At 73.4% G+C, this 108,885-nt stretch carries 111 protein-coding genes and 1 tRNA gene (2 of these 112 cut by a window edge); 77 read left to right on the plus strand and 35 right to left on the minus strand.

Features of this window, described 5'->3' with window-relative positions; all coding sequences use genetic code 11:
• Window positions 1-34 carry the end of a metal-dependent hydrolase gene (locus CR162_RS09895; RefSeq protein WP_099095386.1) on the plus strand. 1,031 nt of this gene lie to the left of the window's left edge, so only the last 34 of its 1,065 coding nucleotides appear in the window; the start codon falls outside the window, past its left edge; its stop codon occupies window positions 32-34.
• 13 nt (window positions 35-47) lie between these two features.
• On the opposite strand, the gene CR162_RS09900 is transcribed toward CR162_RS09895, so the two are convergent.
• Complete coding sequence (locus CR162_RS09900; protein WP_099095387.1) at window positions 48-497, minus strand: GNAT family N-acetyltransferase; 450 nt, start codon at window positions 495-497, stop codon at window positions 48-50.
• A gap of 106 nt (window positions 498-603) precedes the next feature.
• Between CR162_RS09900 and CR162_RS09905 the strand changes: the two genes are divergently transcribed.
• Window positions 604-801, plus strand: a complete 198-nt coding sequence (locus tag CR162_RS09905; RefSeq protein WP_099095388.1) for a hypothetical protein — start codon at window positions 604-606, stop codon at window positions 799-801.
• Between the two features lie 6 nt (window positions 802-807).
• On the opposite strand, the gene CR162_RS09910 is transcribed toward CR162_RS09905, so the two are convergent.
• Entirely contained in the window at window positions 808-3,573 is a 2,766-nt protein-coding gene (locus CR162_RS09910) for an SLBB domain-containing protein (RefSeq protein WP_099095389.1), read from the minus strand.
• 79 nt (window positions 3,574-3,652) lie between these two features.
• Here CR162_RS09910 and CR162_RS09915 point away from each other — a divergent pair, with 79 nt between their 5' ends.
• The 11 genes from CR162_RS09915 (at window position 3,653) to CR162_RS09965 (ending at window position 17,921) form a co-directional block, all read left to right on the plus strand.
• Window positions 3,653-5,497, plus strand: a complete 1,845-nt coding sequence (locus CR162_RS09915; RefSeq protein WP_099095390.1) for a heparinase II/III family protein — start codon at window positions 3,653-3,655, stop codon at window positions 5,495-5,497.
• 33 nt (window positions 5,498-5,530) lie between these two features.
• Window positions 5,531-6,391 carry a hypothetical protein gene (locus CR162_RS09920; protein ID WP_099095391.1) on the plus strand — a complete coding sequence of 287 codons (861 nt, stop codon included), beginning with the start codon at window positions 5,531-5,533 and terminating at the stop codon, window positions 6,389-6,391.
• A complete protein-coding gene (locus CR162_RS09925) occupies window positions 6,388-7,614 on the plus strand; it encodes an O-antigen ligase family protein (protein ID WP_245870236.1) in 1,227 nt (408 codons plus the stop codon). The genes CR162_RS09920 and CR162_RS09925 overlap by 4 nt, the downstream gene beginning before the upstream one ends.
• Complete coding sequence (locus tag CR162_RS09930) at window positions 7,607-8,230, plus strand: sugar transferase (protein WP_099095393.1); 624 nt, start codon at window positions 7,607-7,609, stop codon at window positions 8,228-8,230. The genes CR162_RS09925 and CR162_RS09930 overlap by 8 nt, the downstream gene beginning before the upstream one ends.
• Window positions 8,231-8,312: 82 nt before the next feature.
• A complete protein-coding gene (locus tag CR162_RS09935) occupies window positions 8,313-9,533 on the plus strand; it encodes a DegT/DnrJ/EryC1/StrS family aminotransferase (protein WP_099095394.1) in 1,221 nt (406 codons plus the stop codon).
• 4 nt (window positions 9,534-9,537) lie between these two features.
• The gene (locus tag CR162_RS09940) at window positions 9,538-10,782 is read left to right on the plus strand and encodes a glycosyltransferase family 4 protein (protein ID WP_099095395.1); all 1,245 of its coding nucleotides are present in this window, start codon (window positions 9,538-9,540) and stop codon (window positions 10,780-10,782) included.
• Window positions 10,779-11,891, plus strand: coding sequence for a non-hydrolyzing UDP-N-acetylglucosamine 2-epimerase (gene wecB / locus CR162_RS09945; protein ID WP_099095396.1), 1,113 nt, complete (start codon window positions 10,779-10,781; stop codon window positions 11,889-11,891). Before CR162_RS09940 ends, wecB begins: the two co-directional genes overlap by 4 nt.
• The gene (locus CR162_RS09950) at window positions 11,891-13,027 is read left to right on the plus strand and encodes a glycosyltransferase (RefSeq protein WP_099095397.1); all 1,137 of its coding nucleotides are present in this window, start codon (window positions 11,891-11,893) and stop codon (window positions 13,025-13,027) included. Before wecB ends, CR162_RS09950 begins: the two co-directional genes overlap by 1 nt.
• A gap of 80 nt (window positions 13,028-13,107) precedes the next feature.
• Window positions 13,108-15,048 (plus strand): polysaccharide biosynthesis protein, encoded by a 1,941-nt coding sequence (locus tag CR162_RS09955; RefSeq protein ID WP_099095499.1) that lies wholly within the window; start codon window positions 13,108-13,110, stop codon window positions 15,046-15,048.
• Window positions 15,049-15,050: 2 nt separating this feature from the next.
• Window positions 15,051-16,694 carry a nucleotide sugar dehydrogenase gene (locus CR162_RS09960; RefSeq protein WP_099095398.1) on the plus strand — a complete coding sequence of 548 codons (1,644 nt, stop codon included), beginning with the start codon at window positions 15,051-15,053 and terminating at the stop codon, window positions 16,692-16,694.
• Window positions 16,695-16,760: 66 nt separating this feature from the next.
• On the plus strand, window positions 16,761-17,921 hold the full coding sequence (locus tag CR162_RS09965; protein WP_099095399.1) for a DegT/DnrJ/EryC1/StrS family aminotransferase: 1,161 nt from the start codon (window positions 16,761-16,763) through the stop codon (window positions 17,919-17,921).
• Window positions 17,922-17,972: 51 nt separating this feature from the next.
• Here the strand turns inward: CR162_RS09965 and CR162_RS09970 are convergent, their stop codons facing one another.
• Together CR162_RS09970 and CR162_RS09975 are read right to left on the minus strand one after the other, a co-directional pair.
• Complete coding sequence (locus tag CR162_RS09970) at window positions 17,973-18,845, minus strand: aldose 1-epimerase family protein (protein ID WP_099095400.1); 873 nt, start codon at window positions 18,843-18,845, stop codon at window positions 17,973-17,975.
• Window positions 18,842-19,804, minus strand: a complete 963-nt coding sequence (locus tag CR162_RS09975) for a ketopantoate reductase family protein (RefSeq protein WP_245870238.1) — start codon at window positions 19,802-19,804, stop codon at window positions 18,842-18,844. Before CR162_RS09975 ends, CR162_RS09970 begins: the two co-directional genes overlap by 4 nt.
• A gap of 374 nt (window positions 19,805-20,178) precedes the next feature.
• Between CR162_RS09975 and CR162_RS09980 the strand changes: the two genes are divergently transcribed.
• On the plus strand, window positions 20,179-21,789 hold the full coding sequence (locus CR162_RS09980; protein WP_218014871.1) for a histidine kinase famiy protein: 1,611 nt from the start codon (window positions 20,179-20,181) through the stop codon (window positions 21,787-21,789).
• Between the two features lie 34 nt (window positions 21,790-21,823).
• Here the strand turns inward: CR162_RS09980 and acs are convergent, their stop codons facing one another.
• Window positions 21,824-23,758: an acetate--CoA ligase gene (gene acs / locus CR162_RS09985; RefSeq protein WP_099095403.1), complete on the minus strand. Its 1,935-nt coding sequence runs from the start codon at window positions 23,756-23,758 to the stop codon at window positions 21,824-21,826.
• A gap of 110 nt (window positions 23,759-23,868) precedes the next feature.
• Window positions 23,869-24,219: a Rieske (2Fe-2S) protein gene (locus CR162_RS09990; protein ID WP_099095404.1), complete on the minus strand. Its 351-nt coding sequence runs from the start codon at window positions 24,217-24,219 to the stop codon at window positions 23,869-23,871.
• Window positions 24,220-24,364: 145 nt separating this feature from the next.
• On the opposite strand from CR162_RS09990, the gene CR162_RS09995 reads away from it, so the two are divergent.
• Window positions 24,365-24,832 (plus strand): hypothetical protein, encoded by a 468-nt coding sequence (locus CR162_RS09995; protein WP_141563124.1) that lies wholly within the window; start codon window positions 24,365-24,367, stop codon window positions 24,830-24,832.
• Window positions 24,833-24,847: 15 nt separating this feature from the next.
• Here the strand turns inward: CR162_RS09995 and CR162_RS10000 are convergent, their stop codons facing one another.
• Window positions 24,848-25,309 (minus strand): EVE domain-containing protein, encoded by a 462-nt coding sequence (locus CR162_RS10000; RefSeq protein ID WP_245870240.1) that lies wholly within the window; start codon window positions 25,307-25,309, stop codon window positions 24,848-24,850.
• Window positions 25,302-25,595: a YciI family protein gene (locus tag CR162_RS10005; protein ID WP_099095407.1), complete on the minus strand. Its 294-nt coding sequence runs from the start codon at window positions 25,593-25,595 to the stop codon at window positions 25,302-25,304. Before CR162_RS10005 ends, CR162_RS10000 begins: the two co-directional genes overlap by 8 nt.
• A 217-nt stretch (window positions 25,596-25,812) precedes the next feature.
• Here CR162_RS10005 and CR162_RS10010 point away from each other — a divergent pair, with 217 nt between their 5' ends.
• The 8 genes from CR162_RS10010 to CR162_RS10040 all read left to right on the plus strand — a co-directional run bounded on the left by CR162_RS10010 (window position 25,813) and on the right by CR162_RS10040 (window position 32,254).
• Window positions 25,813-26,607: a heme ABC transporter permease gene (locus CR162_RS10010; RefSeq protein ID WP_099095408.1), complete on the plus strand. Its 795-nt coding sequence runs from the start codon at window positions 25,813-25,815 to the stop codon at window positions 26,605-26,607.
• Window positions 26,608-26,716: 109 nt separating this feature from the next.
• Window positions 26,717-26,863: a hypothetical protein gene (locus CR162_RS22365; protein ID WP_176559801.1), complete on the plus strand. Its 147-nt coding sequence runs from the start codon at window positions 26,717-26,719 to the stop codon at window positions 26,861-26,863.
• Window positions 26,860-27,417 carry a cytochrome c maturation protein CcmE gene (gene ccmE, locus CR162_RS10015; protein WP_099095409.1) on the plus strand — a complete coding sequence of 186 codons (558 nt, stop codon included), beginning with the start codon at window positions 26,860-26,862 and terminating at the stop codon, window positions 27,415-27,417. Before CR162_RS22365 ends, ccmE begins: the two co-directional genes overlap by 4 nt.
• Window positions 27,414-29,375 carry a heme lyase CcmF/NrfE family subunit gene (locus CR162_RS10020; RefSeq protein WP_099095410.1) on the plus strand — a complete coding sequence of 654 codons (1,962 nt, stop codon included), beginning with the start codon at window positions 27,414-27,416 and terminating at the stop codon, window positions 29,373-29,375. Before ccmE ends, CR162_RS10020 begins: the two co-directional genes overlap by 4 nt.
• Window positions 29,376-29,440: 65 nt before the next feature.
• On the plus strand, window positions 29,441-30,004 hold the full coding sequence (locus tag CR162_RS10025) for a DsbE family thiol:disulfide interchange protein (RefSeq protein WP_099095411.1): 564 nt from the start codon (window positions 29,441-29,443) through the stop codon (window positions 30,002-30,004).
• Window positions 30,004-30,486, plus strand: coding sequence for a cytochrome c-type biogenesis protein (locus tag CR162_RS10030; protein WP_099095412.1), 483 nt, complete (start codon window positions 30,004-30,006; stop codon window positions 30,484-30,486). Before CR162_RS10025 ends, CR162_RS10030 begins: the two co-directional genes overlap by 1 nt.
• Entirely contained in the window at window positions 30,470-31,294 is an 825-nt protein-coding gene (gene ccmI, locus CR162_RS10035) for a c-type cytochrome biogenesis protein CcmI (protein WP_099095413.1), read from the plus strand. Before CR162_RS10030 ends, ccmI begins: the two co-directional genes overlap by 17 nt.
• A gap of 231 nt (window positions 31,295-31,525) precedes the next feature.
• Window positions 31,526-32,254 (plus strand): DUF1194 domain-containing protein, encoded by a 729-nt coding sequence (locus CR162_RS10040; protein WP_099095414.1) that lies wholly within the window; start codon window positions 31,526-31,528, stop codon window positions 32,252-32,254.
• Between the two features lie 103 nt (window positions 32,255-32,357).
• Here CR162_RS10040 and CR162_RS10045 read toward each other — a convergent pair whose 3' ends face one another.
• Window positions 32,358-32,768 carry a DUF3775 domain-containing protein gene (locus tag CR162_RS10045; RefSeq protein WP_099095415.1) on the minus strand — a complete coding sequence of 137 codons (411 nt, stop codon included), beginning with the start codon at window positions 32,766-32,768 and terminating at the stop codon, window positions 32,358-32,360.
• Window positions 32,769-32,960: 192 nt separating this feature from the next.
• Here CR162_RS10045 and CR162_RS10050 point away from each other — a divergent pair, with 192 nt between their 5' ends.
• Both CR162_RS10050 and typA read left to right on the plus strand, forming a co-directional pair.
• Window positions 32,961-33,290 (plus strand): hypothetical protein, encoded by a 330-nt coding sequence (locus CR162_RS10050; protein WP_141563125.1) that lies wholly within the window; start codon window positions 32,961-32,963, stop codon window positions 33,288-33,290.
• Between the two features lie 208 nt (window positions 33,291-33,498).
• On the plus strand, window positions 33,499-35,328 hold the full coding sequence (gene typA, locus CR162_RS10055; RefSeq protein ID WP_099095417.1) for a translational GTPase TypA: 1,830 nt from the start codon (window positions 33,499-33,501) through the stop codon (window positions 35,326-35,328).
• 142 nt (window positions 35,329-35,470) lie between these two features.
• Here typA and CR162_RS10060 read toward each other — a convergent pair whose 3' ends face one another.
• Window positions 35,471-36,094 (minus strand): cupin domain-containing protein, encoded by a 624-nt coding sequence (locus tag CR162_RS10060; RefSeq protein ID WP_099095418.1) that lies wholly within the window; start codon window positions 36,092-36,094, stop codon window positions 35,471-35,473.
• Between the two features lie 199 nt (window positions 36,095-36,293).
• Between CR162_RS10060 and CR162_RS10065 the strand changes: the two genes are divergently transcribed.
• The 5 genes from CR162_RS10065 (at window position 36,294) to CR162_RS10085 (ending at window position 43,652) form a co-directional block, all read left to right on the plus strand.
• Window positions 36,294-37,961, plus strand: coding sequence for a peptide ABC transporter substrate-binding protein (locus CR162_RS10065; RefSeq protein WP_099095419.1), 1,668 nt, complete (start codon window positions 36,294-36,296; stop codon window positions 37,959-37,961).
• Between the two features lie 87 nt (window positions 37,962-38,048).
• Window positions 38,049-39,377, plus strand: coding sequence for an NAD(P)/FAD-dependent oxidoreductase (locus CR162_RS10070; RefSeq protein ID WP_099095420.1), 1,329 nt, complete (start codon window positions 38,049-38,051; stop codon window positions 39,375-39,377).
• 148 nt (window positions 39,378-39,525) lie between these two features.
• Complete coding sequence (locus tag CR162_RS10075; RefSeq protein WP_099095421.1) at window positions 39,526-40,617, plus strand: AGE family epimerase/isomerase; 1,092 nt, start codon at window positions 39,526-39,528, stop codon at window positions 40,615-40,617.
• Between the two features lie 13 nt (window positions 40,618-40,630).
• Window positions 40,631-42,160, plus strand: coding sequence for a Trk system potassium transporter TrkA (gene trkA, locus CR162_RS10080; RefSeq protein ID WP_218014872.1), 1,530 nt, complete (start codon window positions 40,631-40,633; stop codon window positions 42,158-42,160).
• Window positions 42,150-43,652: a TrkH family potassium uptake protein gene (locus tag CR162_RS10085; RefSeq protein WP_099095422.1), complete on the plus strand. Its 1,503-nt coding sequence runs from the start codon at window positions 42,150-42,152 to the stop codon at window positions 43,650-43,652. The genes trkA and CR162_RS10085 overlap by 11 nt, the downstream gene beginning before the upstream one ends.
• A 70-nt stretch (window positions 43,653-43,722) precedes the next feature.
• On the opposite strand, the gene CR162_RS10090 is transcribed toward CR162_RS10085, so the two are convergent.
• Window positions 43,723-43,905 (minus strand): hypothetical protein, encoded by a 183-nt coding sequence (locus tag CR162_RS10090; protein ID WP_099095423.1) that lies wholly within the window; start codon window positions 43,903-43,905, stop codon window positions 43,723-43,725.
• Between the two features lie 10 nt (window positions 43,906-43,915).
• Window positions 43,916-44,215, minus strand: coding sequence for a hypothetical protein (locus CR162_RS10095; protein ID WP_099095424.1), 300 nt, complete (start codon window positions 44,213-44,215; stop codon window positions 43,916-43,918).
• A 178-nt stretch (window positions 44,216-44,393) separates the two neighbouring features.
• Between CR162_RS10095 and hrcA the strand changes: the two genes are divergently transcribed.
• On the plus strand, window positions 44,394-45,482 hold the full coding sequence (gene hrcA / locus CR162_RS10100) for a heat-inducible transcriptional repressor HrcA (protein ID WP_408887453.1): 1,089 nt from the start codon (window positions 44,394-44,396) through the stop codon (window positions 45,480-45,482).
• Between the two features lie 11 nt (window positions 45,483-45,493).
• Here the strand turns inward: hrcA and CR162_RS10105 are convergent, their stop codons facing one another.
• The 3 genes from CR162_RS10105 to hslV are packed head-to-tail and all read right to left on the minus strand — an operon-like array spanning window position 45,494 to window position 48,212.
• Complete coding sequence (locus CR162_RS10105; RefSeq protein WP_099095425.1) at window positions 45,494-46,291, minus strand: EcsC family protein; 798 nt, start codon at window positions 46,289-46,291, stop codon at window positions 45,494-45,496.
• Window positions 46,292-46,314: 23 nt separating this feature from the next.
• Window positions 46,315-47,643 (minus strand): ATP-dependent protease ATPase subunit HslU, encoded by a 1,329-nt coding sequence (gene hslU / locus CR162_RS10110; protein ID WP_099095426.1) that lies wholly within the window; start codon window positions 47,641-47,643, stop codon window positions 46,315-46,317.
• 2 nt (window positions 47,644-47,645) lie between these two features.
• Window positions 47,646-48,212, minus strand: coding sequence for an ATP-dependent protease subunit HslV (hslV, locus tag CR162_RS10115; RefSeq protein WP_099095501.1), 567 nt, complete (start codon window positions 48,210-48,212; stop codon window positions 47,646-47,648).
• A 141-nt stretch (window positions 48,213-48,353) separates the two neighbouring features.
• On the opposite strand from hslV, the gene hisB reads away from it, so the two are divergent.
• The 11 genes from hisB (at window position 48,354) to CR162_RS10170 (ending at window position 56,420) form a co-directional block, all read left to right on the plus strand.
• A complete protein-coding gene (hisB, locus tag CR162_RS10120; RefSeq protein WP_099095427.1) occupies window positions 48,354-48,959 on the plus strand; it encodes an imidazoleglycerol-phosphate dehydratase HisB in 606 nt (201 codons plus the stop codon).
• Complete coding sequence (locus CR162_RS10125) at window positions 48,959-49,402, plus strand: DUF2628 domain-containing protein (RefSeq protein WP_099095428.1); 444 nt, start codon at window positions 48,959-48,961, stop codon at window positions 49,400-49,402. Before hisB ends, CR162_RS10125 begins: the two co-directional genes overlap by 1 nt.
• Complete coding sequence (hisH, locus tag CR162_RS10130) at window positions 49,399-50,052, plus strand: imidazole glycerol phosphate synthase subunit HisH (RefSeq protein ID WP_099095429.1); 654 nt, start codon at window positions 49,399-49,401, stop codon at window positions 50,050-50,052. Before CR162_RS10125 ends, hisH begins: the two co-directional genes overlap by 4 nt.
• Entirely contained in the window at window positions 50,053-50,631 is a 579-nt protein-coding gene (locus CR162_RS10135) for a GNAT family N-acetyltransferase (protein WP_099095430.1), read from the plus strand.
• Between the two features lie 91 nt (window positions 50,632-50,722).
• Window positions 50,723-51,109, plus strand: a complete 387-nt coding sequence (locus CR162_RS10140) for a PH domain-containing protein (RefSeq protein ID WP_099095431.1) — start codon at window positions 50,723-50,725, stop codon at window positions 51,107-51,109.
• 86 nt (window positions 51,110-51,195) lie between these two features.
• Window positions 51,196-51,450, plus strand: coding sequence for a sulfurtransferase TusA family protein (locus CR162_RS10145; RefSeq protein WP_099095432.1), 255 nt, complete (start codon window positions 51,196-51,198; stop codon window positions 51,448-51,450).
• A gap of 10 nt (window positions 51,451-51,460) precedes the next feature.
• Window positions 51,461-52,390 (plus strand): histone deacetylase family protein, encoded by a 930-nt coding sequence (locus CR162_RS10150; RefSeq protein WP_099095433.1) that lies wholly within the window; start codon window positions 51,461-51,463, stop codon window positions 52,388-52,390.
• 50 nt (window positions 52,391-52,440) lie between these two features.
• On the plus strand, window positions 52,441-52,695 hold the full coding sequence (locus CR162_RS10155) for an exodeoxyribonuclease VII small subunit (RefSeq protein ID WP_099095434.1): 255 nt from the start codon (window positions 52,441-52,443) through the stop codon (window positions 52,693-52,695).
• Between the two features lie 5 nt (window positions 52,696-52,700).
• A complete protein-coding gene (locus CR162_RS10160; protein ID WP_245870242.1) occupies window positions 52,701-53,609 on the plus strand; it encodes a polyprenyl synthetase family protein in 909 nt (302 codons plus the stop codon).
• 2 nt (window positions 53,610-53,611) lie between these two features.
• Entirely contained in the window at window positions 53,612-55,594 is a 1,983-nt protein-coding gene (dxs, locus tag CR162_RS10165; protein WP_099095435.1) for a 1-deoxy-D-xylulose-5-phosphate synthase, read from the plus strand.
• 85 nt (window positions 55,595-55,679) lie between these two features.
• Complete coding sequence (locus CR162_RS10170) at window positions 55,680-56,420, plus strand: TlyA family RNA methyltransferase (RefSeq protein WP_099095436.1); 741 nt, start codon at window positions 55,680-55,682, stop codon at window positions 56,418-56,420.
• Window positions 56,421-56,425: 5 nt separating this feature from the next.
• On the opposite strand, the gene CR162_RS10175 is transcribed toward CR162_RS10170, so the two are convergent.
• The 8 genes from CR162_RS10175 to fabI all read right to left on the minus strand — a co-directional run bounded on the left by CR162_RS10175 (window position 56,426) and on the right by fabI (window position 61,259).
• On the minus strand, window positions 56,426-56,557 hold the full coding sequence (locus CR162_RS10175) for a peptide chain release factor 1 (protein WP_245870243.1): 132 nt from the start codon (window positions 56,555-56,557) through the stop codon (window positions 56,426-56,428).
• Window positions 56,558-56,716: 159 nt separating this feature from the next.
• Window positions 56,717-57,940, minus strand: a complete 1,224-nt coding sequence (locus CR162_RS10180; protein WP_099095438.1) for a hypothetical protein — start codon at window positions 57,938-57,940, stop codon at window positions 56,717-56,719.
• Window positions 57,941-58,078: 138 nt separating this feature from the next.
• A complete protein-coding gene (gene aroC, locus CR162_RS10185) occupies window positions 58,079-59,185 on the minus strand; it encodes a chorismate synthase (protein WP_099095439.1) in 1,107 nt (368 codons plus the stop codon).
• Between the two features lie 127 nt (window positions 59,186-59,312).
• Window positions 59,313-59,582, minus strand: coding sequence for a hypothetical protein (locus tag CR162_RS10190; RefSeq protein ID WP_245870244.1), 270 nt, complete (start codon window positions 59,580-59,582; stop codon window positions 59,313-59,315).
• Window positions 59,583-59,593: 11 nt separating this feature from the next.
• Window positions 59,594-59,815 carry a hypothetical protein gene (locus tag CR162_RS10195; RefSeq protein ID WP_099095440.1) on the minus strand — a complete coding sequence of 74 codons (222 nt, stop codon included), beginning with the start codon at window positions 59,813-59,815 and terminating at the stop codon, window positions 59,594-59,596.
• 2 nt (window positions 59,816-59,817) lie between these two features.
• Complete coding sequence (locus CR162_RS23090; RefSeq protein ID WP_099095441.1) at window positions 59,818-60,006, minus strand: hypothetical protein; 189 nt, start codon at window positions 60,004-60,006, stop codon at window positions 59,818-59,820.
• Window positions 60,007-60,076: 70 nt separating this feature from the next.
• Entirely contained in the window at window positions 60,077-60,298 is a 222-nt protein-coding gene (locus tag CR162_RS23095) for a hypothetical protein (protein WP_099095442.1), read from the minus strand.
• 121 nt (window positions 60,299-60,419) lie between these two features.
• Window positions 60,420-61,259 (minus strand): enoyl-ACP reductase FabI, encoded by an 840-nt coding sequence (fabI, locus tag CR162_RS10210; RefSeq protein ID WP_099095443.1) that lies wholly within the window; start codon window positions 61,257-61,259, stop codon window positions 60,420-60,422.
• A gap of 108 nt (window positions 61,260-61,367) precedes the next feature.
• Here fabI and pdxH point away from each other — a divergent pair, with 108 nt between their 5' ends.
• The 3 genes from pdxH to CR162_RS10225 all read left to right on the plus strand — a co-directional run bounded on the left by pdxH (window position 61,368) and on the right by CR162_RS10225 (window position 64,483).
• The gene (gene pdxH, locus CR162_RS10215) at window positions 61,368-62,018 is read left to right on the plus strand and encodes a pyridoxamine 5'-phosphate oxidase (protein WP_408887454.1); all 651 of its coding nucleotides are present in this window, start codon (window positions 61,368-61,370) and stop codon (window positions 62,016-62,018) included.
• On the plus strand, window positions 62,015-63,463 hold the full coding sequence (locus CR162_RS10220) for a bifunctional aminoglycoside phosphotransferase/ATP-binding protein (protein ID WP_099095445.1): 1,449 nt from the start codon (window positions 62,015-62,017) through the stop codon (window positions 63,461-63,463). Before pdxH ends, CR162_RS10220 begins: the two co-directional genes overlap by 4 nt.
• Window positions 63,464-63,607: 144 nt before the next feature.
• On the plus strand, window positions 63,608-64,483 hold the full coding sequence (locus tag CR162_RS10225) for a universal stress protein (RefSeq protein ID WP_099095446.1): 876 nt from the start codon (window positions 63,608-63,610) through the stop codon (window positions 64,481-64,483).
• Between the two features lie 65 nt (window positions 64,484-64,548).
• Here the strand turns inward: CR162_RS10225 and CR162_RS10230 are convergent, their stop codons facing one another.
• Entirely contained in the window at window positions 64,549-65,385 is an 837-nt protein-coding gene (locus CR162_RS10230) for a VOC family protein (protein ID WP_099095447.1), read from the minus strand.
• Between the two features lie 347 nt (window positions 65,386-65,732).
• Between CR162_RS10230 and CR162_RS10235 the strand changes: the two genes are divergently transcribed.
• From CR162_RS10235 to CR162_RS10330, 21 genes are all read left to right on the plus strand, one after another.
• Window positions 65,733-66,533, plus strand: a complete 801-nt coding sequence (locus CR162_RS10235; RefSeq protein ID WP_176559802.1) for an alpha/beta hydrolase — start codon at window positions 65,733-65,735, stop codon at window positions 66,531-66,533.
• Between the two features lie 99 nt (window positions 66,534-66,632).
• On the plus strand, window positions 66,633-67,631 hold the full coding sequence (locus tag CR162_RS10240) for an NADP-dependent oxidoreductase (RefSeq protein WP_099095449.1): 999 nt from the start codon (window positions 66,633-66,635) through the stop codon (window positions 67,629-67,631).
• A 223-nt stretch (window positions 67,632-67,854) separates the two neighbouring features.
• Window positions 67,855-67,938 (plus strand) — tRNA-Leu (locus CR162_RS10245).
• Window positions 67,939-67,997: 59 nt separating this feature from the next.
• Entirely contained in the window at window positions 67,998-68,651 is a 654-nt protein-coding gene (locus tag CR162_RS10250) for a ribonuclease D (protein WP_099095504.1), read from the plus strand.
• Between the two features lie 187 nt (window positions 68,652-68,838).
• Window positions 68,839-69,537 carry an LPS export ABC transporter periplasmic protein LptC gene (lptC, locus tag CR162_RS10255; protein ID WP_099095450.1) on the plus strand — a complete coding sequence of 233 codons (699 nt, stop codon included), beginning with the start codon at window positions 68,839-68,841 and terminating at the stop codon, window positions 69,535-69,537.
• Complete coding sequence (locus tag CR162_RS10260; RefSeq protein ID WP_099095451.1) at window positions 69,534-70,529, plus strand: LptA/OstA family protein; 996 nt, start codon at window positions 69,534-69,536, stop codon at window positions 70,527-70,529. The genes lptC and CR162_RS10260 overlap by 4 nt, the downstream gene beginning before the upstream one ends.
• Window positions 70,526-71,278 (plus strand): LPS export ABC transporter ATP-binding protein, encoded by a 753-nt coding sequence (gene lptB / locus CR162_RS10265; RefSeq protein WP_099095452.1) that lies wholly within the window; start codon window positions 70,526-70,528, stop codon window positions 71,276-71,278. Before CR162_RS10260 ends, lptB begins: the two co-directional genes overlap by 4 nt.
• A gap of 76 nt (window positions 71,279-71,354) precedes the next feature.
• Window positions 71,355-72,839 (plus strand): RNA polymerase factor sigma-54, encoded by a 1,485-nt coding sequence (gene rpoN, locus CR162_RS10270; protein WP_099095453.1) that lies wholly within the window; start codon window positions 71,355-71,357, stop codon window positions 72,837-72,839.
• 79 nt (window positions 72,840-72,918) lie between these two features.
• Entirely contained in the window at window positions 72,919-73,587 is a 669-nt protein-coding gene (hpf, locus tag CR162_RS10275; protein ID WP_099095454.1) for a ribosome hibernation-promoting factor, HPF/YfiA family, read from the plus strand.
• 123 nt (window positions 73,588-73,710) lie between these two features.
• Window positions 73,711-73,980, plus strand: a complete 270-nt coding sequence (locus CR162_RS22010; RefSeq protein ID WP_141563126.1) for a hypothetical protein — start codon at window positions 73,711-73,713, stop codon at window positions 73,978-73,980.
• Complete coding sequence (locus CR162_RS22800) at window positions 73,971-75,434, plus strand: methyl-accepting chemotaxis protein (protein ID WP_141563127.1); 1,464 nt, start codon at window positions 73,971-73,973, stop codon at window positions 75,432-75,434. Before CR162_RS22010 ends, CR162_RS22800 begins: the two co-directional genes overlap by 10 nt.
• Window positions 75,435-75,525: 91 nt before the next feature.
• Window positions 75,526-76,818 (plus strand): RsmB/NOP family class I SAM-dependent RNA methyltransferase, encoded by a 1,293-nt coding sequence (locus CR162_RS10285; protein ID WP_099095456.1) that lies wholly within the window; start codon window positions 75,526-75,528, stop codon window positions 76,816-76,818.
• 166 nt (window positions 76,819-76,984) lie between these two features.
• The gene (rpe, locus tag CR162_RS10290; protein ID WP_245870245.1) at window positions 76,985-77,647 is read left to right on the plus strand and encodes a ribulose-phosphate 3-epimerase; all 663 of its coding nucleotides are present in this window, start codon (window positions 76,985-76,987) and stop codon (window positions 77,645-77,647) included.
• Window positions 77,647-79,290 (plus strand): heparinase II/III family protein, encoded by a 1,644-nt coding sequence (locus CR162_RS10295; RefSeq protein ID WP_176559803.1) that lies wholly within the window; start codon window positions 77,647-77,649, stop codon window positions 79,288-79,290. The genes rpe and CR162_RS10295 overlap by 1 nt, the downstream gene beginning before the upstream one ends.
• A gap of 72 nt (window positions 79,291-79,362) precedes the next feature.
• Window positions 79,363-80,472 carry a glycosyltransferase family 4 protein gene (locus CR162_RS10300; RefSeq protein WP_099095458.1) on the plus strand — a complete coding sequence of 370 codons (1,110 nt, stop codon included), beginning with the start codon at window positions 79,363-79,365 and terminating at the stop codon, window positions 80,470-80,472.
• A 134-nt stretch (window positions 80,473-80,606) separates the two neighbouring features.
• The gene (locus tag CR162_RS10305) at window positions 80,607-83,210 is read left to right on the plus strand and encodes a penicillin-binding protein 1A (protein WP_099095459.1); all 2,604 of its coding nucleotides are present in this window, start codon (window positions 80,607-80,609) and stop codon (window positions 83,208-83,210) included.
• A gap of 155 nt (window positions 83,211-83,365) precedes the next feature.
• Window positions 83,366-84,316 carry a calcium-binding protein gene (locus tag CR162_RS10310; RefSeq protein WP_099095460.1) on the plus strand — a complete coding sequence of 317 codons (951 nt, stop codon included), beginning with the start codon at window positions 83,366-83,368 and terminating at the stop codon, window positions 84,314-84,316.
• 231 nt (window positions 84,317-84,547) lie between these two features.
• Window positions 84,548-85,678 carry a peptide chain release factor 2 gene (gene prfB, locus CR162_RS10315; protein ID WP_099095461.1) on the plus strand — a complete coding sequence of 377 codons (1,131 nt, stop codon included), beginning with the start codon at window positions 84,548-84,550 and terminating at the stop codon, window positions 85,676-85,678.
• A 4-nt stretch (window positions 85,679-85,682) separates the two neighbouring features.
• Window positions 85,683-86,399 carry a uracil-DNA glycosylase gene (ung, locus tag CR162_RS10320; protein WP_099095462.1) on the plus strand — a complete coding sequence of 239 codons (717 nt, stop codon included), beginning with the start codon at window positions 85,683-85,685 and terminating at the stop codon, window positions 86,397-86,399.
• Window positions 86,400-86,545: 146 nt separating this feature from the next.
• Entirely contained in the window at window positions 86,546-88,219 is a 1,674-nt protein-coding gene (locus CR162_RS10325) for an ArnT family glycosyltransferase (RefSeq protein ID WP_099095463.1), read from the plus strand.
• Window positions 88,216-88,818 carry a DedA family protein gene (locus CR162_RS10330; protein ID WP_099095464.1) on the plus strand — a complete coding sequence of 201 codons (603 nt, stop codon included), beginning with the start codon at window positions 88,216-88,218 and terminating at the stop codon, window positions 88,816-88,818. Before CR162_RS10325 ends, CR162_RS10330 begins: the two co-directional genes overlap by 4 nt.
• A gap of 86 nt (window positions 88,819-88,904) precedes the next feature.
• On the opposite strand, the gene CR162_RS22375 is transcribed toward CR162_RS10330, so the two are convergent.
• The gene (locus tag CR162_RS22375; RefSeq protein ID WP_176559799.1) at window positions 88,905-89,042 is read right to left on the minus strand and encodes a hypothetical protein; all 138 of its coding nucleotides are present in this window, start codon (window positions 89,040-89,042) and stop codon (window positions 88,905-88,907) included.
• A gap of 253 nt (window positions 89,043-89,295) precedes the next feature.
• Here CR162_RS22375 and CR162_RS23100 point away from each other — a divergent pair, with 253 nt between their 5' ends.
• The gene (locus CR162_RS23100; RefSeq protein ID WP_099095465.1) at window positions 89,296-89,652 is read left to right on the plus strand and encodes a hypothetical protein; all 357 of its coding nucleotides are present in this window, start codon (window positions 89,296-89,298) and stop codon (window positions 89,650-89,652) included.
• Between the two features lie 257 nt (window positions 89,653-89,909).
• Here the strand turns inward: CR162_RS23100 and CR162_RS10340 are convergent, their stop codons facing one another.
• Together CR162_RS10340 and CR162_RS10345 are read right to left on the minus strand one after the other, a co-directional pair.
• Window positions 89,910-90,071 carry a DUF1328 domain-containing protein gene (locus CR162_RS10340; RefSeq protein ID WP_099095466.1) on the minus strand — a complete coding sequence of 54 codons (162 nt, stop codon included), beginning with the start codon at window positions 90,069-90,071 and terminating at the stop codon, window positions 89,910-89,912.
• A gap of 274 nt (window positions 90,072-90,345) precedes the next feature.
• Window positions 90,346-91,074: a response regulator gene (locus CR162_RS10345; RefSeq protein ID WP_099095467.1), complete on the minus strand. Its 729-nt coding sequence runs from the start codon at window positions 91,072-91,074 to the stop codon at window positions 90,346-90,348.
• A 52-nt stretch (window positions 91,075-91,126) separates the two neighbouring features.
• Between CR162_RS10345 and CR162_RS10350 the strand changes: the two genes are divergently transcribed.
• From CR162_RS10350 to CR162_RS10380, 7 genes are all read left to right on the plus strand, one after another.
• The gene (locus CR162_RS10350; protein ID WP_099095468.1) at window positions 91,127-91,627 is read left to right on the plus strand and encodes a sigma-70 family RNA polymerase sigma factor; all 501 of its coding nucleotides are present in this window, start codon (window positions 91,127-91,129) and stop codon (window positions 91,625-91,627) included.
• A 348-nt stretch (window positions 91,628-91,975) separates the two neighbouring features.
• Window positions 91,976-92,518 (plus strand): sigma-70 family RNA polymerase sigma factor, encoded by a 543-nt coding sequence (locus CR162_RS10355; protein ID WP_245870252.1) that lies wholly within the window; start codon window positions 91,976-91,978, stop codon window positions 92,516-92,518.
• Complete coding sequence (locus tag CR162_RS10360) at window positions 92,518-92,736, plus strand: NepR family anti-sigma factor (RefSeq protein WP_099095469.1); 219 nt, start codon at window positions 92,518-92,520, stop codon at window positions 92,734-92,736. The genes CR162_RS10355 and CR162_RS10360 overlap by 1 nt, the downstream gene beginning before the upstream one ends.
• A 62-nt stretch (window positions 92,737-92,798) precedes the next feature.
• Window positions 92,799-94,472: a sensor histidine kinase gene (locus tag CR162_RS10365; RefSeq protein ID WP_099095470.1), complete on the plus strand. Its 1,674-nt coding sequence runs from the start codon at window positions 92,799-92,801 to the stop codon at window positions 94,470-94,472.
• Between the two features lie 59 nt (window positions 94,473-94,531).
• Window positions 94,532-94,720 carry a hypothetical protein gene (locus CR162_RS10370; RefSeq protein ID WP_245870246.1) on the plus strand — a complete coding sequence of 63 codons (189 nt, stop codon included), beginning with the start codon at window positions 94,532-94,534 and terminating at the stop codon, window positions 94,718-94,720.
• Window positions 94,721-94,769: 49 nt separating this feature from the next.
• Window positions 94,770-95,039 carry a DUF883 family protein gene (locus CR162_RS10375; protein WP_099095472.1) on the plus strand — a complete coding sequence of 90 codons (270 nt, stop codon included), beginning with the start codon at window positions 94,770-94,772 and terminating at the stop codon, window positions 95,037-95,039.
• Between the two features lie 5 nt (window positions 95,040-95,044).
• Window positions 95,045-95,458: a hypothetical protein gene (locus CR162_RS10380; protein ID WP_141563128.1), complete on the plus strand. Its 414-nt coding sequence runs from the start codon at window positions 95,045-95,047 to the stop codon at window positions 95,456-95,458.
• 47 nt (window positions 95,459-95,505) lie between these two features.
• On the opposite strand, the gene CR162_RS10385 is transcribed toward CR162_RS10380, so the two are convergent.
• On the minus strand, window positions 95,506-96,003 hold the full coding sequence (locus tag CR162_RS10385; protein ID WP_099095474.1) for a MarR family winged helix-turn-helix transcriptional regulator: 498 nt from the start codon (window positions 96,001-96,003) through the stop codon (window positions 95,506-95,508).
• Window positions 96,004-96,093: 90 nt separating this feature from the next.
• The gene (locus tag CR162_RS10390) at window positions 96,094-96,486 is read right to left on the minus strand and encodes a hypothetical protein (RefSeq protein WP_099095475.1); all 393 of its coding nucleotides are present in this window, start codon (window positions 96,484-96,486) and stop codon (window positions 96,094-96,096) included.
• 647 nt (window positions 96,487-97,133) lie between these two features.
• On the opposite strand from CR162_RS10390, the gene CR162_RS10395 reads away from it, so the two are divergent.
• Together CR162_RS10395 and CR162_RS10400 are read left to right on the plus strand one after the other, a co-directional pair.
• Entirely contained in the window at window positions 97,134-98,798 is a 1,665-nt protein-coding gene (locus CR162_RS10395) for an MFS transporter (protein WP_099095476.1), read from the plus strand.
• A gap of 221 nt (window positions 98,799-99,019) precedes the next feature.
• A complete protein-coding gene (locus CR162_RS10400) occupies window positions 99,020-100,915 on the plus strand; it encodes an AMP-binding protein (RefSeq protein WP_099095477.1) in 1,896 nt (631 codons plus the stop codon).
• A 30-nt stretch (window positions 100,916-100,945) separates the two neighbouring features.
• On the opposite strand, the gene CR162_RS10405 is transcribed toward CR162_RS10400, so the two are convergent.
• The 5 genes from CR162_RS10405 to CR162_RS10425 form a co-directional block, all read right to left on the minus strand.
• Window positions 100,946-101,371, minus strand: a complete 426-nt coding sequence (locus CR162_RS10405; RefSeq protein WP_099095478.1) for a hypothetical protein — start codon at window positions 101,369-101,371, stop codon at window positions 100,946-100,948.
• Window positions 101,368-102,996 carry an ABC transporter ATP-binding protein gene (locus CR162_RS10410; protein WP_099095479.1) on the minus strand — a complete coding sequence of 543 codons (1,629 nt, stop codon included), beginning with the start codon at window positions 102,994-102,996 and terminating at the stop codon, window positions 101,368-101,370. The genes CR162_RS10405 and CR162_RS10410 overlap by 4 nt, the downstream gene beginning before the upstream one ends.
• Window positions 102,993-104,033, minus strand: a complete 1,041-nt coding sequence (locus CR162_RS10415) for an ABC transporter permease (protein WP_099095480.1) — start codon at window positions 104,031-104,033, stop codon at window positions 102,993-102,995. Before CR162_RS10415 ends, CR162_RS10410 begins: the two co-directional genes overlap by 4 nt.
• Window positions 104,030-105,136 (minus strand): microcin C ABC transporter permease YejB, encoded by a 1,107-nt coding sequence (locus CR162_RS10420; RefSeq protein ID WP_099095481.1) that lies wholly within the window; start codon window positions 105,134-105,136, stop codon window positions 104,030-104,032. The genes CR162_RS10415 and CR162_RS10420 overlap by 4 nt, the downstream gene beginning before the upstream one ends.
• Before the next feature lie 186 nt (window positions 105,137-105,322).
• The gene (locus CR162_RS10425) at window positions 105,323-107,227 is read right to left on the minus strand and encodes an extracellular solute-binding protein (RefSeq protein WP_099095482.1); all 1,905 of its coding nucleotides are present in this window, start codon (window positions 107,225-107,227) and stop codon (window positions 105,323-105,325) included.
• Window positions 107,228-107,436: 209 nt separating this feature from the next.
• Here CR162_RS10425 and CR162_RS10430 point away from each other — a divergent pair, with 209 nt between their 5' ends.
• On the plus strand, window positions 107,437-108,828 hold the full coding sequence (locus CR162_RS10430; RefSeq protein ID WP_099095483.1) for a calcium-binding protein: 1,392 nt from the start codon (window positions 107,437-107,439) through the stop codon (window positions 108,826-108,828).
• Window positions 108,829-108,882: 54 nt separating this feature from the next.
• On the opposite strand, the gene hisN is transcribed toward CR162_RS10430, so the two are convergent.
• Window positions 108,883-108,885 carry the 3' end of a histidinol-phosphatase gene (gene hisN / locus CR162_RS10435; protein ID WP_099095484.1) on the minus strand. The gene runs 768 nt beyond the window's last position, so only the last 3 of its 771 coding nucleotides appear in the window; the start codon falls outside the window, past its right edge; its stop codon occupies window positions 108,883-108,885.

Raw genomic sequence — 108,885 nt, forward strand, 5'->3', positions numbered from 1 at the left:
CACCACGGGGCGGGAAGGGCCGGAGCTGCTCTGAGGCGGCGCGCCCCTCAGGGGCGCGGCAGCGGCTTCTCCATGAAGCGGTGCGGGATGCCGGCATCGAGGAACACCGCGCCCGAGGCCGCGTAGCCCAGCTTCTCGTAGAAGGGCAGGGCGTGCAGCTGCGCCTCCAGCACGCAGCGCTCCACCCGGCGCAGCGCCGGGTCGGCCTCCACCGCCCGCATCAGCGCGGCGCCGAGGCCGCTGCCGCGCGCCTCCGCCAGCACCGCCACGCGGCCGATCTTGGCGGTGCGCCCGCCATCCTTGAACACCACCCGCGCCGTGGCCAGCGGCCGCTCCCCCCGCAGCGCCAGGAAGTGCAGGGCGGTGGCGTCGTGCTCGTCCCATTCCATCTCGGGGGGCACGTTCTGTTCCAGCACGAACACCGCCTCGCGGATGGCGAGGCAGGCCGCGCGCTGCTCCGGCGTGGTGGCGCGGAGGATGGTGGGCGTCTCGGTCATGGCCGCCAGCCATGCCCCGGCGCGGGGACAAAGGAAAGGGGCGCGCAGCCCGGTGCGCCCTCCGGGCGTTGCGGCAGCACCAATCCCTCGCAGCAGGAGCCCCGCCATGCCGCCCTCCGACAAGCCCGACCCGATGCGGCTGCCCGCCCATGAGCGGCCCGGCAACCACACCCCCGGCCGCCCTGGCGAGCGGCCCGACCCGCGCGACGCGAAGCCCACCCGCCGCCCCGGCGAGCCGGGCCTGCAGGGCGGCCCGGGCGGCGCCGGCTCCTCCCCCAGCGACACGGGCGACAGCCGGGGCTGAGCCCGTTCAGCGCGCCTGCTTGGCGATCACCGCGAGCGCGGCGGCGCTGATCGAGATCTGCCCCAGCGTCTGGGTCAGGTCGCGCACGAAGCCCCAGGTCTCGTAGGGGCTCGGGTCCTGCGGCACGACGACGAGGCTGCCGGGCGGGATGGGCGGGCCGCCCGCCTGCCAGGCGCCGAGCCCGGCCGGCACGCTCTGCCCGTTCGGCAGCACCACGAAGGCGCGCCCGCCATCGGCGAAGCGCTGCGCGCCCCCCGAGGCGCGCACATATTCCGCCGCCTTCCAGCCGGTGGAGAATTGCAGGCTGCCCGGGTTCAGCACGGCGCCCACCACCGTCACCTCGTTCGGTCGCTTGGGCACCATGACCAGGTCGCCCGGCTCCAGCAGCACGTCCAGCTCCGGCCTGGCGGCGAGGATCACGGGATTGGCCTCCACCACCATGCGGCCGGCGGCGCGCGCCTCGCGCAGCGCGCCCGCCAGCTCCCGCCCCGCCGTGATGGCGCCGCCGAGGTCCATGCCCCCGGCCTTGGCCCCGGCCATGGCCTGCCCCGCCGCCACCTGGATCAGGCTCTGCTCCAGCTCGCGCGCGGTGCGGGCGAAGCCGTCCTGCTGCCGCTGCCGCACGCTCTCGCGCGTGAACACGGCGCCATAGGGATAGGCCTGGGGCGAAAGCCCGCCGGCCCGCGTCATCAGCTCCGACAGGCGCTCGCCACGGCGGATGTCGTAGATGCCGGGCCGCACGAACTCGCCCGCCAGGGTGACGGGGCCGCTGTCGCGGTCGCCGAAGCCGCGGGGGAGGCGGATGGCGTCGCGCGGGGACAGGCGCACGGCGGCGAAGTTGCCGCTGCGCAGGTCGAGCAGCGTGCGGCTGAGCGGAATGGCGCCCGCCTGCTCCAGCGGCTCGCGCGAAAGCTCGACGGCGGAAAGGTCCACCGTGTCGGTGGCACCCCCGGCGGCGGCCAGCACCTGGTCGAGCCCGGTGTCGTCGAGGATAGGGTAGAGGCCGGGCAGCCGCGCCTCGCCCGCGATCAGCACGGACTGGTCGAGCAGGAAGGGCAGCAGCGCCGGATGGTCGAGGAACACCGGCGGGCAGGGCGGCGCGCCGAAATCGGGGAAGCCCGCGCCGCGCGCATGGGCGAAGCGGGCGGGGGAGGAGCGGGCGGCGGTGGCGAGCGCCTGCAGCGCCGCGCAGTCGGAGACAGGGGCGGAGGGGGGGGTGGCTGAAAGCGCGGCGGCCGCCGCCTCGCCGCGCAGGGCGCGCTGCACGGGGGGGCTGGCCAGCCACGCCACCTCCGACTGGGACAGCAGGATCACCTCGTCCGCCTCCTGCAGCCGCATATCGGCCTGGCGGCGCAGCACGCGGCCGAGATCGAAGGGGATGAAGCGGCGCACCCGCGTTTCCGCGTCCACCCGCCAGACCAGGCCCATCCGCACATAGGGGTCGGGCTTCACCAGCCGCGGGTCGCCGAGCAGGCCGCGCAGCCCGCCGCTGCCGGCGGCGCGCAGCAGCGGCGCCGTCACATGGCCGGAAAGCCGCACCTGCCCGGCGCTCACATCGGTGCCCGGCTGCACCAGCAGCGCGTCGCCCCGCCGCAGCCGGGCGCTGGCGCCCACCTCGGAATAGACGCGCCGCCCCTGCGCGTCCGTCCCCTGGAGGAGGAAGCGGTTGCCGGCCGGGCGCAGCGGCTGCCCGGCCAGCCGCAGCAGCGCCTCCAGCGGCGCGGTGGCGGCGCCGGCCGGCAGCTCGTAGATGCCCGGCCGCGTCACCTCCCCCGCCACCGCCACCGCGGCGCCGAGCGGCGGCACCACCAGCCGCTCCCCCTCGCGCAGGGCGAGGTCGGGCGTGCCCGGCTCGCTGCCCAGCACGGCGTAGAGGTCGATCACCCGGCTGCCGCGCGGGCCTTCCACGCGGATGGCGCGCAGCGTGCCGGTCTTGCGCACGCCCCCCGCCAGGGCCAGCGCCTCCAGCGCCGAGGCCATGGCGGGCAGGCCGTAGAGCCCCGGCCGCACCACCTCGCCGGCGACGAAGATGCCGATCTGGCGCAGCTGCCCGGCCGAGACGAAGGCCTCCGAGCCGCCCAGTTCGCGCGCCACGCGCTGCCCGATCTCGGCCCGCAGCGCGCCGAGGGAAAGGCCGGCGGCGGTGAAGGGCGGCAGGTCCGGCAGCAGCAGCGTGCCGTCGCGGTTGATGCGCAGCGCGTGGTTCTGCCGGGTGCGGCCGCGGATGGAGACCAGCACCTCGTCGTCCCGGCCCAGCACGTAGTCGTCCGGCAGGGTGCCGAGCGCCGCCTGGGCGGGCGGCACCGCCGCCAGCTCACGGAAGGTGTCGTAGCCGAACTGCCGCAGCGGCTGCTCCAGCCGCGCCGCGAAGAAGGCCTCGGCGTTCGACAGGGGCTCGGCGGAAAAGGCCGGTGCCGGCGGGTGCGCGGCGGGCGGCAAGGCCGGTGGCGCGGCGGGCGCCAGGGCGGGGCCTGGCGGCGGCGCGGCCTGCGCCGGCCCGGGCGCCCGCCCGCCCGAGGCGTCCAGGATGCGTTGCAGGATGTCCTGCTGCAGGGCGGGCGGCAGGCTGGGCAGCGGCATGCCGCCGGGCAGGGTGGAAGGCAGGGAGGGCGGCGAGAGCAGCGGGCTCGGCACCTGGCCGCCGGGCGGGCCGGGCTGCGCGGATGCCGCTGCGGGCGGCAGCAGGCCGGCCAGCAGGGCGAGGGGCAGGCGAACGAGACTAAGGGAGGCTGGCCAGCGGAAAAGGCGGAAAGGCACACCGGAAGGCGACATGCGGAAGGGCCTTTTTCTCAGGCCGGACAGGGCCAGGAAATGCTCGCTAAAAAGTGATGAATGAATTATCAGTTTCCCCATGGCGATCCAAGCGCGCAATCCTGAGCCGTCGCGGATGTGGCTGCTGGCGGATGTGGCCTGCCGCCTCGGGCCCCGCGCGCTGGCGCATTACGGCTGGCACCGGCTGCAGCGCGCCGCCGGCCTGCCGCAGCAGGCGCTGCGCGACAGGCCGCCGCTTTCCGCCGAACTGCTTCCAGCCGGATTGCTTCCCTCGGGGCCGCTGCCGCCCACGGCTGCCAGGCCCCTGGCCCCGGCCAGGCTGCTGGCGCCGGATGGCCTTCTCGGCCCTGGCGCGCTGCCGCCGCCGCCCGTCCTCCCGCCGGAGGCGGAGCTGCGGCTGCGCGCCGCGCTGGAGGCGCTGCCCGGCGCCGTCAGCCATGGCCCCTTTCCCGCCGACGCGCCGGCCCTGGCGCTGGACCTGTTCCGCCCCGGCGACGTGCGCCCCGTCTGGGAGGCGAACCGCCTGGCCTGCCTGCCGCTGCTGGTGCAGGCGGCGCGGCTCTGGCCGGAGGAGGGCCACCAGGCCCGGCTGGAGTCGCGGCTGGCCGACTGGGCCGCCGCCAACCCGCCCTTCCGCGGCCCGAACTGGGCGTGCGGGCAGGAGGCGGCCCTGCGCGTGCTGCACATGGCGCTGGCCCTGATGCTGGCCGGCCAGCGGCGCCCCGGCCCGGCGGCGCGCGGCCTGCTGCTGCTGCACGCCCGCCGCATCCAGGCCACCCGCGCCTATGCCCGGGCCCAGGACAACAACCACAGCATCAGCGAGCCCGCCGGGCTGCTGGCCTGCGGCTGGCTGCTGGAGGACGGGGCCATGGCCCGCCGCGCGGCGCGTGCCCTGGCCGCCGCCACGGCGCGGCTGGTGGCGCCGGATGGCGGCTTCGCCCAGCTTTCCACCGGCTACCACCGGCTGCTGCTCGACGTGCTCTCGGTGGTGGAGGCGCTGCGCCTGCACCTCGGCGCGCCACCGCTGCCCGCGCCCTTCGCCGACCGCGCGGCGGCGGCGGCGCGCTGGCTGGCGCGGCTGGTCTCGGCCCGGGGCGCGCTGCCGGCGCTCGGCCACCAGGACGGCTCCGTCTTCGCCGATCTCGCGGCGGGCGGGGCGGATGACGCGCGCGGCAGCGTGGAGCGGGCGATGCGGCTTTTCGCCGGCGGGTCGGCCGGTTTCGCGGGGGAGCCGGGCTGCCGCTGGCTCGGCCTGCCGGAGGGCATGCCGGTGGCGGCGCGCCCGGCCGCCTGGGAGGCGGCGGGCAGCCGCGGCTGGGCGGCCGCGGGCGCGCGCGGCCTGTTGCGCGCCGGGCCGCTGCGCTTCCGCCCCGGCCAGGCCGACCTGCTGCATTTCGAGCTGTGGGACGGCGACCGCCCCCTGCTGACCGATGCCGGCACCGGCGCCTACAACCCGCCCCCCGGCCACGAATGGTGGCTGGACTACTTCCCCTCCGCCGCCGCCCACAACACCATCACCTTCGATGAGCGCGAGCCGATGCCGCGGCTGTCGCGCTTCCTGCTGGCCCGCTGGCCGCGCATGCACGCCCTGCCCGACGGCGCCGCGCTGCGCGATGGCTGGGGCAACGCGCACCAGCGGCGGGTGCGTGCCGAGGGCCGCGCCTGGACGGTGCTGGACACGGTGTGCGGCCCCTTCCACGGCCTGACGCTGCGCTGGCGGCTCGGGCCCGGGAAATGGCGGCTCCGCCCCGGCGGGGTGGACGGCCCGGCGCGGCTGCGGGTGACCGCCGACGCGCCGCTGCGGATCACGCTGGAGAAGGGGTGGGAAAGCCCCGCCTATGGCGTGGTGCGGTCCTGCCAGGTGCTGACGGTGCGCGCCCTGGCCCCCGCCACCTGCCTGGCCACGCAGATCCAGCTGGACTGAGGCCATGCCGCCCGGCCCGCCCGCAGCGACACGATGCCGCTCGACCAGCTGCTGAGGGGCGTCTGGCGGCTCTGGCGCTGGCTGCTGCCGGCGGTGCTGCTGGGCTGGGGGCTGGGCGCCGCGCTGGTCCTCGGCTGGCCGCGCGCCTATGTGGCGGCGGCGGTGGTGGCGCCGGCCGAAACATCCGGCATCGCCGTCTCCACCCTGATCTCGGCCAACAGCCTGGCGCCGGGCAACCTGCTGGACACGCGGCCGGGCGGCAACTTCGCCATCTACCTCGCCGCGCTGCGCAGCCCCGAGGCCAGCGCCATGCTGCTGCGCGAGACGCGGCTGGCCGAGGCCATGGCCGAGGCGCGCGCCGGCAGCCCGCTCGCGCCCCTGCGCGCCGCGCTGGAGCTGGACCGGGCGCCGGACGCCGATGACGCGCAGCGCTGGCTGGAGCGCAGCCTGTCCGTCACCCAGTCCCTCGCCTCCGTCACCTGGACGCTGGAGCTGGCGCATGCGCGGCGCGCGCTGGCGCTGGAGCTGCTGGCGCGGCTGCACGACTTCGCCGAGCAGCGCGTGCGGGAGGACCTGCTGGCGCTGCTGCGCCGCCGCGTTGCCACGCTGGAGGCGCGGCTGGCGCAGGAGCGCGACATCTATCTCCGCACCCCCCTGTTCGAGCTGCTGGCGCAGCACCAGCGCGCCCTGCTGGTGATCGGCGCGGACAGCGTGGTGGCGGCGCGGCTGGTGTCCGGCCCGGCGGTGGAGATGCGGCCCTCGCTGCCCAACCGCCCCCTGCTGCTGGCCATGCTGGCCGTGGCGGTGCCGATGGCCGTGGCCTTTCTCGGCGCCTGCCTGGTGCTGCTGCGCGGCCCGTCTCCGGCGCGCCGCCCGCGGGCAGGGCGGGGTTGAGCGCGCCGCGCATCGACAGCGCCGCCCTGGGCAGCCTCGCCGGGGCCGTGGCGGCCATCCTGCACCTGGCGGGGGCGCTGAAATCCACGCCGCTCGGCGCCGCGCTGCCGGTGGACCTGACGCTGCTGGCGGGCGGGCTGCTGCTGCCCCTGCTGGCGCTGCTGCTGCTGACGCGGCGCTGGTGGCTGCATCCCGGGCTGGGGCCGCCGCTGGCGGGGGCCGCGCTGCTGTGGCTGTGGCTGGTGCTGGCGGGAAGCTGGAGCGGCAGCCGCGCCATCCTGGCGGCCAAGCTGCCCGAGGTGGTGCTGCTGGCGCCGGTGATGCTGCTGGCCGGGCTGGCCGTGGGGGCCGATGCGGGGGCGCGGCGGCTGGCTGTCGGCGTCGCCCTGGCCAGCGGGCCGCTGGTGGCGGCTTCCGTGGCGGTGGGGCTGGCGACGGGGCAGGTGGTGCTGGGCGGCATGGCCGGCACCACCGCGCCCGACATGCTGCGCGTGCAGTACCAGCTCGCCGGCCTCGCCATCGCCTGCGCCGCCGGGCTTTCGGCGGTGCGGCTGGTGGAGGCGGGCGGCTGGCCGGGGCGGCTGCTCTGGGGCGGGCTGACCGCGCTGCTGGCCGCCGCCTCGCTGCTGCCGGGGGGGCGCACCGCGCTGGCGGCGCTGGCGCTCTCGGTGCTGCTGGTGCCGGCGCTGCGCTGCTGGTCCGCCGGCCAGCCGCGCCACGCCCTGGGCTGGCTGGCCCTCGCCGCCTGCGGCGGTGCCGCCGCCCTGGCCACCCTGCTGCTGGACGACGGCGCCACGGCCGGCCTGCGCACGCTGGAGCGGCTGACCCAGGGCGACCTCGAAAGCTCCGCCCGCCCCGCCCTGTGGCGCGCCGCGCTGGAATGGGGTGCCGAGACGCTGCCCTGGGGCCTCGGCACGGGCGGCTTCACCCCCGCCGCCGGGCATGGCGAGCGGCGCGGCCTCTACCCGCACAACCACGCGCTGGAGGCCTGGGCGGAAGGCGGCCTGCCCGGGCTGCTGCTGTGGCTGCTGGCCTTTGGGGGCGCGGCGCTGCTGCTGCTGCTGCGCTGCCGCCAGGTGGCGCCCGCCCGCGTGGCGCGGATCGCGGCCCTGGCGCTGCCTGTGGTGCTGGCGGCGATGGTTTCGACCGACCTTGGCAACCGGATGGTCTGGTTCGCCCTGGGCCTGGCCCTTTCGATCGGAGTGATGGCGCGTCGTGTATGAACGTTTCGGCAAGCGTGTGGGGGATGTGCTGCTGGCCTCGCTGGCGCTGCTGGTGCTCTCGCCCCTGTTGCTGGGGGTGGCGCTGGCGGTGCGGCTGGCGTTGGGGCGGCCGGTGCTGTTCCGGCAGGAGCGGGCGGGGCGGGATGGCCGGCCCTTCACCCTGCTGAAGTTCCGCAGCATGCGCGACGGCCCCGGCGAGGACGCCGAGCGCCTGACCCCGTTCGGCCGCCGCCTGCGGGCCAGCGCGCTGGACGAGCTGCCGCAGCTTCTCAACGTGTTGCGCGGCGAGATGAGCCTGGTCGGGCCGCGCCCGCTGCCGCTGGCCTACCTGCCCCGCTACACGCCGCGCCAGCGGCTGCGGCTGCGCGTGCGCCCGGGCCTGGCGGGGGCGGCGCAGGCGGCCGGCCGCAACGCCCTGCCCTGGCCTGAGCGGCTGGAGCTGGATGCCCGCTATGCCGGCCATGTCACGGCGATGGCCGACCTCCGCGCCGCCTGCGGCACGCTGCGCATCCTGCTTTCGGGGCGGGGAGTGAGCGCGCCGGGCCACGCCACCATGCCACCGCTGAGCGGAGGCGGCATTTCCACAGGCGGCGAGGAAGCTTCCAGCGCTTCATAAACCTGTAGTTGAATTTTCCTCTTGAAGATGCCGCAATTGTTTGGTTGGCTAGGGTTGTGCTCACAGAAACGTGATCGGACCCATGGCGGCATTCGACAGCAGATCGATCGGTGATGCCCTGGCCCGTCGGGCGGGCATTCTGCTGTTCTCCGGCCGGGGCCAGGACACGCCGCAGCCGCGGCAAAGGCTGCACCTTTCCCCGCCCCACCTGGCGGGCGGCGAGCTGGCGACGCTGAGCCAGACCCTGTCCTCGGGCTGGATCGCCCCCGCGGGCCCGATGCCCGCCGCCTTCGAGCGGGCCGTGGCCGAGACCACCGGCTTCGCCCACGCGGCGGCGGTGGCCTCGGGCACGGCGGCGCTGCACCTGGCCTACCGGGTGCTGGGCGTCGAGCGCGGCGACGAGGTGTGGACGCAGAGCCTCACCTTCGTCGCCACCATCGCCCCCGCCGTGCAGATGGGCGCGCGCCCCCGCTTCCTCGACGTGGCGGCCGAGAGCTGGACGCTCGACCCCAACGTGCTGGAGACCCAGCTCCGCGCCGCCGCCCGGCGCGGCCGCCTGCCGCGCGCCGTGGTGCCGGTCGATCTCTACGGCCAGTCCTGCGACCTCGACGCCATCCTGGCGGTGTGCGGCCGCTGGGGCGTGCCGGTGCTGTGCGACAGCGCCGAGGCGCTGGGGGCGCTCTACCGGGGCCGCCCCGTGGGCAAGGGGGCGGCGCTGGCCGCCTTCTCCTTCAACGGCAACAAGATCATCACCGCCGGCGGCGGCGGCGCCCTGGTGTCGGACGACCCGGCGCTGATCGCCCGCGCCCGCCACCTGGCCAACCAGGCCAAGGAGGTGGCGCCGCACTACCAGCACGAGACCACCGGCTATTCCTACGGCCTGTCCTCCGTGCTGGCGGCGGTGGGGCTGGCGCAGATCACCACGCTGCAGGCGCGCGTCGCGGCGCGGCGCGAGGTCTTCGCGCGCTATGCCGCGGGCCTGTCCGGCCTGCCCGGGCTGAGCCTGATGCCGGAGCCGGAATGGGGCCACGCCACGCGCTGGCTGAGCGTCATCCAGCTCGACCCGCGCCGCTTCGGCACCACGCCGGAGACGGTCCGCCGGGCCCTCGAATCGGCCAACATCGAGAGCCGGCCGGTGTGGAAGCCGCTGCACATGCAGCCCGCCTTCCGCGGCATACGCTGCCACGGGGACGGGCTTTCCAACCAGCTCTTCGAGCGCGGCCTCTGCCTGCCCAGCGGCGCGATGAGCGCGGAGGAGCAGGAGCGGGTGATCGCCGTGCTGCGCTCCTGCTGCCGGGGCTGAGTTCATGCGCGTCCTCTACCTGCACCAGCACTATTCCGGCCCGGCCGGCGCCACCGCCACCCGCAGCCACGCCCTGGCCGGCGCCCTGGTGGCGCGCGGCCACCGCGTGACACTCGCCTGCGGCCACTATGACGGCGCGGTGACCGGCCTGTCCGGCGCCTTCCGCGGCGGCCGGCGGGAAGGGGTGCTGCGCGGCCTGCGCCTCGTCGAGTTCGACATCCCCTGCGGCAACGCGCAGGGGCTGGGCGGGCGCGGCCTGTCCTTCGGCCGCTACGCCGCCAGCGCCGCGCGCCTCGCCTTGGCCGAGAAGTGGGACCTGGTGATCGCCAGCTCCACGCCGCTCACCGTGCTGCTGCCGGCGCTGCTGGTGCGGCGGCTGCGCGGCACCCCCTTCCTCTACGAGATGCGCGATCCCTGGCCGGAGCTGCCGCGCGCCCTGGGCGGCGTGCCCGGCTGGGCGCTGGCGGGAATGGGGGCTCTGGCCAATGCCGCCTGCCGGAACGCCGCCGCCGTGGTGGCGCTGAGCGAGGGCATGGCCGGCACGGCGCTGGCGCGGGGGGCCGATCCGGGGCGGGTGCATGTCGTGCCGAATGGCTGCGACCTCGACCTGTTCGGCCCGCACCTGTCCCCCTGGCGCCCGCCCGAGGCGGCGCCGTGGGAGATGCTGGCGGTCTATGCCGGGGCGCATGGCCGCGCCAACGGGCTGGACGCGCTGCTGGAGGCGGCCGCGGTGCTGCGCGCCCGGCAGGAGCGGCGCATCCGCCTCCTGCTGGTGGGGGAGGGCAGCGAGAAGCCGCGGCTGCGCGCCCTCGCCGCCAGCCGGGGGCTGCACAACGTCACCTTCCTGCCGCCCATGCCGAAGCGGCAGCTCGCATCGCTGCTGGCCGGCGCGCAGCTCGGCGTGCAGTGCCTGGCGCCGGTGCCGGAATTCGCCGAGCTGACCGCGCCCAACAAGCTGATGGACTACCTCGCCGCCGGCCTGCCGGTGGTGGCCAACCTGCCCGGCCGCGCCGCCCGGCTGCTGGCCGAGGGCCCCTGCGGCATCGCGACGCCGCCCGGCGACGCCGCGGCGCTGGCGGAGGCCCTGTGCTGGATGGCCGACAACCCCGCCCTGCGCCAGGGCATGGGACGCAGCGCGCGGGAACAGGCGGTGCGCCGCTGGGACCGCCGCCTGCTGGCCGGCCGCTTCGCCGAGATCGTCGAGGGGGCCGTGGCGCCGGCCCCGCTGGAGGCACTGGCCGCCGCATGACCACCACCCCGCCCGAGCTGCACCTGGTGGCCGCCGCCCGGCCCAACCTGCCCAAGCTGGCCGCGCTGTGGCACGCCCTTTCCGCCCGGCCGGAGCTGTGCCGCCCGCTGCTGCTGCACACCGGCCAGCACCAGGACCCGGCGATGTTCGGCGCCCACCTGGCCGGTCTCGGCCTGCCGCGGCCGGACCACGCGCTGGGCATCGCCGGCGGGGGCGGGCACGCCGCCGTCACCGGCCGCACCATGATGGCCTGCGCCGGCTTCTGGTCCGCCTGGCGCCCGGCGATGGTGGTGGTGGCGGGGGACGTGGACGGCTCGCTGGCGGCGGCGCTGGCGGCGCGCAAGCTCGGCATCCGGGTGGCGCATCTGGAGGCGGGGCTGCGCTGCGGCGACCGCGACATGCCGGAGGAGATCAACCGCCGCGCCATCGATGCCGTGAGCGACCTGCTCTGGGCGCCGGACGAGGACAGCGCCGCGCGGCTGCTGGCGGAAGGCCACGCTCCGGGCGCCGTGCGCGCGGTGGGCAACGCCATGATCGACACGCTGCTGGCCCGCCTGCCCGTCGCGCGCGGGCGGCCCCTGCCGGAAGGGCTCGTGCCGCAGGGCTATGGCGTCGTCACCCTGCACCGCCCGGCCAATGTGGACGACCCGGCGGTGCTGGCGCGGCTGCTGGCGGCGCTGGGCGTGGCCGCCGCGGCGCTGCCGCTGGTGTGGCCCATGCACCCGCGCACGGCGCGGCGGCTGGAGGAGGCGGGGCTGGCCCTGCCGCGCGGCGTGCGGGCGCTGCCGCCGCTGGGCTATCTCGACTTCCTGGGCCTGCTGGCGCGGGCGCGTCTCGTCGCCACCGACAGCGGCGGCGTGCAGGAGGAGGCCACGGCGCTCGACCTGCCCTGCCTGACGCTGCGCCCCTCCACCGAGCGGCCGGTGACGCTGGAGGCCGGCTCCAACCGCCTGGTGCCGGCGGACCGGCTGGCCGAGTCGGTGGGCGCCGTGCTGGCTGGGCACTGGCCGCATGCGCGGCCGATCCCGCTCTGGGACGGGCAGGCGGGGGCGCGCATGGCGGCACACCTGGCCGAGCTGCTGGTGCCCCGGCTGCGGGAAGTGGCCTGATGCCGGGCGCCGGCCGGCCCGCCCCGCTGGTCTGCATGCTGTCCGCCGCGCATCCGCCGGCGGACCTGCGGGTGGTGGGCAAGGAAGGGGCGGCCCTGGCCGAGGCGGGCTGGCGCGTGATGCATCTCTGCCCCGGCGGGGCAGGCGCGCCGGAGCGGCATGCCGGGGTGGCCATCCAGGGCTACCGGCGCGCGGCGGGCTGGCGTGGCCGCCTGCTGGGCATTCCCGCCCTGGCGCGGCGGGCGCGCGCCACCGGCGCCGCCGTGCTGCATGCCAGCGAGCCCGATGCCTGGGCGGCCGCGCTGCTGGCCGCGCGGCGGAGCGGCACGCGCGTGGTGCTCGACGTGCACGAGCACTACCCCTCGCGGCTGGACGGGCGGCTGCCGGGACCGCTGCGGCCGCTCGGCCGCGCCGCGCTCCGCCTCCTTTGCCGCGCCATGGCGCGGCGGGCCGACGCGGTGGTGGTGGCCAAGGACGGACTGGACGCGGATTTCGCCACCGCCCCCGAGACCATCGCCGTGCGCAACTACGCCGCCGCCGCGCCCGTCATGCCGCGCCGCCACGCGGAGGGGCCGCTCACCCTGGTGCATCTGGGCGCCCTGGGGCGGGAGCGCGGCGCGATGACCATGCTCGACGCACTGGCGCTCTGCCCGCCCGGCACGCGGCTGCGGCTGATCGGCCGCTTCACCGACGGCTCGGAGCCGGAGTTCCGCGCCCGCGCCGCCGCGCTGGGCCTCGCGGCGCAGGTGGAATGGCGCGGCTGGATGCCGCATGCCGACGCCCTGGCCGAGGCCGCCACCGCCGATCTCGGGCTGGTGCTGTTCCAGCCGGGGGTGGAGAACCACCGCCTGGCCCTGCCGCACAAGCTGTTCGACTGCATGCTGGCCGGCCTGCCGGTGATCGCCCCCGCCTTCGCCACCGAGGTGGCGGCGATCATCCGCGACGCCGGCAACGGCGTGCTGGTGGACAGCGCCGACGCGGCCGCCATCGCCGCCGCCGTGGCCGCGCTGGCGGAGCCGGAGCGCCGCGCCGCGATGGCCGGGCGGGGGCGCGACGCCGCCCTCGGCCGCTATGGCTGGGCGGGCGAGGCGGAGCGGCTCGTGCGGCTCTACCGCCGGCTGGCGCCCTTGCCATGAGCGCGGCGCGGGCCTGGCCGCGCGCCCGCGTGCAGGGCGGCGCTTCACCCACCCCCGCCCGGGGCCTATACGCGGCCCTCATGGCCCTCACCCGCATTCTGCTGAATCTCGGCCTGGACGCGCTGCTCGCCGCCCTTGCCCTGCCGCTCGCCGTCTGGATGGCCTCGCCCGGCGGCTGGCCGCCCCCGCCGCTCTGGTGGCTGGGCGCCGTGCCCGGCGCGGTGGCGGCGCTGCTGCTGGCGGGGCTGCCGGTGCGGCTGCCCCAGCAATACTGGCGCTTCGCCGCGCTGAAGGACCTCGTGGCCGCGGTCGCCGCCGGGGCGGGGGGGGCGGTGCTGTTCGCGCTCGGCCTCTTCCTCCTGGGCGCCTGGCGGCCGGACAACGCGGCCTTCCCGCTGATCCATGCCGGCACCCTGGCCGCGGCCCTGCTGGCGCCGCGCATGGCGGGCCGGCTGCGGCAGGAGCGGCGCGCCAACGGCCCGGCGGGCCTGGCCGTGGCGCAGCCCGCCCAGCCGGTGCTGCTGGTCGGCACGGGCGACGCCGCCGACCTGTTCATCCGCGCCCTGCTGCAGCAGCGCAGCCCCGGCTACCGCGTCATCGGCATCCTGGCGCGGCGGCCGCGCGCGGCGGGGCGGCGCATCCATGGCTATCCCATCCTCGGCGGCTTCGAGGAGGCGGCCGAGGTGCTGGACCGGCTGCGCGCCGAGGGCCGCCCGCCCGCGACCCTGGTGCTGGCCGATCCCGACCTGCAGGGCCCGGAGCTCGAGGACCTGCTGGACGTGGCCGACCGCCACGGCGTGCTGGTCAAGCGCGCCCCGCGGATCACGGCGCTCGACCCGGCGCGGCGCGAGAACCCGGCCAGCCGCCGCTTCGACCTGCGCCCGGTGGCCATCGAGGAGCTGCTGGACCGCCCGCAGGTGCCGCTGGACCGCGAGGGCATGGCGCGGCTGGTGCAGGGGCGGCGCGTGCTGGTCACCGGCGCGGGCGGCACCATCGGCGGCGAGCTGGCGCGGCAGGTGGCGGCGCTCGGCCCCGCCCAGCTCGCCCTGCTCGACCATGGCGAGTTCGCCCTCTACTCGATCGACCTGGAGCTGGCCGAGAGCCATCCCGGCGTGCCGCGCCGCGCCGTGCTGGCCGATGTGCGGGACGCCGCGCGCGTCGCCGCCCTGATGGCCGATGTGCGGCCCGAGCTGGTGTTCCACGCCGCCGCGCTGAAGCACGTGCCGATGGTGGAGAACGACCCGCTGGAGGGCCTGCTGACCAACGCCCTCGGCACCCGCGTCATCGCCGACGCGGCCCGCGCGGTGGGCTGCCGCGCCATGGTGTTCATCTCCACCGACAAGGCGGTGAACCCGACCAGCGTGATGGGCGCCTCCAAGCGGCTGGCGGAGATGTACTGCCAGGCGCTGGACAAGCAGGCGCGCGCCAGCGCCCGCGGCATGCGCTGCGTCACCGTGCGCTTCGGCAACGTGCTGGGCTCCACCGGCAGCGTGGTGCCGCTGTTCCGCCGCCAGCTCGAGCGCGGCGGGCCGCTCACCGTCACCCACCCCGACATGCGCCGCTACTTCATGACCGTGCGCGAGGCGGTGGGGCTGGTGCTGCAGGCCAGCGTGATTGGCGCGGAAGACCGCCAGGACCAGCCGCCCGAGCTGGCCGAGGGCGGCATCTTCGTGCTCGACATGGGCAAGCCCGTGAAGATCGTGGACATGGCGCGGCGGATGATCCGCCTCGCCGGGCTGCGGCCGGACGAGGACATCGAGATCCGCTTCACCGGCCTGCGCCCGGGCGAGAAGCTCTACGAGGAGCTGTTCCACGGCCAGGAGCCGCCGCGGCCGACGCGCTTCGCCGGCCTGCTCGTGGCCACCCCCCGCACCACGGATGCCGATGCCGTGGGCGGCGCCATCGACGCCATCGCCGCCGCCGCGCGCCAGGGCCAGGCCAAGCCCGCCCTCGCGCGGCTGGCCGAGATGGTCCCCGAGTTCGACCACAACCCGGGGGCTCCCCCCGTGACCAGGACCTGACCATGACCGTCCTCTCTCCCCCCGGCGCCGCCGCCGCGCTGGCGGCTTCGCCGGACCGCCCGGTGCCGGGATGGGAAGGGAGGGAGGGCGGCCTGTTGGCCGAGGCGCTGGTGGCGCGGATCGCCGCGCGGACGGCCCGGGTGGGGGTGGTGGGGCTGGGCTATGCCGGGCTGCCGCTGGCCCTGCGCTTCGCCGAATGCGGCTTTCCCGTCTCGGGCTTCGACATCGACGCGGAAAAGGTGGCGGCCATCGCCGCCGGGCGCAGCCCGGTGCACGGCATCCCCGACGGGCGCGTGGCGGCGGCGCGCATCGCCGCCAGCGCGGACCCCGCCGGGGCGTGGGCGTGCGACGTGCTGATCATCTGCGTGCCGACGCCGATCGGCCGCCACAAGGAGCCGGATCTCGGCCCCGTCTCGGCCGCGCTGGCGGCGCTGCTGCCGCATCTGCGCCCCGGCCAGGTGCTGGCGCTGGAAAGCACCACCTATCCCGGCACCACGGAGGAATACGTGCTGCCCGCCCTGCGCGCCGCGGGCCTCACCCCGGGCCGCGACGCCTTCGTGCTCTACAGCCCGGAGCGCGAGGACCCCGGCAACCCGGAGGGCACGGTGGGCCGCGTGCCGAAGCTGCTGGGCGGCGCCACCCCCACCTGCCTCGCCGTGGGGCAGGCGCTCTACGGGCCGGTGGCGGGGCCGCTGGTGCCGGTCTCCTCGCTGCAGGTGGCGGAGCTGGCCAAGCTCTACGAGAACGTCTTCCGCGCGGTGAACATCGGCCTCGTCAACGAGCTGAAGCGGATCAGCCACGCCTTGGGCCTCGACGTGCACGAGGTGATCGACGCCGCCGCCACCAAGCCCTTCGGCTTCATGCCCTTCCGGCCCGGCCCCGGCCTCGGCGGCCACTGCATCCCGGTCGATCCCTACTACCTCGCCTGGAAGGCGCGCGAGCTCGGCGTGCCGAGCGACTTCGTGGAGCTCGCCGGCCGGGTGAACGACGCCATGCCGGGCTATGTCGTCTCGCGCCTGCGGGACGCGCTGGACGCGCGCGGCCGGGGCCTGCGCGGCGCCCGGCTGCTGCTGGTGGGGCTGGCCTACAAGCCCGGCGTGCCGGACACGCGGGAAAGCCCGGCGGCCGAGATCCTGCGGCTGCTGGACGAGCGCGGCGCCGTCCTGTCCTACCACGACCCGCTGGTGCCGCGCTTTTCCCTGGCGCGCGGCGGGCGCGGCGCGCTGGCGCTGGAAAGCCAGCCCCTCGCGCCGGACCTCGTCGCCGCGCAGGACGCGGTGGTGGTGGTCACGCCGCAGCCGGGCATCGACTTCGCGGCGCTGCGCGCGGCCGCCCGGCTGGTGGTGGACACGCGCGGCATCTACCGCGACGCGGCGGTGCAGCCGGACGGCACGGTGTTCCCAGGCTCCGTGTCCCCAGGCTCCGTGTCCCCAGGCTCCGTGTCCCCAGGCTCCGTGTCCCCAGGCTCCGTGTCCCCAGACTCCGTGTCTCCTGGCTCCAGCCCCTCCGCCGCCTGGCCGTCCGGCGCGCTCTGCCCCGGCACGCCGCCTTCGGGCGGCTTTTCCCTGGGCACGTTGCCCTTTGAAACGCGCGGTGATTTCCCTCCGCGGGCGGAACCGGCCTATCACCGCGTCATCCAGGCCTGAGGGCCGCCCCGCGGGGCGCCCCGCCGCCTGCGGATGCCGCCTGCGGATGACGGAGCACGACTGCCGATGAACGCCGACACCTCCCCGCGCCCGATCGGGCTGTTCGACATGAAGGCGCAGCAGTCGCTGATCCGTGCCGAGATCGACCGCCGCGTCGCCGCCATCCTCGACAGCGGCGCCTTCATCAACGGCCCCGACGTGCGGGAGCTGGAGGAGAAGCTGGCCGAGTTCGCCGGCTGCGCGCACGCGGTGGGCGTCTCCTCCGGCACGGACGCGCTGCAGATCGCCATGATGGCCGAGAACATCGGCCGCGGCGACGCCGTGTTCCTGCCCGCCTTCACCTATACCGCGACGGCCGAGGTGCCGCTGGTGCTTGGCGCCACGCCGGTCTTCGTCGATGTCGCCGAGGACGGCTTCAACATCGACCTCGCCGACCTGCGGCGGCGCATCGCGCTGGTGAAGGAGGAAGGGCGGCTGCGCCCGCGCGCCGTGGTGGGCGTGGACCTGTTCGGCCGCCCGGCCGACTGGCCGGCGATCCAGGAGATCTGCCGCGCGGAAGGCATGTTCGCGCTGGACGACGCGGCGCAGGCCTTCGGCGCCGCGCTGCACGGCAGGCGCCTCGGCCAATGGGGCGATGCCGCGGCGCTCAGCTTCTATCCCACCAAGACGCTGGGCTGCTACGGCGATGGCGGCGCCATCCTGACCAACGATGCCGGCCGCGCCGAGCTGTACCGTTCCCTCCGCACCCATGGCGAGGGCAAGACCCGCTACGAGGTGGAGCGCACCGGCATGAACGGGCGCCTCGACACCCTCCAGGCCGCCATCCTGCTGTGCAAGCTGCCGCTGCTGGAACAGGAGCTGAAGGACCGCGCCCGCGTCGCCCGCTTCTACGGCCAGCACCTGGCTGGCCATGTGACGGTGCCGGGCGAGATGCCGGGGGCGGAGAGCGCCTGGGGCCTCTACTCCATCCTGCTGCCGGATGCCGAGGCGCGCGGCCGCGTGCAGGCGGCGATGCAGGCGCGCGGCGTGCCCAGCGCCATCTACTACCCGAAGCCGCTGCACCGCCAGCCGGCCTATGCGAAGGCCCATGCCGAGGGGCTGCGCCAGGCGCCGCCCCTGCCGGTGAGCGAGAGCCTCTGCCAGCGCATCCTGTCCCTGCCGATGCACCCCTATCTGGACGAGGGGCAGCTCGAGCGCGTGGTGGCGGCGGTGACCGCCGGGCTCTGAGCCTTCCGCCGGGCGGAGGCGGTGCTCAGCCCGGCGCCACGCTTTCCGAGCTCACGCTCCCAGGCTTACGCTCCAGGTGAAGCTGCGGCTTTCGCCGGGCCGCAGCACCAGCAGGCCCGGCTTGCCGGCGAACTCGCCATCCCAGCCCACCGGGCTCGCCATGCCGTGCCAGGGCTCGATGCAGAGGAAATCCGCGCCCTCGGGCTTCGACCAGATGCCGAGGTCCGGATAGCCCTCCCAACGCAGGGCCAGAGCCGTGCCGTCCGGCGCCTCGTAGCGCAGGGCGCGGCTCGCGACGCCGGGCAGGATCAGGGCGTCGCGCGCGAACAGCGCGGGCGAGAGGCGCAGCGCGCCGCCCTGGATGGGCGAGGGCTCGGCGGGGCCGAGCAGCCCCCCCTCCAGCCGGTGGGACGGGCCGGGTTCCGGCCGCTCGAACACCAGCCGGTGCGCTTCCCTGGCGGTGCCCGGCACCAGCGGCCAGCGGAAGGCGGGGTGTGCACCGATGGCGCAGGGCAGCGCCCCGCTTTCCGCCGGGTTGGCGATGGTGGCCTCCACCGTCAGCGTGCCGCCGGCCAGCGCATAGGCCAGCTCCAGGGCGAAGCCGAAGGGGAAGGCCGCGCGGGTCTCGGCGTCGTCGGTCAGGCGCAGGCGGCAGGCGGCGGCGCCGCGCTCCACCCACTCGAAGCGCCGGTCGCGCGCGAAGCCGTGCTGCGTCATGCGGTGGGCGCGGCCCGCATGGCGCAGCGTGTCCCCCGCCAGCCGGCCGACGATGGGGAACAGCACCGGCGCGTGGCGGCGCCATTCCGGGCCGGCCTGCCAGAGATATTCCTCCCCCACGGCGTCGCGCAGGCTGGCCAGCTCGGCGCCATGGGCGAGGATGGTGGCGGAAAGGCCATCGGCCCCGATGTTGTGGCGGTCGCTCATGCGGCGCGCCCCGCCGCCGCCTTGCGGCGGGCCTTCTCCTCCGCCCGCCTTTCCTCATAGGTCCTGGCATGGAGACAGGCGAGGGCGTGCAGGTCGCGCTCCACCCCGGCGCGCTCCGCCGCCGCCAGCAGATGGCCGAGGATGTGGTCGGCCTCGATGCGGCCGCCCTGCTCCAGGTCCCGCAGCATGCTGGCGGTGTAGCCGGCGGCGGGGTCGGCCAGCATGGCGCGGTATTCCGCCGCGAAGCTGGGCGGCATCGCCACCCCATGCGCGGCGGCGATGGCGATATTGCGCTCCAGCAGCCTGTGCATGAAGTCCACGCCCCCCGGCGCGCGGGCGATCTGCCCGGTGGAGCCGCGCATCAGCACGGTGGCGGCGGCCACGGTGCCGAGATGCACCAGCTTGGCCCACATGGCGGCGCGGATGTCGGGCACCGCCTCGGCCAGGATGCCGCCCCGGCGGGCCAGCGCCGCCAGCGCCTCGACGCGCGGCGTCATCCGCCCGTCCAGCTCGCCGAAGGCGAGGGCGCGCCAGTCCGAGAGGTTCCGCACCTCGCCATCCGGCGTCAGGGTGGCGCGGATCCTGGCCAGCCCGCCCAGCACCGCCGCCTCGCCAAAGGCGGCGCGCAGCGTGTCGATGTGGGACAGGCCGTTCAGCACCGGCAGCACCGCCGTCTCCGGCCCCACCGCCGGGCGGACGGCCTCGATCGCGGTGTCGAGGTCGTAGGCCTTGCAGCTCAGCAGCACCACGTCCCAGCCCGGGCGGACCTCGCCGGCCAGCAGGGCGGTGACGGGCTGGCGCCAGTCGCCCAGCGCCGGGCAGCGCACCGAGAGCCCGTCGCGGCGCAGCTGCGCCTGGCGCCCGGGGCGCACCAGGAAGGCGAGCTCCGCGCCGGCCTCCAGCAGGCGGGCGCCGAAATAGCCGCCAAGCGCCCCCGCCCCCAGCACCAGGATTCGCATCCGCCGCAGCCCTTCCGCCTGTTTCCGGCGGCATGGGTTTCACAGCCGCCCCTGCTTGGCAATCCGTGCCTTGGCCTGGCGATCCGCAGGAGGGCGATCCGCGGGGGCCAATCCGCGGGGCCGATCCGGCCATGAGGGAGGGCTGAGCGAAAGTTGACGCCGGCGGCGGATTGCGGCCCGCGCCCCCGCCCGGCAGGATCGGCGCCATCCGGACCGGCATGGCATGGGTCCTGCGCGGCGCGGTGTCGCCTGCCCGTTGCGGAAGCCTGGGGCCTGGCCATTTCTCGATCTTTCCCGCCGGTCCTCCGGTGGCCACCCGCGTCCGGGCCGGCCATCGCCCGGGTGGCCCGCCCCCAGACCTGATGGAACTCCCGATGGAGCCTGATCCAGCCTCCCGCGTTTCCCGCTCGATCGCCGCCGGCAATGGCGGGAAGCAGTATGGCGACATCTTCTTCGCGGCCGTGGAAACCACGCGCATGCCGATGATCGTCACGGATGCGCGGGCCAGGGACAACCCGATCATCTTCGCCAACAACGCCTTCCTGAAGATGACGGGCTACAGCCTGGAGGAGATCCTCGGCACCAATTGCCGCTTCCTGCAAGGGCCGGAAACCGATCGGAACACGGTGGACAGCGTCCGCGCCGCGATCCGGGAGCGGCGCGAGATCGCCACCGAGATCCTCAACTACCGCAAGAACGGCTCCAGCTTCTGGAACGCGCTGTTCGTGTCCCCGGTCTACAGCCCGGAAGGGGAGCTGATGTACTTCTTCGGCTCACAGCTCGACGTCAGCCGGCGGCGGGACGCCGAGGACGCGCTGCGGCAGAGCCAGAAGATGGAGGCGCTGGGCCAGCTCACCGGCGGCATCGCGCATGACTTCAACAATCTGCTGCAGGTGATGGTGGGCTATCTGGAGCTGACCGAGTTTGCCCTCGGCCGGCCGGAGCTGGACCGCAACCGCATGCGGCGGGGGCTCGAGAACGTGCGCGGCGCGGTGAACCGCGCCACCACCCTGACGCAGCAATTGCTGGCCTTCGCCCGCAAGCAGCGGCTCGACGGCCGCATCCTGAACCTCAACACCCTGGTCGAGGGCATGCGCGACATGGCCCGCCGGACCCTGGGCGACGGCATCTCGCTGCGGCTGGACCTGGCGGAGGGCCTGGGCAATTGCCGCCTCGACCCCACCCAGGCCGAGGTGGCGCTGCTCAACATCCTGATCAACGCGCGCGACGTGCTGGCGGGGCAGCCGGAAGGCGAGCTGGTCATCGCCACCCGTGAGGTGGCGCTGAGCGCGGAGGAGGCCGCCAATATCGGCAATCTGGGGGCGGGGAACTACGTGCTGCTCTCCATCGCCGACAACGGGCCCGGCATGCCGCCCGACATCCTGGCGCGGGTGATGGACCCCTTCTTCACCACCAAGGAGGAGGGCAAGGGCACCGGGCTCGGCCTGTCGATGGTCTATGGCTTCGCCAAGCAGTCCGGCGGCGCGCTCTGCCTGGATTCCGGGCTGGGTTCCGGCACCACGGTCAGGCTCTACTTCCCGAGCCAGGGGGAGGAGGAGCGGCCGACCTCGCAGCGCGCCCTCCGCGTCATAGACCGCCCCGGCACCGAACACATCCTGGTGGTGGACGACCGCGAGGAGGTGGCCGAGCTGGCCCGCGCCATCCTGGAGGATTTCGGCTACACGGTCCTGGTGGCCGGCAATGGGCGCGAGGCGCTGGAGGTGCTGGACCGCGCCGGACGGGTGGACCTGCTGTTCTCCGACCTGATCATGCCGGGCGGCATGAACGGCGTGATGCTGGCCCGCGAGGCGCGCCGCCGCCAGCCGAAGCTGAAGGTGCTGCTCACCACCGGCTATGCCGAGGCCTCGCTGGAGCGCAGCGACGCCGGCGGCTCCGAGTTCGACGTGATCAGCAAGCCCTATGGCCGGCTGGAGCTGGCCCGCAAGGTGCGGCTGATCCTGGACGGCCCGACCGGCATCGGCTGAGGCGGGGCGGGCGCCACCCCGCCCCCCCCGCGGCTCAGCCCACCCGGTTGCCGATCAGGTCCTGCACCACGGTCGGGTCGGCGAGCGTCGAGGTGTCGCCCAGGCTGTCCGTCTCGTTGGCGGCGATCTTGCGCAGGATGCGGCGCATGATCTTGCCCGAGCGCGTCTTGGGCAGGCCCGGCGCCCACTGGATGGCGTCGGGCGCGGCGATCGGCCCGATCTCCTTGCGCACCCAGGCCACCAGCTCCTTCTTCAGCGCGTCGGAGGGCTCCTCGCCGCTCTTGAGCGTGACGTAGCAGTAGATGCCCTGGCCCTTCAGTTCGTGCGGCATGCCGACCACGGCGGCCTCGGCCACCTTGGGGTGCGCCACCAGCGCGCTCTCGATCTCGGCCGTGCCCATGCGGTGGCCGGAGACGTTCAGCACGTCGTCCACCCGGCCGGTGATCCAGTAGTAGCCGTCCGCGTCCCGCCGCGCGCCGTCGCCCGAGAAGTACTTGCCGGGGAAGGTGGAGAAGTAGGTCTGGATGAAGCGCTCATGGTCCTTGTAGACGGTGCGCATCTGCCCGGGCCAGGAATCGAGGATGACGAGGTTGCCCTCCGTCGCCCCCTCCAGCAGGTTGCCCTCGCCATCCACCAGCGCCGGCCGCACGCCGGGCAGCGGCAGGGTGGCGGAGCCAGGCTTCTGGTCCACCGCGCCCGGCAGCGGCGAGATCAGGATGCCGCCCGTCTCGGTCTGCCACCAGGTGTCCACGATCGGGCAGCGCTCGTCGCCCACCACCCGGTAGTACCACATCCAGGCCTCGGGGTTGATCGGCTCGCCCACCGAGCCCAGCACGCGCAGCGACTGGCGCGACCACTTCCGCACCGGCGCCTCGCCTTCCCGCATCAGCGAGCGGATGGCGGTCGGCGCGGTGTAGAAGATGTTGACCTTGTGCTTGTCGACGACCTGCCAGCAGCGGTCGATGCCCGGCCAGTTCGGCACGCCCTCGAACATCAGCGTGGTGGCGCCGTTCGCCAGCGGCCCATAGACGATGTAGGTGTGGCCCGTGACCCAGCCCACATCGGCGGTGCACCAGTAGACCTCGCCGGGGCGGTAGTCGAAGACCAGCTCATGGGTGAAGCTGGCCCAGACCATGTAGCCGCCCGTGGTGTGCAGCACGCCCTTGGGCTTTCCGGTGGAGCCCGAGGTGTAGAGGATGAAGAGCGGGTCCTCCGCGCTCATCGGCTCGGGCGGGCAGTCGGGGCTGGCGGCGGCGCAGGCCTCGTCGCACCAGATGTCGCGCCCGTCCTGCATCGGCACCTCGCCGCCGGTGTTGCGCACCACCAGGACGTGCTTCACCGAGGGGCAGGATCTCAGCGCCTCGTCCGCGTTGGTCTTGAGCGGCACGGTGCGGCCGCCGCGGCGGCCCTGGTCGGCGGTGATCAGCAGCGTGCTGTCGCAGTCCTGGATGCGGCTGGCCAGGCTGTCCGGGCTGAAGCCGCCGAACACGATGGAATGCACCGCGCCGATGCGCGCGCAGGCCAGCATCGCCGCCGCCGCCTCGACGATCATCGGCAGATAGAGGGTGACGCGGTCGCCCTTCCGCACGCCCAGCGCCTTCATGGCGTTGGCCATGCGGCAGACGCGCTCGTGCAGCTCGCGATAGGTGACGCGGGCGTCGCTGTTCGGGTCGTCGCCTTCCCAGATGATCGCCACCTGGTCGCCGCGCGTCTCGAGGTGCCGGTCGAGGCAGGAGACGGAGGCGTTCAGCACGCCATCCTCGAACCAGCGGATCGAGACGTCGCCCTCGAAGGAGGTGTTCTTGATCTTCGTGGGCGGGGTCATCCAGGCGATCCGCTTCGCCTCCTCCCGCCAGAAGCCCTCCGGGTCGCGGATGGCCTCCTCCGTCATGGCGCGGTGGCGCGCGGCATCCACCCGGGCGCCCTGGGCCAGATCGGGCTTCACGGCAATCAGCGCATCATCCGGCATGGTGTTCCTCCCGCTTTGATGGGGCCCCGGTTCCGGGAGCCTTGGCACAGTGTTTCAGCACCTATTGGGCCAAGCGGCCATGACCGGCGTCAAGTGAACCCCGCGAGGGATTACGCCCCTGCATCGGCCGGCACCCAGACGGCGCCTTCCGCGTCGATCCGCGCCGGCACGGCCTCCAGCGAGTCTCCCGCGCAGGGGCCGGAGATGCAGAACCCGTCCTCCACCTGGAAGCGCGCGCCATGCACGGCGCACAGGATGTGCTCGCCCGCGCCGTCGAGGAAGCGGTCCGGCATCATCTCCAGCGCCACCCCCACATGCGGGCAGGAATTGACATAGACATGCACCGCGCCGCCCCGCCGCACGGCGAACAGGCCGATGAAGCTGCCCGCCGCGCCGGGAAAGCCGCGCGCCTGCCCGTCGGGGATCTCGTCGAGGCGGCAAAGGCGGCGTTCGTCGGTCATCGGGCGGGGGCTTCCTCGGGCGGGGTGGGGGAGCCAAGGGATCGCCCGGCGAAGCGGCCGAGGCAAGCGCCCCGGCCCTTCATGCCCTGGCAATATCCGCCGCCCATCCTGCCGGCGGGAACGGGCCGGCACGGAGCGGGGCGGGATGCGACATCGTGGAGCCATGGCGGCGATCGGGGCGTGGCTGCTGCTGGCGGGGCCGGCGGCGGCGCAGACGCGGCCGGAGCTCGACCCCTGGGGCCGCTATGACGGCCGCACCGAGCAGCGTGGCGGCACGCTCCGCCATTACGACGCCTGGGGCCGCCCGGAAGGCCATTCCGAACGCTCGGCCGGCGGCGGCGTGATGCGCCACTACGACGCCGATGGCCGCTATCTGGGCCGGAACGACATCGAGCGGGATTTCCGCCTGCGCCCGCCTGCGCCGCCGCCCTATCCGCGGCCGGCGCCGCCCCGCCCGGGCGGCCCGGGCCAGGGGCCGGGCGGCTACGGCCCGCCCGGCGTGCATGTCTATATCGATCCCGCGCCGCCGCTCTGGACGCCGGCCGAGCCGGACGGGGAGGGGCCGCGCGGCCGCACGCCGTGGTTCAACGACCCGCGGCGCACCCGGCCCTGAGCGGGGAAGAGGCCCTCAGCCCTCCCACCCGCCCATGCGGCAGAGCAGCGCCCAGTGCTCCGGCGCCACCGGCATCACCGACAGGCGGGACTGGCGGATCAGCCCGATCCCGGCCAGCGCCGGCTCGGCCTTGATCGCCGCCAGCGTCACCGGGCGGGGCATCGGCCCCACCGCCCGCATGTCGGTGCAGACCCAGCGCGGCGCGCGGCCCTCCGGCACCGCCTCGGTGGGGTCGGGATAGGCTTCCCGCGCCACCGAGACGATGCCGACGATCTCCTTCCCCACATTGGAGTGGTAGAAGAAGGCGAGGTCCCCTTTCCGCATGGCGCGCAGGAAGCTGGCGGCCTGGGCGTTGCGCACGCCCGTCCAGGGCTCCGTGCCGTTCGCCACCTGCTGCTGCCAGGAAAAGGCGTCCGGCTCGCTCTTCACCAGCCAGTAGGCCGGCGCCTCCCGGGCCGGGCTGGCGGCCTCAGCCAATGCGGGCGCCGCCGGCATAGACCTGCCGGAAGGGGCGGATGGTGGTGCGGGCGAACAGCCCGGCCTTGGCATAGGGGTCCGCCGCCGCGAAGGCCTCCGCCGCCGCCTGGTCCTCGGCCTCGACGATCAGCACGCTGCCGCAGGGCTTGCCCTCGGCGTCCAGCACCGGGCCGGCCTGCACCAGCTTCTCCACCTGGCTGTCCAGGTATTCCAGATGGGTGGGGCGGGTGGCCAGGCGCAGCTCCAGCGCGCCGGGCTTGTCGTCGGCGATGATGGCGAACAGCATGGGGAACGTCCTCTCCGGATGAGCACGGCGCCAGGCGCCGCTGTTGCATGACGTAACCGCGTGCGGCGATGGCTTCAATCCGGCGCCGCCAGCGCCTAGTTTGCCCCCCGTGAGCACCCCCGCGCCCCCTTCGGCCCCCCCCTCGGCCCCCCCCTCGGCCCCCCCCTCGGCCCCCCCCTCGGCCCCCCCCTCGGCCCCCCCCTCGGCCCCACGGCCCCTGCCCGCCAGCCCCGCGCGGCGCCCAGGCGTCCCGCCCGCCGGCGGCGGCCTGCACCGCTTCGCCAATCCCGGCCGCTTCCTGCGGCTGACCGACCGCGTGCTGCCCTGGCTGTGGGGCGCCGCCCTGCTGGTGCTGGGCGCCGGCGCCGCCTGGGCGCTGCTGTTCTCGCCGCCCGACTGGCAGCAGGGCGAGACGGTGCGCATCATGTATGTCCATGTCCCGATGGCCTGGCTGGCCATGGGCGGCTATCTGGGCCTGGCCATCGCCTCGCTGATGTCGCTGATCTGGCGCCACCCGCTGGCCGACCTCGCGGCGCGCGAGCTGTCGCCCGTTGGCGCCATGGTCACGGCGCTCTGCCTCGCCACGGGCAGCCTGTGGGGGCGGCCCATGTGGGGCACCTGGTGGGCCTGGGACGCGCGGATGACCTCCGTGCTGGTGCTGTTCTTCCTGTGGATGGGCCATGCCGCCCTGGTGCGCGCCTTCGACGAGGAGGAGCGCGGTGCCCGCGCCGGCGCCATCCTGGCCCTGATCGGGGCGGTGAACCTGCCGGTCATCAAGTGGAGCGTGGACTGGTTCAACACGCTGCACCAGTCGGCCTCCGTCACGCGGGCGGCGGCGCCGGGGATGCATGTGGACATCCTCTACCCGCTGATGGTCTGTGCCCTGGGCTTCGGCCTCGCCTTCGCCGCGCTGGTGCTGGCGCGGACGCGGGCGGCGGTGATGGAGCGGCGGGTGCGGCAGCTCCAGCTGGCGCAGGCGCGGCGGCACGATGGCGGGGCGGCGGAGAAGTGAATTTTCCCGCAGGCCCCCCATTTCCTGTTCCTGCCCATCACCATGCGAGCCCCAGAGGGAAACCGGCGATCTTGATGCAAGTCATGGAAATCACGGACAGAAAGACGCCATGACGCAGCATTGGTGGCATGTGGCCATCTCCTGGGGGCTGGCGGCGCTCGGCTTCGGGGGCATGGCGATACTGGCCGCGTGGCGGCATGCGGCGGCGAAGCGGGATCTGGCCCGGCTGGACCCGCGCGAGAGGAGGCGGGCATGAGACCGTCGCGCAAGCGGCGCCGGATGTGGATCGTGGTGCTGGCGGGGCTCGGCCTCGGCTCGGCCACGGCGCTCACCCTCACCGCCTTCCAGGACAACCTCGTCTTCTTCCTGGCGCCGAGCGACATCGCGGCGAAGAGCCCCGGGCCGGACCGCGCCTTCCGCCTGGGCGGGCTGGTCGAGGCCGGCAGCCTGCAGCGCGCGCAAGCCGCCGATGGCCGCACCGAGGCCCGCTTCCGCGTCACCGACGGGCCGGTGACCATCCCCGTCTCCTATGTCGGCGTGCTGCCGGACCTGTTCCGCGAGGGGCAGGGCGTCGTCACCCTGGGCAAGCTGGGGCCGGACGGGCTGTTCCGCGCCAGCGAGGTGCTGGCCCGCCATGACGAGACCTACATGCCGCCCGAGGTGGCCGACGCGCTGAAGCGCAGCGGCCACTGGGACCCGGCGCAGGGCGCGGCCCCGCCGGCCGCTTCCTGGAACACCCTTTCGCCGGACACCCCCGCGCCCGGGGCGCAGGACAGGGCGGAGAACCCGCGGGAGCAGCGCGGCGGATGATCGCGGAGCTTGGCCATTTCGCCCTCGCCCTCGCCCTCGCCCTGGCCCTGGCGCAGAGCCTGGTGCCGCTGCTCGGCGCCGCGCGCGGCGATGCCCGGCTGATGGCCGCCGCCGGCCCGCTGGCGGGCGGGCACCTGCTGGCGGTCGCCGCCGCCTTCGGCGCGCTGCTCTGGGCCTTCGCGGCGAACGACACCAGCGTGGTCAACGTGGTGCAGAACAGCCACTCGGCCAAGCCGCTGCTCTACAAGCTCTCCGGCGCCTGGGGGAACCACGAGGGTTCCATGGTGCTGTGGGCGCTGATCCTGGCGCTGTGCGGCGGCGCCGTGGCCGGCTTCGGGCGGGACCTGCCCTCGGCGCTGCGCGCCCGTGTGCTGGGCGTGCTGGGGCTGGTGGCGGTGGGCTTCCTGGCCTTCGTGCTGATCACCTCCAACCCGTTCGGCCGCGTCTGGCCGCCGCCGCCGGACGGCCAGGGGCTGAACCCGGTGCTGCAGGACCCGGGCCTCGCCTTCCACCCACCGCTGCTCTACCTCGGCTATGTCGGCTACGCCGTCACCTTCGCCTTCGCCATCGCCGCCCTGCTGGAAGGGCGGGTGGACGCCGCCTGGGGCCGCTGGGTGCGCCCCTGGGCGCTGGCGGCCTGGGCCTTCCTCACCCTCGGCATCGCGCTCGGCTCCTGGTGGGCCTATTACGAGTTGGGCTGGGGCGGCTGGTGGTTCTGGGACCCGGTGGAGAACGCCTCCCTGCTGCCCTGGCTGGCCGGCACCGCCCTGCTGCACTCCGCCATCGTGGTGGAGAAGCGCGAGGCGCTGAAGGTCTGGACCGTGCTGCTGGCGCTGCTGGCCTTCGGCTTCTCGCTGCTCGGCACCTTCCTGGTGCGTTCGGGCGTGCTGAACTCGGTGCACGCCTTCGCCAACGACCCGGAGCGCGGCGTCTTCATCCTCGGCCTGCTGGCGTTCTACGTGGCGGGGGGCTTCGCGCTCTTCGCCTGGCGGGCGCCGGCCATGGCGCCGGCCGGGCTGTTCGCGCCGCTCTCGCGCGAGGGCGGGCTGGTGCTGAACAACCTGCTGCTCTGCTCCATGACGGCCGTGGTGCTCGCCGGCACGCTCTGGCCGATGTTCGCCGACCTGCTGCTGGGCCAGAAGATCTCGGTGGGCCCGCCCTTCTTCAACACCGCCATGCTGCCGCTGGCCGTGCCGCTGGTGCTGGCCATGGCGGCCGGGCCGCTGCTGCCCTGGAAGCGGGCGCAGCTCTGGCCGGTGCTGCAGCGGCTGTGGTGGGCGGCGCTGCTGGCGGCGCTGACCGTGGCGCTGTGCCTCGCCTTCGCGGGCGTGCGGATCGGGCCGGCGCTGGGCTTCGCCGCCGCCGCCTGGCTGGTGGCGGGCGCGCTGGCCGACATCCTCGACCGCATCGCCCTGTTCCGCCGCCCGTCGGCCGCCTGGAGCCGCGCCCGCGGCCTGCCGCGCGCCGCCTGGGGCGCGGCCATCGCCCATGCCGGGCTTGGCATCTCCATCCTCGGCATGGCCGGCATGGGGCTGGCGACCGACCGGCTGGCCGCGCTGCGCCCCGGCGCCACCATCGCCCATGCCGGCTATGAATGGCGCCTGGACCGGGTGGAGGACGTGATCGGCCCCAACTGGACCTCGCGCCGCGCCACCGTGACGGTCAGCCGCGAGGGCGCGCCGGTTGCGGTGCTGACGCCGGAGCGGCGCTTCTTCCCCGTCGGCCGGATGAACACCACCGAGGCCGCCATCCACACCACCTGGCTGTCCGACCTCTACGCGGTGATGGGCGAGGAGGAGGGCGGCACCGCCGTGCTGCGCATCCACCACAACCCGCTGGCGCCCTGGATCTGGCTGGGCGCCGCCATCATGGCGCTGGGGGGCGGCATCTCCCTCACCGACCGGCGCATCCGCGTGGCGGCGCCCGCCCCCAGGAGCCGCGCCGTGGCCCAGGCCTGAGGGTCCGGCAGCCCAGGACGCAGCCCAGACGCAGCCCAGCCCATGCCCATGACCGGAGCCCGACCATGCCCATGACCTCCCGCCGCATGCTGATGCTGGCGCCGCTCGGCCTCGCCGTGGCGGGGGGCGCCGGCTTCTACGCCATGCTGCGCGGCATGGGCACGGGCAGCTACGACCCGCGCGGCGTGCCTTCCGTGCTGGTCGGCCGCGCCCCGCCGCCCTTCGTGCTGCCGCCGGTGGAGGCCGCCGGCCTGCCCGGCTTCGCCGCCGCCGAGCTGGGCGGGCTGCCGGCGCCGATGCTGGTGAACTTCTGGGCGAGCTGGTGCGTGCCCTGCATCATCGAGCACCCGCAGCTGATGCGCCTCGCGCGCGAGGGGGTCGCCGTCTGGGGCGTCAACTACAAGGACAAGCCGCAGGACGCGGCGCAGTTCCTCACCCGCCACGGCAACCCCTTCCAGCGGCTGGGCGCCGACCGGCCGGGGCGCGTCGCCATCGACTGGGGCGTCTATGGCGTGCCGGAGACCTATCTGCTGGACCGCAAGGGCATCGTCCGCTGGCGCTGGCCCGGGCCGGTGACGCCCGAGGTGCTGGAGCAGGACATCCGCCCGCTGCTGCGGCGCCACGCCTGATGCGCCGCCTCGCGATCCTGGCGCTGCTGGCCTGGGCCGGCCTGTCCCATCCGGCGCTGGCGCCCGCTTCCGCCGTGGGCCTGCCTTCCGAGATGCTGCGCGACCCGGCGCAGGAGGAGCGCGCGCGCTCCATCGGGCGGGAGCTGCGCTGCCTCGTCTGCCAGAACCAGTCGATCGAGGACAGCGAGGCGGACCTCGCGCGCGACCTGCGCCGCATCGTGCGCGAGCGCATCGCCGCCGGCGAGAGCGACCGCGCCGTGCTGGACTACGTGCATGACCGCTACGGCGACTTCGTGCTGCTGCGGCCGCCCTTCTCGCTGGCCACCGCGCTGCTGTGGGGCATGCCGGTGCTGGCGCTGGGCGGCGGCGGGCTCGCCCTGCTGCTGCTGCGCCGCCGCCAGGGGGCGCGGCCCGAGCCGGCGCCGCTGACGCCCGAGGAACGCGCCCGCCTGGCGGCGCTGGAGGATGACCCCGCCCGATGACCTGGTTTCTGTTTTGATCTGGCTCCTCTTCCTGGGGCTGGCGGCGCTCGCCCTGGCGCCGCTCGGGCTTGCCCTGCTGCGTCCCGTCCGCCTCACCGGCCGGCGCGAGGCCGACCTCGCCCTTTACCGCGCCCAGCTCGCCGAGCTGGAGCGCGAGCGGGCCGCGGGGCGGCTGGACGAGGGGGCGCACCGCGCCGCCACGCTGGAGGTGCAGCGCCGCCTGCTGGCCAGCAGCGACGCGGGGGGCCAGAGCCATGGCGGGCGCGGCGCGGCCGTGCTGGCGGCGCTGCTGTTCCTGGTGCCGGCGCTGGGGTTCGGCGTTTATCTCCAGCGCGGCAACCCGGAGCTGCCGGCCGCGCCCTATGTGGAGCGGGCCGAGGCCGCGGCGCGCGACGACGCGCTGATGACCCAGCTCCGCGCCCGGCTGGAGCAGGTGCCGGCCGGCAGCGAGACGGCACGCCAGGGCTGGATCCTGCTCGGCAATGCCGAGCGCGGCCGCGGCCGCTGGGAGGCCGCCGCCGCTGCCTGGCGCCGCGCCCTGGAGGCGCGCTTCGAGGGACCGCTGGCGGCTGAGCTGGCCGAGCTGCTGATCGAGCATGGCGGGCTGGACGAGGCCGCCTCCCTGCTCGCCCGCGCGCTGGCCGCCGAGCCGGAGCAGCCCCGCCTGCGCTACCTGTCCGGCCTGGGCGAGGCGCGCGCCGGCCGCACCGAGAACGCCCGCGCCACCTGGCGCGCCCTGTTGGCCCAGGCCCCGGCCGACGCGCCCTGGCGCGCCCTGGTGGAGCGGCGCCTGCAGGAGCTGCCCTGAGAAAGGCTGTCCTGAGAGAGGCTGTTCTGGGAGGAACTGCCCTGGGAGGAACTGCCCTGGGAGGAACTGCCATGCCGCGGGCGGCCGGGAAGGGGGCGCGGGGCTCCCGACGCTCCGCGCCGCGCCCTTGCGGGGCGGCCCTGGAACCGCACGCAGACTTGCACTCGTAACGGTTGCAGTCCTCCCCCCCGGATCGGCTTTGCTGGTCTCCGGACAGGCAGGAGGCTCGGTATGCGTCGACGTTCCTTGCTGGCGGCGGGCGGGCTGGCGGCGGCCACCCTCCTGCCCGGGCGGACCAGGGCGGCGGAGGCGGTCGATGTCCTCCTTGTCCTGGCGGTCGATGTCTCGCGCTCGGTGGACGAGGACGAGGCGAGGCTGCAGCGCGAGGGCTACCGCGCCGCCATGTCCGACCCGAAGGTGGTGGAGGCGCTGCAGGGCGGCACGCTCGGCGCCATCGCCATCACCTATGTCGAATGGGCGGGGGCGGAGTACCAGCGCCAGGTGCTCCCCTGGATCCGCATCGGCGGCCAGCGGGAGGCGAATCGCTGGTCCGACATGCTGGCGGAGGCGCCGCGCGCCTCGCTGTCCTGGACCTCGATCTCCGCCGCCATCGATTTCAGCGCGCGCATGCTGGCGGAGGCGCCTTTCGAGGGCACGCGGCGCGTCATCGACATCTCGGGCGACGGGGTGAACAATTCCGGCGGCCCGGTGGAGGCAGCGCGGGACGCGGCGGTGGCGCAGGGCATCGTCATCAACGGCCTGCCCATCATCAACGACAACCCCACCTTCGGCCGCCGCCTCAGCATCCCGCTCGACCAGTACTATGCCGAATCGGTGATCGGGGGCGACGGCGCCTTTCTGGTGGCGGCGGACGACTTCGCGAGCTTCGGCGTCGCGGTTCGCCGCAAGCTGATCCGCGAGATTGCCGGGCTGGACGGGCCGGTGATGGAGCGCGCCTGAGGAGAGGGCACCCACCGGGGCCGTGCCCCGCCGGCGGGGCGGGGCAGGCGCCCGCCCCGGTTCCGCCCGCCCCCGTTCCGCCTGGCCTGGCGGGCGGCGTGCCTCAGCGCTCGATTTCCTCGATGGCGATGCCGAAGGTGGCCAGGCCCTCGCTGATCAGGTCGCCCGCCATGTCCATGCTGAGCAGGTAGGCGGCGGTGTCGGTGCCGGCGCCGCGCTCCTTGGCGAGGCGCACCGCCTCCTCCCATTCCTCCGCCTCGTAGTCGCCCCGGCCGGTCCAGGCCAGGGCCACCAGCGCCGCCTGCTCGTCCTCGTTCAGCTCGTCGATGAAGGCGGCGAGGGTGCCCTCGTCGAAATCGTCCTCGCCGATCCCCTCCTCGTCCTCATCCTCGGTGTCGCGCTCATTGGTGTCCTCACCCTGGATGGCGCGGATGTGGTCGACCACCGTCGCGACGGTTTCCAGGCTGACGCCCAGATCGACATCGCTCTCATCGTCCCGCGGCGTATCGCTCATGCGGCGTCCTCCTTTCCCTGGGTAAGGCTATGGCAACGCGAAGGCCGGATGGCAGGCCGGGGTTGCCCAAAAATTTTTGTGTTAGGGACATGCTAACCCGGCCCGGCAACGATGCGAAAACCGCTTCGTTGGAATCGCATGCGCCGCTCAACGATCACCCCCCTCATCGCAGCGGTCGCCCTCGGAGCATCGATGTCCGCCCCCCGGGCCACCGTTTCCGACCAGCCCCTCCGCCCGCAGCCTGTCGCGCTGTTCCAGGCCGTGTCCGGGCCAGGATTGCCGGCCGCGCCCGGATGCGCCGAATCGGCGCCGCTGTTCCGCTCGCACATGCCCCGCCTGATCGGCTGGCGGCCGGTGGACACCGAGCTGCCCCGGGCCGAGCCCGGCCTTCCCCCCGGCCCCGAGGCCGAGAGCGGCGAGGTGCCGCCCGCCATGCACCAGGCGCTGCATCTGTGCGTGGTGGAGCGGTTCCAGCCCCGGCGCCCCTTCGGCGGAGCCAGCAAGGCGCTGTACCGGCTGTAGAATCGGGCCACGCCCACCGCGCCCGGGAGGCAGCCCTGCATCCGCCGCCGGGATCGGGGGCGGGAAAAGCTCGCTTTTTCGGCCCGGGCATCCTATCTGTGCGCCGAAACAAGCCGCCAGGCCCGCCCTGCCCGACCCCGCCGCATGCCTGCGGACAGGGAAGTCGGGCCGTGTGCGTAGGCGGCGCAGCCTCGGGACTGCCCGCTTTATGGAATTGCGCAACGTCGCTATCATCGCCCACGTCGATCATGGCAAGACCACGCTGGTCGACAACCTGCTGAAGCAGGCCGGCGCCTTCCGCGCCAACCAGCAGGTCGCCGAACGCGCCATGGACCGCAACGACCTGGAGCGTGAGCGCGGCATCACCATTCTCGCCAAGTCCACCGCCGTCGAGTGGAAGGGCGTCAAGATCAACATCGTCGACACGCCTGGCCACGCCGATTTCGGTGGCGAGGTGGAGCGCATCCTCTCGATGGTCGACGGTGCCATCGTGCTCTGCGACGCGGCCGAGGGCCCGCTGCCGCAGACCAAGTTCGTGCTGACCAAGGCGCTGGCCCGCGGCCTGAAGCCGATCGTGGTCATCAACAAGGTCGACCGCCAGGACGCCCGCGCCGACGAGGTGCTGAACGAGGTGTTCGACCTGTTCGCGGCGCTCGGCGCCTCGGACGAGCAGCTCGACTTCCACACCATGTTCGCCTCCGGCCGCCAGGGCTGGGCCGACCTGACGATGGACGGTCCCCGCAAGGACCTGTCGCCGATGTTCGACCTGATCCTGAGCCATGTGCCGGCGCCGACGGTGGCGGTGGACAAGCCCTTCGCCATGAACGCGACCATCCTGGAGGCCGACCCGTTCCTGGGCCGCATCCTGACGGGCCGCATCGAGCAGGGCGTGGCGCGCACCAACATGCCGGTGCGCGTGCTGCGCCAGGACGGCACGGTGGTGGAGACCGGCCGCCTGACCAAGCTGATGACCTTCTCCGGCCTGGAGCGCGTGCCGGTCGACGAGGTGCAGGCGGGCGACATCTGCGCCATCGCCGGCCTGTCGGACGCGACGATCCCCGACACCATCGCCTCCCCCGAGGTGGCGGAGCCGCTGCCGGCGATCCCGATCGACCCGCCGACGCTGTCCATGACCTTCCGCATCAATGACGGCCCGCTCGGTGGCCGCGAGGGCAAGAAGGTCACGTCGCGCCAGATCCGCGACCGGCTGTTCAAGGAGATCGAGGGCAACGTCGCCATCAAGGTGAAGGTGTCCGAGGAAGTCGACGCCTTCGAGGTGGCCGGCCGCGGCGAGCTCCAGCTCGGCGTGCTGATCGAGACGATGCGCCGCGAGGGTTTTGAACTCACCATCGGCCGCCCGCGCGTGCTCACCCAGATCAACCCGGAAACGGGCGAGAAGGAGGAGCCGTTCGAGGAGGCCGTCATCGACGTCGACGAGGAATACTCGGGCGTCGTCGTCGAGAAGATGTCGCTGCGCAAGGGCATGATGCAGGACATGCGCCCCTCCGGCGGCGGCAAGGTGCGCCTGACCTTCCACATCCCCTCGCGCGGGCTGATCGGCTACCACGGCGAGTTCATGACGGACACGCGCGGCACCGGCATGATGAACCGCCTGTTCCTGGGCTACCAGCCCTGGGCCGGGCCGATCGAAGGCCGCATCAAGGGCAGCCTGATCTCCAACTCCGACGGCGAGGCGGTGCAGTACGCGCTGTTCTCGCTCCAGGAGCGCGGCACGCTGTTCGTCGATCCGGGCGCCAAGGTCTATACCGGCCTGATCCTGGGCGAGCATTCGCGCGAGAACGACCTCGACGTGAACCCGATCAAGGAAAAGAAGCTGACCAACGTCCGCGCCGCCGGCAAGGACGAGGCGCTGCTGCTGGTGCCGCCGCGCCGGATGAGCCTGGAGCAGGCCATCGCCTATATCGAGGAGGACGAGCTGGTGGAGGTGACGCCCACCGCCATCCGCCTGCGCAAGCGCTACCTCGACCCGCATGAGCGCAAGAAGCACGCCAAGCGCTCCGACAGCGAGGCCGCCTGATTCTCTGCGGGCTGCCAATCAGGGCCGAGACGCCGGCCGCTGCGCCGGATCGGGGCGAACCGGTCGGGCTCGGCGGTCCCGTCCTGACCATGAGCGGCGGCTGACGGAAAAAGGCCCGGGGAGTTCGCTCCCCGGGCCTTTTTCATGTCTCGCTCGCCGGCACCGTGATCCAGAGGATGCGCGTCGGCGCCTCGGTCGGGTTGTCGAACATGTGCGGCACGGTGCTGGGGAAGCGGAAGCTGTCGCCTTCCTCCAGCAGGTGCGCCTCGTGGTCGAGCCACAGGCGCAGCGTGCCGGACAGCACATAGCCCGCCTTCTCCCCCTCGTGCCGGAAGAAGTCCGCACCGGACGAGCCGCCCGGGTTCAGCGTCAGCTCGTACATCTCCACGCTGCCCGGCGTGTCGGGGGCCAGCGCCTCCTTCAGCACGCCGGAAGAGGTCAGCCGCAGCAGGCGGCGCTGCGCGCGGCGCACGATGTGGCGCGGCGAGGCGCCGGTCGGCCGCTCCTCGAAGAAGAACGAGATCGGCACCCGCAGCGCCAGGCTGAGCAGCCGCAGCGTGCGGATGGAGGGCGTGGCCAGCCCGCGCTCCATCTGGCTGATCATGCCGGTGGACAGGCCGGTGCGCCGGCCCAGCTCCTGGATCGACAGCCCCATCCGCTGCCGCAGCACGCGCACGCATTCCCCCAGGCGGCGGTCGCTGGCGGCGTCGTCGGCGCTGGCGAGGTCCAGCGGGGGCATGGCGGCCAGCTCGGCCTCGGATTTCATGCGCCTCTCTCCTGCGGGTCGCCGCCGCCATGTCAGCCCTGCCGGACCGTTGCAAGATGATTGACAAGAAAATTTCATGAGAGTGAACATGAGGGCAAGGGTTTTGACCGGGCTGAAAAGACCCGCGCCGGGGAAGGGGCCGCGACCGGCCCGGCGCTGATCACGCGGCGGACGGCCCGGACCGTGGGAGACGAGAAGCATGACGCATGACGAGACTGGCCCGCGCTGGCAGCGCATCCTCTCGCCCACGCGGCGCGGCCTGTTCGCCATTGGCGGCGGCGCGGCGGCGGCGCTGGCCGCCGGCCCGGCCCGGGCGCAGCCCCGCCCGCCCGAGAAGCCCAAGGGCCAGGTGGTGGCCGGCCTGTCGCAGGAGCCCACCGTCTTCCACCCGCTGATGCCGGGCATCGAGGTGGACCAGGGCGTGTGGTGGAACCTGTTCAGCACCCTCTGGTACATCGACCCGGACGGCAACTTCGTTCCCGACCTGGCGGCGGAGATGCCGAGCCAGCGGAACGGCGGCATCTCCGAGGACGGCCTGACCTGGAAGGTGAAGCTGCGCCAGGGCGTGAAGTGGCATGACGGCGCGCCCTTCACCGCCGAGGACGTGAAGTTCACCCTGGAGCTGATCAACAATCCCGGCTTTCGCGTCCGCAACCGCGTCGGGCACGGGCTGGTGCGGGACATCCAGGTGGTGGCGCCGGACGAGATCCAGTGGCGGATGGAGACGGCCTACGCGCCCTATCTCTCCATCCTCTCGCTCACCTTCATCGTGCCGAAGCACAAGCTGGCCGACGCGGCGGACCCCAACAACACGCCCTTCGCGGCGGCGCCCGTCGGCACCGGCGCGTTCCGCTGGGGCAGCCGCGCGGCGGGCGACCACATCCTGCTGAACGCCAACCCCGACTATCACGGCAAGGGGCCGTATGTGGAGCGGCTGGTGTTCAAGTACATCCCGGACCTGACGGTGCTCTACACCCAGTTCCGCACGGGCCAGGTCGACTACACGGGCATCTCCGGCATCCTGCCCAATTTCGCGCGTGAGGCGCAGGGGCTGCGCGGCCGCAAGGTCCATGTGAACCCGATCGCCTCGGTGGAGAGCATCGCGCCCAATCTCGGCTTCCCCGCCCTGGCCGACAAAACGGTACGCCAGGCGCTCTATCTGAGCATGAACAAGAAGGCGCTGATCGACGCCATCTATTACGGCCTGCCGACGCCCACCGAATCCTTCCTGCCGCGGCAGAGCTGGGCCTACAACCCTGACCTGCCGCAGCACGAATACAACCCCGCCAAGGCCAATGCGCTGCTGGACGCGGCGGGCTGGAAGCGGGGCGCGGGCGGCATCCGCGAGAAGGACGGCGTGCGGCTGGAGTTCACCAACTCCACCACCACCGGCAACCAGGTGCGCGAGCAGGTGCAGCAATACCTGATGCAGGAATGGCAGGGCATCGGCGTCGGCATGAAGATCCAGAACATGCCCGCCGCCGTCATCTGGGGCGAGTTCTGGCAGCAGTCCAAGTTCAACTCCGTGCTGGTGAGCGTGAACTACATGCTGGGCAGCGACCCGGACGTGACGCCGCGCTTCAGCAGCAAGGCCATCCCCGCCAAGGGCGGGCGCGGGCAGAACACCTTCCAGTTCGAGAACGCCGAGGTGGACGCGCTGCTGCAGAAGGGCGCCACGCAGTTCGACCAGGCGGCGCGCAAGGCCACCTATGGCCGCATCCAGGAGATCATCCGCGACGAGCTGGCGATCCTGCCGATCTTCCAGCAGTCGCTGGTGGAAGGGGTGAAGGAGGGGCTGCACGGCTTCCGCGCCAACATCAACACCTCCTCCAACTGCTGGAACATCCGCGAATGGTACTGGGCCTGATGGTACTGGACCTGACGCGGGGCCGCATGGGGGCCGCCGGCGGGCGGCCCCTTTCTCTTCGCCCGACCCACAGCAAGGATTGCCTTCATGTCGCCTCCTGTCGACCGCATCGCCAGCGATGAGAAGCTGCCGGAGGCGGTCGATGTCGTCGTCATCGGCGCCGGCATCATCGGCGTCGCCGCCGCCTACCATCTCGCGAAGAAGGGCCATTCGGTCGCGCTGATCGAGAAGGGGCATGTCGGGGCCGAGCAGTCCAGCCGCAACTGGGGCTGGTGCCGCCAGCAGGGGCGGGACCGGCACGAGATCCCGCTCGCCCGCGCCAGCCTCGAGATGTGGGGCACGCTGCACGAGGAGATCGGCGCCGATCTCGGCTTCCGCCGCAAGGGCGTGCTGTGGGTGACGCGGGACCCGAAGGAGCTGGCCGGCTGGGAGCGCTGGGCGAACGACGCGCGCCAGATGCAGGTGCACAGCCACATGCTGAGCGCCGCCGAGGTGGCCGAGCGCCTGCCCGGCAGCAACGAGGGCTGGATCGGCGGCATGGAAACGCCGAGCGACGGGCGCGCCGAGCCCTCGAAGGCCGCGCCCGCGCTGGCGGCGGCGGCGCGCCGGCTGGGCGTGAGGCTGTTCCAGAACTGCGCCGCGCGCGGGCTGGAAACCAGGGCCGGCGCCATCGACGCGGTGGTGACGGAGAAGGGCCGCATCCGCACGCAGACCGTGCTGCTGGCGGGCGGGGCGTGGTCCACTCTGTTCTGCCGCCGCCATGGCATCGACCTGCCGCAGGCCATGGTGACGGGCACCGCCTTCCGCACCACCGCCGCCCCCGCCCTGACCGAGGGCGCGCTGGGCACGCCCGGCTACTGCATGCGCCGGCGCGAGGATGGCGGCTTCACCGTGGCGCTGCGCGGCCGCGGCACGCTGCACCTGACGCCGGACGGGCTGCGCTACGCGCGCCAGTTCTGGCCCACCTTCCGCCAGCGCGCCGCCAAGCTGAAGATCCGCGTGGGCAAGCCGTTCCTGGACGGGCTGCTGGCCGGCGCCTCCTGGTCGCTCGACCGCGAGACGCCCTTCGAGCGCAACCGCGTGCTGGACCCCACGCCGGACATGACGCTGGTGGAGGAGGCGCTCGCCATGCTGCGCGCGGCGCATCCCTCGTTCGCCGGCATCGGCTGCGCCGAGGCCTGGGCCGGCTCCATCGACTCGACGCCGGACGCGGTGCCGGTGATCTCGGCGGTGGAGAAGCTCAAGGGCTTCCACCTGGCCACCGGCTTCAGCGGGCACGGCTTCGGCATCGGGCCGGCGGCGGGGCGGCTGGCGGCGGACATCGTGGCGGGCGACGCGCCGATCGTCGATCCGCGCGCCTACCGCTACAGCCGGCTGGTGGACGGAACCTCGCTGGCGCCGGCCGGCGCGCTGTAGCGACCGGCCCGGCGCGCCGCCGGGCCATGGCGCTCCGCCCCGGCGAGGCCCCGCCTTCGCCCCCTTCTCCCGCTCCTTTCTCCCGCTCCTTTCTCCCGCTCCGGCCGGCCGCTTGCGGAAGGAAGGGCGGGCGGGGTAACGCGGCGGCGTGGAACAACACGATCTCTGGCCCTGGCTGACACAGCGGGCCTGGCCCTGCTGGCTCGCCCATGGCGTCGACTGGCGGGCCGGCGCCTTCCATGAGAGCCTCACCCTCGACGGATATGCCTGCGCGGCGGAGTTCCGCCGCCTGAGGGTGGCGGCGCGGCAGGTCTACAGCTTCTCGCTCGCCCACCGCGCGGGCCTGCCCCGCGCCGCCGAGGCGGTGGAGCTCGGCCTCGACTTCCTCCGCCGCCGCGCCCGCCAGCCGGATGGCGGCTATGCCTGGCGCTTCGACCTCTCGGGGCGCGTGGCGGACGACCGGCGCGACCTCTACGACCATGCCTTCGTGCTGCTGGCGCTCTCCGCCGCCACGGCCGTGCTGCCGGCCGCGCCGCTGCGCGAGATGGCGCTGGCGCTGGACGCCTTCATCGAGCGGCGCATGTCCCACCCGGCGGGCGGATACGTGGAAAGCCTGCCACCCGCCCTGCCGCGCCGGCAGAACCCGCACATGCACCTGCTGGAGGCCCGCCTCGCCGCCCTGGAGGCGTTCGGCGAGCCGTGCTTCCTGGAAGGCGCCACGCGGCTGCTGGCGCTGTTCCGCGCGCGCTTCTTCCAGCCGGCCAGCGGCACCCTGGCCGAGTTCCTGGACGACCGCCTGGCGCCGCCCGCCGCGCCGCACCCGGTGGAGCCCGGGCATCACTGCGAATGGATCTGGCTGCTGCGCTGGCATGCGCGCCTCGCCGGAGGCCATGCCGCGCCGGCCGAGGCGGCGGCATTGCGCGCCTTTCTCGACCGCCCCGCCGCCCGCCGCCCCGAGGGCGCGCTGCGCGACGTGCTGGACAGCGGCGGCGCCGTGCTGGAGGAGGGCGCCCGCCTCTGGCCGCAGAGCGAGTGGCTGAAGGCCGCCGCCACGCCGGAGGAGCGGGCCGGCGCCGCCCGCGTGCTCGGCGCTTATCTGCGCCCCGACGGGCTGTGGCACGAGCGCCGCCTGCCCGATGGCCGCCTCAGCGAGGAGCCGGCCCCGGCCAGCAGCCTGTATCATTTGAGCTGCGCCATTGCCGCCCTGGCCGCGCCCGCGGCGTTAAGCGGCAAGAGCTGAGCGGAGCGGGGCCATGCGCATCATCGTCTGCGGCGCCGGGCAGGTCGGCACCACCATCGCGCGGCACCTGGCGCGGGAGGGCAACGACGTCACCGTCATCGACCTTTCGGAGGAGCAGGCCCGCCGCGCCGACGAGAGCTACGACGTGCGCGGCATGGCCGGCCACGCCTCCCACCCCGAGGTGCTGCGCCGCGCCGGGGCCAAGGACGCCGACCTGCTGATCGCCGTCACCCGCTCGGACGAGGTGAACATGGTGGCCTGCCAGGTGGCCTATTCCCTGTTCCGCGTGAAGCGGCGCATCGCCCGGCTGCGCCACCACGGCTACCTGGAGCCGATCTGGACCAACCTCTACGCCCAGGACCAGATGCCGGTGGACGTCATCATCTCGCCGGAGGTGGAGGTGGCGCGCGGCATCGCCCGGCGGCTGCGCACCCCCGGCGCCTTCGACATGGTGCCGCTGGCCGATGGCCGGGTGCAGCTGCTCGGCATCCATTGCGAGGACGCCGCATGCCACGTCGCCGGCAGGCCGCTGCGCGACCTGCGCCAGCGCGCCGCCGAGAACGGCTTCGTCGTCGTGGCCCTGGTGCGGGAAGGCCGCGCCTTCGTGCCGCGGCCGGAGGACGAGGTGCGCTGCGGCGACGATGTCTATGTCATCGCCCAGCCCGCCCAGGCGGACCAGGTGATGGCCGCCTTCGGCCACCGGGAGCAGGTGGCGCGGCGCGTGGTCATCGTCGGCGGCGGCCATGTCGGGCTGCACCTGGCGCGGATGCTGGGGCGGGAGGCGCTGGTCTCCCTCAAGGTCATCGAGCACAGCCCGGAGCGGGCCAGGGAGGTGGCGCAGGAGCTTGGCTCCTCCGTGGTCGTGCTGCAGGGCGACGCGCTGGACCGCGAGCTGCTGGAGGAGGCCAATATCGGCGCGGCGGAAACCGTGGTCGCCGTCACCAATGACGACGAGACCAACATCTTCGTCTCCGTGCTGGCCAAGCGGGCCGGCTGCCAGCGCGCCATCACCCTGGTGAACAAGGGCTCCTACGAGCCGATGATGGACACGCTCGGCGTCGACACGGTGGTCAGCCCCAGCAGCATCACCATCTCCTCCATTCTGCGGCATGTGCGGCGCGGCGCCATCGCGCAGGTCTATCAGCTGCGCGGCGATTTCGGCGAGGTGCTGGAAGCGAAGGCCCTGGCCGGCTCCCGCCTGGTCAGCGGCAGGTTGGGCGAGATCGGGCTGCCGCCGGGCATGCTGATCGGCGCCGTGCTGCGCGAGGGCGAGGCCATCATCCCCAACGCCGCCACCCGCATCCAGCCGGGCGACGACATCATCGCCGTGGTCTCGCACGCGGCGCTGAAGCAGGCCGAGGCCGTGCTGACGGTGCCCGGCCACGAGGATGACCGCCCGCCGCCCGGCCCCGCCGGCCTCGACCCCGACAGCCTCGACCCCGACAGCCCCGCCCTCCACAGCTCCGGCCCCGACAGCTCTGGTCCCGACAGCTCCGGTCCTGCCCGTTCCCATCCCGCCGGCCGCGGCCCCGATGCGGCCTGAAGCGCCGCGCCCGGCGGGGCTGGGAGGCTGGTCGCCGCCGCCGCTGCGGCCGGTGCTGCACCTCACCAGCGGCATGCTGCTGGCCCTGGCCGCCTTCATGCTGCTGCCGGCGGCGCTCGACGCGGCGCATGGCCATCCGGACTGGAAGCCCTTCGCCACGGCGAGCCTCGGCCTGCTGGCCGGCGCGGGGCTGCTGTTCCGTGCCACGCGCTGCCCGCTGGCGGAGGGGCTGACGCTGCGCCAGGCCTTCGTGCTGACGCCGCTGAGCTGGGCCACCATCACCGCCTGCGCCGCCATCCCGCTCTACCTGTCGCAGCACCCCGGCCTCGGCGGCAGCCTGACCAACGCCTATTTCGAGGCGGTCTCGGGCCTCACCACCACCGGCGCCACCGTGGTCACGGGGCTGGACCACGCGCCGCCCGGCATCCTGCTCTGGCGCTCGCTGCTGCAATGGCTGGGCGGCATCGGCATCATCGCCACGGCCGTGGCCATCCTGCCGGCGCTCGGCGTCGGCGGCATGCAGCTCTTCCGCACGGAAAGCTCGGACCGCTCGGAGAAGGTGCTGCCGCGCGCGCGCCAGATCGCCACGGCCATCACCCTGGTCTATGTGGGCCTGACGGCGGCCTGCGCCCTGGCCTACCTGGCCGCCGGCATGGCGGCGTTCGACGCGGTGGTGCACGCGCTCAGCACCATCTCCACCGCCGGCTTCTCCACCTCCGACGCCTCCCTGGCCCGCTGGGACAGCCCGGCCGTCCACTGGATCGCCACGGTGGGGATGCTGGCCGGCGCGCTGCCCTTCGTGCTCTACCTGCGCGCCCTGCGCCGGGACTGGGAGATCCTGCGGGACCCGCAGGTGCGGGCGCTGCTCGGCCTGCTGCTGGGCGCCACCCTGCTGGTGGCGGCCATCCTGCTGGTCCGCGGCGTCTATGGCGTGGAGGAGGCGCTGCGCCACGCGGCGCTCAGCGTGGTCTCGGTGGTCACCACCACCGGCTATGCCTCGGCCGACTACACGAAGTGGGGCGGGGCGGCCGTCGGCATCTTCTTCGCGCTGATGTTCGTGGGCGGCTGCACCGGCTCCACGGCGGGCGGCATGAAGATCTTCCGCTTCCTGGTGGTGGCCATCATGCTGCGGGCGCACTTCCTGCGGCTGCTCTACCCGCGCGGCGTGTTTCCCCGCGTCTATGCCGGCCGCCCCCTGCCGGACGACGTGATCGGCTCCGTCGTGGTGTTCTTCGCCCTCTACTTCTTCTGCTACGGCGCCATCACCATCGCGCTGATGGCGATGGAGCTGGACTTCCTCACCAGCGCCAGCACCGCGGTCAGCATGCTCTCCAATGTCGGCCCCGGCCTCGGGCCGCTCACCGGGCCGGAAGGCAACTTCTCGGCCATGCCGGAGGCGGCGAAGTGGCTGCTCTGCTTCGCCATGCTGCTCGGCCGGCTGGAGCTGTTCACCGTGCTGATCCTGTTCATGCCGCGCTTCTGGCGCGGCTGACCCTCGGCGCGGCTGACCCTCGGCGCGGCTGCTCCGGGGCGCGGCTGCTCCGGCGCATCCGGCCAGCGCCTCATTCGCCGAGCAGCAGGCTCCCGCCCCAGGAAAGCCCGATCATCGCCGCCACCATTCCCGCGGCGGTGCGGGGGTGGCGCGCGGCGCGGTCGAGGAACAGCCCGGCCAGGCCCGCCCCGAGCGCGAAAAGCGACAGCACCAGCAGGAAGCCGGCCAGCACCGGCATGCCAGCCGTCACCATGGCGGTGGGCTCATGCCGTGAACGGGCCAGCCCGCCGCGCCGCCTTGCGCTCGGCGCGCAGGCGGGCGCGCTCCGTGTCGCTCAGATGCGCGTAGAGCGCCCGGGAGGTGCCAAGCCAGGCCGCGCGGGCCCCCGGAACCGGCGCGCCGGCGCGCGCCGCCCCCCGCGGTGGCGCCGCGTGCCGGCCCTCGGCCTCCTCCTCGAAGCCGGGCGGCGCCTCGGCCGCCGCCTCCTTCTCCACGGAAGGATGGGCCGCGAGCCAGCCCATCAGCGCCAGCGGCCAGAGCCGAAGTCCAGACTTGTCCGTCATGAGGCCCTCCGCGCTTGTCGGCGCCCTGTGGCGCACCAATACGATAGAAGAAGTGCAATGCATTCATGGCCAGGATGTGTCGGCGCGTGACAAGATTGGGGCGAAGTGTCACCCATTTGCTTCACGGCTGCTCGAAACTGGCCCGAAACGCTGCAAAGTGATGAAGGAACCGAAGAACTTGGCCAAGGGAAAGGGGGTGCCGCCGCTGTTCACCGGCCATCGCGGGGGGCTGAACCTCCTGCCGGGGCTCGACAGCCGCGGCGCGGCCATTCTGCGGCAGGTGGTGGAGCTTTACGTGGAAACGGGCGAGCCGGTCGGCTCCCGCACCCTGTCCCGCCGGCTGCCGCTGGCGCTTTCCCCGGCCACCATCCGCAACGCCATGGCCGACCTGGAGGAGGCGGGGCTGCTCTACGCCCCCCACACCTCCGCCGGGCGGCTGCCCACCGAGCAGGGGCTGCGCCTCTTCGTGGATGGCCTGCTGGAATTCGGCGACCTTTCGGACGAGGACCGGGAGGCGATCGCCGCGCGCTGCGCCGCCGCCGGCCGCAGCATGGAGGAAACCCTGTCCGAGGCCGGGCAGATGCTGTCCGGCCTGGCCGGCGCGGCCGGCCTCGTGGTGGCGCCCAAGACCGAGGCGGCGGTGCGGCACATCGAGTTCGTCGCCCTGTCGCCGGGGCGGGCGCTGGTGGTGCTGGTCAACGCGCACGGGCAGGTCGAGAACCGCGTCATCGAGGTGCCGCCCGGCCTGCCGCCCAGCGCCTTCACCCAGGCCAGCAACTTCCTCAACGCCCGCCTGTCCGGCCGCACGCTGGAGGAGACGCGCGGCGTGGTGGCCGAGGAGATCCAGGCCAACCGCACCGCGCTGGACGCGCTGACCCAGCAGATGATCGAGCAGGGGCTGGCCACCTGGGCGGGCGGCGGCGGCGGCTCGCTGATCCTGCGCGGCCAGGCCAAGCTGCTGGAGAACCTCGACCAGATCGCCCGCGTGCAGGAGATCCAGGCGCTGTTCGAGCGGCTGGAGGCGCAGGAGACCATGCTGCGCCTGCTGGAGCTGGCGCAGCGCGGGCAGGGGGTGCAGATCTTCATCGGCGCCGAGTCCGGCCTGTTCAACAGCGCCGGGCTTTCCATGGTGGTGGCGCCCTTCCGCGACGGGCAGGAGCAGATCGTCGGCGCCATCGGCGTCATCGGCCCGACGCGGATCAACTATGGCCGTGTGATCCCGGTGGTGGACTACACGGCGCGGGTGATCGGCCAGATCCTGGGGTAGCCCCGCCCCCCTCAGGCCGCCTGGTGCCGCGCGCGCGCCGCCAGCACCTCATAGGCCGCCCGCACCGCGCCCGCGCCATGGACGCGCTCCAACCGGCGCACGGTGAAGTGGGCCCGCGCCACCGCGCGGAAATGCTCCAGGAAGGCGAGGTTCACCGCCGCCCCCGCCGCCGCCCCCACCACCGGCGCCGCCTGGGCGGACAGCTTGATGCTGAGCGGCCCGATGAAGCGCGCGGCGATGGCGCCGACGAAGCCCGGCAGCAGCGCCGCGCTCATGTTGGGCAGGAACTGCGCGAGCGCCAGGCGGGTGGCGAAGTAGCCCGTCTCCGCCGCGTCGTCCGAGGGGCTGGGACCGCCGAGGGCGAACACCTTCAGGCACTCGGCGCCGGTCATCGGGTCGGACAGGTCCTCGCCGGCGGCGGCCGCCTCGGCGCCGATCTGGCGCAGCAGCACGGTGGTGGAGACGGGCAGCTCCACCAGCGTGCCGGGCAGGCCGAAGGCGCCGCCCGCGGCGCCGGCGGCCACGGCCAGGCCCCGGTGCAGCCAGTCCGGCGCCAGCCCGGCCGGGCTGCGGTCGGGGCGGCTGCGCAGCGCGGCGTCCAGGGCGGTGGAGAGCGCGCGGCGCACCGCCTTGTCCAGCATCCCCTGGGCGGAGGCGGGCAGGCGGCGGCGCAGCGCCTCGATCGGCGTGCCCGCCATCTGCGCCATGCGGACGGCGAGCGAGGTCTCGTCCAGCACGCGCCGCGCCTCGGCCAGCTCCGCCTCGGCCTCGGCGGGAAGGGGCAGGGTGGCGGGAAGGGTCTGGCTCATGGCGCGGCGTGCTCCGGACAGGCTTACAGGATGAAGCGGCTGAGGTCGGCGCTGGCGGCCAGCGGCGCGACCTTCTCCTTCACATAGGCCGCATCGACGCGGACCGTTTCACCGTTGCGGTCGCTGGCGCTGAAGGAAACCTCCTCCAGCAGCTTCTCCAGCACGGTGGCGAGGCGGCGGGCGCCGATGTTCTCGACCCGCGCGTTGATCTCGGCCGCGAGGTCGGCCACCGCCTCGATGGCGTCCTCGGTCAGCTCCAGCGTCACGCCCTCGGTGGAAAGCAGCGCCACGTACTGCTTGGCCAGGGAGTGCTCCGGCTCGGTCAGGATGCGGCGGAAATCCTCCCGCGTCAGCGCGCCGAGCTCGACGCGGATCGGCAGGCGGCCCTGCAGCTCCGGCAGCAGGTCGGAAGGCTTGGCGATGTGGAAGGCGCCGGAGGCCACGAACAGGATGTGGTCCGTCTTCACCGGCCCGTGCTTGGTGGCGACCGTGGTGCCCTCGATCAGCGGCAGCAGGTCGCGCTGCACACCCTCGCGGGAGACGTCGCCGCCACGGCCGCCGCCCTCGGAGGTGCGGGCGCAGACCTTGTCGATCTCGTCGAGGAAGACGATGCCGTGGTTCTCGGCATGCGCCACCGCCTCGCGGGTCAGCTTCTCCGCGTCCAGCAGGCGGTCGGCCTCGTCCTGGGTGAGGGCGGTGCGCGCCTCGGCCACGGTCAGCTTGCGGGCCTTGGCCTGGCGGCCGAACATCTTGCCCATCATCTCCTGGATGTTGGCCATCTGCCCGGGCGGCATCCCCGGCATGTCCATCATGCCGACGGGCGTGGCGCCGCCCTGGTCGGACACCTGGACCTCCACCTCCTTCTGCTCGAGCTGCCCCTCGCGCAGCATGCGGCGGAACTTCATCCGCGTCTCGCCGGAGGCGCCCTCGCCCACCAGCGCGGTGATCAGCCGCTCCTCCGCCGCCAGCTCCGCCTTGGCCTGCACCTCCTTGCGCGCGGTCTCCCGCATGCGGTTGATGGAGATCTCCACCAGGTCGCGCACGATGCTGTCCACGTCGCGGCCGACATAGCCGACCTCGGTGAACTTGGTGGCCTCCACCTTGATGAAGGGGGCGTCCGCCAGCTTGGCCAGCCGCCGCGCGATCTCGGTCTTGCCGCAGCCGGTGGGCCCGATCATCAGGATGTTCTTGGGCACCACCTCCTCGCGCATCGCCTCGGGGAGCTGCTGGCGGCGCCAGCGGTTGCGCAGCGCGATGGCGACGGCGCGCTTGGCCTCGTGCTGGCCGATGATGAAGCGGTCCAGCTCGGAGACGATCTCGCGCGGGGAAAGGTTCACGGTCTCGGGGGCCATGGTCAGATCGTCTCCAGCACGTAGCGGCCATTGGTGTAGACGCAGATCTCCGCGGCGATGCCCATGGCCTTGCGGGCGATGGCCTCGGCCGTCATGCCATCCACGTCGATCAGCGCGCGCGCCGCGGCCAGCGCGTAGTTGCCGCCCGAACCGATGCCGATGATCTGGTCCTCCGGCTCCAGCACGTCGCCCTGGCCGGTGATGAGGAGGGAGCGGTCCTTGTCGGCCACCGCCAGCAGCGCCTCCAGCCGGCGCAGGTAGCGGTCGGTGCGCCAGTCCTTGGCCAGTTCCACCGCCGCGCGCTCCAGCTGGTCGGGGAAGCGCTCTAGCTTGGCCTCCAGCCGCTCCAGCAGCGTGAAGGCATCCGCCGTGGCGCCGGCGAAGCCGGTGATGACCTTGCCGCCGGCGATGCGGCGGACCTTGCGGGCATTGTTCTTGACCACGGTCTGGCCCATGGAGACCTGGCCGTCCCCGGCCATGGCCACCTGCCCGTCCTTGCGCACGCAAAGGATGGTGGTGCCATGCCAGCCGAGGGGATCGTGGGAGGAGGCGTGAAACGTCGCGTTCATGCCGCCGGAGATGGCATCGCCGACGCGGCGCAACAAGCGGGGGCCCGGCTTTGGCCGCCATGCCCGGGCCTGGGGGGTGGCAACCCTCCCGCGCGCTTCTACCTCTGGGCAAGCCCCCCTCACGCGGTCTAGGAAGCCCCCATGGACGCCAAGCCCCGCACCGCCGACATCGCCCGCAGCACCAGCGAGACGGAGATCCGCGTCTCGCTCGACCTGGATGGCACCGGGAAGAGCCGCGTCGGCACGGGCATCGGCTTCCTCGACCACATGCTGACGGCGCTGGCGCGGCACAGCCTGCTCGACATGGATGTCGAGGCGAAGGGCGACCTGCACATCGACTTCCACCACACCACCGAGGATGTGGGCATCGTGCTCGGCCAGGCGGTGCGGCGGGCTCTGGGCGACAAGCGCGGCATCCGCCGCTATGGCCATGCCGTGGTGCCGATGGACGAGACGCTGGCCGAGGCCGCCATCGACATCTCCGGCCGCCCCTTCCTGGCCTGGAGCGTGACCTTCCCGCGCGACAAGATCGGCGAGATGGACACCGAGCTGTTCGAGGAGTTCTTCCGCGCCTTCGCGATGAACGCGGGCATCACCCTGCACGTCACGCAGCGCGCCGGCACCAACGCGCACCACATCGCCGAGGGCGTGTTCAAGGCCGTGGCCCGCGCGCTCCGCGCCGCGGTGGAGCCCGACCCGCGCGCGGCCGGCGTGATCCCCTCCACCAAGGGGGTGCTGGAGGGGTGATGCGCGCCTGGACGGTGCACAGCCCGCCCATTTCCGGCCAGGCCGCCGCGCCGGGCCGGGCGCGGCGCGCGCAGGGGCTGGCCCTGGTGCCGGAGGGCTTCTCCCTGGCCGCGGCCCTGCTGCCGCCGCTGTGGTTCCTGCGGCACGGGCTGTGGCTGGTGCTGGTGCTCTACCTGGCGCTTTCCGTGCTGGCGGCCCTGCTGCTGCCGGAGGCCCTGCGCCCTTACGCGTGGCTGGGCGCGCACTGGCTGATCGGGCTGCACGCGCAGGACCTGCGGCGCTGGACGCTGGCGCGGCGCGGCCTGCCCGTCGCCGCCGTGGTGCTCGGCGCGGACGAGGAGGCGGCGCTGCTGCGCGCGCTCGACGCGCGCCCCGCCTTGGCACGGGCCGAAGCGCCGCGCGCGATGGATGCGGCGGGCATGATGGAAGGAAAGGCGGCATGAAGGTCGCGGTCGTCGATCCGGGTTCGGGCAACCTCGCCTCGGTGCTGCGCGCGCTGCACCGCGCGGCGCATGACGCGGGGCTCGATGCCGCCATCACCGTCGAGACGGCCGCCGAGGCGGTGGCGGCGGCGGACCGCATCGTCATGCCGGGGCAGGGCGCCTTCGCCGCCTGCCGGCGCGGGCTGGAGGCCATGCCCGGCATCATCGAGGCGGTGGACGAGGCGGTGACGCGCCGCGCCGTGCCCTTTCTCGGCATCTGCGTCGGCATGCAGCTGATGGCGCGGCGCGGGCTGGAGCATGGCGAGACGCCGGGCCTCGGCTGGCTGGAAGGCGAGATCGCGCCGCTCGACCCGCGCGACGCGTCCGGCGCGCCCCTGCCGCTGCCGCAGATGGGCTGGAACGCGCTGCGCTTCACCCCCGGCGTCCACCCCGTCCTGGCCGGGCTGGAGCCCGGCGCGCACGCCTATTTCGTGCATTCCTACGCGCTGTCCGGCGGCCGGCCGGAGCAGGTGCTGGCCACCGCCGACTATGGCGGCCCCGTCGCCGCCGTGGTGGGGCGGGACAACATGGTCGGCACCCAGTTCCATGTGGAGAAGAGCCAGTTCACCGGCCTTCGCATGCTGGCCAACTTCCTCGCATGGCACCCCTGAATGTCCGCCTCGCAGCATGAACTGATGATCGAGCGCGCCGAGGCGCTCGACGAGCTGGACCTCGCCGACCTGTGCGAGGCCACCGACGCCGCCATCATCGAGGGGGGCGGCTTCGGCTGGGTGGAGCCGCAGGGGCGGGAGGCGCTGGCGCGGCATTTCCGCGGCGTGCTGCTGGTGCCGGGCAGCGAGCTGTTCATCGCGCGCCTCGACGGCGTGCCGGTGGGCTCGGCCCAGCTCATCCGCCCGCCGCGCAACAACGAGGCGCAGGCCTTCGGCGCCCAGCTCACCCATGCCTACATCGCGCCCTATGCGCGCGGCCACGGCCTCGCCCGGCTGATGGTGCGCCGGGTGGAGGAGCGCGCCGCCGCCCTCGGCCACCGCGTGCTGAACCTCGACGTGCGGGAAACGCAGAGCACCGCCATCGCGCTGTTCGAGGCGCTGGGCTACACGCGCTGGGGCACCCACCCGGCCTATGCCCGGGTGCGCGGCCGCACCGTGGCCGGCCACTACTACTACAAGCTGCTGGAGCCGCCGCGCGGCCGGGCGCTCGACATGCGCGCCGGCCCGCCGCAGAACTGAGCGCTACATAACTGAGCGCCGCCGCGGCCCTGGACGCCGGGCCCGCCGCCTCCCATCTTCCGGGGCACGGGCTTGCGGAGGGAACAGGGCCATGCTGGGCAAATTGCTGGGCGCCATCACCGGCGATGCCGGACAGGTGCGGCCGGAGGAACTCGGCCCCCGCTTCCAGGAGGCGCTGCTGCCGGGCGAGGCGGTGCTGGCGGCCTTCCGCACCGTGCGGGATGGCTTCGCCCTGACCGACTGGCGGCTGCTGGTGACGAACCGCCAGGGCATCACCGGCTCCAAGACCGAGATCCTGAGCATTCCCTACAGGTCCATCCGGCGCTTCGCCGTCGAGGTCGGCGGCACGGCCGAGCTGGAGGAGGAGCTGAAGGTCTGGGACCATGGCGGCGAGCCCGTCACGCTCGGCTTCCGGCGCGGCGGCGGCGCGGCCATGGCCGCCCAGGCCGTGCTGGCCCAGCGCCTGCGGGGCGCGTGATGCCGGGCGACGGAGCGGGGCAGGGCGCCCCTCCGCGCGGGGAGGCCGCTTGCGCCGCGGCCGCGCCGGTGGTCCAGTCTCTTCCCATGAGCGAGACCACGCTGGATGTTCAGGGCCTCACCTGCCCACTGCCCGTGCTGAAGGCCAACAAGGCCCTGCGCGGCCTCCCCCCCGGCGCGAAGCTGACGGTGCTGGCCACCGACCCGGCCAGCGTCAAGGATTTCCAGGCCTATAGCCGCGAGACCGGACACGCGCTGGTGGCCTTCAGCGAATCCGCCGGGCTGTACCGCTTCACCCTGCGCAAGCGGGAGGACCAGCCCGCCGCGCCGGCGAAGGACTGACGCGCGCGCCATGAGCGTCCTCCTGGTCTCGCACCGCGCCTGCCTCGGCCATGAGAACGGCGAGGGGTACCCGGAATGCCCCGACCGCCTGCGCGCCGTGCTGACGGCGCTGGAAGCGGAGGAGTTCGCCACCCTGATCCGCGAGGAGGCGCCGCGCGCGACGCCCGAGCAGCTCGCCCTCGCCCACCCCCCCGACTATGTGCGCGCCATCCTGGGCATCCGCCCGGAGCCGGGCGAGATGGTGATGCTGGATGGCGACACCGGCATGAACGAGCACAGCGCCGAGGCGGCGCTGCGCGCGGCGGGGGCCGGCATCGCGGCGGTGGACGCGGTGTGCCGGGCCGAGGTGCGGCGCGCCTTCTGCGCCGTGCGCCCGCCCGGCCACCATGCCGAGCCGCGCCGGCCCATGGGCTTCTGCCTGTTCGGCAACGCCGTCATCGCCGCCCGCCACGCCCAGCGCGCGCACGGCATCGCCCGCGTGGCGGTGCTGGATTTCGACGTCCACCACGGCAACGGCACCCAGGCGGCGGTGGAGGCGGACCCTTCCATCCTGTTCCTGTCCTCGCACCAGTCGCCCTGCTACCCGGGCACGGGGATGGAGCACGAGACGGGGATGGGCAACGTGATGAACGTCACGCTGGAGCCGGGGGCGGACGCCGCCGCCTTCCGCGCCGCGTGGCGGGAGCGGCTGCTGCCGGCGCTGGAGGCATTCCGCCCCGGCCTCATCGTCGTCTCCGCCGGCTTCGATGCCCATGCGCGCGACCCGCTGGCGCAGCTGCGCGTGCGGGAGGCCGATTTCGGCTGGCTCACCGGCCAAATCTGCGGCATTGCGGACCGCTTGTGCGGCGGCCGGGTCGTCTCGACGCTCGAAGGCGGCTATGATCTGGAAGCGCTGGCGGCCTCCGCCGCCAGCCATGTCCGGGCGCTGATGAACGCCTGACGCGCCGCCCTGCCCACCTGCCCCACACTTGGCCCCGAGGTTGCTGCCCCATGCCTGAGACGCCCAACCGTCCGGACGTCGCTTCCCTGTCCTTCGAGGCCGCCCTGGCCGAGCTGGATGCGATCGTGAAGAAGCTGGAGGGTGGCCAGGCCCGGCTGGAGGAGGCGATCGCCGACTATGAGCGGGGCGCGGCGCTGCGCCGCCATTGCGAGGCGAAGCTGGCCGAGGCGGAGCAGAAGGTGCAGGCGATCGTCGCCGGCCCCGGCGGCGGCCCCGAGGGCGCCACGCTCCGCGAGATGGCCTGAGCGCCGTGAGCCAGACCCTGCCCGCCGCCCTGCCCGAGGCGCTGCGCGCCGCGGCGGCCGAGATCGAGCACACGCTGGACACCCTGCTGCCGGCGGAGGACGGGGCGGAAGCCCGCCTCTACGCCGCCATGCGCCACGCCGCGCTGGGGGGCGGCAAGCGGATGCGCGGCTTCCTGGTGCTGGAGGGGGCGGCGCAGTTCGGCGTCTCGCGCACCTCGGCGCTGCGCGTCGCCGCCGCCATCGAGATGCTGCACGCCTATTCGCTGGTGCATGACGACCTGCCGGCGATGGACAATGACGACATGCGCCGCGGCAAGCCCACCGTCCACAAGGCCTTCGACGAGGCCACCGCCATCCTGGCGGGCGACGCGCTGCAGGCCCACGCCTTCGCCGTGCTGGCGCATGAGGACACCCATTCCTACCCCGCCGTGCGGGCCGAGCTGTGCCTGCGCCTGGCGCTGGCCGCCGGGGCGCGCGGCATGTGCGGCGGCCAGATGCTGGACATGCTGGCCGAGAACGGCGCCGAGCCGCCGACCGAGGCGGCCATCGGCCGGCTGCAGCTGCTCAAGACCGGCAAGCTGATCGAGTTCTCGGCCGAGGCGGGCGCCGTTCTCGGCAAGGCGCCGGGGCCGCAGCGCCACGCCCTCTGCGCCTATGGGCGCGAGCTGGGCGCCGCCTTCCAGATCGCCGACGACATCCTGGACGCGACCGCCAGCGCGGCCGAGACCGGCAAGCGCACCGGCAAGGACGCCGCGGCCGGCAAGGCGACCCTGGTGGGGCTGCTCGGGCTGGAGCGCGCCCGGGTGCAGGCCGAAAGGCTGGCCGCGCAGGCCCGCGCGCATCTCGACAGCTTCGGCGCGCGTGCCGATCTGTTGCGGATGCTGGCCGACTACACGATTGCCCGGAGGTCCTGAGGATGGCGAACCCCCCGAACCCGTTCGCCCCCGGCGCGTTGCCGGCGACGCCGCTGCTGGACCGCGTGCGCGTGCCCGCCGACCTGCGCAACTTCTCGGCCGAGCAGCTCCGCCAGCTGGCCGACGAGCTGCGCGCCGAGACGGTCCACGCCGTGTCCCAGACGGGCGGCCATCTCGGCGCCTCGCTCGGCGTGGTGGAGCTGACCGTGGCGATCCACGCCGTGTTCGACACGCCGCGCGACCGGCTGATCTGGGATGTCGGCCACCAGACTTACCCGCACAAGATCCTGACGGGGCGGCGCGACCGCATCCGCACGCTGCGCCAGGGCGGCGGCCTGTCCGGCTTCACCCGGCGCAGCGAGAGCGAGTACGACCCGTTCGGCGCGGCGCACTCCTCCACCTCCATCTCGGCCGGCCTCGGCATGGCGGTGGCGCGCGACCTGAAGCACGCCGCCGCGCGCCGCGCGCCCTCGAGGCGCGACGAGCAGAACGTCATCGCCGTGATCGGCGACGGGGCGATGAGCGCGGGCATGGCCTATGAGGCGATGAACAACGCCGGCGCCATGCGCTCCCGCCTGATCGTGGTGCTGAACGACAACGACATGTCGATCGCACCCCCCGTGGGCGCCATGTCGGCCTATCTGTCGCGGCTGATCTCGTCCCGCCCCTTCCTCTCCTTGCGCGAGATGATGGCCAAGCTGGCGCGGCGCTTCCCCGCCCCGCTGGAGCGCGCCGCCCGCCGCGCCGACGAGTACGCCCGCGGCCTGCTGACCGGCGGCACGCTGTTCGAGGAGCTGGGCTTCTACTATGTCGGCCCGGTGGACGGGCACAATCTCGACCACCTGCTGCCGCTGCTGCGCAACCTGCGCGACGCGGAGGACGGCGCGCCGATCCTGCTGCATGTCGTGACGCAGAAGGGCAAGGGCTATGCCCCGGCCGAGGCGAGCGCCGACAAGTACCACGCCGTCTCGAAGTTCAACGTCATCACCGGCACCCAGGCCAAGGCGCCGCCGGGGCCGCCCACCTACACCAAGGTGTTCGCGCAGAGCCTGATCGCCGAGGCGGAGGCCGATGACCGCATCGTCGGCATCACCGCCGCCATGCCGTCGGGCACCGGCATCGACGCCTTCCAGAAGCGTTTCCCCCGCCGTACCTTCGATGTCGGCATCGCCGAGCAGCACGCCGTCACCTTCGCCGCCGGCATGGCGACGGAGGGGATGAAGCCCTTTGTCGCGATCTACTCCACCTTCCTCCAGCGCGCCTATGACCAGGTGGTGCACGACGTGGCGTTGCAGAAGCTGCCCGTGCGCTTCGCCATGGACCGCGCCGGGTTGGTCGGCGCCGATGGCGCCACCCATGCCGGCGCCTATGACATCGCCTATCTCGGCTGCATCCCCGAGATGGTGCTGATGGCCTCGGCCGACGAGGTGGAGCTGGCCCACATGGTGGCCACCTGCGCCGCCTATGACGAGGGCCCCACCGCGCTGCGCTTCCCGCGCGGCGAGGGCTTCGGGCTGGAGCCGGTGCCGGCGCGCGGCACGGTGCTGGAGATCGGGCGCGGGCGCGTGCTGCGCGAGGGCGGCAAGGTGGCCATCCTCAGCTACGGCGCCCGCCTGCAGGAATGCCTCAAGGCGGCGGAGGAGCTGGGCGCGCGGGGCCTGCCCTGCACGGTCGCCGATGCCCGCTTCGCCAAGCCGCTGGACACCGCCCTGGTGGAGCGGCTGGCGCGCGAGCACGAGGTGCTGATCACCATCGAGGAGGGGTCGGTCTGCGGCTTCGGCGCGCTGGTGATGCAGCACCTGGCCTGGAAGGGCGCCTTCGACCACGGGCTGAAGTTCCGCCCCATGGTGCTGCCGGACGCGTTCATCGACCACGACACGCCCAAGGCGCAGTACGAGGCCGCCGGCCTGTCCGCCCGTTCCGTGGTGGAAACCGCCCTCGCCGCCCTCGGCGCGGAAAGCGCTGCCCGCCCCGCCCGCGCTTAACCTGAGGCGGGGTCCGGGGTGACACTGTCACCCCGGCGGGGTTCCAGGGGCAGCGCCCCTGGCTCCTGTTCCTGGAGTTTCAAAGATGCCCAAGCAACGCGCCGACGTCGCCCTGGTGGAGCGCGGCCTGGTGGAAAGCCGCGCCCGGGCGCAGGCGCTGATCATGGCCGGCAAGGTGTTCTCCAACACGAAGCGGGTGGAGAAGCCCGGCCAGCCCGTGGCCGGGGACACGCCGCTGGAGGTGAAGGGCCAGGAGCACCCCTGGGTCAGCCGCGGCGGCATGAAGCTCTCGCACGCGCTGGAGCATTTCGGGCTGGACCCGGCCGGCCGCGTGGCGGTGGATGTCGGCGCGTCCACGGGCGGCTTCACCGACGTGCTGCTGCACCATGGCGCGGCGAAGGTCTATGCCGTGGATGTGGGCCATGGCCAGCTTGCCTGGAAGCTGCGGAGCGACGCGCGGGTGGTGGTGCTGGAGAAGACCAATGCCCGCCGCCTGGATGCCGCGCTGATCCCCGAGCCGCCCGGCGTGGTGGTGTGCGATGCCAGCTTCATCGGGCTGGCCACCGTGCTGCCGGCGGCGCTGGCGCTGGCGGCGCCCGGTGCCTGGGCCGTGGCGCTGATCAAGCCGCAGTTCGAGGCGGGGCCGGAGCTGGTGGGGAAGGGTGGCGTGGTGCGCGACCCGGCGGTGCATCAGGCGGTGTGCGACCGGGTGGTGGCCTGGTGGTCGGGCCTCGGGGGCTGGAAGGTGCTGGGGGTGGAGCCGAGCCCGATCCTCGGGCCGGAGGGCAACCGGGAATTCCTGATCGCCGCCCGGCGCGAGGCCTGAGAACCTCAGGCGGCGCGCGGGACGTTGCCCTTTCGCGCGCCGGAGATTTCCTGCAGCAGCGACCAGACGCGATGCGGATCCATCTGGACCTCGGGATCGTTCAGCAGACGATCGAGCTCCAGCAGCTTGGCTTCCATTTCACGGTCCGACATCGGGTGGAACCCCTGGGTGCGGCGGTTGCGGGAAGGATGCAACACAGCATGCCGGAAAAAGTGGCTCTTCTGTGACCCCATTTTATGGCCAGGGCAAAGATTCAGGTCACGTTTAAGTTAAACTAAATAGACATCGAGAAAATTTTAGACAGTGGATGCAATCGCCGCATGCAACCCTGAAGAACGGGCCTGCGGATGCAGCTGGTTGCGGAACCGCAATTCTCCTTCCGCCGCCCCGTCCGGCGCGGGAATGCCGAAGAACTCCATGCGGGTGACGCAGCTCGCGGCGATGATCCGCTGCGCGCCAGGGGTGGTGAAGAAGCGCCGCACCGTGCCTTCCAGCTCCAGCGTCTCGCGCAGGCTGCGCCACTCGGCCCGCTCGATGTCCTCCAGGAACACCGAGACGATGCCGGGCCGCGTGCCGGACAGGCGGCGGGCGGCCGCCTGCTCCAACCGGGCGGTGATGGCGGCGGCCACGCCGTTCTCCCGCCCGGCGCGGGCGGCCATGACGAACATGCTGTTGCCCCCCGGCGCCGCCGCCACGGCCAGGTGCGCGTCGGGGCCGAACAGGCTGCGCAGGTGCTGCGGCAGGGCGGCGCCCGACATCTGCGCGCCGGCCAGCACCAGCGGGTCCAGCTTCAGCACGGCGGAGGCGGAGCTGTCCTGGCGCCGGTGGTCGGCGAGCAGGGCGCTGACGCGGCGTTGCAGCTCGGCCAGCTCCTGCGGGCCGCTGATGCCCTCGGGCAGGGTCATCTTCAGCACGTAGCGGCCGGGATGCGCCGCCAGCCAGGTCTGCAGGTCGGGGTTGATGCCGTCCACCAGCGCGAACCAGTCGCCGCGGTGCAGCTGGCGGCCTTCCTCGGCCGAGACGGTTTCGCAGACCAGCTCGGCCGACTCGCCCTCGCGGCTCAGCAGCAGGTCGTGCGGCGTGCCCTCGGCGAGGCCGGTGAAGGCCACGCTGAAGCCGCGCGCCCGCTGGCGCGCCGCCTCCCGCAGCAGGTGGAACAGCGGGATCAGGGTGCCCTCGCCCGTCAGCCCTTCCAGCAGGCGCTGGCGCAGCCGCTCCCGCGAATCCCGCGGCAGGGTGTCGGCCAGGTCCAGCGCCTCCCGCACCAGGGCCAGGATGCGCCGCTCGGCGGGGCTGAGGGCAGCGGAAGGGCCGGCGCTCTCGCGCGGGTCGGCGAGGCGGGCCAGCAGCAGCTCCAGCGCGTGGCGCTGCTGCGCCGCGCGGCCCGACCAGGAGCGCGGCCGTGCCCGCTCCGCGATGTCCGCCATGCGCCGGCTCCAGGAGTCTGGCCCGGCCAGCGACAGGAAGTGCCGGCAGGTCGCGGTCGGGTCCATGTCGGCCGGTGGAGCATCGAGGAACATGCGGAAGCCTCGGCTGGTCTGGTCTGCCTTTCTAATCCTGAGGCCCCGCCGAATAGTCAAGCGCGCCGCTCGGGATTGGGGCCGCCCCCTCCCGGCGCTCGCGCTCAATTGCGCGGAAGCATCGGTTGCGCGGCAGGCTCAGTTGCGCGGAAGGCGGGGCCGCTCCGGCGCATCGGGGTTCTGGGCGCGGTGGCGCAACAGGTGGTCGGCCAGCACACAGGCCAGCATCGCCTCGCCCACCGGCACGGCGCGGATGCCGACGCAGGGGTCGTGCCGGCCCAGGGTCCGCACCTCCACCTCCTGGCCGAAGCGGTCCACCGAGCGGCGCGGCGTCAGGATGGAGGAGGTGGGCTTCACCGCGAAGCGCGCCACGATGGGCTGGCCGGTGGAGATGCCGCCGAGGATGCCGCCCGCATGGTTGGACAGGAACGCCACCTCGCCATCCTCCCCCATGCGCATCTCGTCCGCATTGGCCTCGCCATCCAGCGCGGCGCTCGCGAAGCCCTCGCCGATCTCGACGCCCTTGACCGCGTTGATGCTCATCAGCGCGCCCGCGAGCTCGGCGTCCAGCTTGCCGTAGAGGGGGGCGCCGAGGCCCGCCGGCACGCCTTCCGCCACCAGCTCGATGACGGCGCCCAGCGAGGAGCCGGCCTTGCGCGTGGCGGCCAGCTTCTCCTCCCACGCCGGCACGGCGGTGGGGTCGGGGCAGAAGAAGGGGTTCCTGTCGGTTTCCGCCCAGTCGAGCCGGGCGCGGTCGATGCCGAGCGGGCCCATGGCCACCATGGCGCCGCGGATGGATACGCCCGCGCCCAGCACCTTGCGGGCGATGGCGCCGGCCGCCACGCGCACCGCCGTTTCCCGCGCGCTGGAGCGGCCGCCGCCGCGATAGTCCCGCACGCCGTATTTCAGGTGGTAGGCGAGGTCGGCATGGCCGGGCCGGAAGCGGTCCCTGATCTCGCCATAGTCCTTGCTGCGCTGGTCCTGGTTCTCGATCAGCAGCGAGATGGGCGTGCCGGTGGTCAGCCCCTCGAACACGCCGGACAGGATGCGCACCTGGTCCGGCTCCTGCCGCTGGGTGACGAACCTGCTCTGGCCCGGGCGGCGCCTGTCGAGAAAGGGCTGGATGTCCGCCTCGGTGAGCGGAATGCCGGCCGGGCAGCCATCCACCACGCCGCCGATCGCCGGGCCGTGGCTCTCGCCCCAGGAGGTGACGCGGAAAAGATGGCCGAAGCTGTTGTGCGACATGGCGGGACACCGGCGAGGCTGCTGGGCCGCCGGTTATGGGCGAAGCCCCGCCCCACCGCAAATCCGCGCCGGAAGGCGGGAGGCCAGGGGCGTTCCATCCCCCGGCCCCCCTGGCCCCTTCTGGCGTTCAGTCCCCGCTCTGCGGCGGCTTGCGCCGCCCGCCGGCCGGAAAGACGTCGACCGGGCCGCCCAGCGTGGCGGCCAGCTCGTTGGTCTCGCCCGGCTGCACCTCGCCGGGCGGGATCGGCTGGCGGATGGTGCCGCTGGCCTTCTCCTGCTGCCCGTCATCCCCGCTCCGCCCGGCATCTTCCGCGTGGCTGTGGCGGATGGTGCCGCTGCCGCCGCCCGCTTCCCCGCCGGGCGGGGTGCGCTGCGCCATTGGTTGCTTCTCGGCCATGGCGGCTCCCTTCAGCTCTTGTGGGCGGGGTGGTGGACGTGGTGCCGGTCCCGCTCCCCGCCGCCGCCGGAAACGCGGCTGTGGTCGGGGTTGGTGGGCGAGCCCGGGTCCGGCCCCTCATGGGAGCCGCCGCCCTTCCTGCCGGTGGGGGCGGATTTCGAGGGGTCCTGGCGGTTCTGGTGGCTGCTGCCGGGGCCGCCATGGCGCTCCGCGTCGGGGTGCTTGTCCGGCATGATCAGCGGTCCTGCTGGTGGCCCTGGTTGCGGGTGTTCTGCATCAGGTTGTCGCTGCGGCCCTGGTGCTGCGGGACGTTGTCCTGCGGCCGGGCCTGCTGCTGGCTCTTCTGCTCGGGCGTCTCGGCCGCGCCGCCCGGGCCCTTGGGCCGGTTGGCGGGTGGCACGGGCGGCATGTGCGCCTTGCTCATGGCGTTCTCCTCGTTCCCTGGAATGGCCCGCCGACTTCCCGGCGGGGGCGTCCTTTAGCGGAGGCGGTGCTCAGCGCAGGTTCCGCGCGGCGGCCCGGGCGCGCCCGGCGCGGCCATCCCGCCCGGCATCCCCGGCAATCTCCGTGGCGGCCTCGCCGGAGCCATCCGCCACCTGCCGCTCCGCCGCGGCGGCATCGTCCTGGGCGCCGGGGGAGGCGGGTGCGGTGGGGGCGCCGGACAGGGGCGTGGTTCCCCGGGCGCCCGGCGGCAGTGGCGGCTCGTGCTGGCTCATGCGCGCATCCCCTGGCGCGGCCCGGATTGGCCGCGCGGGAAAGGAACCGCCCGGAAGGGGAGAGGTTGCCGCGCCGTGTCGGCGGGGCGGCGCGGGAGGGGCCGCGAGGCCCCGCCAGGGCTCAGGTGGCGACGGCGATGTCCGGCGCGTCCTCGGCCTTCATGCCGACGACGTGGTAGCCGCAATCGACGTGGTGCACCTCGCCCGTGACGCCGGAGCCGAGGCCGGAAAGCAGGTAGAGGCCGGCGCCGCCCACATCGTCGATGGTGACGTTGCGCTTCAGCGGCGCGTTGTACTGGTTCCACTTCAGGATGTAGCGGAAGTCGCCGATGCCGCTGGCCGCCAGCGTCTTGATCGGGCCGGCGCTGATGGCGTTCACGCGGATGCCCCGGTTGCCGACGTCGACGGCCATGTAGCGCACGCTGGCCTCCAGCGCCGCCTTGGCCACGCCCATGACGTTGTAGTGCGGCGTGACGCGCTCGGCCCCCAGATAGGTCAGGGTGAGCAGGCTGCCGCCATCCGGCATCAGCGCCACGGCGCGGCGGCTGACGGAGGCGAAGGAATAGCAGGAGATGTCCATCGCCTGCAGGAAGGCGTCGCGCGGCGTGTCCATGTAGCGGCCGCGCAGATACTGCTTGTCGGCATAGGCGATGGCGTGCACCAGGAAGTCCAGCCGGCCCCAGCGCTGTTCCAGCGCGGCGAAGGTGGCATCGACGCTGGCCTCGTCCGCCACGTCGCAGGGCAGCACGATGTCGCTGCCGACGCTGGCCGCCAGCGGCCGGACGCGCTTCTCGAGCGCCTCCCCCTGATAGGTGAAGGCCAGCTCGGCCCCCTGCGCGGCCACGGCGCGGGCAATGCCCCAGGCGATGGACTTCTCGTTGGCCAAGCCCATGATGAGGCCACGCTTTCCGGCCATCAGCGTGCCGGTGGCGGGGGTTGCGTGCGGGGCAGCAGCTTCCATTTTCGGGCAGGACCGCTCTGATCGGGGTTGCGAGGGCAGGGGATGTCCCCGGTTGCAAGGGTCTGGCCCTGGTGGCACACCCCCGAGGCCTGGGCAAGGGGGAGCCGTATGACCGCGCCTGATCCGTCCGCCACTGTGTCCCGCATGGAGGCCGATGCCGGGGCCGCCGGCCCCTTCGCGCTGTTCGCCGCCTGGCTGGCCGAGGCCGAGGCCAGCGAGCCGAACGACCCCAACGCCATGTGCCTGGCCACCACCACGCCGGAGGGCTTCCCTTCCGCCCGGATGGTGCTGCTGAAGGGGCTGGACGCGCGCGGCTTTGTCTTCTTCACCAACAGGGAAAGCCGCAAGGGCGACGAACTGGGGGCCAATCCGCGCGCCGCCCTTCTGTTCCACTGGAAGACGCTGCGCCGGCAGGTGCGGGTGGAAGGCCGGGTGGAGGAGGTGACGGCGGAGGAGTCGGACGCCTACTACGCCACCCGCCCGCGCCTTTCGCGCCTCGGCGCCTGGGCCTCGCGGCAGTCCCGCCCGCTGTCCGGCCGGGCCGAGCTGGAGGAGGCGCTGCGCGAGGCCGAGGCGCGCTTCCCCGGCGCCGAGATCCCGCGCCCGCCCCATTGGGGCGGCTACCGCGTGCTGCCGGAGCGGCTGGAATTCTGGCGCGACATGCCCTTCCGCCTGCACGACCGGCAGATCTTCCGGGCCGATGCGGGGGGAGGCACCGGAGCAGGCGGCGGCTGGCGCACCGAATCCCTCTACCCGTGAGCATACCCGAGGCGCAGCGGCCGGCGGCGGCGCTGCTGGCCCGGCTGACCGGCGACGACACGCCGGTGGAGACGCACATCTCCGCCATCTTCATCGGCCCCGACCGCGTGCTGAAGCTGAAGAAGGCGGTGAGCCTCGGCTTCCTCGACTTCACCGCCCTGGCCGACCGCGAGCATTTCTGCCGCCGCGAACACGCGCTGAACGCCCCGTCGGCGCCGGGCCTGTATCGCGGCGTGCGCAGGCTGGCGCGCGGCGCCGATGGCGCGCTGGCGCTGGAGGGGGAGGGGCCGGCCGAGGAATGGGTGCTGGAGATGGCCCCGCTTCCCGCCGCCGACTTCCTCGACGCCATCGCCCGGCGCGGCGCGCTCGATGCCGCTCTCCAGGATGCGCTGGGGGACACGGTGGCGGCGCTGCATGCGGGGCTGGCGCCGGTTGCCGGATGGGACGCGCCCGCCCGCATGGGCGCGGTGCTGGAGGGCAATGTGGCCGCCGCGCTGGAGGCCGGCCTGCCGGAGGCGCGGGTGGCGGCCTGGGCGGAGGCGGCGCGCGGCTGGCTGTCCCGCCTGGCGCCCGTGCTCGCGGCGCGGGCCGCGGCCGGCATGGTGCGCCGCTGCCATGGCGACCTGCATCTCGGCAACCTGGTGCTCTGGCAGGGCCGCCCCGTGCCGTTCGACGCGCTGGAGTTCGATGAGGCGCTGGCCACCATCGACACCGGCTACGACCTCGCCTTCCTGCTGGCCGACCTGGAGCGGCGGGTGGACCGCGCCGCCGCCAACCGGGTGCTGAACCGCTACGTGGCCCGCACCGGCGATGCCGGGCTGCTGGCCGGCCTGCCCTTGTGGCTGTCGCTGCGGAGCATGATCCGCGCCCATTGCCTGCACCGCGTGGGGCAGGACGGCCTGCCCTTCCTGGCGGCGGCGGAGGCGGCGCTGCGGCCGGCGCCGCCGCGCCTGGTCGCGGTGGGCGGGCTGCAGGGCACCGGCAAGTCGCACGCGGCGCGGCTCTGGGCGCCGGGGATCGGCGCCGCGCCCGGCGCGCTGGTGCTGCGCAGCGACGAGATCCGCAAGCGGCTGCACGGCATGGCGCCCGAGGACCGCCTGCCGCCCGAGGCTTATGCCCCGGAGGCCAGCGCCGCCGTGCAGGCCGAGCTTTGCGCCCTGGCGGGGCAGGCGCTGCGGGCCGGGCACGGCGTCATCGCCGATTCGGTGTTCCTGGAGCCCGCGCTGCGCGCCCGCATCGCGGCGGTGGCGGCGGCGGCGGGCGTTCCCTTCCAGGGCGTCTGGCTGGAGGCGCCGCTGCCGCTGCTGCGCGCCCGGGTGGCGGCGCGGCGCGGCGACGCCTCGGATGCCGGGCTCGCCGTGCTGGAGCAGACGGCCCGGCGCGACCCCGGCCCGATCGCGTGGCGGCGGCTGGATGCCAGCCGGCCGTTGCCCAACGAGATTTAACGAGGCGATCCGCCGGCCAGGCTCTAGCCTCCACCCCCCGCCGGAAGGGCGGAGGATGGCGGGCGGGACGCGCGCCGCCGCGCCGTGTTACAATGCTCCGCGCCCGGTCGTCCGGGTGCCGGATTGGAGGAAGGAGACCAACCGATGGCCTACCGCCGGCTGTTGCTGCCGCTGACCGGAACCGCCGCCGGCGAAGCGGCGCTGAAAACCGCGCTGATGGTGGCGCGGACCTGGAACGCGCATGTGCATTGCCTGCATGTCCGCGTCGATGCGCGCGACGTGGCGCCGCTGGCGGGCGAGGGCCTTTCGGGCGCCATGATCGAGGAGATGATGGCGGCCACCGAGCGCGAGAGCGGCGAGCGCGCGGGGCGCGTGCGCAGCCTGTTCGAGAAGTTCGTGCAGGGGCGGGACGTGACCATCGCGCTTTCCGCCGAGAGCGCGCTGAAGACCGAGGGACCGACCTTGTCCTTCGAGTCGATCGCGGGGCGCGAAGAGGACGTGGTGGCGCAGCAGTCGCGCCTCTACGACATGGCGGTGGTGCCGCACCCGGAGGCGGACGAGGACGTCTCCTCCTCCGATGCGCTGCATGCCGTGCTGTTCGATTCCGGCCGCCCCGTGCTGATCGCCCCGCGCGAGCCGCCCGTCACCATCGGCACGCGGGTCTGCTGCGCCTGGAACGGCACGGCGGAAAGCGCCGCGGCGGTGGCGGCGGCGCTGCCCTGGCTGCACCATGCCGAGGCGGTGCGCATCCTGCACAGCCAGGACTACCAGCGCCGCGGCCCGGATGCGGAGGGGCTGAAGGCCTATCTGCGCTGGCACAGCATCCAGGCCGAGGCGGTGCCGTTCAAGCCGCAGACGCGCGAGGTGGGCGCGGGCCTGCTCGGCGCGGCGCGGGACTTCAACGCGGACCTGCTGTGCATGGGCGCCTACAGCCATTCCCGCCTGCGCCAGCTGATCCTGGGCGGCGTGACGCGGCATGTGCTGGAGAACGCGGACATCCCCGTCCTGATGTGCCGCTGAGGCTGGCGAGGAACGAGCGAGCCGGGGAGAAGGAATTCCCCCGGCTCCCTTCACGCGCCAGCCAGTCACGCGCCGGCCAGCCGCACCCGGTTGCCCGAAGGGTCGGCCCCGCTCCCCAGCCCCGCCGCCGCCCTGGCGTGGGCCTCCGGGCCGCTGGCCCGCAGCTCCAGCGCCACCAGCCCCGCGAGCCCTTCCGGCCGCACGCCGCCGCTGCGCCACGCATTCAACGCGACATGATGGTGGTAGCCGCCGCTGCCGAGGAAGCTCGCCCGCGGCATGCGCTGCGTCACCGCTAGGCCGAGCGCGGCGTACCACGCCTCCGTGGCGGCGAGATCCCCCGCGCGCAGGTGCACATGGCCGATATGGGTGTCGCCGGGCGCCAGGGCGGGGCCGGGGGCCGCGGCCAGCAGGAGGGGCAGGTCCAGCCGCCGCGTCACCATCGCCACGCCCTCGCCCGAGGGCGGGCGCGGCCACTCGGCGCGCGGCCGGTCGGCATAGACCTCGATGCCGTTGCCCTCGGGGTCGGAAAGGTAGAGCGCGTCGCTGACGCCATGGTCCGAGGCGCCTTCCAGCCGCGTGCCTTGCGCCAGGGCATGGTGCAGCCATCCGGCCAGGGCGGCGCGGCCGGGCAGCAGGAAGGCGGCGTGGAACAGGCCCGGCTCGTCGCCGCGCTCCGGCCGCGCCTGCGGGCGGTGCAGCAGCCGCAGCAGCGGCCGCCCGGCGGGGCCGACCCGCAGGGCGCCCGGCTCCGCCGGGTCGGGCCGGGACTCGAAGCCGAACAGCCCGGCATAGAACGCCGCGAGCCGGGGCGCGTCGCGCGCCGCCAGGGTCACGCCGGCAATGGCGAGCGGCGCCCCGGCGGGATGCGGGTCGGGGGTGGGGGGATGCGGGGCTTCGGACATGCGGGCCTTCCGGACGGGGCGGTGGATGGCCAGCATCTGGGGCGCGCGGCGCGCAAGGGGGAGGCCCCGCCCGTGAACGCCCCCGGCGGCGCTTCCGCTATCCGCCCCTCTGTTCCCCCTGCCGGCCCGCTCCTATCGTGGCAGCCGATGCCGCCCGGCGCGAAGCCGCGTGCCCGGGCAAGGGGCCTGCCGGCGCCGGCACGATGCTCGGGCGGGATGCTGATGGAAAAGGGGGCGCCACTGGGCATGGCCGATTTCACGTTGCGGAGCCTGGAGGCCCGCGCCGCCGGCATGTGGCGGGCGGCGGGGCGGCCGCCTTCCGCCCCGCGCCCCGGAAAGGGCGGGTGATGCCCGATATCGGCCTTTCCCCGCCGCCCGGCAGCGCCGCGGCGCGGCCGGGAATGCGGCACTTCCCCGCGGTGGGCGCCCCGGCCCTGCTGTTCCTGCACGGCGCCGGTTGCGGCGGCTGGGTGTGGGAGGAAGGCTTCGCGGCGCATCTCGCCGGGGCGGGGTTTCCCGGCTGGGTGCTCGACCTGGCGCGGCAGGCGCACCACAACGCCGCGGGCCTGACCGACTATGTGGTGCAGGCGCGCGCCGCGCTGGCGCGGATCGGCCGGCCGGTGGTGCTGGTCGGGCATTCGCTGGGCGCGCTGGTGGCGCAGCGCCTGCTGCTGGAGCCCGCCGTGTGCGGCGCCGTGCTGCTCGCGCCCGTGCCGCCCGAGGGGCTCTGGCTTTCCTCCACCCGGCTGGCGCTGACCGACCCGGCGCTGTGGGCCGAGGCGGCGCGAATGGACGCGCCCATCGGCAGCGCCCCGCCGGAGCTGGCGGACACCCTGTTCGGCCCCGCCATGCCGCGCGCCAGGGCGCAGGCCCTGCTGGCGCGGATGGGCGGCGAGTCGCGCGCCGCCCTGCTGGAGGCGCAGCTGCCGCAGCCCGTGCCGCATGGCTGGCTGCATGGCCGCCGGGTGCTGGTGCTGGGCGCCGGCGGAGACAGGCTGATCGCCTCCGACGCGGTGCGGCGCTGCGCCCTGTGGCACGGCACGCGGGCGGAGTTCCTGCCGGGGATGGGCCACCTGATGATGCTGGAGCCCGGCTGGCCCGGCCTGGCCGCGCGGATCGAGGAATGGCTGCGCCACGCGCCGCCCTGAGGGCAGCGGCTCCGGGGAAGGCGTGCCCTTGCCGCGTTGGCAGGGCGGCGAAGCCGGCGCAGACTGCCCGCCCAACGCCAGGAATGAGGGAGACAGCGAATGGCTGAGCGGAACCGGCAGATTCTGTTGAAGGCCCGCCCGAAGGACCGCCCCGGCCCGGAGCATTTCGAGCTGGCCGAGACGCCGCTGCCGGAGATCGGCAAGAACGAGGTGCTGGTGCGGCACCGCTTCCTGTCGCTCGACCCCTACATGCGCGGCCGGATGGATGACAGCGCCTCCTATGCCGCGCCCGTGCCGCTGGGCGGCGTGATGGAGGGCGAGTGCGTGGGCGAGGTGGTGGAAAGCCGCCACCCCGGCTTCGCGCCCGGCGACTGGGTGGGCGGCGCGCGCGGCTGGCAGCTCTATTCCGCCGCCCCCGGCCACACCGTGCAGAAGCTGCCCGCGGTGGAGGGCGTGCCGCCCAGCGCCTATCTCGGCGTGCTCGGCATGCCGGGCACCACGGCCTGGGTCGGCGTCACCGAGATCGGCCAGCCGAAGCCCGGGGAAACCTTCGTGGTCGCCGCCGCCTCCGGCGCGGTGGGCGGCATCGCCGGGCAGATCGCCAGGCGCATGGGCTGCCGCGTCATCGGCATCGCGGGCGGCGCGGAGAAGTGCCGCTACGTGACGGAGGAGCTGGGCTTCGACGCCTGCCTCGACCATCGCGGCGACCTGGGCCGGCAGCTCGACGAGGCCTGCCCGAACGGCATCGACGTGTATTTCGAGAATGTCGGCGGCGCGGTGCTGCAGGCGGTGTTCCCGCGCATGCGGGATTTCGGCCGCATCGCCTTCTGCGGCATGGTGGCGGACTACAATGTCCGCCCCCTGCCGCCCGGGCCGAGCCTGGCCAGCGTGGTGCGCAAGCGCCTGCGGCTGCAGGGCTTCATCGTCACCGACCATCCGCGCGCCTGGCCGAGCTGGCGCGAGCACGGCGCCGCCTGGGTCCGCGACGGCAGCCTGCGCTGGAAGGAGGACATGGCGGAAGGGCTGGAGAACGCGCCCGCCGCCTTCACCGGGCTGCTCGAAGGAAAGAACTTCGGCAAGCTGGTGGTGAAGCTCTGAGGCGGGGGCCGGGGGAGAGGATCCCCCGGCCCGCCGCGCCGCCCCGGCGGCGGGCCGGTGCCGCGCAGCCCGCGTAAGGCCCTGGAAAGCGGGGCCGGAGGCCGTTCCCGGGGCTTGGGCCGGGCCTTTCCGCGGGGCGTCGTAATTTTGTCAAAACCCCCGTTGACGGCGCCCCGCCGCCCCCATAAAAGCCCTCCCACGCCAAACGGCGGTTCGCCCCCTTGCCCAGGTGGTGGAATTGGTAGACGCGCTGGCTTCAGGTGCCAGTGACCGCAAGGTCGTGAAGGTTCGAGTCCTTTCCTGGGCATATCTCCTCCGCGGCGCCCTGGCGCGGCAGCGAGGATCGGAAGGCAGGGGATGGCGAAGATGGCGAGCACGCTGTTCGCGGCCAACACCACCATCAAGCTCCACAGGCACGACCTGCCGCCGGATGTCGATCTCGGCCCCGTCGTCGCCATCGACACCGAGACGATGGGCCTCGACCCGCGGCGCGACCGGCTCTGCCTGGTGCAGCTCTCGGCCGGCGACGGCACGGCGCATTGCGTGCAGATCATCCCCGAGAGCCTCGGCGGGCGCGGCGCGGACTGCCCCAACCTCAAGGCGCTGCTGGCGCGGCCGGACGTGGTGAAGCTGTTCCACTTCGCCCGCTTCGACGTCGCCATCCTGCGCGCGGCGCTGGGCGTGGAATGCGCGCCGGTGCGCTGCACCAAGGTCGCCGCCAAGCTGGTCCGCACCTTCACCGAGCGGCACGGTCTGAAGGACCTTTGCCGCGAGCTGCTGGGTGTGGACATCTCCAAGCAGCAGCAGAGCTCCGACTGGGGCGCGGCCGAGCTGACGCCCGAGCAGCTCGCCTATGCCGCCTCCGACGTGCTGCACCTGCACGCGCTCTGGGACAGGCTGGAGGCGCTGCTGCGGCGCGAGGGGCGGCTGGAACTGGCCGAGGCCTGCTTCCGCTTCCTGCCCACGCGCGGGGCGCTTGACCTGATGGGTTATGATGAGCCGGACATTTTCGCCCACTGAGCGGAATGCGGCGAAAACTTGGCATGCTTTTTGATTCGGGCGGCGCCCCGGCGCGTTGACCCTGCCCCTGCGCGGCCCCATACAGGGTGGGTGAGGTTTTTCCCCGTCCCGCCCGGCCCGTCCTTCCCGCCCGCGTGGCCCTGCGCCGGCCGGGGCTGAACGTCGCCGGATCAGCGAAGCCCGAAGAATGACGCCCTCCACCCCGCCCCGCGACGCGCTTGCCGCGCAACGTGCCGCCCGCGCCCCAGGCCGCGCGCGCGCGACGCTGCCTTCCCGCGCGCGCGTGACGATGGATGCCGGCGCCCTGGCGCGGCGACGCCTGCTGGTGCGGCTGGCCAAGTGGCTGCTGCCGGTGGGCGCGCTCGGCCTGCTGGCGGCCATCGCCCTGTGGCCGGAGTTCGATTCGGCCGAGGAGCGGGGGCGGCTCGCCTTTCGTCGCGTGGCGCAGACCTCGGCCGAGGCCATGCGCATCGCCGCGGCCCGCTACCAGGGGCTGGACGAGCAGAACCGCCCCTACAACGTGACCGCCACCACTGCCACGCAGCAGGCCAACACCGACCTCATCGACCTCGAGCGGCCGCGCGCCGACCTGTTCATGTCGGATGGCGCCTGGGTGCTGCTGGAGGCGCAGCAGGGCCGCTACGCGCGCATGAGCAACCAGCTCGCCCTGTCCGGCCAGGTGACGCTGTGGCACGACGACGGCAGCACGCTGCGCACCGAGGCCGCGCAGATCGACGTGGCGGGCGGCAATGCCCGGGGCGACCGCCCCGTGGCGGCGCAGGGCCCCTTCGGCACGCTGGTCAGCGAGGGCTTCCGGCTGGAGAATCGCGGCCAGGTGGTGGTGTTCACCGGCAATGCCAAGGCTGTCCTGGAGGGCGGACGATGATTGAGAAGCACCGCGGCCTTCCGGCGGCCATCCTTGCCGCCTGCGCGCTGCTGGCCGCCGCTCCGCTGGCGCTCGCCCCGCGTGCCGCCGCCGCCCAGGCGCTGGACCTGAGCCAGGGCGGCCCGGTGGAGGTGACCGCCACCGACGGCATCGAGTGGCGCCAGCAGGAGCAGGTGGTGATCGCCCGCGGCAATGCCCGCGCCGTGCGCCAGGGCGTGACCCTGACCGCCGACCGGCTGATCGCCCGCTACCGCCCCCGCGCGGGCCAGCCGGCCGGCGTGTCCCCGGGCGCGGACACGCCGATGTCGGGCGGCGAGATCTGGCGGCTGGAGGCGGAGGGCAATGTCCGCATCGACAGCGCCACCGACCATGCCGAGGGCGACCGTGCCATCTACGACATGGACCAGTCCGTGCTGGTGATGACGGGGCGTGCCCTGAAGCTGACCACGCCCGGCAACACCCTGACCGCGCGCGACAGCATGGAATACTGGCCGGGCCGCCGCATGGCGGTGGCGCGCGGCGCCGCCGTGGTGGTGACCGAGGACCAGCGGCGCATCGCCGCCGACACGCTGGTGGGCTACTTCCTGGAGCAGGGCGGCGCCCGCCGGGCCGCGGCGCCCGCCGCGGCCCAGGCCCCGGGCGGTGCCGCCACCCCCGGCCAGGGCAGCCAGCTCGAGCGCGTCGAGGCGTTCGGCAATGTCGAGATCCGCACCCCCGGCGAGGTGGTGCGCGGCGACCGCGGCGTTTATTCGGAAGTGACCGGCATGGCCCGGCTGCTGGGCGGCGTGCGCATCACGCGCGGCGACAACCAGCTCAACGGACAGGAGGCGATCGTCAACATGCGCAGCGGCGTGGCGCGGCTGGTGTCCACCCCCGGCCAGCGCGTCCAGGGCCTCATCATCCCGCAGCAGGGGCAGCAGGCGCTTCAGCCGCAGGGCCAGGGCCAGAGACAGCAAAGCCAGGGGCAGCAATCCCAGGGGCAGCCGCGATGAGCGCCGCGCTGAAGGTCGTCCCCGGCGAGGGCAGGCTGGTCGCCACCAACCTGGGCAAGCGCTACAAGAAGCGGCCCGTGGTGCGCGGCGTCTCGCTCAGCGTGAAGCGTGGCGAGGCGGTGGGGCTGTTCGGCCCCAACGGCGCCGGCAAGACCACCACCTTCTACATGATGACCGGCCTGGTCCGCCCCGATCAGGGGCAGGTCTTCATGGACGGGCAGGACGTCACCGCCCTGCCGATGTACCGCCGCGCCCGCATGGGGCTGGGCTACCTGCCGCAGGAGGCCTCGATCTTCCGCGGGCTGAGCCTGGAGGACAACATCCGCGCCGCGCTGGAGGTGGTGGAGCCCGTCCGCGCCCGGCGCGAGCAGATGCTGGACGAGCTGCTGGCCGAGTTCGGGCTGACGCATCTGCGCCGCTCCCCCTCGCTTGCCCTTTCGGGCGGCGAGCGGCGGCGCTGCGAGATCGCCCGCGCGCTCGCCACCCACCCCGCCTATGTGCTGCTCGATGAGCCGCTGGCGGGCATCGACCCGATCGCGGTGGGCGAGATCCGCGAGCTGGTGAAGCATCTCAAGAACCGCGGCATCGGCGTGCTGATCACCGACCACAACGTGCGCGAGACGCTGGAGATCATCGACCGCGCCTACATCCTGCATGACGGCCAGGTGCTGATGGAAGGCACGCCCCAGGACATCGTCGCCCATGAGGGGGTCCGGCGGGTCTATCTGGGCGAGCGGTTCAGCCTCTGAGATGCGTCTGCTGCACCGGTCCCGTGCGGCGGACGTCCCTTCCCCGCCACCCCGCCTGAAGGCAGGCTGAGCCTCCATGGCCATCGGCCCGCGCCTGGACCTGCGGCACGCCCAGTCGCTGGTGATGACGCCGCAGCTGCGGCAGGCGATCAAGCTGCTGCAATCCTCCAACCTCGAGGTCATCGCCTTTGTCGAGGAGGAGCTGGAGCGCAACCCGCTGCTGGAGCGCGACGAGCGCCCCGACGGCCCGCCGGCCGATGCCCATGCCGGGCGCGAGCCGGCCGCGCCGCCGCCCGCCCCGGCCGACAGCTTCGAGAGCAGCACCGCCGCCGCCCTGCCACCCGAGGGAGACGCGCCGCTCGACATCCGCGACTGGTCGAACGTCTATGACGACGAGGCCCCGCGCGGCGGCCGCGCCGATTTCGACGAGGATGCGCGCGGCATCGAGGCGCTGGCGGCCGAGCGGCCGCGCAGCCTGCGCGAGGAGCTGGGCGAGCAGCTCCGCCTCACCTTCGCCGACCCGATGGACCGGATGATCGGCGCGCAGCTCATCGCGCTGCTCGACGCGGCGGGGCGGCTGCCGGCGCCGGATGCCGCCATCGCCGCCGCGCTGGGCTGCGCGGAGGCGCGGGTGGCGCGCATCCGCGCGCGCATGCAGCGCTTCGAGCCGGTGGGCATGTTCTGCCGCTCGCTCGGCGAGTGCCTGGCCGTGCAGCTGGCCGAGCGCGACCGGCTGGACCCCGCCATGGCCGCGCTGTTGCGGAACCTGGAGATGCTGGCGCGGCGCGACATGCGCGGGCTGATGCGCGCCTGCGGCGTCGATGCCGAGGACCTGGCCGACATGGTGGCCGAGCTGAGGCGCCTCGATCCCAAGCCCGGCGCCGGCTTCGACGCCGTTCCCGCCCCCTCGCTGGTGCCCGACGTGCTGATGCGCCCCGCGCCCATCCGGAGCGGCGAGGCGGGCGAGTGGCTGCTGGAGCTGAACCCCGAGACGCTGCCGCGCGTGCTGGTCAACCGCGGCTTCCACGCGCGCGCGCTGGTCGCCGCCTCGCGCGAGGAGCGCGCCTTCCTGTCGGAACGGTTCCAGGCGGCGAACTGGCTGGTGAAGAGCCTGGAGCAGCGCGCCAACACCATCCTGAAGGTGGCGGCCGAGATCGTGCGGCGGCAGGACGGCTTCTTCCGCCACGGCGTCGCGCATCTGCGGCCGCTGATCCTGCGCGATGTCGCGGAGGCGGTGGAGATGCACGAATCGACCGTCAGCCGTGTCACCGCCAACAAGTACATCGCGACGCCGCGCGGCAATTTCGAACTCAAATACTTCTTCACAACCGCGATCGGCGGCACGGGCGGCGAAACTTTCAGCGCCGAGGCGATACGCCACCGCATCCGGAGCATGGTCGCGGCCGAAACGCCCGACGATATCCTCAGCGATGACGCGATCGTCGCCGCTTTGCGTCGGGAAGGTGTGGACATCGCCCGCCGGACGGTGGCCAAATACCGGGAAGCGCTGCGCATTCCATCGTCCGTGCAGCGCAAACGGGAGAAGGCCGTCCCAGCCTGACCCGGAGCGGGCGCGACCCGCCCGCCCCGCCGTCCGAAGGGACGGCCCCTCCCCAGCAGGAAGGAGGGGTTAGCCCGCCATGCATATCATTGTCGCAGGGAAACAGGTCGAGACCGGCGAGGCCCTGAAGGTCCACGTGACCGAAGGGCTGAATGCCGTCACGCGCAAATACTTCGACCATGCGCTGGAGGCTTATGTCACCTTCGGAAAGAACCGCGCCTTTTTCTCCTGCGTCATCGACATCCATGCCGGCCGCGGGCTCAGCCTGCGCGGCGAGGGCGAGGGGCCGGACGCGCACCGCGCCTTCGACGTGGCGGCCGCGCACATCGCCAAGCGCCTGCGCCGCTATCGCCGCCGCATGAACGAGCATTCCCGCAACCTGGCCGATGAGCGGCTGCCCGCCACCGCCGAGACGGCGCGCCAGGTGGTGCTGGCCCAGCCCGCGGACGTGCCGGACGAGCCGGTCGATCCCGCCGTGCTGCTGGACGGCCTGGACAATGACGCCCCCGCCGCCGACGCCGCGAACGGCGCGGGCGCGGCGGACGACATGGACGGCGCCGAGCATGGCGCCATCATCGCCGAGACGCCGACCGAGATCGCCCGCCTCACCGTGGGCGAGGCGGTGATGCGGCTCGATCTCGGCCAGATGCCGGTGATGATGTTCCGCAACCGCGCCAGCGGGCAGCTCAACGTCGTCTATCGCCGCCCGGACGGGCATGTGGGCTGGATCGACCCCGCCGCCGCCTGAGCCCGGGCATCCTCCACAAAGCAACGAAGGAGTCATCTTTCTCCCGCATCCTGGTTTCCGTCCGGATTTCAGGAGGCCAGGATGCGTTCTGCCTTTTCAAGCCTAGCATGCCTTGGCCTTGCCATGGCACTGCTGGGCGCGGTTCGGTTCTGGCCCACGCCGGGGCAGCCGGTGGCCATCCTGTTCGGCGCCGGCCTGGCGCCGGAGCAGGCGCTGCTGCTGACCAGCGAAGGCGGGCACCGGCCGATGCGCCTTCTGCGCGCCGCGCCGCCCGTGGTGCTGGCCGTGCTGGAGGCCGCGCACCCGCTGCCGCCGCGGGCCTGGCTGGCCCTCGCCGCGGGTGGCGGCGCCGGCTGCGCCCCCGGCCGGAAGGCGGCCACCCCATGGACCTGACGCCCCTGCGCCGGCGCTTCACCGGCTTCATCCTGGGCCTGCTCTGGGCCTGCGTCCCCGTCCTGCTGGCGGTGGAGTGGGCCACCCCGCGCCCTGGCCTGCCCACCGGCCTCGCCGCCGCGCTGGCCGCCCTCGCCGCGCTCGGCGGCTCGCTGCTGGCGTACCGGGACGTGCTGGGCCTGGCCACGCGGAACGCGATGGCGGTCGCCATCATGTTCAGCGTCTCGCTGCTGGTGTGGCGGGTGGATGAGGCCTGGCGCGTCGACATGCACATGGCCTACTTCGCCACCCTGGCCCTCGTGGCCGGCTTCTGCGACGCGCGGCCGGTGGCGCTGGCCACGCTGTTCGTGGCGCTGCATCACCTGGGCCTCGGGCTGCTGCTGCCCCTCGCCATCTTTCCGGACGCGGGGCAGGCGCTGCCGCGCGTCCTGCTGCACGCCGCCGTCCTGCTGGCCGAGGCCGTGCCGCTGATCTGGCTGGGATACAGCCTGGAACAGGCCGCCGCCGCCGCCGCCGAGGCGCGCATGAACGCCGCCGCGGCCGAGGCGCAGGCCAGCGCCGCCGAGGCTGCCCAGGAGGCGGCCGAGCGGGAGCAGGACGAGAAGCGCCGCCAGGCCCGCCTGGCCCTGGCCGAGCAGATCGAGGCCTCGGTGGGCAGCGTGGCCGTGCGGGTGGAGGCGGCCGTGGCCGAGCTGGGCACGCTGGCCGGCCGCCTGGCCGAGGCGGCCGGCAAGGCGCGGGACAGCGCCGGAACCGCCGCCGATGCCGCCACCGCCAGCAGCGGGGAAGCGCATGGCATGGCCGCCGCCACGGAGGAGCTGGCCACCACGGTGGCCGAGATCACCCGGCAGGTGCGGCAGGTATCGGCGGTGGCCGACCAGGCCGCCGCCCGCGCCGGCGCCAGCGACGCCACGGTGCAGGACCTGATGCAGAGCGCCACGCGGATCGGCGACGTGGTGCGCCTCATCAGCGACATCGCGAACCAGACCAACCTTCTGGCGCTGAACGCCACCATCGAGGCGGCGCGCGCGGGGGAGGCCGGCAAGGGCTTTGCCGTGGTGGCCACCGAGGTGAAGGCGCTGGCCGGACAGACAGCCCGCGCCACCGAGGAGATCGGCGCCCAGGTCGGCGCCATCCAGGGCGCGGCGCAGGAGGCGGCCTCCGCCATCCAGGGCATCGCCGCGGTGGTGGCCGAGGTGCAGTGCGTCGCGCGGCTGATCGGCGAGGCGGTGGCGCAGCAGGCGGAGGCCACGCGGGAGATCGCCCGCGCCGCCAGCAGCGTCGCCACCGAATCGGGGCGGGTCAGCGGTGCCGTTTCCAGCACCTCCGCCATGCTGTCCGACACGGCCGGGCTGGTGGCGCCGCTCACCGGCCTGGCGGAAACGCTGCGCCAGCAGGACGGGGCGCTGCGTGGGGGCGTCGTCCGCACCCTGCATGGGCTGCGCACCGCCTGAGCGGCAGCCCCGGGGGCCGCGCAGGGCAGGGCTGCCGGTGCGCGTTGGGCGCTCGACAGCGCCCTGCCTTCCGGCCCATAGCACTGCGACAATGAAGCCGCCCGCCCGCCGCCCCCGTTCCGGCCCGTCCCGCCCCGCACCTGCCGCGCGCCCCCGCAACCCCACCCGCAGCGCCGCCCTGGCGCTGGTGGGCGCCGTGCTCGACCGCCATCGCGGGCTGGAGGAGGCGCTGGACGCCCTGCCCCCCGCCGAGGCGCGCGACCGCGCCGCCGCCCACCGCATCGCCGCCGCCGTGCTGCGCCGCCTGGGCAGCCTGGACGCCGTGCTGGAGCCGCTGCTGCGCCGCGAGCCGCCGCCCGAGGTGCGCAACGCGCTGCGCATCGGCGCGGCCGAGCTGCTGCTGCTGGAAACCCCGCCGCACGCGGCGGTGGCGAGCTGCGTCGATCTCGTGCCCCGCCCCTTCGCGGGCCTGGTGAACGCCGTGCTGCGCCGCGTGGCCGAGCAGGGCCCCGCCGCGCTGGAGGAGCTGGATGGCGAGCGCCTCGACACGCCCGGCTGGCTCTGGACCGCCTGGCACGGCGCCTATGGCCCGGCGGTGCGCGCCATCGCCCGCGCCCACCGCGCGCCGGCGCCGCTCGACCTGTCCCTGCTGCCCGGCACGGAATGGCCGGAAGGGGCGGAGCGCCTGCCCACCGGCACGGCGCGCTTTCCCGCCGGCACGCGCATCACCGAGCTGCCGGTCTTCGCCGCCGGCCGCGCCTGGGCGCAGGATGCCGCCGCCGCCCTGCCGGCGCGGCTGCTGGCCGTGCGCCCCGGCGAGCGGGTGGCCGACCTGTGCGCCGCGCCGGGCGGCAAGACGGCGCAGCTCGCCGCCGCCGGTGCCCGCGTGGTGGCGGTGGAGCGCGATGGCACCCGGCTCCAGCGCCTGCGCGAGAACCTGGCGCGGCTCGGGCTGGAGGCGGAGCTGGTGCAGGCCGACGCCGCCCTCTGGAACCCCGGCGAGCGCTTCGACGCCATCCTGCTCGACGCGCCGTGCAGCGCCACCGGCACCATCCGCCGCCACCCGGACGTGCCGCACCTGAAGCGCCCCTCCGACATCGGCACCCTGGCCGGGCTGCAGCGGCCGCTGCTGGCGGCGGCGGCGCGGCTGCTGGCACCGGGCGGGCGGCTGGTCTTCGCCACCTGCTCGCTGCAGCCGGAGGAGGGGGAGGCGCAGGCCCGCACCGGCGCCCCCGGCCTGCGCCCCGACCCGATCCTCCCCGCCGAGGTGCCGGGGCTGGAGGGCGCCCTCCAGCCCGAGGGCTGGCTGCGCACCCGCCCCGACCTCTGGGCCGGGCAGGGGGGGCTGGATGGCTTCTTCATCGCCCGCTTCCGGGCGGAATGAGCGCCTTCTCTCCGATCTGTTATTGCGAAATCCCCGGCAGGGGATTGGACGCGGCGGGATGGCGGCCCCTTTATGCGGCCCCCATCCGCGGCTTTCCGTGTTTTCCGCGACCCCACCGGCCCTGCGCGGCTTGTCCCGCCCCAGCCTCAAAGGCATAACTTCCCTCGTGACACGCCCCGTCAAAATCGCTCCGTCCCTGCTGGCCGCCGATTTCGCGCGGCTGGGCGAAGAAGTCGCCGCCATCGATGCCGCCGGGGCCGACTGGCTTCACCTCGACATCATGGACGGGCATTTCGTCCCCAACATCAGCTACGGCCCCGCCGTGCTGAAGGCGCTGCGCGGCCGCACCCGCATGCCCTTCGACGTGCACCTGATGATCGCGCCGGTCGATGCCTTCCTGCCCGCCTTCGCCGAGGCGGGGGCGGACCGCATCAGCCTGCACGCCGAGGCCGGGCCGCATCTGCACCGGTCGCTGCAGAGCATCCGGGCGCTGGGCAGGTCCCCCGGCGTGGTGCTGAACCCGGCGACCCCGGCGGCCGTCGTGGCGCCGGTGCTGGACATGGTGGAGCTGATCCTGGTGATGACGGTGAACCCGGGCTTTGGCGGCCAGAGCTTCATTCACAGCCAGCTGCCGAAGATCGCCGAGCTGCGCCGCATGATCGACGCCACGGGGCGGGAGATCGCGCTCGAGGTGGATGGCGGGGTGACGGCCGAGACCGCGCCGCTCTGCATCGAGGCGGGGGCCGACGTGCTGGTGGCCGGCACCGCCGTGTTCGGCAAGCCGGACTATGCCGCCGCCATTGCCGCCCTGCGCGGAGGCCTGGCCTGATGTCGGATTGGCTGCGCGGCGCCCGGCGGATCGTGGCCGGGCTGAAGCCCATCCGGGTGCCCGAGGCGCCGGCGCGCGCCTTCCGTGACCTCTGGCCGGGCGATGCCGGCCGTGGCCACCGCCTGCTGCGCGGCGAGTGCGAGGTGGCGGGCACCGCCCGGCCGCTGACCACCGCCGAGGAGGGCGGCCAGGGCTGGGCCGAGGGCAGCGGCTCCGCCACCTGGCGCGCCGCCGTGCACGGCTTCGCCTGGCTGCGCGACCTCCGCGCGCTCGGCACCGACGGCGCCCGGCTGCGCGCCCGCGACCTGACCACCGACTGGCTTTCCCAGGGCGGCACCGAATCCGTCGCCGCCGTGCCGGAGGTGACGGGCGCGCGGCTTTCCGCCTGGCTCGGCCACTGGGACTTCCTGGCCGCCACGGCCGAGGATTCCTTTCGCCGCGCGCTGATGGTGCGGCTGGCGCAGGATGCGCGCGGTCTGGTGGCCTCGCTGCCGGCCGAGGGGCGGCACCGCGGCAGCCTCGCCGCGCTGAAGGGGGCGCTGGCCGCTTCCGTGGCGCTGGCCGAGGAGGCCTGGATCGCCCGCTGCCTGCGCGTGCTGCCGGTCGAGATCGAGCGCCAGATCCTGCCCGACGGCGCGCATGTGGAGCGCAGCCCCGGCCAGCTCCTGCTGGCGGTGCAGGACCTGATCGAGATCCGCAACCTGCTGCACGGCTCCAACCTGGAGGCGCCGCCGCACCTGGCGCTGGCGCTGGACCGCGCGGCGCCCGCGCTGCGGCTGTTCCGCCACGGCGATGGCGGGCTCGCCCTGTTCAACGGCACGCGCGACGAGGGCGCAGCACTGGTGGACCTGGTGCTGACCCAGGGGCAGGCGCGCGGCCGCGCGCCGCTGATCCTGGCCGAGGCGGGGTTCCAGCGGCTGCAGGCGGGGCGCACCCTGGTGATCGCCGATTGCGGCGCGCCGCCGGAGGGCCGCGCCGCGCTCGGCCCCGCCGGCCTGCCGCGGCAGGCGGACCGCTTTCACCATGCCGGCACGCTGGCCTTCGAGATGTCCGTGGGGCGCGACCGGCTGATCGTCAATTGCGGCGCCGCGCCGGCGGCCGAGGGGCCGTGGCGCGACGCGCTGCGCGCCACCGCCGCGCATTCCACCCTGATCCTGTCCGACACCAACAGCAGCGAGCTGCGCGAGGAGGGCCTTGGCCGCCGCCCCGAGGCGGTGGAGGCCGAGCGGCAGGAGGCCAATGGCGCGCAATGGCTGGATGCCAGCCATGACGGCTACCGCCGCGGCTTCGGCGCGCTGCACCGCCGCCGCCTCTACCTGTCCGAATCGGGCGACGACCTGCGCGGCGAGGATTCGGTCGAGGGCGAGAACCTGCCCGCCTACGCGGTCCGCTTCCACCTGCATCCCGGCGTCGTCGCCAGCCCGCAGCTGGAGGACAACGCGGTGCTGCTGCGCCTCCCCTCCGGCGCCTCCTGGCGCCTGCGGGCCAGCCGAGCGAAGCTTTCGGTGGAGGACAGCGTGTTCATGGCCGGCGAGCCGCGCCGCACCAGCCAGGTGGTGCTCTCGGCCGAGGTGGGCACGCCCTCCGTCCAGTGGGCGCTGAGCCGCGCCAACCAGTCCGGCGCCAGCGCCGCCGACGACTGAGGCTCACACCCACCGACAGAAAAAAAAGAAGGGGGTCCGGGGGAATTCATTCCCCCGGCCTTTTTTCGCCGAATGAAGATCGCTGAAGTCTGCAACGTCGATTTCTCGATGCGCCATTTCGTGCTGCCGGTGATGCGCGGCGCCCGCGCGCGCGGGCATGAGGTGGTGGGCCTCTGCGCCGAGGGCCCGCTGCTGGAGGTGCCGCGCGCCGAGGGCTTCCGCATCATCCCCGTGCCCATGGCGCGCAGCCTGAACCCGCTGGCGCAGGCGCGCGCCTTTGCCGCCCTGCTGCGCATCTTCCGCGAGGAGCGCTTCGACCTCGTTCATGCCCACATGCCGATCTCCGGCCTGCTGGCGCGGGCGGCGGCCAGGGCGGCAGGCGTGCCGCGCGTGGCCTATACGGGCCATGGCTTCCTGTTCAACCAGCCCGGCCCCGCCTGGCGGCGCGGCCTGTCGATGGGGCTGGAATGGCTGGGCGGCCGCGCCACCGATGTGTTCCTGACGGTGAGCGAGGAGGAGGCGGCCGATGCGCGGCGCCTCGGCATCGCGCGTGGCGCGGTGGGCATCGGCAATGGCCGGGACCCGGCGCGCTTCCGCCCCGACCCGGAGGCGCGCGCCGCGCTGCGCGCCGAGCTCGGCGCCGCGCCGGAGGAGTGCGTGGTGGTGATCGTCTCGCGGCTGGTGCGCCACAAGGGCCATGTGGAGCTGCTGCGGGCCATGGAGGCCGTGCCCGGCGCCACCCTCTGGGTGGTGGGCGAGCGGCTGCCCACCGACCACGGGCCGGACATGGCGGAGGATTTCGCCCGCGCCCGGCGGGCGCTCGGGCCGCGCCTGAGGCTGCTGGGCTACCGCGACGACGTGGCGCGCATCCTGGCGGCGGCGGACGTGTTCTGCCTGCCCAGCCATTTCGAGGGGCTGCCCATGTCGGTGATCGAGGCGATGCTGACGGGCCTGCCGGTGGTGGCCACCGACATCCGCGGCCCGCGCGAGCAGGTGGCGGAGGGCGAGACGGGCTTCCTGGTGCCGCCGCGCGCCGTGGCGCCCCTGGCCGCCGCGCTGGGGCGCCTGGCGGACGACCCGGCGCTGCGCGCCCGTCTGGGGGAAGCGGGCCGCGCCCGCGCCCTGGCGCGCTTCGACGAGGCGCGGGTGATCGGCCGCACGCTGGACCTGCTCGGGCTTTGAAGGGAGGGCGGGCGGCCTCGCGTGCCGCGCCGCCCGTTTTCACCCTGGCGTGACGCTCGAGCCCTGCCCATCTGAGCCGGATGACCACTCGGCGCTTCGCGCGTTGCTGCCCGAGGGTGTAAGGGGAGCCCGCCATGGCACCGAACCAACTTCGCGCCGATCGCCCGCTGGTGGGCGAGCGCGCCACCCCTCCCTCCCCGCCCGAGGCCGCTCCCCCCGGCGCTCCCCCTGGCGCGCCGCCGCGGCCACCGCGCGGCGGGCGCCGCGGCAAGGGCGGCGGCGGCGGGCGCCGCGGCATCGGGCGCTTCCTGCTCGGCATGGCCAAGCTCGGGCTGGTGCTGGGGCTGGCCGGCGTGGCGGTCGGCGGCATCGCGGGCTACGGCTTCTACCGCCAGGCGGCGGCCGACCTGCCCGAGCATGAGTGGCTGGCCGACTACCAGCCGCCGCAGATGAGCCGCATCTACGCGGCCGACTCCAAGCTGATGGCGGAGCTGGCGCTGGAGCGCCGCGTCTTCGTGCCGATCGGCGCCATTCCGCCGAGGCTGCAGGCCGCCTTTGTCTCGGCCGAGGACCAGAACTTCTGGACCCACCATGGCGTGGACCCGCTGGCCATCGCCCGCGCGGTGGTGACGAATGTGGAGGGCATGGCCACGGGGCGGCGCGCCGTCGGCGCCTCCACCATCACCCAGCAGGTCGCCAAGAACATGCTGGTGGGCAATGACCGCACCATCCTGCGCAAGGTGCGCGAGGCGATCCTGGCCTTCCGGCTGGAAAGCGCCATGCCCAAGGACCGCATCCTGGAGATCTACCTCAACGAGATCTTCCTCGGGCAGCAGGCCTATGGCGTGGCGGCGGCCGCCTGGAACTACTTCAACAAGGGCCTGGACGAGCTGACGCCGGGCGAGATGGCCTTTCTCGCCGCGCTGCCCAAGGCGCCCAACAACTACAACCCCAACCGCTTCCCCGAGGCGGCCAAGGCCCGGCGCGACTGGGTGCTGGACCGCATGGTGGAGGAGGGCGCGCTGACCGCCGCCGAGGCGGAGGGCGCCAAGCAGGAGCCGCTCATCGCGCGCGGCCGCACCCGCCCGGACCTGGTGGCCACCGGCCCCTACTTCACCGAGGAGGTGCGGCGCGAGCTGGTCGCGCGCTTCGGCCAGGACCAGACCACCATGGGCGGCCTCGTGGTGCGCACCAGCATGGAGCCGGAGCTGCAGGCCGCCACCGAGCGGGCGCTGCGCGAGGGGCTGACCGGCTATGACCGCCGCCGCGGCGGCTGGCGCGGCCCGGTGGCGCAGATCTCCGCCGCGCCCACCGAGTGGATGCCGGCGCTGGAGGCGGTGCAGCGGCCGGGCGGCATGCAGCCGGGCTGGCAGCTCGCCGTGGTGCTGGGCGTCGAGGCGCGGGAAGCGCGGCTGGCCTGGCTGGAGCGCCCCGATGGCCGCGCCCAGGCGCAGCCCCGCCAGGGCACCCTGCCGCTCGACGATGTGGGCTGGGCCCGCCCGGTGCGGGACGGCCGGCTCGGCGCCGCGCCGCGCCGGATGCAGGACGTGCTGAGCCCCGGCGACGTGGTGATGGTGGAGCCTGTTCCCGGCCGCGAGGCGCAGGGCCGCACCCAGGCGCGGCCGGGCCGGCTTTCCCTGCGGCAGATCCCGCAGGTGGAGGGGGCGGTGGTGGCGCTCGACCCCGCCACCGGCCGCGTGCTGGCCATGGCCGGCGGCTACGCCTTCGAGAAGTCCTGGTTCAACCGCGCGACCCAGGCGCTGCGCCAGCCCGGCTCCTCCTTCAAGCCCTTCGTCTACCTGCCGGCGCTGGAGATGGGCATCCCGCCCAACCAGCGCCTGCTGGACGGGCCGATCGAGATCATGACGCCGCAGGGGATGTGGAAGCCCGGCAACTACAGCGGCCAGCCGCGCGGCTGGGTGACCATGCGCACCGCGCTGCAGCAATCGCTCAACCTCGTCACCATCCGGCTGGCGCAGGAGGTGGGGATCGACCGCGTGGCCGAGACGGCGGCGCGCTTCCACGTCATCCCCAACATGCCGCGCGTGCTGTCCATGGCGCTCGGCGCCGGCGAGACGACGGTGATGCGCATGGCCGCCGGCTACGCCTCCTTCGTCAATGGCGGCAAGGAGGTGGTGCCGACGCTGATCGATTCGGTGCAGGACCGCTTCGGCAAGGTGGTGTGGCGCGCCGACACGCGCCGCTGCGAGGGCTGCGACTCGGGCCCCCACGGGGCGCCGCCGCGGCTGGTGGACGAGCGCCGGCAGATCACCGACCCGATCGCCGCCTACCAGATGGTCTCGCTGCTGCAGGGCGTGGTGCAATATGGCACCGGCACCCGCGCGGGCGCCGGGCTGAACCGCCCCGTGGCGGGCAAGACCGGCACCACCAACGACTACCTGGACAACTGGTTCGTGGGCTTCACCCCGGACATCGTGGTGGCGGTGTGGATGGGCTATGACGAGCCGCGCAGCCTGGGCAATGGCGAGACCGGCAGCAGCAACGCCGCGCCCATCTTCCAGGAGGTGGTGTCCGCCGCGCTGAAGGACAGCCCGCCCGTGCCGTTCCGCGCCCCGCCCGGCGTGGCGCTGGTGCGCCTGCGCCTCGACAATGGCCAGACCATCCTGGAGCCCTTCCGCCCCGGCACCGAGGACGCCGCCCGGCCCCCGAGCGGCGACACGGTGATCTCCTCCGAGACGCCCGCGGGCGTCGACAACAGCCTGGGCGGGCTCTACTGAGCCGGCCCGCGGAGGGCGCCCTTTCCGGCGCCTTCCGCCCCGCAGCGCGGCATTCACCAAGACTTGAGCGGGGAAGTTTGATTTTTTTGCTTCGCGTTCTCAATAATAAGGCAGAGTGAGGCGTCTCATAAAACTTAAAATCTGAGGACGCCGAAATGGTCCGCCCTTATATTGCCCCTATCAACAAGATCGTCGGCAGCGCCGGAAACGACCGTATCTCCGGCACCACGCTGAACGACGACATCTATGGTGGTGAAGGTGACGACTGGATCTCCGGAGGCGGAGGCGCCGACTACATCGATGGCGGCCCGGGCTACGACGTCGCCGCCTATGCCGGCGCCGCCGGCCGCTATGCCGTGCAGGCCGTCGGTGGCGTGGTCACCGTGCAGGACCGCAGCAACGGCAATGTCAGCTGGATGGTCAACATCGAGCGCATCGACTTCGACAACGGCCAGGTCGATCTGAGCGGCGTTCCCGGCTTCAACCCGCAGCGCTATGTCGCCTCCAACCCGGACCTGATCCCCGTCTTCGGGATCGATTCCGGCGCCGCCGCCTGGCACTACGTGCAGTATGGCAATGCCGAGGGGCGGGCCACCAACGCCTTCAGCGGCCTCGACTACATCGCCGGCTATGACGACCTGATCGGGGCCCTCGGCGCCGACGCCCAGCAGGGCATCGCGCACTACATCGGCTTCGGCTTCGGCGAGGGGCGCAACCCGGCCGGCTTCAACGGCCTGCAATACATCGCCGGCCATGACGACCTGATCCAGGCCTTCGGCGCGGACCGCTCGGCCGGCGCGACGCACTACATCCAGTATGGCAACGCCGAGGGGCGGCAGCGCGGCGACTTCAACGGGCTGCAATACATCGCCTCGCATGACGACCTGCTCCAGGTCTTCGGCGTGGACTACGATGCGGGCATCTCCCACTTCGTCAATTACGGCTATGCTGAGGGGCGCTCGCGCGACAGCTTCGACGCCGTGACCTACCTCAACAAGTATGCGGATGTGCAGGCGGTCTACGGCGCCGACCTCGATGCCGCCACGGCGCACTATGTCCAGTTCGGCTTCTACGAGGGCCGCAACGACGATCCGCTGATCGGCTGAGGCCGGCGCCCGGCAAGGGCCGGGCAAGGCATCGCGACCACTGGACAGGGTGGGCGGCGGGATAGTATCCCCGCCCACCCCGCAGCCTTGTCCGCCCCGCTGCCCCGCCCCGCCTGGGGCTGGCGGCCTCTCGCCAGGGCGGCCGCGCTGCCCGCGGGTTGTCTGCACGGGCCGCCCGCATGGGCGGCCGGGCGGGCGATGCCGGACCCTGTGCGAGCGAAGGAAGACACGATGCGCGCCGATGCCGAGGCCCTGCGCGGCCAGATCGAGGATTCCATCGCCCTGCTGCGCCGCCACCTGGACTGGGACGTGGCGCTGCGCCGGCTGGACGAGGTGAACGCCCGCGCCGAGGACCCCACCCTGTGGGAGAAGCCCGACGAGGCCCAGGCCGTGATGCGCGAGCGCAACCGCCTGGCCGACCAGATCGAGGGCGTGCGGAAGCTGCAGCAGAACGTCACCGACGCGCTGGAGCTGGTCGAGCTGGCCGAGGCCGAGGGCGATGCCGCCACCGCCGACGCCGCCGTGGCCGACCTCAAGGAATTCGCCGCCGAGGCCAAGCGCCGCGAGATCGAGAGCCTGCTCTCGGGCGAGGCCGACATGCGGGACTGCTTCGTCGAGGTGAATGCCGGCGCCGGCGGCACCGAGGCGCAGGACTGGGCGCAGATGCTGCTGCGCATGTACACGCGCTGGGCCGAGAAGCGCGGGCTGAAGGTGCAGCTCACGGAGGAATCCGAGGGCGAGCAGGCCGGCATCAAGTCCGCCACCATCCAGGTGAGCGGCCCCAACGCCTATGGCTGGCTCAAGACCGAGAGCGGCGTCCACCGCCTGGTGCGCATCAGCCCCTTCGACGCCGCCGCGCGCCGCCAGACCAGCTTCGCCAGCGTCTATGTGTTTCCGGTGATCGACGACAAGATCGAGATCGAGATCAACCCGGCCGACCTCAAGACCGACACCTTCCGCGCCTCCGGCGCCGGCGGGCAGCACGTCAACAAGACCGAATCGGGCGTGCGCTTCACCCACATCCCGACCGGCATCGTCGCCGCCTCCACCCAGGACCGCAGCCAGCACCGCAACCGCGTCATCGCCATGGACATGCTGAAGGCGCGCCTCTACGAGCTGGAGCTGCGCAAGCGGGAAGAGATCAACGCCGCCACCGAGGCCGGCAAGACCGATATCGGCTGGGGCCACCAGATCCGCTCCTATGTGCTCGCGCCCTATCAGCTGGTGAAGGATCTCCGCACCAACGTCGAGAAGGGCAATCCCGAGGCGGTGCTGGACGGCGACCTCGACGACTTCATGGCCGCCGCCCTCGCCTCCCGCGTCGGCGCCACCCGCTCCGAGGCCAGCGCGAACGCGCGCTGAAGCCGTGACGCACCCCGCCTGGAGCGCCGCCCGCGCGGCCCTGCCGCCCTGCTGGCGAAGCGCGATCGGCGCCGAGTTCGACGCGCCGTACATGGCGGCCCTGGCGGAGTTCCTGGCGGCGGAGCGCGCGGCGGGCAAGGCGGTGTTCCCGCCGGAGCCGCTGGTCTTCGCGGCCCTCGCCCGCACGCCGCTGGACGCCATGAAGGCGGTGATCCTCGGCCAGGACCCCTACCACCAGCCCGGCCAGGCCATGGGCCTGTCCTTTTCCGTGCCGCCGGGCGTGCGCGTGCCCCCCTCGCTGCGCAACATCCACAAGGAACTGCACGCCGATCTCGGCGTCCCGGTCCCGGACCATGGCTGCCTGACCCGGTGGGCGGATGGGGGCGTGCTGCTGCTCAACACGAGCCTGACGGTGGAGCGGGGCCGGGCCGGCAGCCACGCCCGGGCCGGCTGGCACGCCTTCACCGACCGGGTCATCCAGGCGGTCAATGCCCGGGAAGCCCCGGTGGCCTTCCTGCTCTGGGGCGGCCATGCGCGCAGGAAGGCGGCCATGCTGGATGCCGGCCGGCACCTGATCCTGGAATCCGACCATCCCTCCCCCCTGGCGGCGGCCCGCGCCGCCACCAGCCCCAGCCCCTTCGCCGGCGCCCGCCCCTTCGGCCGGACCAACGACTTCCTGCGCGCCCGCGGCCGGGCGGAGGTCGACTGGCGCCTGGACTGAGGGGAAAGAAGGCCGGGCCTGGGAAGGAATTTCCCGGACCCCGCCTTTCTTCCGGCTCCTGGCCGCCCTTGCCGGCGGGGCAGGGCGGGGCTGCCATGGCTTTGCCGCTACCAACGCCCGGCAAAAGGCTCTAAGCCCCGGGCGCCATGCCGCTTTTCCCGCGTGATATCCTCGATCGCCTGCCGGAAGCGCGCTGGCCGCGCCTTTGGCTGAGCCTCCTCTGCCTGGCGCTCTGGCTGCCCGGCCTCGCCTCCCTGCCGCCCGGCGACCGCGACGAAAGCCGCTTCGCCCAGGCCAGCCGCCAGATGGTGGAAAGCGGCGACTATGTCCGCATCCGCTTCGGCGAGGAGGAGCGCAACAAGAAGCCCGTGGGCATCCACTGGGCGCAGGCCGCCTCGGTGCGGGCGGTGGAAACGCTCGGCCTCGGCCACCGCGGCGAGATCTGGCCCTACCGTCTGCCCTCGCTGCTCGGCGCGCTGCTGGCGGTGCTGGCCACCTATCACTGGGGCCGCGCGCTGGTGGGGCGGCGCGCCGCCTTCCTGGGCGCCGCCCTGCTGGCCTCCTGCACCGTGCTGGTGGTGGAGACCCACATCGCCAAGACCGATGCCGCGCTGCTCGCCACCGTGGCGGCGGCGATGGGGCTGCTCGGCCGCGCCTATCTGGCGCCCGGCACCTTCACGGCGCGGCAGGCGGCGGGGTTCTGGGCGGTGCTCGGCGTTTCCATCCTGCTCAAGGGCCCGATCGGCCCGATGGTGGCGCTGCTGGCGGGGCTGACCCTGGCGGTGGCCGACCGCGCCGCCGGCTGGCTGCGCGCCCTGCGCCCGCTCTGGGGCGTGCCGCTGATGCTGGGCATGGCGGCGCCCTGGCTGGTGGCCATCGGCATCGCGACCGAGGGGCGCTTCTTCGCCGAGGCGGTGGGGGGCGACATGCTTTCCAAGGTGGGCTCGGGCGAGGAGGCGCATTGGGGGCCGCCGGGCTACTACCTGGCCACCTTCGCGCTCGCCGCCTTTCCCGCCGCTTTCCTGGTGCTGCGCGCGCTGCCCGCCGCCTGGCGGGACCGGATGAGCCCCGGCACGCGTTTCCTGCTTGCCTGGGCGGCGCCCACCTGGCTGCTGTTCGAGGCGGTGGCCACCAAGCTGCCGCACTACACCCTGCCGGCCTTTCCGGCGCTGATGCTGCTGGCCGCCGCCTGGGCGATGGACCCGCTGCGCCGCCCGGCGCCGCGCTGGCTTTCCGGGCTCGGCCTCGGCCTGTTCTGGCTGGTGGCGGCGGCGCTGGGCGTGGCCGCCGCCCTGCTGCCCTGGCTGGCCGACCGCCGTGTGGACCCCGTGGCGCTGCTGGTGCTGCCCGCCGCGCTGCTGCTGGCGGGGGGCGTCACCGCCATGCTGCGGCGCGGCGGGCCGGGCCGGGCGGCGCTGCTCGGCGCCATCCTGGCCGTGCCGGTCTACGGGCTGATCCTGGGCGGCGTGCTGCCGCGGCTGGAGGCGCCCTGGATCGGCCCCCGCCTCGCCGCCCGCCTCGCCGAGGCCGCACCTACCGGGGATGTGCAGGGCGGTTTCGGCGTCGTCGGCTATCATGAGCCGTCGATGGTCTTCGCCACCGGGACGGGGACGGCCTTGCTGCGCGACGGCGCGGCCGGGGCCGCCTTTCTGGGCGCGGAGCCGGGCCGCACCGTCGCCATCGGCGACCGTGACCAGGCCGGCTTCCGTGCGGCGGCCATGCGGGCGGGGCTGAACCTTCGGGAGATCGGATTGGTGGAAGGCTACAACTACACGCGCGGCCGGCGGCTGACGCTGCGCCTGTTCCAGGCGGTGCCATGATCGAGTGGGTGACGCAGACGGTCGGCAGCGCCGGCCCGGCCGGCGTGTTCTTCCTGATGTTCCTGGAGAACCTCTTCCCGCCCATCCCGTCCGAGCTGATCATGCCGCTGGCGGGGTTCGCGGCGGCGGAGGGGGACATGTCGCTGGTGGCGGCCATCCTGGCCGGCACGGCGGGCTCGGTCATCGGCAATGGCGTCTGGTACGAGGTGGCGCGCGGCATCGGCAGCAAGCGCATCCGCCCGCTGGTGGCGCGCTATGGCCGCTGGTTCGGCGTCTCGGGCGAGGACATGGACAAGGCGGAGAACACGCTGCGCCGGCACGGCCCGGTGGCGCTGTTCTTCGGCCGCATGCTGCCCGCCATCCGCACGCTGATCTCGATCCCGGCGGGGCTCGCCTGCATCACCCGCCCGGTCTTCTACCTGTGGACCCTGGTGGGCGGGCTGCTCTGGGTGACGGTACTGGCCGGGGCGGGCTACCTGCTGCGCGACCAGTACCGCAAGGTGGAGGCGGCGATCGAGCCGCTCAGCTATGTGGTGGTGGCTGCCGTGATCGGCCTGTATCTGTGGCATCTCTGGCGCACGAGGCGCACGGCCCGCTGAGGGCCGGAGCCGGAGGCTTGCAGCCCGGACATGCGAAAGGGGGCCACGTGGCCCCCTTTTTTCATGCGCCCGTCAGGCGGCGGTCTTCAGAGCACGCCGAAGATCAGCAGCAGGATGATGATGGGAATGGGAATGCCCAGCAGCCACAACAGGATCGAACGCATCACCTTCTCCTTCGGAACGGGCCTGGCGAGGTGGACCTTCGGGCTTCCCGAAACGCGCACAGAGGATGGACCACATCATGCAGGGAACATCGATGGCGGTTGAACGCGGCGGCGCTGAGCGGGTTTCGGCGCGTGTCGCCCAGGATGGAGCGGCGCCATTTTTGCGACGCGTCTCTGGAACCTCCACCGTGGCGCGGCGTTGACCGGGAGCACGCCCTATGGGGCTGGCGGCGGCCCCGAAAGGGCGAGGCCCCGGCCTCCGCCGCTAGCCCCGGGGCGCCCGAGACGCAACATCCTTCGGAGTTACCAGGCCATGCGCCAGCGCGAGATCATTCCGGCGATCATCATTTCCGCCGCCCTGCTCGGCCTCGCCGCCTGCAGTTCCTCGCCCACCGGCACCGCTCCGGAGCGCGCGGTGGACCGCGCCGCCGGCACCAACGTCTCGGGCGCCTATCCGGCGCAGTCGGACGGCACGCCGGCCAATCCGGCGGGCACCGCCGCCACCCGGGCGCTGGACCGCGCCGCCGGCACCAACACCTCCGGCGCCTATCCGTCGCAGTCGGACGGCACGCGGGTCAACCCGCCCGGCACCTCCGCCACCCGCGCCTATGACCGCGCCACCGATTCCAACACCTCGGGCGCCTATCCGCAGCACGGCCCGCGCCGCTGAGGCGGCATCCGGCCGGCGCCCCGTGGCGCCGCGGATGAGGCGACAGGAAACGAAGGCCGGGGCGGACGCTGTCCGCCCCGGCCTTCCGCATGCGCGGCGAAGGGGCCGCCGCTCCCTTCCCATGTCCTTGTCCGGTGTCCTTGTCCGGACCGCGGCGGGCTGGCGCCGGAAAGCCCGCAACAGAAACCCCGCCGGGCCTGGGCCCGGCGGGGTTTTCCGAGAAGCCCGCCAGGCGGGCAGGCGGGGCGCGCGCCCGGTCAGACCCAGCCGCGTCCGGCCACCAGCGACACCAGGAACAGCACCAGGAAGATGACGAACAGGATCTTGGCGATGCCGCTGGCGGCGGAGGCGACGCCTGTGAAGCCCAGCACGCCGGCGACAAGGGCGATGACGAGGAAGATGAGGGTCCAGTAGAGCATGAGGCGCTGTCCTTCGGATCGAGGGGAGGAGAGGCGTCAGCCCGAAGGAAGCGGGGCCAGGACCATGGCGGGCCGGCGCCGCGCGGAGAGGCCCAAGGGAAGCCCCAAGGGAAGGCCCGGGGCCGGCCCGTTCCGCCAGCGGCCCCGGGGAGGGTGCCTGCAGGGCTGGCGGCCGGCCTCGCGATCCCGCGTCATGTCCGCGATTCCTTCGGTCTGTTCCACGGGGCCCGCCCCGTGGGAGTGCCGAAGCAACGCGGCATTTCGCCGCACGGTTTCAGTCCAGCGGCACGGTGGAGGAGACCGCCTGATAGGTGGCGATGGCGAGCGCCAGCGGCTCGAACGGCTTGCTGATCACGAAGGCCGGCTCCACCTGCTCGGCCGTCAGCAGCCGCTCCGGATAGGCGGTGACGAAGATCACCGGCACCTTCAGCTCCCGCTGGATCCGGTTGACGGCGGTGATGCCGTCGCCCCCCGCGCCGAGATTCACATCGGCCAGGATCAGCCGCGGGCGCTTCTGCTGCGCCAGGCGCACCGCCTGCGCCTCGCTGGCGGCGACCCCCACCACGCGGTGGCCGCAGGCCTCCACGAGCTGGCGCACATCCATGGCGATGATCGGCTCGTCCTCGATGACGAGGATCTCGGTGGCGGCGGCGCGGCGCAGCGCGTCGCGCGCCTCGGCCAGTTCCGTCTCGGCCACGTCGAGCGGCACGCCCACCACCGTGGCGGCGTCCGCCACGGAAAGCTCCTCCAGCGCCGTCAGCAGCAGGAGCTGCCGGTGGCGGGGGGAAAGGCTGGCGCCGCCCCCCGGCGTGGGCGCGGGCGGCGGCGCCAGGCGTGTGACGCCGGCATAGAGCGCCAGCCGCGCGGGGAGCGGCGGCAGGCCGCCGCGCAGGGCCGAGGCGACCAGCCCGTCACCGGCGGTCTGGCTGCCGGTCAGCGCCCGGGCATAGCGGCGGGCGGGCGGCAGGCTCCGCAGAAGCTCGGCTTGGGTTACGGCGTTCATGTGTGGCCCTCGTATCGGTCCTATGGTTCAGGAAGACGGCGCTTGGATGAGAATGGCAAATCAAACTGACCCGATCCGCCACCGGCTGCCCGGCCTGTTGCCGGACCTGCGCGCCTTCGCGCGCTTCCTGGCGCGGGATGCGGCGCTGGCGGACGATCTGGTGCAGGAAGCCATCCTGCGCGGATTGCGGGCGGAAGCCCAGTGGGACCCGGAAACCAGCCTGCGGGCCTGGATGTTCCACATCCTGCGGAACGTCTTCCTGGAGCAGATCCGCCGGCGGGGCACCGAGCGGCGCGCCCTGGAGCGGATGCCCGAGCCCAGCCCGCCGCCGCCGGAGCAGGAGGCGCGCAACGACATGGCGGACCTTTCCCGGGCCCTGCAGCGCCTGCCGCTGCCGCAGCGGGAGGCGCTGATCCTGGTGGGGGCGCATGGCCTCTCGCATGAGGAGGCGGCGGTGGTGTGCGGGGTGCCGGTGGGCACGGTGAAGGCGCGCGTGGCCCGCGCCCGCGCCGCCCTCGCGCGCGGCCTGGAGCCGGTCGCGCAAGAAGCTTGAGGCGGCGCGGCTCCCGGCGCGGCTCCCCCTGGCCACCGGAGGCGGTGGGGTGGGGAAAGAAGGGAAGGGTGGCGGACATCAATGGCTGCGGCATGAAGCGAGCGGGAGCTTGAGCAGTTTCATGTACTATTTGCATATCAGGCATGAAATTTATGCGCCTCTGCGATGCAACCGGCGAACGCGCCCCTGCATTGGTGGGGCATGCAAGACGAGCAAAGCACCATGATGACCGCGATCTCCACCAAAGCCGGCCATGTCGATGCTTCTGTCGGGGCTGCCGCGCAGGGCCCGAGCTTTCATGAGCAGCTTGTGGCCATCCTGCCCCGCCTGCGTGTCCAGGCCGTGTCGATGACGCGCAACCGCGCGGACGCGGACGATCTGGTGCAGGCCGCCGTCAGCAACGCGCTGGCCGCGCAGCACAGCTTCACGCCGGGCACCAATTTCGGCGCCTGGATGTTCCGCATCCTGCGCAACCGCTTCCTGTCCGACATCCGCCGCCGCCGCGACACCTGCGACATGGACAACGCCCCGGCCGAGGCGCTGGCCCGCCCGGCCGCGCAGGAGGACAGCATGGCGCTGCGCGAGCTGCGCCGCCGCCTGGCCGACCTGCCGGCCGACCACCGCACGGCGCTGATGCTGGTGACGGTGCAGGGCATGTCCTACGAGGAAGCCGCGGAGGCGATGAACTGCGCGGTGGGTACCGCCAAGTGCCGCGTGTTCCGCGCCCGCCGCCAGCTCGAGGCCTGGCTGATGGGCGAGCCGCAGCCGGCCAAGCGGGCCGCCCAATCGCAGGCCAAGGCACAGGCGAAGTCTGGCGAAGCCCGGCGCCGCGGTGGTAGCATCCGGAGCGGAAGCGCAGCTGAAACGCGAGTGCTGCATCCGGGAATGTGATGGACGATCGAGCGGACAAGCGCATGTTGGCGGAACCGGCTGCCAAGCCAAACCGCTCGGCCTCGGGGCGTGCCCGGAAGGGCACCTCCGATGCCGCCTTCGATCTTTGGCTGCAGCGGGGCCTGCACGCGATGTATGACGACATCGCCAAGGAACCCATTCCGGAGGAACTGCTTCGCCTGATCGAACAGGACCGGGATCAAAGTCCCAGGAAATGAGGCTTCCGGCGCCCCCGGAAGGGTGGGCGCTGAACAGACTTCTCCGCGGCGTTCGTGGCCGCATGCTCCTGTTGCTGATGGTCGCCAGCGTGCCGGTGGTCGGCATCGCCGGGGCGAATGCCATCCTCAGCTATGAGAGCGAGCTGGCGACCGGCCGCCGGACCGCCAACATCCTGGGCGACGTCGCCGCCGCCCGCCACGGCTCCACCATCGAGAGCCTTCGCCAGACCTTGGCGCGCCTGTCCGAGGACAGCCACGTCCGTGCCGCCTCGCCCGAGGATTGCGGCGCCTTTCTGCGCTCGCTGCTGGCTTTGTACGGGGCGCGCTATTCCAATTTCTGGGTGCTCGACACGGCGGGGCGCCCGCGCTGCAGCGGGCTGCCCCATGCGGGCGCCGAGGATTTCTCCGGCCGTTCCTATTTCCGCAATGCCATGGCGCAGCGGCAATTCGCGCTCGGCAGCTTCATGCGCGGTCCGGTCACCCGCCGGCCCATCATCGTGGGCGCCGTGCCGCTGGTGATGGGGGGCGAGGTCCAGGGCGTGGTGGCGGCCAGCCTGCTGCTGGACTTCTTCGTCCGCAGCGAGGAAGGCAGCCAGGAACGCGCCGCCCGCCGCCTCTGGCTGATCGACCGCGACAGCGCCGCCCTGCCGCTCACCCAGGCCGCCGCGGCGGAGCTGCCCGCCCGCGGGGTGCTGGAAGGGCTGGCCCGCCAGCCCGCCGGCAGCACCACCCTGGAAACCCGCGCCGTGGGCGGGGCCGAGTTCGCCTATGCCAGCACCCGGCTCGACCCTGGCCTGCATCTCCTGGTGGGCCTGCCGATCGGCGAGATCCGCCGCGCCGCCCATGCCGTGCTGCTGCGCCGCGCCGTGGAGCTGGCCGCCTTCCTGTTCGCCTGCCTGGTGGTGATCGTGCTCGGCGCCGACATCGCCATCGCCCGGCCGCTGCGGGCCCTGGCCGAGCGGGTGCGGCGCTGGCGGCCCGGCGCGCCCTTCGGCGGCAAGGCGCTGCGCGGCGAGCCGGACGAGGTGCGCGCGCTGGAGCAGGCCTTCACCGATGCCGCCCAGGCCATCAGCGCCCGCGAGGAGGAGCTGCGCGCCGCGCTGCGCCAGCGCGACCTGCTGATGGCCGAGATCCATCACCGGGTGAAGAACAACCTGCAGATCGTCGCCTCGCTGCTGAACCTGCAGGCCAACCGGCTGCGCGACCCGCGCGCCAGGGCCGAGTTCGTCACGGCGCGGGACCGGGTGCAGGCGCTCGCCACGCTGCACCGGCACCTCTACACCAACCAGACCTTCGAGGTGATCGCGCTGCGCCCCTTCCTGGAGGAGCTGGGCCAGCAGCTCTTCGCCGCGCTGGGCGAGCGGCCGGGGCAGCGCATCAAGCTGGTGGTCGAGGCGGACGAGCTGGAGATCGTCACCGACCAGGCGGTGTCGCTGGCGCTGCTGATCACCGAGACGGTGACCAACGCCATCAAGCACGGCTTCCCCGACGCGCGCAGCGGCACCATCACCGTCTCGGTCCATGCCGAGGGAGAGGAGGTGACGCTGAAGGTGCATGACGACGGCCTCGGCATGCGGCTGGACGAGCAGGAGGGCGGGCAGGGCATCGGCATGACGCTGATCCGCGGCTTCGCGCAGCATCTGGGCGGCGAGATCGAGATCCACGGCGCGGGCGGGACGGAGCTGGTGCTGCGCTTCGCCCTGCGCCGGCGCGAGGCGGAGAGCGAGGCGGGCTGAGCCGCGCAACCCGGCCGGAAGCGCGGCGTTGACGGGGCAATCACGCAAGGAGTTCGATGATGCGCAAGATCCTGGCCACCCTTCTTCCGGCCCTTGTCCTCGCATTGCCGCTGATGGCATGCAGCGAGGGGCCGGGCGAGCGTGCGGGCCGCAGCCTGGATCGCGCCGGCGAGAACATCCGCGACACCATCGACCCGCCGAAGGGCCCCGGTGAGCGCCTGGGCCGCAGCATCGACCGCACCCTCTGAGGGCGGCCGCACCTGAACACGCCTTGACCCGCGCCGCAGGAGAAACGCCATGCCCCGTTATTCCGCCTCCTTCGACACCTCCTCCGTGGAGGAACGCATCGCCGACCTGCGCCGCAAGGTGGACGAGCTGATGCAGGAGCAGGTGAACCCGGCGCTGTCCCGCGTCGGCAGCCGCGCGCAGAGCCTGGCGCACCAGGTGAGCCACACCACCCGCCGCGAGGCGGACCACGCGATGGACCTGGTGCGTGAGCGCCCGGTCGTCACCATCGCGGTGGCGGTGGGCGTGGGTATCCTGATCGCCCGCCTGCTGCGGCGCTGATGCCCATGCGCGCGTTCCGCCTCGTCACCGTCTCCCTGGAAGCGGAGCGCGTGCTGCTGGGCCTTCAGGCCAAACGGATGGCCGTGAAGGTGGCGATGGGCGCGGTGGCCGCCCTGTTCGGCTTTGCCGCCTTCGCCATGGCGCACCTGCTGGTCTGGCTGGCGCTGGAGCCGCATCTCGGGCCGCTCGGGCGGGCCGGCGCCATCCTGGCCGGCGATCTGGTGATCGCGGGCCTCCTCGTAATGCTGGCGCTGCGCGACAATCCCAGCCGCCAGGAGATCGAGGCCCGCATGCTGCGGGACAACGCCATCAGCCAGGCGCGGGCGAGCTTCGGGCTGCTGCCCATGCTGGGCGGCGTGGCGCGCTCGCCGCTTCTGGGGGTGATCATCGGCATGCTGAGCCGCCGGAAGCGCGACTGAACCCTCCCCGCCCGCTTGGGCGGGCGGGCCTCCCCCCGGGAGAAAGGCTATCCCAGCAGGCGGTGCAGCAGCCGGATGAGCGCGCGCCGCTCCTCCGGCGCCAGCGGCGCCAGGAGCTGCTCATTGGCCCGCCGGCCCTGCACCATGGCTTCCGCCAGCACCGTCTCCCCCGCCGGGGCGAGGGAAAGCACCACGGTGCGCCGGTCCAGTGGGTCGCGCGCCACATCCACCAGCCCGCGGTCGCGCAGCCGCGCGACGACGCCCTGGATGGTGGCCGGATCGAGCGCCACGGCGCGGCCCAACGCGTTCTGCGTGGCCCGCCCCAGCTCCCCGAGCTTCAGCAGGGTGGCGAATTGCGTGGAGGTGAGGCCGCCGATCGCGCCCCGGTCCTGGAACAGCGAGGCGTGGCGCTGGTGGGCGCGGCGCAGCAGGTGGCCCACGGATTCGTCGAGGCTGTAGCCGGAGGAGGGTGCCTGGGGGATGATGTCCTGCTCCCGCACCGCATCCAGGAGCAGCGTGATATTCTGGTCCGTGATGGCGCCCATCCTACTCTGCCGCGAAGGTTACGCCACCATCCCGCCACAATTCCGGCGCGTCAACCGAATCGATTGTGCGGTGCCGCGAAGCGGGCAGGGTCAGGGCCGCAGCGCCCGGTAGCCGAAGGCCAGCAGCGTGATCCCGCCCAGGGAGAGCGCGGCCATGCCGGCGCGGTCGGCGTGCCACATCAGCCGCTCGGCCAGAATGGCGGCAAGCTGCCGGTGCCCCTCATGGCCGCGCAGGCGCGCCGCCCTGCCCCCCGCCAGGGTGGAGAGCTGCCGCCAGAGCTGCGTCCCCCGCAGGTCCCGCCGCGGCACCGACAGGGCGAGACCCCACAGGATGAGCCAGAGCGCGGCGGTCAGCAGAGCGCCGCTTTGCAGGGCGAGCAGCGGCGCCTGGGCCAGTCCGGCCATGATGACGACGATGCCCAGCACGAGACCGAGCAGGACCCGCCTGATCGCCTGGTCAGCCAGTGCGCGGAGCGTATCCATCCATGGCCCCCCTTCTCCTCCATGCTGACGCCGGTTGGCCAAAGATTCCAGCCGGTTCTGCGCGCGCGAGTGGCGCTGTCCGCAGGCCGCCGCCCTTCGCGCCGGGGGCAGGGCCAGGCCGGGAAGCCCGCCCCGAGCTCAGGCCGGCATCCAGGCGGTGCCCGCCCTGCCTTTCATATTGGGCGAACAGGGCAGCGCACCAAGTGTTGCAGCGGCAGGGGCGGGAAACACGGCCGGAGCGCCGGGAGCGGGAGATGCAACGCCATTCCCCGCCAGATGGCGCGGCTGTCATGCGGCTCTTTCGCGAACGGAAGGCGGCCATGAGGGCGCTTCCGGACAAGGCCAGGGTTTCCAGCGCGGTGGCGGCCGCGCCGGCATTTCGATCTCGCGCCGCAACATAACTTTTTGGTGAGGACAGGGCCGCCCCCGTTTCCACGATTTCATCGTTGCGATGGCGACGCCACAATCCGCCTGCCGTCACGCTGGGCAGTCTCAGGCCGGGATCTTGGGCTTGAACACCGCAAGCCATGGTGGCGCGGACCATCAACAAAGAAAAACCGGGGCGCCCCGCGGCGCATCCGGCAAGGGCAGGAATGGGTTCGAAGATGCGCTCTGCAACACCCAGAACAGATACGGCGAATCGGCCGATGTCGCGTGAGGAGAAGCGCGTCATCCTGGCCTCGTCGCTTGGAACCGTCTTCGAGTGGTACGATTTCTACCTGTACGGCTCGCTCGCGGTCATCATCGGCGCGAAGTTCTTCAGCCAGTTCCCGGAGGGAACGCGGAACATCTTCGCGCTGCTGGCCTTCGCCGCCGGCTTCCTGGTGCGCCCCTTCGGCGCGTTGGTGTTCGGCCGGTTGGGCGACCTGGTGGGCCGGAAATACACCTTCCTGGTCACCATCCTGATCATGGGTGCCTCGACCTTCATCGTCGGCATCCTGCCCACCTCGGACCAGATCGGCATCACCGCCGCCATCATCCTGATCGTGCTGCGCTGCCTCCAGGGCCTGGCGCTGGGCGGCGAGTATGGCGGCGCGGCCACCTACGTGGCCGAGCACGCGCCGCATGGCCGGCGCGGCTTCTACACCAGCTTCATCCAGCTCACCGCCACGGGCGGCCTGTTCCTGTCGCTGATGGTGATCCTGTTCACCCGCTCGGCCCTCGGCGAGGAGGCCTTCCTCGACTGGGGCTGGCGCATCCCCTTCCTGGTCTCCATCCTGCTGCTCGGCATCTCCGTCTGGATCCGCATGCAACTGCAGGAGAGCCCGGCCTTCAAGAAGATGAAGGAGGAGGGCACCGGCTCCAAGGCGCCGATCTCCGAGGCCTTCGGCCAGTGGAAGAACGCCCGCGTGGCGCTGTTCGCCCTGCTCGGCCTTGTCGCCGGCCAGGCGGTGGTCTGGTACACGGGCCAGTTCTACGCGCTGTTCTTCCTCGGCTCCGTGCTGAAGGTGGATGGCTACACCACCAACATGCTCATCGCCTGGTCGCTGCTGCTGGGCTCGGGCGGCTTCATCCTGTTCGGCTGGCTGTCGGACAAGGTCGGCCGCAAGCCGATCATCCTCGGCGGCTGCCTGATCGCGGCGCTCACCTACTTCCCGCTGTTCAAGCTGATCAGCGCCGAGGCCAACCCGGCGCTGCACGCCGCGCACCAGAACATCACCGTGGTGGTGCAGGCCGACCCGGCCGACTGCTCCTTCCAGTTCAACCCGACCGGCACCGCCCGCTTCACCAACAGCTGCGACATCGCCAAGGCGGCGCTGGCCCGGCTCTCGGTGAACTACACGGTGGAAGCCGCGCCCGCCGGCACCGCCGCCACCGTGCGGATCGGCGATACCGCCATCCCCTCCTCCACGCCCAACTTCGCGCAGGCGGTGGGCACGGCCATCACCGCGGCGGGCTACCCGGCGGCTTCGAACCCGACCGTGGTGAAGATGAACCACCCGTTCGACTTCTTCCGCGAGCAGCCGGCGGTGCTGATCGCCGTACTGACCCTGCTGGTGATCTACGTCACCATGGTCTACGGCCCGATCGCGGCGGCACTGGTCGAGCTGTTCCCGACCCGCATCCGCTACACCTCCATGTCGCTGCCCTACCACATCGGCAATGGCTGGTTCGGCGGCCTGCTGCCCGCCACCTCCTTCGCCATGATCGCGCAGACCGGCGACGTCTATTACGGCCTCTGGTACCCGGTGGTGATCGCCCTCGCCACGGTGGTCATCGGCATCTTCTTCGTGCCCGAGACCAAGGACCGCGACATCTTCGCCGAGGACGAGACCGAGGCGCAGCCAAGCGCGGCGCGGGCGCGGGTCTAGCCGCGCCCGGCCGGCGGCCGCGCTCCGGCGCGGCCGCCCTCCAGCCTGGCCGCTCCCGGTGCCGGAGCCCGCTCCCTGGCGGGAGGGCTCCGGCTTCCGCCCCTCCCGGGCGCAGAGAGGGGCGGCCCCCTTTCCGCCGCGCCGGGGCGCATTCCCCGGCCGGTCCGGCGCTCCGCGACGCGGCGCCCGTTTCCACAAGAAGAACCATCGGGAGGCTTTCCATGCCGGATGGCTATGACGCCACCTATGCCCGCTGGCGCCAGGACCCGGAGGGCTACTGGCTCCAGGCCGCCGGCGGCATCGACTGGTCCGCGCCGCCCGCCCGCGCCTTCGACCCCGGCCAGGGCGTCTATGGCCGCTGGTTCCCGGATGCGCGGCTGAACATCTGCCACAACGCCATCGACCGCCACGTCGCCGCCGGGCGCGGCGGCCAGCCGGCGCTGATCTGGGACAGCCCGCTGGCCGGCGCGAAATCCCGCCTCACCTATGCCGAGCTGCTGGACCGCACGGCGCGGCTGGCCGGCGCCATGGCCGCGCGCGGCGTCGGCGCGGGGGACCGGGTGGTGATCTACATGCCCATGGTGCCGGAGGCCGCCATCGCCATGCTGGCCTGCGCGCGGCTGGGGGCGGTGCATTCCGTGGTGTTCGGCGGCTTCGCGGCGGCGGAGCTGGCGGCGCGCATCACCGATGCCGAGCCGAGGCTGGTGCTGTCCGCCTCCTGCGGCATCGAGCCGGGGCGGGTGGTGAAGTACAAGCCGCTGCTGGACGCGGCGCTGGCGCTCTCGCCGCACCGCGTCGGCGCCTGCCTCGTCCTGCAGCGCGAGACCTGGCGCTGCGAGCTGGAGCCGGGGCGGGGCGAGGACATGGAGGCGGCCATGGCCGCCGCCGCGCCGCACCCCTGCGTCGAGGTGGCGGCCACCGACCCGCTCTACATCCTCTACACCAGCGGCACGACGGGAAAGCCCAAGGGCATCCTGCGCGACTGCGGCGGCTACGCGGTGGCGCTGCACCATTCCATAGGCCTGCTCTACGGGCTCGGGGCGGGCGACGTGTCCTGGACGGCCAGCGACGTGGGCTGGGTGGTGGGCCATTCCTACATCGTCTACGGGCCGCTGCTGGCGGGCTGCACCTCCGTCATCTACGAGGGCAAGCCGGTGGGGACGCCCGATGCCGGCGCCTTCTGGCGCGTCTGCGCCGAGCATGGGGTGAAGGTGCTGTTCACCGCCCCCACCGCGCTGCGCGCCATCAAGAAGGAGGACCCGGAGGGCAGGCTGCTGGCGGGGCACGACCTTTCGAAGCTGGAGGCGCTGTTCCTGGCCGGCGAGCGCTGCGACCCGGACACGGCGCTCTGGGCCGAGCGGCTGCTGCGCCGCCCCGTGGTGGACCATTGGTGGCAGACCGAGACGGGCTGGTGCATCACCGGCAATTTCCGCGGCGCCGGGCTGTTCCCGATGCGCGCCGGGTCGGGCGGCAAGCCGGCGCCGGGCTATGTGGTGGAGGCGCTGGACGAGGGCGGAAAGCCCGTGCCGCCGGGGCGGATCGGCAGCCTGGCCATCCGCCTGCCGCTGCCGCCCGCCTGCCTGCCCGGCCTCTACCGGGCCGAGGCGCGCTTCCGCGAGGCCTATCTCGAAACCTTCCCCGGCCACTACAACACGGGCGATGCCGGCATGGTGGACGAGGATGGCTATGTCTGGGTGATGTCCCGCACGGACGACATCATCAACGTCGCCGGCCACCGCCTCTCGACGGGCGCCATGGAGGAGGTGCTGGCTTCCCACCCCGATGTGGCGGAATGCGCGGTGGTGGGGGTGCGGGACAGCCTGAAGGGCCAGGCGCCGCTCGGCCTCGTCGTGCTGAAGGCCGGCGTGGACAAGGCCGAGGCGGTGCTGGCGCGCGAGCTGGTGGCGCTGGTGCGGGAGCGGATCGGGCCTGTCGCCGCCTTCAAGGAGGCGCGGGTGGTGGCCCGCCTGCCCAAGACCCGCAGCGGCAAGATCCTGCGCGCCACGCTGCGCAAGCTGGCCGATGGCGACGAGTTCGCCGTGCCGCCCACCATCGACGACCCGGCGATCCTGGAGGAGATCGGCGCGGTGCTGAAGGAGGCGCGGCCCGTGGCCTGAGGCGGCGGGGGAGGGGCAGCGCCCCCGCCCTCAGCCCTTCAGCGCCGCCAGGGCGCGGGTGAAGGCGCGCCAGTCATCCTTGCGGGTGGCGGCGCGGGCGCTGCCATCCTCCAGCTTGGCGTAGAGGGTCAGCACGCCCTTGGCCCAGAGGCCGTCGAACAGCCGCTCGTCGGAGAAGGCGAGCTCGGTGGTGCGCTCGAACACGGCGGCCTTGACGCGCGGCTGCACCTTGAGCAGCCACCACGCCATGCCCGCCGCCAGCACCGCCGCGCCCACATGGACGTTCTGCGTCAGCCAGGCGGCGAGCGAGCAGGCGAGCAGGATGCCCACCGGCCAGGCCAGCGTCTCCACCGGGCGGTAGGCCGGCGAGCCGGCCACGTTCATCTTGCGGACATGGACGCCGAGCTGGACCTTGTCCTGGCGGACCAGCTCTTTCAGCGTCTCGAACTCGTTCATGGCGTGGCGGCTCTTTCCCCGGCCGCCGCCTCCAGGGGGAAGGCGGCGCGCATCAGCGCGCGGGTATAGTCGGCCCGCGGCGACTGCAACACCGCCGCGGCCTCGCCTTCCTCCACCACCTGCCCGCCCTTCAGCACCATGATGCGGTGGGCCACCGCCCGCACCACGCGCAGGTCGTGGCTGATGAACAGATAGGCCAGCCGGTGCCGCGCCTGCAGGCCGCGCAGCAGCTCCACCACCTGGGCCTGCACCGAGACGTCGAGCGCGCTGGTGGGCTCGTCCAGCACCAGCAGGCGCGGCTTCAGCACCAGGGCGCGGGCGATGGCGATGCGCTGCCGCTGCCCGCCCGAGAACTCGTGCGGGTAGCGCTCGGCCGTGGCGGGATCGAGCTGCACCTCCTCCAGCGCCTGGGTGACGCGGGCGCGGCGCCCGGCGGCATCGAGGCCCGGCTCGTGCACGGCGAGCCCCTCGCCCACGATGTCGGCCACGCTCATGCGGGGGGAAAGGGCGCCGAACGGGTCCTGGAACACCACCTGCATCCGCGCCCGCAGCGGCCGCAGCGCGGCGCGGGACAGGCCGTGGATGGGGCGGCCCTCGAAGCGCACCTGGCCCTCGCTCCCTTCCAGCTGCAGCAGCGCCAGGCCCAGCGTGGTCTTGCCGCTGCCGCTCTCGCCCACCAGCCCCAGCGTCTCGCCTTCCCGCAGCGACAGCGAGACGCCGTCCACCGCGCGCACCGCCCCCACCTGCCGGCGCAGCAGGCCCCGGCGGATGGGGAAGTGCACCTTCACCTCCTCGGCCCGCAGCAGCTCCGGCGCATCGGGCGGCACGGGGGCGGGGCGGCCGCGCGGCTCGGTGGCCAGCAGCAGCCGGGTATAGTCGTGCTGCGGCGCGCCCAGCACGCGGGCGGCGGGGCCCTGCTCCACCACCCGGCCCTGCCGCATCACCACCACCGCGTCGGCGTGCTGGCGGACGATGGTGAGGTCGTGGGTGATCAGCAGCATGGCCATGGACAGGCGCTGCTTCAGCTCGGCCAGCAGCTCCAGGATCTGCGCCTGGATGGTGACGTCGAGCGCGGTCGTGGGCTCGTCGGCGATCAGCAGCTTCGGGTCGTTGGCGAGGGCGGCTGCGATCATCACGCGCTGGCGCTGCCCGCCCGAGAGCTGGTGCGGGTAGGCGTCCAGCCGGTCCCGCGCATTGGGCAGGCCGGCGCGCTCCAGCAGCGCCACCACCCGCTCGCGCAGCGCGGCGCCGCGCAGGGGCTGGTGCAGCCGCACCGCCTCGGCCACCTGGCGGCCGACGCTGTGCAGCGGGTTCAGGCTGGTCATCGGCTCCTGGAACACCATGCCGGCGGTGCCGCCGCGCAGCCGCCGGAGCTGCTCCGGCCCCGCCTCCAGCACCCGGGTGCCGTCCAGCGTGACGCGCCCGGCCACGGTGGCGGAGGGCGGCAGCAGCCGCAGGCAGGCCAGCGCGCTGACGCTCTTGCCGCTGCCGCTTTCCCCCACCAGCGCCACGGTCTGGCCCTGCGGCACCTCGAAGGAGACGTTGCGCACCACCTCCCGCCCGCGGAAGGAGATGCCGAGGCCCTCGACCTTGAGCAGCGGCGGCGGCGGGGTGGGGGGGCTCATCGCTCGCCTCCGGGCAGCTTGCGGGGATCGAAGGCGTCGCGCACCGCCTCGCCCACGAAGATCAGCAGGGTCAGCACGCCGCCCAGCACGCAGAAGGCGGTGATGCCGAGCCAGGGCGCCTGGAGGTTGTTCTTGCCCTGGCTGACCAGCTCGCCGAGCGAGGGCGAGCCGGGCGGCAGGCCGAAGCCCAGGAAGTCCAGGCTGGCCAGGATGGTGACCGAGCCGGACAGCAGGAAGGGCAGGAAGGTCAGCGTCGCCACCATGGCGTTGGGCAGGATGTGGCGCGTCATCACCCGCGTGTCCGACACGCCGAGCGCCTTGGCGGCCCGCACATAGTCGAGGTTGCGGCCGCGCAGGAACTCGGCCCGCACCACGCCGGTGAGCGACATCCAGGAGAACAGCAGCAGGAAGACGAGCAGCGTCCAGAAGCCCGGCTCGATGACGCTGGCCAGGATGATCAGCAGGAAGAGCTGCGGCATGCCGGACCAGATCTCGATGAAGCGCTGGAAGCCGAGATCGACCCAGCCCCCGTAATAGCCCTGCACCGCCCCCGCCGCGATGCCGATGACCGAGGAGGCCAGGGTGAGCGCGAAGCCGAACAGCACCGAGATGCGGAAGCCGTAGATGACGCGCGCCAGCACGTCCCGCGCCTGGTCGTCCGTGCCGAGGAGGTTCTGCCAGGAGGGGGGCGAGGGGGCGGGCTGGCCGAGGTCGCGGATGATGGTGTCGTGCCGGTAGGGGATGGGCGGCCAGAGCATCCAGCCGCCCTGCGCCGCGACCTCCTCCGCCAAGGCGGGATCGCGCCAGATGGCGGCGGTGGGGAAGCCGCCCTCGATGACGTCGCTTTCCGCGTATTCCACCGCCACGGGGAAGAACCACCTCTCCCCCACCTTGGCCAGCAGCGGGCGGTCATTGGCCACCAGCTCGGCGCCGAGGGTGACGAGGAACAGCAGCGCGAAGATCCAGAGCGACCACCAGCCGCGCCGGTTAGCGCGGAAATTGGCCAGCCGGCGCCGGGTGATGGGGGAAAGGCTCATCGGCGCGCCTCGAAGTCGATGCGCGGGTCGATCAGCGTGTAGGTGAGGTCGCCCACGATCTGCATGACCAGCCCGAGCAGGGTGAAGATGTAGAGGGTGCCGAACATCACCGGGTAGTCGCGCCGGATGGCGGCCTCGAAGCCGAGCAGCCCGAGGCCGTCGAGCGAGAAGACGATCTCGACCAGCAGCGCGCCGGTGAACAGGATGCCGATGAAGGCCGCCGGGAAGCCCGCGATGATCAGCAGCATGGCGTTGCGGAACACATGGCCGTAGAGCACCCGCCCCTCGCCCGCCCCCTTGGCGCGGGCGGTGACGACGTACTGCTTGTTGATCTCCTCCAGGAAGGAGTTCTTGGTCAGCATGGTCAGCCCCGCGAAGCCGCCGATCACCAGCGCCAGCGTCGGCAGCGCCATGTGCCAGGCATAGTCGGCCGCGCGCTGCCAGAAGGGCCAGTCGGCGCTGCCGGAGGAGGCGAGGCCGCGCAGCGGGAAGATCTGCAGGAAGGAGCCGCCGGCGAACAGCACCACCAGCAGGATGGCGAACAGGAAGCCCGGCACCGCGTAGCCCACCAGCACCACGCCCGATGTCCAGGCATCGAAGCGCGTGCCGTCGCGCACCGCCTTGCGGATGCCGAGCGGGATGGAGACGAGATAGATGATCAGCGTGGACCACAGGCCGAGGCTGACGGAAACGGGCAGCTTCTCCCACAGCAGGTCCACCACCTTGCGGCCGCGGAACAGGCTCTCGCCGAAGTCGAAGGTCAGGTAGCCCTTCATCATGGCGAGGAAGCGCTCGTGCGCCGGCTTGTCGAAGCCGAAGAGCCGCTCGATCTCGGCCACCACCGCCGGGTCCATGCCGCGCGCGCCGCGATAGGTGCCGGAGGGGGCGTCGCCGCCCTGCGCCTGGGCGGGCGGCCCGCGCAGCTCGCCCTGCCCCTCGCCGGTGACGCGGCCGAGGACGCTGGCATTGTCGCCGCGCAGCTCGGCCAGCATCTGCTCCACCGGCCCGCCGGGCGCGAACTGCACGACGACGAAGTTGATCAGGATGATGCCGAACAGCGTCGGCACCAGCAGCGCCAGGCGGCGCAGCAGATAGGCTCCCATGTCTCGGTCAGGCGGCCGGGGGCAGCGGGGGAGGGGGAGTGCCGCGCCCGGGGCGCGAACAGGCGGTGAGAGGGTCTTGCGCGCGCATCATGTCCCCGTGATCCCTTTCCGGCCCCGAGCGGAAGGCCAGGGCCGGCAGCTGGAAGAAAGCCGCGGGGGGCGTGCCGCTCCCCCCGCCCGCTGGCCTCAGTTCGCCACGTTCCGGTCCGCCGGGAGGGCGCGGTCCTTTGCCGGCTCCACCCACCAGGACTGGAGGTCGAGCGCGTAGCGCGGGTTGCGCTCCGGCCGCCCGAACTTGTCCCACCACGCCACGCGGAAGCTGCGGCTGTGCCAGTGGGGGATGACGTAGTGGCCCCAGAGCAGCACCCGGTCGAGCGCGCGGGTGCGGTCGATCAGCGCCTGCCGGTCGGGCGCGGCGATGACCAGCTCCACCAGCGCGTCGATGATCGGGTCGGCGATGCCGAGGGTGTTGCGGCTGCCCTGCTCGCGCGCCTTCTCCGAGCCCCAGAAGTCGCGCTGCTCGTTGCCGGGGGACAGGCTCTGGCCGAACAGCTCCACCGTCATGTCGTAGTCGAAGGCGTCCATCCGCACCTGGTACTGGGCGGGATCGACCGTGCGCACGCGGGCCTCGATGCCGAGGCGCTGCAGCGCCTGGATGTAGGGCAGGGCGACGCGTTCGAAGGTGGCGCTGTTGAGCAGGATCTCGAAGCTGAAGGGCTCGCCCTTGTCGTTGACGAGGCGGCGCTCCCTCACCGTCCACCCCGCCTCGCGCAGCAGGCCGAGAGCGCGGCGGGCATTCTCGCGGTTGTTGTTGCTGCCATCCGAGGCGGGGACGCGGAACTCGGTGGTGAACACCTCCTCCGGCAGCCGGCCGCGGAAGGCGGAGAGCACCATCAGCTCGCCCTCGGAGGGCAGGCCGGTGGCGGCCAGCTCGGAGTTGGAGAAGTAGGAGGTGGTGCGCGTGTAGCTGCCATAGAACAGGTTGGCGTTCATCCATTCGAAGTCGAACACCAGCCCCAGCGCCTCGCGCACCCGGCGGTCCTGGAAGATCGGCCGGCGCAGGTTCATGGCGAAGCCCTGCATGCCGGTGGGCAGCTCGTGGCGGATCTCCTCGCGCTTCACCAGGCCGCGCCGCGCGGCGGGGAAGTCGTAGCCGGTGGCCCATTCCTTGGCGACGTTCTCCACCCGCAGGTCGATCTGCCCGGCCTTGAAGGCCTCCAGCGCCACGGTGGCGTCGCGGAAATAGTCGTAGCGCATCACGTCGAGGTTCTGGGTGCCGCGGCGGGTGGGCAGGTCGCGCCCCCAGTAATCGGCCACGCGGCGATAGGTGACGCTGCGCCCGGGCTCGAAGCCCTCGATCCGGTAGGGGCCGGAGCCGAGCGGCACGGTCAGGCCGGGCTGGGTGAAGTCCCGCCCTTCCCACCAGTGGCGCGGCAGCACCGGCATCTGGCCCAGGATCTGCGACAGCTCGCGGTTGTCGGCATTGCCGAAGCGGAAGGCGGCGCGGCGCGCATCCTCCGCCACCACCTCGGCCACGTCGCCCCAATAGGCGCGGAAGAAGGGGCGGCCGTGCTGGCGCAGCGTGTTGAAGGTCCACACAACGTCCTGCGCGGTGACGGGCTGCCCGTCATGCCAGCGCGCCGCCTCGTTCAGCACGAAGGTGACGCCGCGGCCGTCGCGCGGCAGCTCCACCCATTGCGCCAGATGGGCGTATTCGGTGCTGGCCTCGTCCGGGCTCGGCATCATCAGCGTGTCGTAGATCTGGCCGATGCCGGCGGCCGGGGCGCCGCGCAGGATGTAGGGGTTGAAGCTGTCGAAGCTGCCGAGGGCGGTCAGCGTCATGCGCCCGCCCTTGGGCGCCGCCGGGTTCACCCAGGGCCAGTGGGTGAAGTCCGCGGCGAGCGCCGGCTCCCCCAGCAGGGACAGGGCATGGGCGCGGCGCGGCGGCTGTGGCGTCCCGTCGGCTCCTGGAGCGGCCGTTCCGGGCGCGGGCATCGCTGCGGCACCGGCGCCCTGCTGGGCCCAGGCGCGGGAAAGGAGGGGCCCCGTGGCGAGGGCGAGGCCGGATGCGATCAGATGGCGGCGGCGCATGGGCCGTAGGATGGGCGTTCGGCCGCGCCAGGACAACTGCCGTGTGCCGCGGCTTGCGTTTTGCAACAGTGTTCCCGCGTGTTCCCGCGTGTTCCCGCCTCCGTCCCGCGGGAAATCCATGGCGGCCGGGGATCTCCCGACATTCCCTGTCAATAAAATGGCGCCTACAAATTCAACCTCGGGGTTCCAGAAGAGGGAAGGCTTGCCCGATGGCCGTCGTTCAGTCCGGCGAAATGTTCTCCATGAGCTTCGATGCCAGCAACATCGGCAGCTGGGCCTGGCTGTGGCCGACCAGCGCGCGGCCGGACTATTTCGCCGGCGACTACCGTTTCCTCGGGCAGTCCGGCAGCCGCACCGAGTTCTTCGGCCACGGCATCACCTACACGGCGGAAGGCCTCCCGGCCGGCGGAACCGTGACCGGCTATCGCGAGACCCAGAACGGCATCCTGAGCGTCGAGGTCACGGGCCTGTCCGTCCCGGTCCAGCAGCTGAACAACTGGACGGCCCGCAACGCCTCCACGGAGGCGATGCAGGCGCTCCTGGCGGGCGGCGACCACATCAGCGGCTCGCCCCACGCGGATATGCTGCTGGGCCATGGCGGGGACGACACGATCCTGGGCCGGGCGGGGGACGACCGGATCCGCGGCGGCGCGGGCCGGGACCTGATCGACGGCGGCGCGGGATGGGACACCGCCATCTATTCCGGCGCCTCGCAGGACTACAAGGTGGTGGTGGCCTATGGCGCGGTGGGCGTGATTCCCCTCCAGCCCGCCGCCCGGCAGCAGGACGGAACAGACAGGCTGTTCTCCGTCGAGCGCCTCGGCTTCTCCGGAGGGTGGGAGCTGAAGGAGGTCGGGGCCGTCAATTTCAGGCCGCTCGACTACATCGCCTCCCATGCCGACCTGTCGCGGGCCCTGGGCACGGACGCCTCCGCCGGCTTCGATCATTACCTCCGGCATGGCTGGGATGAAGGGCGAGGCGTCAGCTTCACCCCCTTCGCCTACCTGGCCAGCCACCGGGATCTGGCGCTGGCCTTCGGCGCGGACCCCGACGCGGCGGCGCGGCACTACATCCAGTTCGGCCGGGGCGAGGGTCGGGAGACGTGGTTCCGCAGCCTGGACTACATCGCCTCCCACCAGGACCTGACCCAGGCCTTCGGGGCGGATGCCGAGGCCGGAGCGCGCCACTACCTCCAGTGGGGTGCCGCGGAAGGCCGCCAGATCAGCTTCAGGGGACTCGAATACATCGCCTCGCATGACGACCTGATGCAGGCCTTCGGGGCGAACGGCGCGGCGGCGGCGCAGCATCTGCTCAGCCACGGGCACCGGGAAGGCCGCGCGGTCACCTTCAGCGGGCTGGACTACATCGCCTCCCATCGCGATCTGATCGCCGCCCTCGGCGCCGACGCGGAGGCCGGTGCCGCGCACTACATCCGCCACGGGCGCGCGGAAGGGCGGCGGGCCGATGATTTCGACGCCCTCGCCTACCTGGCCAAATACGCGGACGTGGCCAATGCGGTGGGGTGGGATGTGGAAGGGGCGGCCCGCCACTTCATCCTGTATGGCGCCGCCGAGCAGCGCACGGACGATCTGATCGGCTGATGCCGGCGGCGCAAGCAGGAAGGGCCCGCCTGCCCTTCCTCGCCCGCCATCGCCTCA

This window comes from Teichococcus rhizosphaerae (assembly GCF_002631185.1).
Lineage (GTDB): Bacteria > Pseudomonadota > Alphaproteobacteria > Acetobacterales > Acetobacteraceae > Pseudoroseomonas > Pseudoroseomonas rhizosphaerae.

Bases quoted from the DNA above. Each gene is read 5' to 3' on its own strand.
- CR162_RS09900 (WP_099095387.1), bottom strand. From the start codon at position 497: ATGACCGAGACGCCCACCATCCTCCGCGCCACCACGCCGGAGCAGCGC.
- CR162_RS09905 (WP_099095388.1), top strand. From the start codon at position 604: ATGCCGCCCTCCGACAAGCCCGACCCGATGCGGCTGCCCGCCCATGAG.
- CR162_RS09910 (WP_099095389.1), bottom strand. From the start codon at position 3,573: ATGTCGCCTTCCGGTGTGCCTTTCCGCCTTTTCCGCTGGCCAGCCTCC.
- CR162_RS09915 (WP_099095390.1), top strand. From the start codon at position 3,653: ATGGCGATCCAAGCGCGCAATCCTGAGCCGTCGCGGATGTGGCTGCTG.
- CR162_RS09920 (WP_099095391.1), top strand. From the start codon at position 5,531: ATGCCGCTCGACCAGCTGCTGAGGGGCGTCTGGCGGCTCTGGCGCTGG.
- CR162_RS09935 (WP_099095394.1), top strand. From the start codon at position 8,313: ATGGCGGCATTCGACAGCAGATCGATCGGTGATGCCCTGGCCCGTCGG.
- CR162_RS09940 (WP_099095395.1), top strand. From the start codon at position 9,538: ATGCGCGTCCTCTACCTGCACCAGCACTATTCCGGCCCGGCCGGCGCC.
- wecB (WP_099095396.1), top strand. From the start codon at position 10,779: ATGACCACCACCCCGCCCGAGCTGCACCTGGTGGCCGCCGCCCGGCCC.
- CR162_RS09950 (WP_099095397.1), top strand. From the start codon at position 11,891: ATGCCGGGCGCCGGCCGGCCCGCCCCGCTGGTCTGCATGCTGTCCGCC.
- CR162_RS09955 (WP_099095499.1), top strand. From the start codon at position 13,108: ATGGCCCTCACCCGCATTCTGCTGAATCTCGGCCTGGACGCGCTGCTC.
- CR162_RS09960 (WP_099095398.1), top strand. From the start codon at position 15,051: ATGACCGTCCTCTCTCCCCCCGGCGCCGCCGCCGCGCTGGCGGCTTCG.
- CR162_RS09965 (WP_099095399.1), top strand. From the start codon at position 16,761: ATGAACGCCGACACCTCCCCGCGCCCGATCGGGCTGTTCGACATGAAG.
- CR162_RS09970 (WP_099095400.1), bottom strand. From the start codon at position 18,845: ATGAGCGACCGCCACAACATCGGGGCCGATGGCCTTTCCGCCACCATC.
- CR162_RS09975 (WP_245870238.1), bottom strand. From the start codon at position 19,804: ATGCGAATCCTGGTGCTGGGGGCGGGGGCGCTTGGCGGCTATTTCGGC.
- CR162_RS09980 (WP_218014871.1), top strand. From the start codon at position 20,179: ATGGAGCCTGATCCAGCCTCCCGCGTTTCCCGCTCGATCGCCGCCGGC.
- acs (WP_099095403.1), bottom strand. From the start codon at position 23,758: ATGCCGGATGATGCGCTGATTGCCGTGAAGCCCGATCTGGCCCAGGGC.
- CR162_RS09990 (WP_099095404.1), bottom strand. From the start codon at position 24,219: ATGACCGACGAACGCCGCCTTTGCCGCCTCGACGAGATCCCCGACGGG.
- CR162_RS09995 (WP_141563124.1), top strand. From the start codon at position 24,365: ATGCGACATCGTGGAGCCATGGCGGCGATCGGGGCGTGGCTGCTGCTG.
- CR162_RS10005 (WP_099095407.1), bottom strand. From the start codon at position 25,595: ATGCTGTTCGCCATCATCGCCGACGACAAGCCCGGCGCGCTGGAGCTG.
- CR162_RS22365 (WP_176559801.1), top strand. From the start codon at position 26,717: ATGACGCAGCATTGGTGGCATGTGGCCATCTCCTGGGGGCTGGCGGCG.
- ccmE (WP_099095409.1), top strand. From the start codon at position 26,860: ATGAGACCGTCGCGCAAGCGGCGCCGGATGTGGATCGTGGTGCTGGCG.
- CR162_RS10020 (WP_099095410.1), top strand. From the start codon at position 27,414: ATGATCGCGGAGCTTGGCCATTTCGCCCTCGCCCTCGCCCTCGCCCTG.
- CR162_RS10025 (WP_099095411.1), top strand. From the start codon at position 29,441: ATGCCCATGACCTCCCGCCGCATGCTGATGCTGGCGCCGCTCGGCCTC.
- CR162_RS10030 (WP_099095412.1), top strand. From the start codon at position 30,004: ATGCGCCGCCTCGCGATCCTGGCGCTGCTGGCCTGGGCCGGCCTGTCC.
- ccmI (WP_099095413.1), top strand. From the start codon at position 30,470: ATGACCCCGCCCGATGACCTGGTTTCTGTTTTGATCTGGCTCCTCTTC.
- CR162_RS10040 (WP_099095414.1), top strand. From the start codon at position 31,526: ATGCGTCGACGTTCCTTGCTGGCGGCGGGCGGGCTGGCGGCGGCCACC.
- CR162_RS10045 (WP_099095415.1), bottom strand. From the start codon at position 32,768: ATGAGCGATACGCCGCGGGACGATGAGAGCGATGTCGATCTGGGCGTC.
- CR162_RS10050 (WP_141563125.1), top strand. From the start codon at position 32,961: ATGTCCGCCCCCCGGGCCACCGTTTCCGACCAGCCCCTCCGCCCGCAG.
- typA (WP_099095417.1), top strand. From the start codon at position 33,499: ATGGAATTGCGCAACGTCGCTATCATCGCCCACGTCGATCATGGCAAG.
- CR162_RS10060 (WP_099095418.1), bottom strand. From the start codon at position 36,094: ATGAAATCCGAGGCCGAGCTGGCCGCCATGCCCCCGCTGGACCTCGCC.
- CR162_RS10065 (WP_099095419.1), top strand. From the start codon at position 36,294: ATGACGCATGACGAGACTGGCCCGCGCTGGCAGCGCATCCTCTCGCCC.
- CR162_RS10070 (WP_099095420.1), top strand. From the start codon at position 38,049: ATGTCGCCTCCTGTCGACCGCATCGCCAGCGATGAGAAGCTGCCGGAG.
- trkA (WP_218014872.1), top strand. From the start codon at position 40,631: ATGCGCATCATCGTCTGCGGCGCCGGGCAGGTCGGCACCACCATCGCG.
- CR162_RS10085 (WP_099095422.1), top strand. From the start codon at position 42,150: ATGCGGCCTGAAGCGCCGCGCCCGGCGGGGCTGGGAGGCTGGTCGCCG.
- CR162_RS10090 (WP_099095423.1), bottom strand. From the start codon at position 43,905: ATGGTGACGGCTGGCATGCCGGTGCTGGCCGGCTTCCTGCTGGTGCTG.
- CR162_RS10095 (WP_099095424.1), bottom strand. From the start codon at position 44,215: ATGACGGACAAGTCTGGACTTCGGCTCTGGCCGCTGGCGCTGATGGGC.
- CR162_RS10105 (WP_099095425.1), bottom strand. From the start codon at position 46,291: ATGAGCCAGACCCTTCCCGCCACCCTGCCCCTTCCCGCCGAGGCCGAG.
- hslU (WP_099095426.1), bottom strand. From the start codon at position 47,643: ATGGCCCCCGAGACCGTGAACCTTTCCCCGCGCGAGATCGTCTCCGAG.
- hslV (WP_099095501.1), bottom strand. From the start codon at position 48,212: ATGAACGCGACGTTTCACGCCTCCTCCCACGATCCCCTCGGCTGGCAT.
- hisB (WP_099095427.1), top strand. From the start codon at position 48,354: ATGGACGCCAAGCCCCGCACCGCCGACATCGCCCGCAGCACCAGCGAG.
- CR162_RS10125 (WP_099095428.1), top strand. From the start codon at position 48,959: ATGCGCGCCTGGACGGTGCACAGCCCGCCCATTTCCGGCCAGGCCGCC.
- hisH (WP_099095429.1), top strand. From the start codon at position 49,399: ATGAAGGTCGCGGTCGTCGATCCGGGTTCGGGCAACCTCGCCTCGGTG.
- CR162_RS10135 (WP_099095430.1), top strand. From the start codon at position 50,053: ATGTCCGCCTCGCAGCATGAACTGATGATCGAGCGCGCCGAGGCGCTC.
- CR162_RS10140 (WP_099095431.1), top strand. From the start codon at position 50,723: ATGCTGGGCAAATTGCTGGGCGCCATCACCGGCGATGCCGGACAGGTG.
- CR162_RS10145 (WP_099095432.1), top strand. From the start codon at position 51,196: ATGAGCGAGACCACGCTGGATGTTCAGGGCCTCACCTGCCCACTGCCC.
- CR162_RS10150 (WP_099095433.1), top strand. From the start codon at position 51,461: ATGAGCGTCCTCCTGGTCTCGCACCGCGCCTGCCTCGGCCATGAGAAC.
- CR162_RS10155 (WP_099095434.1), top strand. From the start codon at position 52,441: ATGCCTGAGACGCCCAACCGTCCGGACGTCGCTTCCCTGTCCTTCGAG.
- dxs (WP_099095435.1), top strand. From the start codon at position 53,612: ATGGCGAACCCCCCGAACCCGTTCGCCCCCGGCGCGTTGCCGGCGACG.
- CR162_RS10170 (WP_099095436.1), top strand. From the start codon at position 55,680: ATGCCCAAGCAACGCGCCGACGTCGCCCTGGTGGAGCGCGGCCTGGTG.
- CR162_RS10175 (WP_245870243.1), bottom strand. From the start codon at position 56,557: ATGGAAGCCAAGCTGCTGGAGCTCGATCGTCTGCTGAACGATCCCGAG.
- CR162_RS10180 (WP_099095438.1), bottom strand. From the start codon at position 57,940: ATGTTCCTCGATGCTCCACCGGCCGACATGGACCCGACCGCGACCTGC.
- aroC (WP_099095439.1), bottom strand. From the start codon at position 59,185: ATGTCGCACAACAGCTTCGGCCATCTTTTCCGCGTCACCTCCTGGGGC.
- CR162_RS10190 (WP_245870244.1), bottom strand. From the start codon at position 59,582: ATGGCCGAGAAGCAACCAATGGCGCAGCGCACCCCGCCCGGCGGGGAA.
- CR162_RS10195 (WP_099095440.1), bottom strand. From the start codon at position 59,815: ATGCCGGACAAGCACCCCGACGCGGAGCGCCATGGCGGCCCCGGCAGC.
- CR162_RS23090 (WP_099095441.1), bottom strand. From the start codon at position 60,006: ATGAGCAAGGCGCACATGCCGCCCGTGCCACCCGCCAACCGGCCCAAG.
- CR162_RS23095 (WP_099095442.1), bottom strand. From the start codon at position 60,298: ATGAGCCAGCACGAGCCGCCACTGCCGCCGGGCGCCCGGGGAACCACG.
- fabI (WP_099095443.1), bottom strand. From the start codon at position 61,259: ATGGAAGCTGCTGCCCCGCACGCAACCCCCGCCACCGGCACGCTGATG.
- pdxH (WP_408887454.1), top strand. From the start codon at position 61,368: ATGACCGCGCCTGATCCGTCCGCCACTGTGTCCCGCATGGAGGCCGAT.
- CR162_RS10225 (WP_099095446.1), top strand. From the start codon at position 63,608: ATGGCCTACCGCCGGCTGTTGCTGCCGCTGACCGGAACCGCCGCCGGC.
- CR162_RS10230 (WP_099095447.1), bottom strand. From the start codon at position 65,385: ATGTCCGAAGCCCCGCATCCCCCCACCCCCGACCCGCATCCCGCCGGG.
- CR162_RS10235 (WP_176559802.1), top strand. From the start codon at position 65,733: ATGCCCGATATCGGCCTTTCCCCGCCGCCCGGCAGCGCCGCGGCGCGG.
- CR162_RS10240 (WP_099095449.1), top strand. From the start codon at position 66,633: ATGGCTGAGCGGAACCGGCAGATTCTGTTGAAGGCCCGCCCGAAGGAC.
- CR162_RS10250 (WP_099095504.1), top strand. From the start codon at position 67,998: ATGGCGAGCACGCTGTTCGCGGCCAACACCACCATCAAGCTCCACAGG.
- lptC (WP_099095450.1), top strand. From the start codon at position 68,839: ATGACGCCCTCCACCCCGCCCCGCGACGCGCTTGCCGCGCAACGTGCC.
- CR162_RS10260 (WP_099095451.1), top strand. From the start codon at position 69,534: ATGATTGAGAAGCACCGCGGCCTTCCGGCGGCCATCCTTGCCGCCTGC.
- lptB (WP_099095452.1), top strand. From the start codon at position 70,526: ATGAGCGCCGCGCTGAAGGTCGTCCCCGGCGAGGGCAGGCTGGTCGCC.
- rpoN (WP_099095453.1), top strand. From the start codon at position 71,355: ATGGCCATCGGCCCGCGCCTGGACCTGCGGCACGCCCAGTCGCTGGTG.
- hpf (WP_099095454.1), top strand. From the start codon at position 72,919: ATGCATATCATTGTCGCAGGGAAACAGGTCGAGACCGGCGAGGCCCTG.
- CR162_RS22010 (WP_141563126.1), top strand. From the start codon at position 73,711: ATGGCACTGCTGGGCGCGGTTCGGTTCTGGCCCACGCCGGGGCAGCCG.
- CR162_RS22800 (WP_141563127.1), top strand. From the start codon at position 73,971: ATGGACCTGACGCCCCTGCGCCGGCGCTTCACCGGCTTCATCCTGGGC.
- CR162_RS10285 (WP_099095456.1), top strand. From the start codon at position 75,526: ATGAAGCCGCCCGCCCGCCGCCCCCGTTCCGGCCCGTCCCGCCCCGCA.
- CR162_RS10295 (WP_176559803.1), top strand. From the start codon at position 77,647: ATGTCGGATTGGCTGCGCGGCGCCCGGCGGATCGTGGCCGGGCTGAAG.
- CR162_RS10300 (WP_099095458.1), top strand. From the start codon at position 79,363: ATGAAGATCGCTGAAGTCTGCAACGTCGATTTCTCGATGCGCCATTTC.
- CR162_RS10305 (WP_099095459.1), top strand. From the start codon at position 80,607: ATGGCACCGAACCAACTTCGCGCCGATCGCCCGCTGGTGGGCGAGCGC.
- CR162_RS10310 (WP_099095460.1), top strand. From the start codon at position 83,366: ATGGTCCGCCCTTATATTGCCCCTATCAACAAGATCGTCGGCAGCGCC.
- prfB (WP_099095461.1), top strand. From the start codon at position 84,548: ATGCGCGCCGATGCCGAGGCCCTGCGCGGCCAGATCGAGGATTCCATC.
- CR162_RS10325 (WP_099095463.1), top strand. From the start codon at position 86,546: ATGCCGCTTTTCCCGCGTGATATCCTCGATCGCCTGCCGGAAGCGCGC.
- CR162_RS10330 (WP_099095464.1), top strand. From the start codon at position 88,216: ATGATCGAGTGGGTGACGCAGACGGTCGGCAGCGCCGGCCCGGCCGGC.
- CR162_RS23100 (WP_099095465.1), top strand. From the start codon at position 89,296: ATGCGCCAGCGCGAGATCATTCCGGCGATCATCATTTCCGCCGCCCTG.
- CR162_RS10340 (WP_099095466.1), bottom strand. From the start codon at position 90,071: ATGCTCTACTGGACCCTCATCTTCCTCGTCATCGCCCTTGTCGCCGGC.
- CR162_RS10345 (WP_099095467.1), bottom strand. From the start codon at position 91,074: ATGAACGCCGTAACCCAAGCCGAGCTTCTGCGGAGCCTGCCGCCCGCC.
- CR162_RS10350 (WP_099095468.1), top strand. From the start codon at position 91,127: ATGGCAAATCAAACTGACCCGATCCGCCACCGGCTGCCCGGCCTGTTG.
- CR162_RS10355 (WP_245870252.1), top strand. From the start codon at position 91,976: ATGACGCGCAACCGCGCGGACGCGGACGATCTGGTGCAGGCCGCCGTC.
- CR162_RS10360 (WP_099095469.1), top strand. From the start codon at position 92,518: ATGGACGATCGAGCGGACAAGCGCATGTTGGCGGAACCGGCTGCCAAG.
- CR162_RS10365 (WP_099095470.1), top strand. From the start codon at position 92,799: ATGCTCCTGTTGCTGATGGTCGCCAGCGTGCCGGTGGTCGGCATCGCC.
- CR162_RS10370 (WP_245870246.1), top strand. From the start codon at position 94,532: ATGCGCAAGATCCTGGCCACCCTTCTTCCGGCCCTTGTCCTCGCATTG.
- CR162_RS10375 (WP_099095472.1), top strand. From the start codon at position 94,770: ATGCCCCGTTATTCCGCCTCCTTCGACACCTCCTCCGTGGAGGAACGC.
- CR162_RS10380 (WP_141563128.1), top strand. From the start codon at position 95,045: ATGCGCGCGTTCCGCCTCGTCACCGTCTCCCTGGAAGCGGAGCGCGTG.
- CR162_RS10385 (WP_099095474.1), bottom strand. From the start codon at position 96,003: ATGGGCGCCATCACGGACCAGAATATCACGCTGCTCCTGGATGCGGTG.
- CR162_RS10390 (WP_099095475.1), bottom strand. From the start codon at position 96,486: ATGGATACGCTCCGCGCACTGGCTGACCAGGCGATCAGGCGGGTCCTG.
- CR162_RS10395 (WP_099095476.1), top strand. From the start codon at position 97,134: ATGTCGCGTGAGGAGAAGCGCGTCATCCTGGCCTCGTCGCTTGGAACC.
- CR162_RS10400 (WP_099095477.1), top strand. From the start codon at position 99,020: ATGCCGGATGGCTATGACGCCACCTATGCCCGCTGGCGCCAGGACCCG.
- CR162_RS10405 (WP_099095478.1), bottom strand. From the start codon at position 101,371: ATGAACGAGTTCGAGACGCTGAAAGAGCTGGTCCGCCAGGACAAGGTC.
- CR162_RS10410 (WP_099095479.1), bottom strand. From the start codon at position 102,996: ATGAGCCCCCCCACCCCGCCGCCGCCGCTGCTCAAGGTCGAGGGCCTC.
- CR162_RS10415 (WP_099095480.1), bottom strand. From the start codon at position 104,033: ATGAGCCTTTCCCCCATCACCCGGCGCCGGCTGGCCAATTTCCGCGCT.
- CR162_RS10420 (WP_099095481.1), bottom strand. From the start codon at position 105,136: ATGGGAGCCTATCTGCTGCGCCGCCTGGCGCTGCTGGTGCCGACGCTG.
- CR162_RS10425 (WP_099095482.1), bottom strand. From the start codon at position 107,227: ATGCGCCGCCGCCATCTGATCGCATCCGGCCTCGCCCTCGCCACGGGG.
- CR162_RS10430 (WP_099095483.1), top strand. From the start codon at position 107,437: ATGGCCGTCGTTCAGTCCGGCGAAATGTTCTCCATGAGCTTCGATGCC.